Origin of the sequence: Streptomyces sp. NPDC059957, assembly GCF_042730015.1 — a bacterium.
Lineage (GTDB): Bacteria > Actinomycetota > Actinomycetes > Streptomycetales > Streptomycetaceae > Streptomyces.
Map to the genome: position 1 here is coordinate 1 of NZ_JBHWMB010000005.1, position 114799 is coordinate 114799.

The 114799-nt window shown below is 70.8% G+C and carries 100 protein-coding genes, 3 tRNA genes and 4 pseudogenes (1 of these 107 cut by a window edge); 49 read left to right on the plus strand and 58 right to left on the minus strand.

What is annotated here, in order from left to right:
* Positions 1-41 precede the first annotated feature (41 nt).
* Complete coding sequence (locus ACFWBW_RS04880) at positions 42-1634, minus strand: protein kinase (protein ID WP_385368445.1); 1593 nt, start codon at positions 1632-1634, stop codon at positions 42-44.
* A 262-nt stretch (positions 1635-1896) separates the two neighbouring features.
* On the opposite strand from ACFWBW_RS04880, the gene ACFWBW_RS04885 reads away from it, so the two are divergent.
* The 11 genes from ACFWBW_RS04885 (at position 1897) to ACFWBW_RS04935 (ending at position 14663) form a co-directional block, all read left to right on the plus strand.
* Positions 1897-3579: a protein kinase gene (locus tag ACFWBW_RS04885; protein ID WP_385368447.1), complete on the plus strand. Its 1683-nt coding sequence runs from the start codon at positions 1897-1899 to the stop codon at positions 3577-3579.
* A gap of 104 nt (positions 3580-3683) precedes the next feature.
* On the plus strand, positions 3684-4118 hold the full coding sequence (locus ACFWBW_RS04890) for a hypothetical protein (RefSeq protein WP_385368449.1): 435 nt from the start codon (positions 3684-3686) through the stop codon (positions 4116-4118).
* A 67-nt stretch (positions 4119-4185) separates the two neighbouring features.
* Complete coding sequence (locus tag ACFWBW_RS04895) at positions 4186-4755, plus strand: hypothetical protein (protein ID WP_385368451.1); 570 nt, start codon at positions 4186-4188, stop codon at positions 4753-4755.
* A gap of 84 nt (positions 4756-4839) precedes the next feature.
* Complete coding sequence (locus tag ACFWBW_RS04900) at positions 4840-5514, plus strand: PadR family transcriptional regulator (protein ID WP_385368453.1); 675 nt, start codon at positions 4840-4842, stop codon at positions 5512-5514.
* 33 nt (positions 5515-5547) lie between these two features.
* The gene (locus ACFWBW_RS04905) at positions 5548-6279 is read left to right on the plus strand and encodes an ABC transporter ATP-binding protein (protein WP_385368455.1); all 732 of its coding nucleotides are present in this window, start codon (positions 5548-5550) and stop codon (positions 6277-6279) included.
* Positions 6276-9122 carry an FtsX-like permease family protein gene (locus tag ACFWBW_RS04910; RefSeq protein ID WP_385368457.1) on the plus strand — a complete coding sequence of 949 codons (2847 nt, stop codon included), beginning with the start codon at positions 6276-6278 and terminating at the stop codon, positions 9120-9122. The genes ACFWBW_RS04905 and ACFWBW_RS04910 overlap by 4 nt, the downstream gene beginning before the upstream one ends.
* Before the next feature lie 107 nt (positions 9123-9229).
* Positions 9230-9769, plus strand: coding sequence for a bacterial proteasome activator family protein (locus ACFWBW_RS04915; protein ID WP_356506752.1), 540 nt, complete (start codon positions 9230-9232; stop codon positions 9767-9769).
* Positions 9770-10256: 487 nt separating this feature from the next.
* Positions 10257-11231 (plus strand): NTP transferase domain-containing protein, encoded by a 975-nt coding sequence (locus ACFWBW_RS04920; RefSeq protein WP_385368459.1) that lies wholly within the window; start codon positions 10257-10259, stop codon positions 11229-11231.
* On the plus strand, positions 11228-12559 hold the full coding sequence (locus tag ACFWBW_RS04925) for a molybdopterin molybdotransferase MoeA (RefSeq protein ID WP_385368461.1): 1332 nt from the start codon (positions 11228-11230) through the stop codon (positions 12557-12559). Before ACFWBW_RS04920 ends, ACFWBW_RS04925 begins: the two co-directional genes overlap by 4 nt.
* Entirely contained in the window at positions 12547-13647 is a 1101-nt protein-coding gene (locus ACFWBW_RS04930; protein ID WP_385368463.1) for a potassium channel family protein, read from the plus strand. Before ACFWBW_RS04925 ends, ACFWBW_RS04930 begins: the two co-directional genes overlap by 13 nt.
* A gap of 38 nt (positions 13648-13685) precedes the next feature.
* On the plus strand, positions 13686-14663 hold the full coding sequence (locus ACFWBW_RS04935; protein ID WP_385368465.1) for an NAD(P)H-quinone oxidoreductase: 978 nt from the start codon (positions 13686-13688) through the stop codon (positions 14661-14663).
* A gap of 300 nt (positions 14664-14963) precedes the next feature.
* Here the strand turns inward: ACFWBW_RS04935 and ACFWBW_RS04940 are convergent, their stop codons facing one another.
* Genes ACFWBW_RS04940 through pdhA form a run of 3 tightly spaced genes read right to left on the minus strand, consistent with a single transcriptional unit; the run spans position 14964 to position 18501 of the window.
* Positions 14964-16355 carry a dihydrolipoamide acetyltransferase family protein gene (locus ACFWBW_RS04940; RefSeq protein ID WP_385368466.1) on the minus strand — a complete coding sequence of 464 codons (1392 nt, stop codon included), beginning with the start codon at positions 16353-16355 and terminating at the stop codon, positions 14964-14966.
* Positions 16355-17353: an alpha-ketoacid dehydrogenase subunit beta gene (locus ACFWBW_RS04945; protein ID WP_385368468.1), complete on the minus strand. Its 999-nt coding sequence runs from the start codon at positions 17351-17353 to the stop codon at positions 16355-16357. Before ACFWBW_RS04945 ends, ACFWBW_RS04940 begins: the two co-directional genes overlap by 1 nt.
* Positions 17350-18501 carry a pyruvate dehydrogenase (acetyl-transferring) E1 component subunit alpha gene (pdhA, locus tag ACFWBW_RS04950; RefSeq protein ID WP_385368470.1) on the minus strand — a complete coding sequence of 384 codons (1152 nt, stop codon included), beginning with the start codon at positions 18499-18501 and terminating at the stop codon, positions 17350-17352. Before pdhA ends, ACFWBW_RS04945 begins: the two co-directional genes overlap by 4 nt.
* A gap of 178 nt (positions 18502-18679) precedes the next feature.
* On the opposite strand from pdhA, the gene ACFWBW_RS04955 reads away from it, so the two are divergent.
* Positions 18680-19252 (plus strand): Lrp/AsnC family transcriptional regulator, encoded by a 573-nt coding sequence (locus ACFWBW_RS04955; protein WP_385368472.1) that lies wholly within the window; start codon positions 18680-18682, stop codon positions 19250-19252.
* Positions 19253-19285: 33 nt separating this feature from the next.
* On the opposite strand, the gene ACFWBW_RS04960 is transcribed toward ACFWBW_RS04955, so the two are convergent.
* Positions 19286-19873: a TetR/AcrR family transcriptional regulator gene (locus ACFWBW_RS04960; protein WP_385368474.1), complete on the minus strand. Its 588-nt coding sequence runs from the start codon at positions 19871-19873 to the stop codon at positions 19286-19288.
* On the minus strand, positions 19870-21444 hold the full coding sequence (locus ACFWBW_RS04965; RefSeq protein WP_385368476.1) for a 3-hydroxyacyl-CoA dehydrogenase: 1575 nt from the start codon (positions 21442-21444) through the stop codon (positions 19870-19872). Before ACFWBW_RS04965 ends, ACFWBW_RS04960 begins: the two co-directional genes overlap by 4 nt.
* A 156-nt stretch (positions 21445-21600) precedes the next feature.
* Here ACFWBW_RS04965 and paaN point away from each other — a divergent pair, with 156 nt between their 5' ends.
* The gene (gene paaN / locus ACFWBW_RS04970) at positions 21601-23283 is read left to right on the plus strand and encodes a phenylacetic acid degradation protein PaaN (RefSeq protein WP_385368478.1); all 1683 of its coding nucleotides are present in this window, start codon (positions 21601-21603) and stop codon (positions 23281-23283) included.
* Positions 23284-23353: 70 nt separating this feature from the next.
* Here the strand turns inward: paaN and ACFWBW_RS04975 are convergent, their stop codons facing one another.
* The 3 genes from ACFWBW_RS04975 to ACFWBW_RS04985 form a co-directional block, all read right to left on the minus strand.
* Positions 23354-24127 (minus strand): TrmH family RNA methyltransferase, encoded by a 774-nt coding sequence (locus ACFWBW_RS04975; protein ID WP_385368479.1) that lies wholly within the window; start codon positions 24125-24127, stop codon positions 23354-23356.
* A 197-nt stretch (positions 24128-24324) separates the two neighbouring features.
* On the minus strand, positions 24325-25512 hold the full coding sequence (locus ACFWBW_RS04980; protein WP_385368481.1) for an HTTM domain-containing protein: 1188 nt from the start codon (positions 25510-25512) through the stop codon (positions 24325-24327).
* Between the two features lie 86 nt (positions 25513-25598).
* Entirely contained in the window at positions 25599-26264 is a 666-nt protein-coding gene (locus ACFWBW_RS04985) for a DUF5819 family protein (protein WP_385368483.1), read from the minus strand.
* A 145-nt stretch (positions 26265-26409) separates the two neighbouring features.
* On the opposite strand from ACFWBW_RS04985, the gene paaA reads away from it, so the two are divergent.
* The 6 genes from paaA to ACFWBW_RS05015 all read left to right on the plus strand — a co-directional run bounded on the left by paaA (position 26410) and on the right by ACFWBW_RS05015 (position 31471).
* Positions 26410-27459 (plus strand): 1,2-phenylacetyl-CoA epoxidase subunit PaaA, encoded by a 1050-nt coding sequence (gene paaA / locus ACFWBW_RS04990; RefSeq protein WP_385368485.1) that lies wholly within the window; start codon positions 26410-26412, stop codon positions 27457-27459.
* Positions 27456-27740: a 1,2-phenylacetyl-CoA epoxidase subunit PaaB gene (gene paaB / locus ACFWBW_RS04995; protein ID WP_243331024.1), complete on the plus strand. Its 285-nt coding sequence runs from the start codon at positions 27456-27458 to the stop codon at positions 27738-27740. Before paaA ends, paaB begins: the two co-directional genes overlap by 4 nt.
* Positions 27737-28495 carry a 1,2-phenylacetyl-CoA epoxidase subunit PaaC gene (gene paaC, locus ACFWBW_RS05000; RefSeq protein ID WP_385368487.1) on the plus strand — a complete coding sequence of 253 codons (759 nt, stop codon included), beginning with the start codon at positions 27737-27739 and terminating at the stop codon, positions 28493-28495. The genes paaB and paaC overlap by 4 nt, the downstream gene beginning before the upstream one ends.
* Complete coding sequence (gene paaD / locus ACFWBW_RS05005) at positions 28489-29022, plus strand: 1,2-phenylacetyl-CoA epoxidase subunit PaaD (RefSeq protein ID WP_385368489.1); 534 nt, start codon at positions 28489-28491, stop codon at positions 29020-29022. Before paaC ends, paaD begins: the two co-directional genes overlap by 7 nt.
* Complete coding sequence (locus ACFWBW_RS05010) at positions 29023-30183, plus strand: 2Fe-2S iron-sulfur cluster-binding protein (protein ID WP_385368491.1); 1161 nt, start codon at positions 29023-29025, stop codon at positions 30181-30183.
* A gap of 145 nt (positions 30184-30328) precedes the next feature.
* Complete coding sequence (locus tag ACFWBW_RS05015; RefSeq protein ID WP_385368493.1) at positions 30329-31471, plus strand: acyl-CoA dehydrogenase family protein; 1143 nt, start codon at positions 30329-30331, stop codon at positions 31469-31471.
* 20 nt (positions 31472-31491) lie between these two features.
* On the opposite strand, the gene ACFWBW_RS05020 is transcribed toward ACFWBW_RS05015, so the two are convergent.
* From ACFWBW_RS05020 to ACFWBW_RS05040, 5 genes are all read right to left on the minus strand, one after another.
* Complete coding sequence (locus ACFWBW_RS05020) at positions 31492-31836, minus strand: rhodanese-like domain-containing protein (protein WP_112446690.1); 345 nt, start codon at positions 31834-31836, stop codon at positions 31492-31494.
* A gap of 86 nt (positions 31837-31922) precedes the next feature.
* On the minus strand, positions 31923-32768 hold the full coding sequence (locus tag ACFWBW_RS05025; RefSeq protein ID WP_385368495.1) for a J domain-containing protein: 846 nt from the start codon (positions 32766-32768) through the stop codon (positions 31923-31925).
* A 117-nt stretch (positions 32769-32885) separates the two neighbouring features.
* The gene (locus tag ACFWBW_RS05030; protein WP_385368497.1) at positions 32886-34325 is read right to left on the minus strand and encodes a DUF2252 domain-containing protein; all 1440 of its coding nucleotides are present in this window, start codon (positions 34323-34325) and stop codon (positions 32886-32888) included.
* Between the two features lie 44 nt (positions 34326-34369).
* Positions 34370-35029, minus strand: a complete 660-nt coding sequence (locus tag ACFWBW_RS05035) for a response regulator (RefSeq protein ID WP_385368498.1) — start codon at positions 35027-35029, stop codon at positions 34370-34372.
* Positions 35030-35037: 8 nt separating this feature from the next.
* Positions 35038-36678 carry a sensor histidine kinase gene (locus ACFWBW_RS05040; protein WP_385368736.1) on the minus strand — a complete coding sequence of 547 codons (1641 nt, stop codon included), beginning with the start codon at positions 36676-36678 and terminating at the stop codon, positions 35038-35040.
* A 281-nt stretch (positions 36679-36959) separates the two neighbouring features.
* Here ACFWBW_RS05040 and ACFWBW_RS05045 point away from each other — a divergent pair, with 281 nt between their 5' ends.
* Positions 36960-37688, plus strand: coding sequence for a 4'-phosphopantetheinyl transferase family protein (locus ACFWBW_RS05045; RefSeq protein WP_385368500.1), 729 nt, complete (start codon positions 36960-36962; stop codon positions 37686-37688).
* 259 nt (positions 37689-37947) lie between these two features.
* On the opposite strand, the gene ACFWBW_RS05050 is transcribed toward ACFWBW_RS05045, so the two are convergent.
* A tRNA-Leu gene (locus ACFWBW_RS05050) sits at positions 37948-38030 on the minus strand.
* A gap of 292 nt (positions 38031-38322) precedes the next feature.
* Between ACFWBW_RS05050 and ACFWBW_RS05055 the strand changes: the two genes are divergently transcribed.
* The 6 genes from ACFWBW_RS05055 to pknB all read left to right on the plus strand — a co-directional run bounded on the left by ACFWBW_RS05055 (position 38323) and on the right by pknB (position 46489).
* Complete coding sequence (locus ACFWBW_RS05055; protein ID WP_385368502.1) at positions 38323-39177, plus strand: FhaA domain-containing protein; 855 nt, start codon at positions 38323-38325, stop codon at positions 39175-39177.
* A gap of 9 nt (positions 39178-39186) precedes the next feature.
* Entirely contained in the window at positions 39187-39693 is a 507-nt protein-coding gene (locus ACFWBW_RS05060; RefSeq protein ID WP_385368504.1) for an FHA domain-containing protein, read from the plus strand.
* Between the two features lie 141 nt (positions 39694-39834).
* On the plus strand, positions 39835-41310 hold the full coding sequence (locus ACFWBW_RS05065) for a PP2C family protein-serine/threonine phosphatase (protein WP_385368506.1): 1476 nt from the start codon (positions 39835-39837) through the stop codon (positions 41308-41310).
* A gap of 31 nt (positions 41311-41341) precedes the next feature.
* Entirely contained in the window at positions 41342-42778 is a 1437-nt protein-coding gene (locus tag ACFWBW_RS05070) for an FtsW/RodA/SpoVE family cell cycle protein (protein WP_385368508.1), read from the plus strand.
* Complete coding sequence (locus ACFWBW_RS05075; RefSeq protein ID WP_385368510.1) at positions 42775-44241, plus strand: peptidoglycan D,D-transpeptidase FtsI family protein; 1467 nt, start codon at positions 42775-42777, stop codon at positions 44239-44241. Before ACFWBW_RS05070 ends, ACFWBW_RS05075 begins: the two co-directional genes overlap by 4 nt.
* 214 nt (positions 44242-44455) lie before the next feature.
* Positions 44456-46489 carry a Stk1 family PASTA domain-containing Ser/Thr kinase gene (gene pknB, locus ACFWBW_RS05080; RefSeq protein ID WP_385368512.1) on the plus strand — a complete coding sequence of 678 codons (2034 nt, stop codon included), beginning with the start codon at positions 44456-44458 and terminating at the stop codon, positions 46487-46489.
* Positions 46490-46708: 219 nt separating this feature from the next.
* Here the strand turns inward: pknB and ACFWBW_RS05085 are convergent, their stop codons facing one another.
* From ACFWBW_RS05085 to ACFWBW_RS05110, 6 genes and pseudogenes are all read right to left on the minus strand, one after another.
* Positions 46709-47425: a class E sortase gene (locus tag ACFWBW_RS05085; RefSeq protein WP_385368514.1), complete on the minus strand. Its 717-nt coding sequence runs from the start codon at positions 47423-47425 to the stop codon at positions 46709-46711.
* A gap of 10 nt (positions 47426-47435) precedes the next feature.
* Positions 47436-48275: pseudogene (locus ACFWBW_RS05090) on the minus strand (class E sortase); the annotation flags it as partial.
* On the minus strand, positions 48257-48895 hold the full coding sequence (locus tag ACFWBW_RS05095; protein ID WP_254382122.1) for an aminodeoxychorismate/anthranilate synthase component II: 639 nt from the start codon (positions 48893-48895) through the stop codon (positions 48257-48259). The gene ACFWBW_RS05095 and the pseudogene ACFWBW_RS05090, both read right to left, overlap by 19 nt.
* Entirely contained in the window at positions 48892-49092 is a 201-nt protein-coding gene (locus tag ACFWBW_RS05100) for a hypothetical protein (RefSeq protein WP_385368757.1), read from the minus strand. Before ACFWBW_RS05100 ends, ACFWBW_RS05095 begins: the two co-directional genes overlap by 4 nt.
* 65 nt (positions 49093-49157) lie before the next feature.
* Entirely contained in the window at positions 49158-49868 is a 711-nt protein-coding gene (locus tag ACFWBW_RS05105; RefSeq protein WP_385368516.1) for a class E sortase, read from the minus strand.
* Between the two features lie 13 nt (positions 49869-49881).
* Positions 49882-50658 (minus strand): DUF881 domain-containing protein, encoded by a 777-nt coding sequence (locus ACFWBW_RS05110; RefSeq protein WP_385368518.1) that lies wholly within the window; start codon positions 50656-50658, stop codon positions 49882-49884.
* A gap of 91 nt (positions 50659-50749) precedes the next feature.
* On the opposite strand from ACFWBW_RS05110, the gene crgA reads away from it, so the two are divergent.
* Entirely contained in the window at positions 50750-51004 is a 255-nt protein-coding gene (gene crgA, locus ACFWBW_RS05115) for a cell division protein CrgA (protein WP_250738676.1), read from the plus strand.
* Positions 51005-51110: 106 nt separating this feature from the next.
* Here crgA and ACFWBW_RS05120 read toward each other — a convergent pair whose 3' ends face one another.
* The gene (locus tag ACFWBW_RS05120; protein WP_385368520.1) at positions 51111-51980 is read right to left on the minus strand and encodes a rhomboid family intramembrane serine protease; all 870 of its coding nucleotides are present in this window, start codon (positions 51978-51980) and stop codon (positions 51111-51113) included.
* A gap of 95 nt (positions 51981-52075) precedes the next feature.
* Entirely contained in the window at positions 52076-52603 is a 528-nt protein-coding gene (locus tag ACFWBW_RS05125) for a peptidylprolyl isomerase (protein WP_385368521.1), read from the minus strand.
* Positions 52604-52785: 182 nt separating this feature from the next.
* Here ACFWBW_RS05125 and ACFWBW_RS05130 point away from each other — a divergent pair, with 182 nt between their 5' ends.
* Positions 52786-53544, plus strand: a complete 759-nt coding sequence (locus ACFWBW_RS05130; RefSeq protein ID WP_385368523.1) for a DUF5324 family protein — start codon at positions 52786-52788, stop codon at positions 53542-53544.
* Between the two features lie 79 nt (positions 53545-53623).
* Here ACFWBW_RS05130 and ACFWBW_RS05135 read toward each other — a convergent pair whose 3' ends face one another.
* Both ACFWBW_RS05135 and ACFWBW_RS05140 read right to left on the minus strand, forming a co-directional pair.
* Positions 53624-54130 carry a LysM peptidoglycan-binding domain-containing protein gene (locus ACFWBW_RS05135; RefSeq protein WP_385368525.1) on the minus strand — a complete coding sequence of 169 codons (507 nt, stop codon included), beginning with the start codon at positions 54128-54130 and terminating at the stop codon, positions 53624-53626.
* Between the two features lie 113 nt (positions 54131-54243).
* Positions 54244-54723 carry a MarR family winged helix-turn-helix transcriptional regulator gene (locus ACFWBW_RS05140; protein WP_385368527.1) on the minus strand — a complete coding sequence of 160 codons (480 nt, stop codon included), beginning with the start codon at positions 54721-54723 and terminating at the stop codon, positions 54244-54246.
* 102 nt (positions 54724-54825) lie between these two features.
* On the opposite strand from ACFWBW_RS05140, the gene ACFWBW_RS05145 reads away from it, so the two are divergent.
* Entirely contained in the window at positions 54826-56325 is a 1500-nt protein-coding gene (locus ACFWBW_RS05145) for an MFS transporter (RefSeq protein ID WP_385368529.1), read from the plus strand.
* A gap of 135 nt (positions 56326-56460) precedes the next feature.
* Here ACFWBW_RS05145 and ACFWBW_RS05150 read toward each other — a convergent pair whose 3' ends face one another.
* The 4 genes and pseudogenes from ACFWBW_RS05150 to ACFWBW_RS05165 form a co-directional block, all read right to left on the minus strand.
* Positions 56461-57279, minus strand: coding sequence for an isocitrate lyase/phosphoenolpyruvate mutase family protein (locus tag ACFWBW_RS05150; protein WP_385368531.1), 819 nt, complete (start codon positions 57277-57279; stop codon positions 56461-56463).
* A 134-nt stretch (positions 57280-57413) separates the two neighbouring features.
* On the minus strand, positions 57414-58286 hold the full coding sequence (locus ACFWBW_RS05155) for a glycine--tRNA ligase subunit beta (protein WP_385368533.1): 873 nt from the start codon (positions 58284-58286) through the stop codon (positions 57414-57416).
* Positions 58287-58401: 115 nt separating this feature from the next.
* A pseudogene (locus ACFWBW_RS05160) lies at positions 58402-60420 on the minus strand (glycine--tRNA ligase subunit alpha); the annotation flags it as partial.
* A 112-nt stretch (positions 60421-60532) separates the two neighbouring features.
* A tRNA-Ala gene (locus ACFWBW_RS05165) sits at positions 60533-60605 on the minus strand.
* Between the two features lie 159 nt (positions 60606-60764).
* Between ACFWBW_RS05165 and ACFWBW_RS05170 the strand changes: the two genes are divergently transcribed.
* A complete protein-coding gene (locus ACFWBW_RS05170; protein ID WP_385368535.1) occupies positions 60765-61316 on the plus strand; it encodes a helix-turn-helix domain-containing protein in 552 nt (183 codons plus the stop codon).
* Positions 61317-61366: 50 nt separating this feature from the next.
* Positions 61367-62725, plus strand: a complete 1359-nt coding sequence (locus ACFWBW_RS05175) for a protein kinase (RefSeq protein WP_385368537.1) — start codon at positions 61367-61369, stop codon at positions 62723-62725.
* 8 nt (positions 62726-62733) lie between these two features.
* Here the strand turns inward: ACFWBW_RS05175 and ACFWBW_RS05180 are convergent, their stop codons facing one another.
* The 12 genes and pseudogenes from ACFWBW_RS05180 to dnaA (ACFWBW_RS05235) form a co-directional block, all read right to left on the minus strand.
* On the minus strand, positions 62734-64041 hold the full coding sequence (locus ACFWBW_RS05180) for a hypothetical protein (protein ID WP_385368539.1): 1308 nt from the start codon (positions 64039-64041) through the stop codon (positions 62734-62736).
* Positions 64042-64165: 124 nt separating this feature from the next.
* On the minus strand, positions 64166-64300 hold the full coding sequence (locus ACFWBW_RS05185) for a DLW-39 family protein (RefSeq protein ID WP_208809277.1): 135 nt from the start codon (positions 64298-64300) through the stop codon (positions 64166-64168).
* 145 nt (positions 64301-64445) lie between these two features.
* Positions 64446-64519, minus strand: a tRNA-Ile gene (locus tag ACFWBW_RS05190).
* A 106-nt stretch (positions 64520-64625) separates the two neighbouring features.
* Positions 64626-65267 carry a DUF3566 domain-containing protein gene (locus ACFWBW_RS05195; protein ID WP_385368541.1) on the minus strand — a complete coding sequence of 214 codons (642 nt, stop codon included), beginning with the start codon at positions 65265-65267 and terminating at the stop codon, positions 64626-64628.
* A gap of 2 nt (positions 65268-65269) precedes the next feature.
* Positions 65270-67885, minus strand: coding sequence for a DNA gyrase subunit A (gene gyrA, locus ACFWBW_RS05200; protein WP_385368543.1), 2616 nt, complete (start codon positions 67883-67885; stop codon positions 65270-65272).
* 40 nt (positions 67886-67925) lie between these two features.
* Complete coding sequence (gene gyrB, locus ACFWBW_RS05205; RefSeq protein ID WP_385368545.1) at positions 67926-69983, minus strand: DNA topoisomerase (ATP-hydrolyzing) subunit B; 2058 nt, start codon at positions 69981-69983, stop codon at positions 67926-67928.
* Positions 69984-70534: 551 nt separating this feature from the next.
* Entirely contained in the window at positions 70535-71077 is a 543-nt protein-coding gene (locus ACFWBW_RS05210; protein WP_385368546.1) for a DUF721 domain-containing protein, read from the minus strand.
* The gene (gene recF, locus ACFWBW_RS05215) at positions 71074-72210 is read right to left on the minus strand and encodes a DNA replication/repair protein RecF (protein WP_385368547.1); all 1137 of its coding nucleotides are present in this window, start codon (positions 72208-72210) and stop codon (positions 71074-71076) included. Before recF ends, ACFWBW_RS05210 begins: the two co-directional genes overlap by 4 nt.
* Before the next feature lie 95 nt (positions 72211-72305).
* Positions 72306-73181 carry a phosphogluconate dehydrogenase (NAD(+)-dependent, decarboxylating) gene (gene gnd / locus ACFWBW_RS05220; RefSeq protein ID WP_385368548.1) on the minus strand — a complete coding sequence of 292 codons (876 nt, stop codon included), beginning with the start codon at positions 73179-73181 and terminating at the stop codon, positions 72306-72308.
* 304 nt (positions 73182-73485) lie between these two features.
* Positions 73486-74616, minus strand: a complete 1131-nt coding sequence (gene dnaN / locus ACFWBW_RS05225; RefSeq protein ID WP_243331110.1) for a DNA polymerase III subunit beta — start codon at positions 74614-74616, stop codon at positions 73486-73488.
* Between the two features lie 878 nt (positions 74617-75494).
* Positions 75495-76898 (minus strand): annotated as a pseudogene (gene dnaA, locus ACFWBW_RS05230) (chromosomal replication initiator protein DnaA); the annotation flags it as partial.
* A 107-nt stretch (positions 76899-77005) separates the two neighbouring features.
* Positions 77006-77306, minus strand: a pseudogene (gene dnaA, locus ACFWBW_RS05235) (chromosomal replication initiator protein DnaA); the annotation flags it as partial.
* A 359-nt stretch (positions 77307-77665) separates the two neighbouring features.
* Here dnaA (ACFWBW_RS05235) and rpmH point away from each other — a divergent pair.
* From rpmH to ACFWBW_RS05280, 9 genes are all read left to right on the plus strand, one after another.
* Positions 77666-77803, plus strand: coding sequence for a 50S ribosomal protein L34 (gene rpmH, locus ACFWBW_RS05240; RefSeq protein ID WP_100597229.1), 138 nt, complete (start codon positions 77666-77668; stop codon positions 77801-77803).
* A gap of 22 nt (positions 77804-77825) precedes the next feature.
* Positions 77826-78200: a ribonuclease P protein component gene (rnpA, locus tag ACFWBW_RS05245; RefSeq protein ID WP_266879294.1), complete on the plus strand. Its 375-nt coding sequence runs from the start codon at positions 77826-77828 to the stop codon at positions 78198-78200.
* Positions 78197-78478, plus strand: a complete 282-nt coding sequence (yidD, locus tag ACFWBW_RS05250; protein ID WP_076043740.1) for a membrane protein insertion efficiency factor YidD — start codon at positions 78197-78199, stop codon at positions 78476-78478. The genes rnpA and yidD overlap by 4 nt, the downstream gene beginning before the upstream one ends.
* Positions 78479-78481: 3 nt before the next feature.
* Positions 78482-79591, plus strand: a complete 1110-nt coding sequence (gene yidC / locus ACFWBW_RS05255) for a membrane protein insertase YidC (RefSeq protein ID WP_385368551.1) — start codon at positions 78482-78484, stop codon at positions 79589-79591.
* A gap of 15 nt (positions 79592-79606) precedes the next feature.
* On the plus strand, positions 79607-80116 hold the full coding sequence (locus ACFWBW_RS05260; protein WP_385368553.1) for a protein jag: 510 nt from the start codon (positions 79607-79609) through the stop codon (positions 80114-80116).
* Between the two features lie 152 nt (positions 80117-80268).
* Positions 80269-80979: a 16S rRNA (guanine(527)-N(7))-methyltransferase RsmG gene (gene rsmG / locus ACFWBW_RS05265; RefSeq protein ID WP_385368555.1), complete on the plus strand. Its 711-nt coding sequence runs from the start codon at positions 80269-80271 to the stop codon at positions 80977-80979.
* A 264-nt stretch (positions 80980-81243) separates the two neighbouring features.
* Entirely contained in the window at positions 81244-82335 is a 1092-nt protein-coding gene (locus ACFWBW_RS05270; protein WP_385368557.1) for a ParA family protein, read from the plus strand.
* Positions 82332-83426: a ParB/RepB/Spo0J family partition protein gene (locus tag ACFWBW_RS05275; protein ID WP_385368559.1), complete on the plus strand. Its 1095-nt coding sequence runs from the start codon at positions 82332-82334 to the stop codon at positions 83424-83426. The genes ACFWBW_RS05270 and ACFWBW_RS05275 overlap by 4 nt, the downstream gene beginning before the upstream one ends.
* A 103-nt stretch (positions 83427-83529) precedes the next feature.
* Complete coding sequence (locus ACFWBW_RS05280) at positions 83530-84147, plus strand: GNAT family N-acetyltransferase (protein WP_385368561.1); 618 nt, start codon at positions 83530-83532, stop codon at positions 84145-84147.
* A gap of 112 nt (positions 84148-84259) precedes the next feature.
* Here ACFWBW_RS05280 and trxA read toward each other — a convergent pair whose 3' ends face one another.
* The 7 genes from trxA to ACFWBW_RS05315 all read right to left on the minus strand — a co-directional run bounded on the left by trxA (position 84260) and on the right by ACFWBW_RS05315 (position 93751).
* Positions 84260-84598: a thioredoxin gene (trxA, locus tag ACFWBW_RS05285; protein WP_243331126.1), complete on the minus strand. Its 339-nt coding sequence runs from the start codon at positions 84596-84598 to the stop codon at positions 84260-84262.
* A gap of 54 nt (positions 84599-84652) precedes the next feature.
* Positions 84653-85612 carry a thioredoxin-disulfide reductase gene (trxB, locus tag ACFWBW_RS05290; protein WP_385368563.1) on the minus strand — a complete coding sequence of 320 codons (960 nt, stop codon included), beginning with the start codon at positions 85610-85612 and terminating at the stop codon, positions 84653-84655.
* A gap of 125 nt (positions 85613-85737) precedes the next feature.
* Positions 85738-86688 (minus strand): anti-sigma factor family protein, encoded by a 951-nt coding sequence (locus ACFWBW_RS05295; protein WP_385368565.1) that lies wholly within the window; start codon positions 86686-86688, stop codon positions 85738-85740.
* Entirely contained in the window at positions 86685-87386 is a 702-nt protein-coding gene (sigM, locus tag ACFWBW_RS05300) for an RNA polymerase sigma factor SigM (RefSeq protein ID WP_385368567.1), read from the minus strand. Before sigM ends, ACFWBW_RS05295 begins: the two co-directional genes overlap by 4 nt.
* A gap of 25 nt (positions 87387-87411) precedes the next feature.
* Complete coding sequence (locus tag ACFWBW_RS05305) at positions 87412-89139, minus strand: protein kinase family protein (RefSeq protein WP_385368568.1); 1728 nt, start codon at positions 89137-89139, stop codon at positions 87412-87414.
* 117 nt (positions 89140-89256) lie between these two features.
* Positions 89257-91434, minus strand: coding sequence for a murein biosynthesis integral membrane protein MurJ (gene murJ, locus ACFWBW_RS05310; RefSeq protein WP_385368570.1), 2178 nt, complete (start codon positions 91432-91434; stop codon positions 89257-89259).
* Between the two features lie 46 nt (positions 91435-91480).
* Positions 91481-93751 carry a DUF6049 family protein gene (locus tag ACFWBW_RS05315; protein WP_385368572.1) on the minus strand — a complete coding sequence of 757 codons (2271 nt, stop codon included), beginning with the start codon at positions 93749-93751 and terminating at the stop codon, positions 91481-91483.
* 187 nt (positions 93752-93938) lie between these two features.
* Between ACFWBW_RS05315 and ACFWBW_RS05320 the strand changes: the two genes are divergently transcribed.
* Positions 93939-95381 carry a CCA tRNA nucleotidyltransferase gene (locus ACFWBW_RS05320; protein ID WP_385368574.1) on the plus strand — a complete coding sequence of 481 codons (1443 nt, stop codon included), beginning with the start codon at positions 93939-93941 and terminating at the stop codon, positions 95379-95381.
* 51 nt (positions 95382-95432) lie between these two features.
* Here the strand turns inward: ACFWBW_RS05320 and ACFWBW_RS05325 are convergent, their stop codons facing one another.
* From ACFWBW_RS05325 to ACFWBW_RS05335, 3 genes are all read right to left on the minus strand, one after another.
* Positions 95433-96713: an MFS transporter gene (locus tag ACFWBW_RS05325; protein WP_385368576.1), complete on the minus strand. Its 1281-nt coding sequence runs from the start codon at positions 96711-96713 to the stop codon at positions 95433-95435.
* A 106-nt stretch (positions 96714-96819) separates the two neighbouring features.
* Entirely contained in the window at positions 96820-97902 is a 1083-nt protein-coding gene (locus ACFWBW_RS05330; protein WP_250738618.1) for an inositol-3-phosphate synthase, read from the minus strand.
* Positions 97903-97951: 49 nt separating this feature from the next.
* Complete coding sequence (locus ACFWBW_RS05335; RefSeq protein ID WP_250738617.1) at positions 97952-98554, minus strand: PadR family transcriptional regulator; 603 nt, start codon at positions 98552-98554, stop codon at positions 97952-97954.
* A 274-nt stretch (positions 98555-98828) separates the two neighbouring features.
* Here ACFWBW_RS05335 and ACFWBW_RS05340 point away from each other — a divergent pair, with 274 nt between their 5' ends.
* Together ACFWBW_RS05340 and ACFWBW_RS05345 are read left to right on the plus strand one after the other, a co-directional pair.
* Positions 98829-101357, plus strand: a complete 2529-nt coding sequence (locus ACFWBW_RS05340) for a transglycosylase domain-containing protein (protein ID WP_385368579.1) — start codon at positions 98829-98831, stop codon at positions 101355-101357.
* Between the two features lie 103 nt (positions 101358-101460).
* Complete coding sequence (locus ACFWBW_RS05345; protein ID WP_385368581.1) at positions 101461-102921, plus strand: glycosyltransferase family 87 protein; 1461 nt, start codon at positions 101461-101463, stop codon at positions 102919-102921.
* A gap of 1 nt (position 102922) precedes the next feature.
* On the opposite strand, the gene ACFWBW_RS05350 is transcribed toward ACFWBW_RS05345, so the two are convergent.
* From ACFWBW_RS05350 to ACFWBW_RS05360, 3 genes are all read right to left on the minus strand, one after another.
* Positions 102923-103954: an alanine racemase gene (locus tag ACFWBW_RS05350; RefSeq protein WP_385368583.1), complete on the minus strand. Its 1032-nt coding sequence runs from the start codon at positions 103952-103954 to the stop codon at positions 102923-102925.
* A 76-nt stretch (positions 103955-104030) separates the two neighbouring features.
* Entirely contained in the window at positions 104031-105149 is a 1119-nt protein-coding gene (locus ACFWBW_RS05355) for a peptidoglycan bridge formation glycyltransferase FemA/FemB family protein (RefSeq protein WP_243331146.1), read from the minus strand.
* A 129-nt stretch (positions 105150-105278) separates the two neighbouring features.
* Positions 105279-105593: a hypothetical protein gene (locus tag ACFWBW_RS05360; RefSeq protein WP_385368586.1), complete on the minus strand. Its 315-nt coding sequence runs from the start codon at positions 105591-105593 to the stop codon at positions 105279-105281.
* Positions 105594-105843: 250 nt separating this feature from the next.
* Between ACFWBW_RS05360 and rpsF the strand changes: the two genes are divergently transcribed.
* The 4 genes from rpsF to rplI all read left to right on the plus strand — a co-directional run bounded on the left by rpsF (position 105844) and on the right by rplI (position 107557).
* On the plus strand, positions 105844-106134 hold the full coding sequence (rpsF, locus tag ACFWBW_RS05365) for a 30S ribosomal protein S6 (protein ID WP_015034882.1): 291 nt from the start codon (positions 105844-105846) through the stop codon (positions 106132-106134).
* Between the two features lie 72 nt (positions 106135-106206).
* Entirely contained in the window at positions 106207-106812 is a 606-nt protein-coding gene (locus tag ACFWBW_RS05370; RefSeq protein ID WP_327305763.1) for a single-stranded DNA-binding protein, read from the plus strand.
* 43 nt (positions 106813-106855) lie between these two features.
* Entirely contained in the window at positions 106856-107092 is a 237-nt protein-coding gene (rpsR, locus tag ACFWBW_RS05375; protein WP_005315025.1) for a 30S ribosomal protein S18, read from the plus strand.
* A gap of 18 nt (positions 107093-107110) precedes the next feature.
* Positions 107111-107557 carry a 50S ribosomal protein L9 gene (gene rplI, locus ACFWBW_RS05380; protein WP_243331152.1) on the plus strand — a complete coding sequence of 149 codons (447 nt, stop codon included), beginning with the start codon at positions 107111-107113 and terminating at the stop codon, positions 107555-107557.
* Between the two features lie 142 nt (positions 107558-107699).
* Here the strand turns inward: rplI and ACFWBW_RS05385 are convergent, their stop codons facing one another.
* Positions 107700-109037, minus strand: coding sequence for an MATE family efflux transporter (locus ACFWBW_RS05385; RefSeq protein ID WP_385368588.1), 1338 nt, complete (start codon positions 109035-109037; stop codon positions 107700-107702).
* Positions 109038-109489: 452 nt separating this feature from the next.
* On the opposite strand from ACFWBW_RS05385, the gene dnaB reads away from it, so the two are divergent.
* Both dnaB and ACFWBW_RS05395 read left to right on the plus strand, forming a co-directional pair.
* Positions 109490-110953, plus strand: a complete 1464-nt coding sequence (gene dnaB, locus ACFWBW_RS05390) for a replicative DNA helicase (RefSeq protein WP_266912908.1) — start codon at positions 109490-109492, stop codon at positions 110951-110953.
* 10 nt (positions 110954-110963) lie between these two features.
* Positions 110964-112349, plus strand: coding sequence for a serine hydrolase domain-containing protein (locus ACFWBW_RS05395; RefSeq protein ID WP_385368590.1), 1386 nt, complete (start codon positions 110964-110966; stop codon positions 112347-112349).
* A gap of 10 nt (positions 112350-112359) precedes the next feature.
* Here ACFWBW_RS05395 and ACFWBW_RS05400 read toward each other — a convergent pair whose 3' ends face one another.
* The 3 genes in view from ACFWBW_RS05400 to ACFWBW_RS05410 are tightly spaced (at most 53 nt apart) and all read right to left on the minus strand, a layout consistent with a single transcriptional unit that may run on beyond the window.
* Positions 112360-113535: a winged helix DNA-binding domain-containing protein gene (locus ACFWBW_RS05400; RefSeq protein WP_385368592.1), complete on the minus strand. Its 1176-nt coding sequence runs from the start codon at positions 113533-113535 to the stop codon at positions 112360-112362.
* 53 nt (positions 113536-113588) lie between these two features.
* The gene (locus ACFWBW_RS05405) at positions 113589-114053 is read right to left on the minus strand and encodes a GNAT family N-acetyltransferase (protein ID WP_385368594.1); all 465 of its coding nucleotides are present in this window, start codon (positions 114051-114053) and stop codon (positions 113589-113591) included.
* Between the two features lie 17 nt (positions 114054-114070).
* Positions 114071-114799 carry the 3' portion of a GNAT family N-acetyltransferase gene (locus tag ACFWBW_RS05410; RefSeq protein WP_385368596.1) on the minus strand. The gene runs 159 nt beyond the window's last position, so 729 of the gene's 888 nt are visible here — the last part of the coding sequence; its start codon lies off the right edge, out of view; the stop codon is at positions 114071-114073.

Below are 114799 nucleotides of genomic sequence, written 5' to 3' on the forward strand. Positions count from 1 at the left end.
GCCACCCCCCCCCCCCGCCCCGTTCCCGTACCTCGGCGCAACTACTCTGCCTCGCCCGGGTTGGCGTCGCCCTCGGGCTTCGACGGCGACGGCGCCGGAGACGTCGGCTTCGACGGGCTCGGCGTGGGCGTCGGCGTCGGGGTGGGCGTCGGCGTCGGGGTGGGCGTCGGCGTCGGTGACGGGGAGTACGACGGCGAGTACGAGTAGCTCGGCGTGGAGGACTTGCTGCGGCTCGGGCCCGGCGTGTACGAGCTCTCCGGCGTCCGCTTGGACGTCGAGGCCTCCGGCTCCGGAGTGTCCTGCGTCGTACCTGCCGGGGAGGACACGGAGTTCGACGACGGGGTCGTACCCGTGCCGGGTTCCTTCTTGTTGCCGCCGAAGTTGTCGACCGCGTACGCCACGCCGCCCGCGACCGCGAGGACGGCGAGGACCGCGAACAGCCACATCTTCCACTTGCCGCCGCCGGAGTGGTCGTCGTACCCGCCGGAGCCGTTGTACCCGCCGTTCCCGCCGTGGTTCCCGCCACCGCCGGGGTAGGCGGAGCCGTCGTCCGGGTTCAGCGGCGGCACCATCGGCTGCTGGAACTGCGAGGTGTTGGAGTGCGAGCCGTACGGGGGCTGGCCCTGGCCGGGCGTCGCCATCGCCGTGGTCTGCGCCGGGCCGCGCCCGTGCGGCAGCGCCATGGTGACCGGGCCTGTGTTCCAGGTGCCGGTGTTGGGCCCCTGGTCGTGCAGCATCTGCAGGGCGTACTGGACCAGCCCGCGCATCTCCTCGGCGCTCTGGAACCGGTCGTCCGGGTCCTTGGCGAGGGAGCGCATGACGAGCCCGTCGAGCTCCTGCGGGATGTTGCCGCCCTCCGGCAGCTGCGAGGGCGGGATCGGCGCGTCCTGCACGTGCTGGTAGACCACCGACAGGGGGGTCTCCCCGGTGAACGGGGGACGCAGCGACAGGAGTTCGTAGAGCAGGCAGCCCGTCGCGTACAGGTCGGAACGGTGGTCCACGGCCTTGCCGAGGGCCTGTTCGGGCGACAGGTACTGCGGGGTGCCCATGACCATGCCGGTCTGGGTCATCGTCGACTGCGCGCCGTGCAGGGCGCGCGCGATGCCGAAGTCCATGACCTTGACCGCGCCGGTGTCCGTGATGATCACGTTGGCGGGCTTGATGTCGCGGTGCACGATGCCGTGCTGGTGCGAGTACGCGAGCGCTTCGAGCACGCCGGAGGTGATGATCAGCGCCTGGTCGGGGCCCGGGGCCTCGGCGCTGATCAACAGGTCGCGGATGGTGCGGCCCTCGACCAGTTCCATGACGATGTAGGGGACGACGTTCGGGCCGACCCGGTCCTCGCCCGAGTCGTACACGGCGACCACGGCATGGTGGTTGAGGCCGGCGACCGACTGGGCCTCGCGCGTGAAGCGGGCCTTGGACACCGGGTCCTCGGCCAGGTCGGGGCGCAGCAGTTTGACGGCGACGGTCCGGCCCAGCCGGACGTCCTCGGCCGCGAAGACCTCGGCCATGCCGCCGCGGCCCAGACGGTGGGTCAGCCGGTAACGGCCGTCTCCCACCAGGCCGCCCGCGCCCCAATGCTCCGGACCCTCTGCCATCCCGGCGCCGCTTCCCTCGGGTTCGGGTGCCATCAGTCCTCACCGTCGTCTGTCTCGGCCGCCGCTCGTGCGGTAGGTCCTCATCGTGTGCTCCGACGAACGCTACAGCCTCGCAACCGGTCGTTGTTCGGGTGAGCACGCCCCCGGCCGACGACACGGACCGCCTGTGGACCCCCTGTGGCCTTGTGGTCACGGAACGGGAACCTGGCTTGACGTGTGCTTGCCCTCCGGCAGACTGAGGCCGACATGCGCTCAGCCAGAGGCGTAGGGACACACCCGAGGGGAAGCAACAGTCATGAGCCAGGACGGCACTCAGGGCCAGTACGCGGGCGGCTCTCTGGCCGGTGGCCGTTACCAGCTAAGGGACTTGCTCGGCGAGGGAGGCATGGCCTCCGTTTATCTCGCCTACGACTCGGCGCTCGACCGCCAGGTGGCCATCAAGACCCTGCACAGCGAGCTCGGGCGCGAGCAGTCCTTCCGCGAACGCTTCCGCCGCGAGGCCCAGGCTGTAGCGAAACTGTCGCACACCAACATCGTCTCGGTATTCGACACCGGTGAGGGCGTCGTCTCCTTCGCGAACCCCGCGGTGGCCGACGGCGCGGTCATGCCGTACATCGTCATGGAGTACGTCGAGGGGCAGCCGCTCGGCTCCGTCCTGGACGGCGACATCAGGCAGTACGGTGCCATGCCGGCCGACAAGGCGCTGAAGGTGACGGCCGACGTGCTGGCCGCTCTGGAGAGCAGCCACGAGATGGGGCTGGTCCACCGCGACATCAAGCCGGGCAACGTCATGATGACGCGGCGCGGAGTGGTCAAGGTCATGGACTTCGGCATCGCGCGGGCCATGCAGTCGGGGGTCACCTCGATGACGCAGACCGGCATGGTCGTCGGCACCCCGCAGTACCTCTCCCCCGAGCAGGCGCTCGGGCGGGCCGTGGACGCCCGCTCCGACCTGTACTCGGTGGGCATCATGCTCTTCGAGCTGCTGACCGGGCGGGTCCCCTTCGTCGCCGACTCGGCCCTGGGCATGGCGTACGCGCACGTCCAGGAGGAGCCGGTCGCGCCCTCCTCCATCAACCGCTCGGTCACCCCGGCGATGGACGCGCTGGTGGCGCGGGCCCTGAAGAAGAACCCGAACGAGCGTTTCCCCACCGCCGCCGCCATGCTCGACGAGGTCGCCCGGGTGGCGGGCGCCGGGCACACCGGAGCCCCGGTCATCGTCCCGGGCGCGCACCCGACGAACAGCGGTGCCGGGCTCGGCTCGGCCGTGTTCCCGCCGGTGGACTCCGCCCTGCAGGCGCCGCCGCACTCGGTGCAGCATCCGTACCAGGCGCCGCACACCCCGGTGCCGTCCGCGTACGCGCCGACGCCGCCGCCCGGTCCGCAGTCCGGGGCCTACGGGTACCCGCAGCAGCAGCCGCTGCACCAGCAGGCGCCGACCCCCGCGCCGTACGGGGCGTCGACCCCGCCGCCGTACACGATGTCGCCGCAGGGCGGGCAGAGCGGCCAGGGGCATGCCGCGGGCTCCGGGAAGAAGAAGAACACCCCTGTCCTGGTGGGGGCCGTCGTGGTGGCGCTGGTGGCCATCGGCGGGCTGATCGCCGCGCTGGACCTGGGCGGCGACGACAAGGACAAGGCCGGGCCGACGGACCCGAGCTCCTCCTCCTCGGCGTCCGCTCCGGCGAAGGCCGGGCACAAGGGGCCGGACATCTCGCGCACGATCGATGAAAAGAAGTGCAAGGAGGCCCGGAAGGGCTCCGACCCCACCAAGGTGGTGGCACCGGACTTCCGGTACATGAACGAGGTCTCGGTGAAGGCCTGCATCCGCGCCGCCGGCTGGAAGTACGACCCGAAGCCGAGGGACGAGGCGGTCTACGGCGAGGGGACCGTCCTGGAACAGCTTCCTGTGGACAACACCGAGATCGACCCGAGGAGCGTCACCTTCACCCTGTGGATCTCCACCGGCGACCCGGAATGATCCGGCCCGGGTGCTCCCCGGAAGGGTGAACCGGAGTTCGCCCGCCGGGCGCCGCTTCTGATACATACGCGCAGGTCACACCCGCCGCACCTCCGGGAGTCCTGTTGCACCGTCCCGCGCGCACCCTCGTACGCGTCCTCACCGCCACCGCCGCAGCGCTGGCGGTGAGCGCGCTCGCCGCCGCACCCGCCTCGGCGGTCGGCGCTTCCTCCAGCTGTGACGCCACCGGCGCCTACGGAAGCGCCGACTGGACCTGGATGAACGGCTCCACCCTGATCCACATCAAGCTGACGTCCGTGGACACCGCGGACGACGCCCGCATCGCCGGCATCAGGCTCTACACGCTGGACCACCGGGGCGGCTCGCACGATTGGCCCTGGCGCTTCAACAAGCGCGGGGCCGGCAAGAGCCAGACCTGGGAGACCACCCTCCAGGACAAGCGCGGGATCGACCGGGTCGGCGTCGAGGCCGCGGCGTTCGACGACGCCGGCTACCGGAGCATGTGCGGGTCCGGATCCGTGAAGAATCCGATCTTCTGAGCGGGCCCGGATCCCGTTACGGCCCGTCCGGGATGCCGCTTTTGTCCGGTTATGTAAATCTGAGTCCGTGACCTACGCCCGCGCGCTGCGCTGGACCGCCGGGGCAGCGTTGGCGACCGCCACGCTGCTGATCACGGCGCCCGCGCACGCCGCGGCCTCCGCACCGGCCCCGACCTCCGCCCGGGCCTTCACCCCCGCCCTCCCGTTCGCCTCGGGCTACGCCTTCGCCCCCGGTTCCGCTGCCGCGTCCGGTTCGGTCGCCGCGCCCACGTACGTCGCCACCCGCGCGTCCGTCGCCGCCCCCGCGTCCGTGGCCGACGCGGCGGACCGGGCCTTCGAGGACCTCGCCGGAAGCTCCGCCGGGGCCGGGCGGGAGCGGCCCGGGCGGCCGGTGGGCGAGCCCGCCAATCCCGAGACCGTGCTCGCCGCGCGCCCCGTGCCGGCGCACCCGCGCACCGAGCAGCTCACGGCGGTTCCCGCGACCCCCTCCGAACCCCCGCTGGTCGGCGCGCTCGGCACCGAGCCGAACGAGCGGGCCGCCGACCTGGCCGCGCACATGCTGCCGCTCGGAACGGGATTCACCCTGATGGGACTGGGTCTCGGTTTCATGGGAATGCGGCTGCGCCGGGGCATGTAGCCCCCGTTCCCCCCTCGGGTCCCCCTCAGGACGTAGGCCCCAGGATGGTTGCGGCGAGGTACATACTCGGTATACATACTGAGTATGTCGATCCGCCACGGCCTTCTCGCCCTGCTGGAACGGGGCCCCCGGTACGGCTCCCAACTGCGCACCGAATTCGAGTCCCGCACCGGCTCCACCTGGCCGCTCAACGTCGGGCAGGTCTACACCACGCTCGCCCGGCTGGAGCGCGACGGCCTCGTCGCCCCCGGCGGAGAGGACACCGCCGGGCACACCTTGTACGCCATCACGGAGACCGGCCGCCACGAACTGCGCGAGTGGTACGAGCGTCCCGTCGACCGGGCCAACCCGCCCCGGGACGAGCTCGCCATCAAACTCGCCATGGCCGTCGGCGCACCCGGCGTGGACATCCGCGCCGTCATCCAGGCCCAGCGGCACGCCACCGTCCAGGCCATGCAGGACTACACCCGGCTCAAGGCACAAGCGCTCGCCGCCATCGAGAGCGGGCGCTCCGGGGAGCGCGACGACATCGCCTGGCTCCTGGTCCTGGAACAGCTGATCTTCCAGACCGAGGCCGAGGCCCGCTGGCTCGACCACTGCGAGTCCCGGCTCGTACGGCTGTCCGCGCGCGGGGAGCGCGCACCGGCCGAGGCCGAACCGCCCGAGGGCCACGGGGCCCCCGGGGCCACCACCGTCCCGACCACACCCACGACCACCGACCGGTCTCTTTCCCGCACCGCTCGCACGCGGCGGGTCTGAACCACCGCTCCACGTCCCAGGGGGGAACCCTTCATGCCCGACCAGCCCGTATTGCAACTGGACCAGCTCGTCCGCATCCACGGCAGCGGCGCCACCGAGGTGCACGCCCTGCGCGGGATCGACCTCTCCGTGTACCCCGGCGAACTCGTCGCCGTCATGGGCCCCTCCGGGTCCGGCAAGTCCACCCTGCTGACCCTCGCCGGCGGACTCGACACCCCGAGCAGCGGCAAGGTGATCGTCGAGGGCACCGACATCACCACCGCGAGCCGCAAGCAGCTGGCCGCCCTGCGCCGCCGCAGCATCGGGTACGTCTTCCAGGACTACAACCTGATCCCGGCGCTCACCGCCGCCGAGAACGTCGCCCTGCCCCTCGAACTCGACGGGGTCTCCGCCCGCAAGGCCCGCGTCTCCGCGCTCGCGGCCCTGGAGGAGATGAACCTCGGGCAGCTCGCCGACCGCTTCCCCGACGAGATGTCCGGCGGCCAGCAGCAGCGCGTGGCCATCGCCCGCGCCCTGGTCGGCGACCGCCGCCTCGTCCTCGCCGACGAGCCGACCGGCGCACTGGACTCCGAGACCGGGGAATCCGTACTCGCCCTGCTGCGCTCGCGCTGCGACGCCGGTGCGGCCGGGATCCTGGTCACGCACGAGCCGCGCTTCGCCGCGTGGGCCGACCGCGTGGTGTTCCTGCGCGACGGCAGCGTCGTCGACGAGACCCTGCGCAGCCAGGCCGACACCCTGCTCTCCGGGCAGGCGGCCGCTCAGTGATCTCCTCGTACCACTCCTGGATCGCGGCGATCCGGATAGCCCGCCGCGACGCCTGGCGCTCCAAGGGCCGCAGCGCCCTCGTCCTGGCCATGATCGCCCTGCCGATCGTCGGCGTGAGCGCCGTCGACCTCACCGTGCGCAGCTCGGAGCTCTCCACCGAGCAGCGCCTCGGGCGGGTGCTCGGCGCGGCCGACGCCAAGGTGACCTCGACGCACATGGACACGGCCATCTACCAGAGCCCCGACGCCCAGAGCTACGCCCCGGTAGGCGGCTACGACAAGTACGACCCGATCTCGGACCGCCGGGACAAGGCCGACGCGCCGCAGTTCCCGGCCGGAGCGCAGTCCGTCAAGGACAGCAAGTCCCACGCCAAGGTCCGCACCCGGCACGGGATCATGCACGCCGAGCTCCGCGAGATCGACCCGGCGAGCCCGCTGGTCAAGGGCCTGTGGACGCTGGAGCGCGGCCGGCTGCCTAAGGCTCCCGGAGAGGTCCTCGCCACCGGCGCCTTCCTCGAGGAGTCCGGCTACTTCCTCGGCTCCAGCGTGACCCCGCGCGAGTCGAAGAGCTCGTACAAGATCGTCGGCGTCTACGAGATGCCGGGCGACCTGCACAACTCGCAGCTCCTGGCCCCTCCGGGCACCCTGCTCGCCCCGCTCGACCGGGACCGCAAGGCCGCCGGCAGCACTGGGGTGGAACCCCAGGACGAGTACCTGGTGAAGGTCGGCGGCGAAGGTTTCACGTGGAACATGGTCAAGGAGACCAACGCCAAGCAGCACCTCCTCGTCGAATCGCGCGTCGTGCTGCTGGACCCGCCGGCCGACTCCGAAGTGCCGCTCTACACCGAGCAGCCCCGGGACAGGTGGGAGCCCGGCGCCACCATCGGAGCCACCGAACTCGCCATCGTCTCCACCGTCGTCGGCCTTGCCATGCTGGAGATCTGCCTGCTGGCCGGACCCGCCTTCGCGGTGGGCGCCCGGCGCTCGCGCCGCCAGCTCGGCCTCGTCGGCGCCAACGGCGGTGACCGGCGGCACATCCGGGCCATCGTGCTCTCCGGCGGCCTCGTCATCGGCGCCGCGGCGGCCGTCGTCGGCACCGCTCTCGGCATCGCCCTCACGGTCGGGCTCCGCCCGGTGCTGGAGGACACGATCGGCCAGCGGTTCGGCAGCTTCGACGTCCGCCCGCTGGAGCTCCTCGCCATCGGCCTGCTCGCCGTCCTGACCGGGCTGCTCGCGGCCATCGTCCCCGCGGTCAACGCCTCCCGGCAGACCGTGCTGGCCTCCCTCACCGGCCGCCGCGGCGTGCGCCGGGCCAACCGGGTGCTGCCCGTCATCGGCCTGATCGCCATCGCGGCCGGCGCCGCCATCGCCCTGTTCGGCTCCGTCTCCGAGATGGGCTCCACCGTCGTCGCCGGCGGCAGCGCCATCGCCGAGCTCGGCGTCGTCGCCCTCACCCCCACCCTGGTCGGCCTGTTCGGCCGGGCCGGCCGGTGGCTGCCGCTGTCGCCCCGCCTCGCGCTGCGCGACGCCGTCCGCAACCGGGGGCGCACGGCGCCCGCCGTGGCCGCCGTACTGGCCGCCGTCGCCGGCACCGTCGCCGTGGCCACGTACCAGCACAGCAGGGAGATCCAGGCGCGGCACGAGTACGTCGCCCAGCTCCCGTACGACGCCGGTCTGATCGAGACCAACGACTACAGCGCGTTCCGGGACGTGCCCGCGATGCGCGAGACCCTGACGAAGGAACTCCCGGTGGCCGTACGGGCCGACGTGGACCGCCTCGCCGTCGGCAAGCCGGGCTGCACCCCGTACGGGGACGACCCGGAGTGCGGGCAGGCCGAGATCGTCATCCCGAAGGAGCAGCGCTGTCCCCTCTACTCGGCCGTGAACGGACCGGAATCGTTCACCCTGGCCGAACGGAAGGCGCTGCAGAGCGACTGGCGGTGCCAGCACGACCGCTTCGGCGTCCAGTACTCCCTGGTCATCGCCGACGAGAAGCTGATGTCCGTCCTGGACGTCGAGGACCCGGGCGCCGCGGCCGCGCTGAAGGCGGGCAAGGCCGTCTCCTTCAAGAAGCAGAACGTGCGCGAGAACAAGGTCACCGTCCGGCTGATCAAGGGCCGGGCCGAGCCCGCCCCGGGCTCCGCACCCGATGAGCCGCCGGCCGGCCAGGACAAGGTCTTCGCCGCGTACCAGGTGCCCGAGTCGGTGAAGGGCTACGGCCTGGCCCTGGTCCTGCCGCCCTCGGCCGCGAAGAGCGCCGGCATCACCGGCGTCCCCTTCGGCTCGTACTTCACCCTCGACGGGGACGCGAGCTCCGAGCAGCGCCAGCGCTTGGACGGGGCCCTGGACAAGCTGGGCCTGGACACGAACGTACGGATCGAGAAGGGCTACGAGGGCGACGACAGCCTCGCCATGCTCGTCCTGACCATCTTCGCGGGCCTGGTCACCATCGGCGCGGCCGGCATCGCCACCGGCCTGGCGCAGGCGGACGCCGAGGGCGACCTGAAGACCCTGGCGGCGGTCGGCGCACCGCCGCGGGTGCGGCGCACGCTCAGCGGCTTCCAGTGCGGGGTGGTCGCCCTGATGGGCGTGCTCCTGGGCTCCGCGGCCGGCATGCTGCCCGCGGTCGGGCTCCGGCTCACCGAACGGCGGGCCGCGGCCGACATGGTCCGGGAGGGCATCGAGAGCGGCTACGAGGCGGCCTCCCAGGCCGTCCCGTACATCCCGATCGCGGTGCCGTGGACCACGTTGGGCGGGCTGCTGATCGTCGTCCCGGTGGGCGCGGCGCTGCTCGCGGCCCTGGTCACCCGTTCGAGCGGAGCCCTGGCCCGCCGCGAGGTCTGACGCCTCCGGCGCCTGCTGCCGCCCCAGTTGGTGCCCCCGCACAGGGTGGATCACGCCCGTGCGGGGGCACACCGTGTGAATACGAAGGTGTGCGAGAGAATGACGGCATGGAGATGCCGAGGAGTGAACGGTCGCAGGACAGCCCCCCGCCCGGCCTGATCGTGGGCCAGGACGGGTTGCCGGTCGGCGGCGCCGATGACGAGTCGCGCGAGGTCCCGGTGACGGAGATGGTCGAACAGCCCGCCAAGGTCATGCGGATCGGCAGCATGATCAAGCAACTCCTGGAAGAGGTACGCGCCGCACCTCTGGACGAGGCCAGCCGGGTCCGTCTCAAGGACATTCACGCAGCGTCGGTGAAGGAGCTGGAGGACGGCCTGGCTCCCGAGCTGGTGGAGGAACTGGAACGGCTCTCCCTCCCCTTCACGGAAGAGGCCATCCCCTCCGAAGCGGAACTGCGCATCGCCCAAGCCCAGTTGGTGGGCTGGCTGGAAGGCCTGTTCCACGGCATCCAGACGGCCCTGTTCGCGCAGCAGATGGCGGCGCGGGCCCAGTTGGAGCAGATGCGCCGCGCCCTCCCGCCGGGCTCCTCCCACGAGGACGACGAGGACGGCCCCCACGGCGCCATCCGCTCGGGCCCGTACCTCTAACCCACCCCGCCACCCCCTCCGGGGCCGCCTCCGGGCGGCCCCGCAGCCATGTCCCCAGCCGCCAGACGCAGCCCCAGGGTGCCCGGCCCTATGCAGCCCCGCCGGCGGTCAAGGCCCAGGGCCCGGGGCGCAGCCCCAGGGGGCCCGGCCATACGCAGCCCCGCCGGCGTTTGAGGCGCGGGGTCCGGGCGCAGCCCCGGGGGGTCCGGGCGCAGCCCGGCACCCCTCCCCAGCCCGTCCGGCGCTTGAGGACCGGGTCAGGGCCGGCCCTGGGAACGGTGGAAGGGCGGGTAGGGGAACTCCGCCCCGCGCAGCGGCAACGGGTGCCGCGGACACTTCGCACTTCGCCCCGCACAGCGGCGACCGTCGCCCCAGGGACTCCGCCCCGCAAGCAGCGGCACGCGTCACCGCCGCCGCCCTGGCGACCGGTTAAGAACCCGGTAAACGCCGCAGCCCATCCGGCCCCACCCGCCCCCATACTCGGGGAATGACCTACGACGCCATCGTCCTGGCAGGCGGCACCGCAAGCCGCCTGGGCGGAGCCGACAAACCCGGCCTGCGCGTCGGCGGCCGCCCCCTCCTCGACCGCGTCCTGGACGCCTGCGCGGACGCCCGCACCACCGTCGTCGTAGCCGGCCGCAGGCCAACGTCCCGGCCCGTGCACTGGGCCCGGGAGGACCCCCCGGGCGGCGGCCCCCTCGCCGCGCTGGACGCCGGGCTGCGCCACACCACCGCCCCGCTGGTCCTCGTACTCTCCGCCGATCTGCCCTTCCTTGACCGGGACACGGTCCACTCCCTGCTCCGAGCCCTCGACGCGCCCGAGCACCACACCCGGGAGGGAGCCCTGCTCCGGGACCCGGACGGCCGCGACCAGCCCCTGGTCGCCGCGTACCGCGCGGAACCCCTGCGCAGGGAAATCGCCCTGCTGGCCACCGAACACGGCTCGGTGAACAATCTCCCCCTGCGCGCCCTCACCGCCGAACTCGACCTCGCCCCGGTCACCGCGGCAGCCCCGCTCGCCTCCTTCGACTGCGACACCTGGGACGATCTCGCCGCCGCCCGCGCCCGAATCAGAGAGCATGGAACCGTGCTGGAGCAATGGATCACCGCCGTCAAGAACGAGCTGGGCATCGACGTGGCCGTCGACACCAAGACCCTGCTCGACCTCGCCCGTGACGCCGCGCACGGCGTCGCCCGGCCCGCCGCCCCGCTGACGACCTTCCTCGTCGGCTACGCGGCGGCCCAAGCCGAAGCCACCGGCGCCGACCCCGCGCAGGCCGTGGCCGAGGCCTCCCGCAAGGCCGCCGAACTGGCCCTGGCCTGGGCCGAGGAAGGCGAGTCCCCCGGCCCGGAGGCCACCAGCCCGGAGACCACCGGCCCGGAGGCCACCGGCCCGGAGGCCACCGGCCCGGAGGCCACCGGCCAGCAAGCCGCCGGCCCGGAAGCGACCGGCTCCGGATGACCGCCGACCCCGGCACCGACGCCGACCGCGCCCTCGACCAGGCCCTCGCGCTGGTCAGCCGCGCCCCCCGTTCCGACGCCGCCGACGCCGCCGGCGGTGGCTCCGGGGGCGGCGGCGGCCACCGCGCCGCGACCTGGCTCCGGGCCCGGGAGACCGCCACCCGCGCCGGCTCGGCCGTCCGCGGCGGCACCCACCGGGTCCCCCTGCCGGCCGCCCTCGGCGAGGTGCTGGCCGCGCCCCTCGACGCCCTGGGCGACCTGCCGTCCTTCGACACCTCCGCGATGGACGGCTGGGCCGTCGCCGGACCCGGCCCCTGGACCATCCGCCCCGGCGAGGCCGCACTGGCCGGGAGCGAGCGCCCCGCACCCCTCGCGGACGGCGAGGCCGTACGGATCGCCACCGGCGCCCGGATCCCCGCGGACACCACCGCCGTGATCCGCAGCGAGCACTCCCGCGAGGCCGGCACCCTGCTGTACGCGCAGCGGCCCGTCGCCACCGGCCAGGACATCCGCCCGCGCGGCCAGGAGTGCCGCTCCGGCGACCTGTTGCTGCCGGCGGGCTCCCTGGTGACCCCGGCCGTCCTCGGCCTCGCCGCGGCCGCCGGGTACGACGAGCTCACCACCCGTCCCCGGCCGCGCGTGGAGATCCTGGTCCTCGGCGACGAGCTGCTCACCGAGGGCCCCCCGCACGACGGTCTCATCCGCGACGCCCTGAGCCCGATGCTGGGCCCCTGGCTGACCCGGCTCGGCGCCGAGGTCATCGCCGTCCGGCGGCTCGGCGACGACCCGGCGGGCGCCGAAGCACTGCTGGCGGCCGTCACCGGTTCCGCCGCCGACGTGGTCATCACCACCGGCGGCACCGCCTCCGGCCCCGTCGACCACGTCCACCCCGTGCTCGCCAAGGCCGGCGCCGAACTGCTCGTGGACGGGGTCGCCGTACGGCCCGGGCACCCGATGCTGCTGGCCCGCCTCGGCCACGGCGCCGACAGCCGCCACCTGGTGGGCCTGCCCGGCAACCCGCTGGCCGCCGTCTCCGGGCTGCTCACCCTCGCCGACCCGCTGCTGCGCGCCCTTGCCGGACGGCGTCCGCGCCCCCGGTACGTGGTGCCCGTGGAGGGCGACGTACCGGGCCACCCGCACGACACCCGCCTCGTACCGGTGCTGCTGACCGAGGACCACGCCGTACCGTTGCGCTACAACGGGCCGGCGATGCTGCGCGGCGTGGCAGCCGCGGACGCGCTGGCCGTCGTACCCCCGAACGGGGCGCGGTCCGGACAGGAGCTGGAGATCCTCGATCTCCCGTGGGCCTCAGGGGGATGTTTCACGTGAAACTTCACGGATCCGACGCGATGGCACGCGGCGCCGACGAGAAACTCGTCTCGCGCCGCATCAAACTGCCCAAGCGCATCGTCGAAAAGCCGCTCCGTCAGGTCACGCGCCGCCTGCTGATGGCACTGTTCGTCATGGCCCTGACGGTCCTGATCGTGTGGATCGACCGCGATGGGTACCACGACAATGCCAACAACAAGGTCGACTTCCTCGACTGCGTCTACTACGCGACCGTCACCCTGTCGACCACCGGCTACGGCGACATCGTCCCGTACAGCGACAGCGCGCGGCTGGTCAACGTCCTGCTGATCACCCCGCTGCGGGTGCTGTTCCTGATCATCCTGGTCGGCACCACCCTGGAGGTCCTCACCGAACGGACCAGGGAAGAGTGGCGGCTCAGCCGCTGGAGGAAGAACTTGCGCGAGCACACGGTCGTCGTCGGCTTCGGCACGAAGGGCCGCTCCGCCCTCCAGACCCTGCTGGCCACCGGCCTCAGCAAGGAGCAGGTCGTCATCGTCGACCCCAGCGCCAAGGTGATCGACATCGCCAACGCGGAGGGGTTCACGGGGGTCGTCGGCGATGCCACGCGCTCCGAAGTCCTGCTGCGCGCCGAGATCCAGAAGGCCCGTCAGATCGTCATCGCCACCCAGCGCGACGACACCGCGGTCCTGGTCACCCTGACGGCACGCCAGCTCAACCGGGGCGCGAAGATCGTGGCGGCCGTCCGGGAAGAGGAGAACGCACCGCTGCTGCGCCAGTCGGGCGCGGACGCGGTCATCACCAGCGCGAGCGCGGCGGGCCGGCTGCTCGGCCTCTCGGTCCTCAGCCCGAGTGCGGGCACGGTGATGGAAGACCTCATCCAGCAGGGCAGCGGACTCGATCTGATCGAGCGTCCGGTGAACCGCGCGGAGGTCGGCAAATCGGTCCGCGACACCGACGACCTGGTCGTCAGCGTCCTGCGGGGCCACCGCCTGCTCCCGTACGACGATCCGCACGCGAGCCCCCTCCAGCTGACGGACCGTGTGATCACCATCGTCCGCGCGATCCCGCCGAGTTCACCCCCGGTGATACTGGGGTCGGCCGAGTAGCCCTGCGCCCGGCGGGCCCTACCGGTAGCCTCCGGGCCATGTATGCGATCACCATCGAAGAGCCCGGCGGCCCCGAAGCCCTGGTGTGGGCCGAGGCGCCCGACCCGGTGGCCGGCGACGGCGAGGTCGTCGTCGAGGTGGCGGCGAGCTCCGTGAACCGCGCCGACGTCCTGCAGCGGCAGGGTTTCTACAACCCTCCGCCCGGCGCCTCGCCCCATCCCGGCCTGGAGTGCTCCGGGCGGATCTCCGCGATCGGGCCCGGGGTGTCCGGCTGGTCGGTCGGCGACGAGGTGTGCGCGCTGCTCTCCGGCGGCGGCTACGCCCAGCGGGTGGCCGTCCCGGCGGGCCAGCTCCTGCCGGTCCCGGCGGGAGTGGAGCTGGTCACGGCGGCGGCCCTGCCCGAGGTCGTCTCCACGGTCTGGTCGAACGTGTTCATGGTGGCCGGTCTGCGCCCGGGCGAGACCCTGCTGGTGCACGGCGGATCGAGCGGCATCGGGACGATGGCGATCCAGCTCGCGAAGGCCGTGGGCGCACGGGTCGCGGTCACCGCGGGCGGCAAGGAGAAGCTGGCTCGCTGCGCCGAGCTGGGTGCCGACATCCTGATCGACTACCGCGAGCAGGACTTCGTGGAGGAGATCCGGGCGGCCACGGACGGCGCAGGCGCCGACGTGATCCTGGACATCATGGGCGCGAAGTACCTGACCCGGAACGTGGACGCGCTCGCCGTGAACGGCCGCCTCGCGATCATCGGGCTCCAGGGCGGGATCAAGGCGGAGCTGAACCTGGCCGCCCTGCTGGCGAAGCGGGCGGCCATCACCGCCACCACGCTCCGGGCGCGGCCCCTGGAGGAGAAGGCGGCGATCGTCGCGGCCGTACGGGAACACGTGTGGCCCCTGCTCGCCACGGGCCGCGTCCACCCGGTGGTCCATGCGACGTACCCCATGAGCGAGGCCCCCGAGGCCCACCGAGTCATGGAGTCGAGCACCCACGTGGGCAAACTGCTGCTGACGACCTGACCCCACATCCAGCCCCGCCGGCGTTCGAGAGCGCGGGGTCCGGGCCGGAGCCCCAGCGGGTCCGGCCATATCCAGCCCCGCCGGCGTTCGAGAGCGCGGGGTCTGGGGCGGAGCCCCAGGGGGTCCGGGCGCAGCCCGGTACCCCCTCCCAGCCCGTCCGGCGCTTGAGGACCGGGTCAGGGCCGGCCCTGGGAACGGTGGAAGGGCGGGTAGGGGACTTCGCCCCGCGCAGCGGCAAAGGTCACTGCGGGGACTCCGCCCCGCAGGGCCGACCACCCGTACCCGCCCCCACCAGCGGAGCTAAAGGCTGCGCAGCAGCACCGACGGCGACTCCACGCAGTCGGCGACGTACCGCAGGAACCCACCCGCGGTCCCGCCATCACACACCCGGTGATCGAACGTCAGTGACAACTGCACGACCTGCCGGACCGCCAACTCCCCCTGGTGCACCCACGGCTTCGGGATGATCCGGCCCACACCGAGCATCGCCGCCTCGGGGTGGTTGATGATCGGCGTGGAGCCGTCCACCCCGAACACCCCGTAGTTGTTCAGGGTGAAGGTGCCGCCCGTCAGATCGGCCGGGGCCAGCTTCCCGGCCCGGGCAAGCTCCGTGAGCCGGGCGAACTCGGCCGACAGCGACTCCGCGCTGCGCGTCTGCGCGTCCCGGACCACCGGGACCATCAGCCCCCGCTCCGTCTGCGCGGCGAAGCCCAGGTGCACGGCCGGCAGCCGGACGATCTCGTTCGCCGCCAGGTCCACCGTGGAGTTGAGCTCCGGGTGGCGGGCCAGCGCCGCCGTGCAGATGCGGGCGAGCAGTGCGAGCACCGAGATCTTGGGGCCGCCCGCGGCGTTCATCGCCGCCCGGGTCGCCATCAGCTCGGTGGCGTCCGCGTCGACCCAGCAGGTGGCGTCCGGGATCTCGCGCCGGCTGCGCGACAGCTTGTCGGCGACCGCCCCGCGCACCCCCTTGAGGGGGATCCGCGTGGCGCCCTCCGGCGCCGTGGAGGCGGCGACGGGGGCCGCGGCGGCCGGTGCCTGCTCCGGTGCGCGCAGCGCCTTCTCGACGTCCGCGCGCAGGATCAGGCCGTCGGGGCCCGAGCCGCGCAGGGCGCGCAGGTCCACCCCGTGGTCCCGGGCCAGCTTGCGCACCAGCGGCGAGATGACGGGCACGGGTCCGGCGACGACGGCCGGTGCGGTGGCCGCCGGTGCCGTGACGGCAGGTGCCATGACGGCAGGTGCCGTGACCGCCGACACCGCGACAGCCGGGACCCCGGCCGGAGCCGGAGCCGGACCCGCGGGAGCGGCCCCCGGCGCGGCGGAGCCGGGTCGCACCCGCCTCCGACGCGCCGGACGTGAATGGTCCGAGCCGTACCCGATCAAGGGCCGGGGCGCGTTCACGGAGTCCGAGGCCCCTCCGGAAGCGGCGGCATCGGCCGGCACGCACGCCGCACCCACGGCCACCATGATCAGCGGGGCGCCGACGGGCAGTTCGGTCCCCTCCTCGCCGAAGCGGGCGGTGACCACGCCCCCGTAAGGGCAGGGCACCTCCACCATCGCCTTGGCCGTCTCGACCTCGACGACGGGCTGGTCGATGGCGACGACGTCGCCGACCGCCACCAGCCAGCGGACGATCTCCGCCTCGGTGAGCCCTTCTCCCAGGTCCGGCAGCTTGAACTCCATGACCTGCGGCATCAGTTCTCCCACTGCAGACGTCCCACGGTGTCCAGGATCCGGTCCACGCCGGGCAGGTGGTGCTTCTCCAGCATCGGCGGCGGATACGGGATGTCGAAACCGGTGACGCGCAGCACGGGCGCTTCCAGGTGGTGGAAGCAGCGCTCCGTGACCCGGGCGGCGATCTCCGCGCCCGGTCCGCCGAAGCCGCCGGACTCGTGGACCACCACCGCGCGCCCGGTCCGGCGTACGGAGGCCACGACGGTCTCCTCGTCGAAGGGGACCAGCGAGCGCAGGTCCACGACCTCCAGGTCCCAGCCCTCCTCGCGGGCCGCCTCGGCCGCCTCCAGGCACACCGGCAGGGAGGGCCCGTAGGTGATCAGCGTCGCGCTGGTGCCGGTGCGCCGGACGAGCGCCTTGCCGATCCCGGGAACCTCCGCGGGCGCGTCGGGCGACCAGTCGGACTTGGACCAGTACAGCCGCTTAGGCTCCAGGAAGATCACCGGGTCGTCGCTGGCTATCGAGGCGCGCAGCAGTCCGTACGCGTCCTCGACCGTCGCCGGGGTTACGACGGTGAGGCCGGGCGTGGCCACGTAGTACGCCTCGGAGGAGTCGCAGTGGTGCTCCACCCCGCCGATCCCGCCGCCGTACGGCACGCGGATGGTGATCGGCAGCGACATCGCGCCCCGCGTGCGGTTGCGCATCTTCGCCACGTGCGAGAACAGCTGCTCGAAGGCCGGGTACGCGAACGCGTCGAACTGCATCTCCACGACCGGCCGCAGCCCGTACATGGCCATGCCGACGGCCGCGCCGAGGATCCCGGCCTCGGCGAGCGGGGTGTCCATGCAGCGGTCCTCGCCGAACTCCTTCGCGAGGCCGTCCGTGATGCGGAAGACCCCGCCGAGCGCGCCGACGTCCTCGCCCATGATGTGGACGGTCGGGTCCTCGGCCATCGCGTCGCGCATGGCCCGGTTCAGGGCCTGCGCCATCGTCGCCGGCTTCACCGCCACCGTGGTCACGATCCGTCCCCCTCTTCCTGCTCGGCCGCGTCCAGCTCGGCACGGAGCATGGCCGCCTGTTCGCGCAGGCGGTCGGTCTGCCCCGCGTAGACGTTTTCGAAGAGGTCCATCGGGTCGAGCACGGGCTCCGCGTTCATCCCGTCGCGGAGCGCCGCCGCCATCGCCTCGGCCGCGTCCTTGGCGGCCTTGATGCCCGCCTCGTCCAGCAGCCCGCGCGCGGTCAGCTCGCGCTCCAGCAGCTCGATCGGGTCGTGCGCCTTCCAGGCCTCGACCTCGGCGTCGCTGCGGTAGCGGGTGGCGTCGTCTGCATTGGTGTGCGCCTCTATGCGGTACGTGACGGCTTCGATCATGGTCGGTCCGCCGCCGGACCGGGCCCGCCGGACCGCCTCGGACAGCACCTCGTGCATGGCGGCGATGTCGTTGCCGTCGACGAGGCGGCCGGGCATCCCGTACCCCACGGCCTTGTGGGCCAGGGTCGGGGCGGCGGTCTGCTTGGCGAGCGGGACGGATATCGCGAAGCCGTTGTTCTGCACGAGGAAGACGACCGGTGCCTGCCAGACGGCGGCGAAGTTCATGGCCTCGTGGAAATCGCCCTCGCTGGTGCCGCCGTCGCCGACCATGGCGAGGGCGACCACGTCGTCACCGCGCAGCCGGGCGGCGTGCGCCAGGCCGACCGCGTGCGGCAGCTGGGTGGCCAGCGGCGTCGAGAGGGGCGCTATCCGGTGCTCGCGCGGGTCGTACCCGGTGTGCCAGTCGCCGCGCAGCAGCGTCAGCGCCTGTACGGGATCCAGTCCGCGCGCCACGGCCGCGAGGGTGTCGCGGTAGCTCGGGAAGAGCCAGTCCTGCTCCTCCAGGACCATCGCGGCGGCGATCTCGCACGCCTCCTGGCCGACGGTGGAGGGGTATACGGCCAGACGGCCCTGCTTGGTGAGGGCGGTGGCCTGGGCGTTGTAGCGGCGTCCGCGCACCAGCTCGGCGTAGCACCGGCGCATCAGCTCGGGGTCGAGCCGGTCGGCGGCCGGGGTGCCCAGCACGCGGTACGGCTCGGGGTCCGGGAGCAGCGGGGCGGCATCCGTACGGGGCCTCCAGGCGGGCGGCGGGGTGGAGCGGTGGGACGCACCAGCACCGGGCAGCTCTTGGACCGTCATGGCGGCGTACACCTCCTCGTGGGAAGCGGGCAGAAAGGGCCCCGGGTGTGAGGCGCCTCACCTACCGATTGTTCGGTTGTCCGGGCAATTTGGCTACAGGCGGCGCCAGGCTGTGGACAAAGTGGCGCCGACGCCCTGGTATGGGTGCAGGACGTCCAGGAGAGGCAGGCATCGGGCGATGACGGATGAACAAATGGCCGGAGCCGGTTCCGGAGCGGGGGGCGCACTCGGGGGCGCACCCGTACCGCCGGTATCCCCCGCGCCGGCGCCACCGCCCCGCCCGCTCGATCCGATCGACCGGTCGATCGTGCGGCTGCTCCAGGCGGACGGCCGTGCCTCGATACGCTCCGTCGCCGAGCAGGTACACGTGTCCCGGGCCAATGCCTACGCCCGGATCAACCGCCTCATCGACGACGGGGTGATCCGGGGGTTCACCGCCCGCGTCAACCACGAACGGGCAGGTCAGGGCGCTTCCGCCTATATCACCCTGAAGATCGTCCAGAATTCCTGGCGCACGGTCCGCGAACAGCTCCGCGAGCTCCCCGGCGCCGCCCACATCGCCCTGGTCAGCGGCGATTTCGACGTCCTGCTCCTGGTCCACACCCCGGACAACCGCACCCTGCGCGAGCTGGTCCTGACCCGCCTCCAGTCCATACCGGAGGTCCTGTCCACGCGGACCCTGCTGGTCTTCGAGGAAACGGATCTGCTGGCCCGCGACCAGAGCGCCGGCCCCACCATCACCGAGGACTGAGGCCCGCTCCGGAATTCCTGGCCATCCGTAGGGTCAGCGGGCCGTGCGCAGGCCGTCCAGGGCCATGCTGACGACCGCGTCCGCCAGCTGGTCGGGGGTGGTGCCCGGGTGCGGGCGGTACCACTCGACCAGCGAGTTGACCATGCCGAAGAGCAGCCGGGTGGCGAGCCGGATGTCCACGTCCGCGCGCAGGTCACCCTCGGCGGCGGCGGCCTTCAGCAGCTCCGCGACCTGGTGATCGAACTCTCGGCGGCGCTCCAGGGCCCAGCGCTCGGTGCGGGTGTTGCCCCGGACCCGCAGCAGCAGGGTCACGTAGGGGAGCTCCCGGGCGAGGACCTCGACCGTGCGGCGCGTGACGTACTCGACGCGTTCGACCGCGCGGCCCCGTATCGCCCCCGGCTCCGCCAGGACCGCGAAGAGCTCGTCCAGGGCCCGGCTGACGGCGCGGTGGAGCAGCTCCTCCTTGCCGGCGACGTGGTGGTAGATCGAGGACTTCGAGATGCCGGCGGCCTTGGAGAGGTGCTCCATCGAGGTGCCGTCGTAGCCGCGCTCGTTGAAGATCTGGACGGCGACGGAAAGGAGCGTCTCGGGCGTGTACGTGTCCCGCTTGACCGTGGTCATTCCGTGTCCCCCGCCTCGTCGTCCGGGCCCTCGCCGTCCGTGCCGTCCGCGTCGTCCGCGCCCTCTGAATCCTCGTCGGACCCCGCCGCGTAGCCCAGCTTGTACAGCGCCAGCGAGGGCGCGTACCGGCCGCCGGGGCAGCGCTCGTCGAGGTGGTGCAGCAGGTCGTACGCCCAGTCGCGGCCGAGCTTGTCGTGCCATTCGGCGGGGCCCGCCGGGTAGTTGACCCCGAGCCGCATCGCCGTGTCGATGTCCTCGGCGCCCGCCACCCCGCGCGCGACGGCGTCGGCGGTGAGGTCGATCAGCATCGCGACCGTCCGGGCGACGATCATGCCGGGGACGTCGCCGATGACGGAGACCTTCTTGCCGAGCTTCTGGAACAGCCCGACGGCCTCTTCGAGCGTCCGCTCGCTGGTGTCCTCGCTGACGGAGAGCGCGATCCGGGTGGCGCCGCGGTAGTCGAAGGCGAGGTCGAAGTAGACGACGTCGGCGAACTCGATCGCCGTCTTGCCGTCGGCGAGCACGAGCTGCCCCTCGCCGGGGAGCTGGATGTACGGGCCCCCGTGCGGGACGGCCGTGACCGCGATCCCGGCCTCCTCCAGAAGGTCGAGGAGGTCCGAGGCCGGCCCGAGGTCACCGACGACGGTCACCTTCGCGGGCGCCTCCTCGGGGCCCGCGGTGTGCGGGACGGGGGCCTTCGCGTCGGGGCCGTAGGGGTACCAGCCGTGGCCCGACTTGCGGCCGAGGCGGCCCGACTGGACCAGCCGGCGCTGCGCGAGGGAGGGGGTGAACTTGGGGCTGCGGAAGAAGGACTCCCACACCGAGCGGGTGACGGCCTCGTTCACGTCCTGGCCGATGAGGTCGGTCAGCGCGAAGGGGCCCATCTTGAAGCCGCCGCTCTCGCGGAGCACGGCGTCGATGGTGGCCGGGTCGGCGCCCTGCTCCTCGTACACCGCGAAGGCCTCGGCGTAGAAGGGCCGGGCGATCCGGTTGACGATGAAGCCCGGGGTGTCGGCGCAGCGCACCGGCGTCTTCCCCCAGCCCAGGACGGTGGCGTACGCGCGGGTCGCGGCGGCGGGGTCCGTGGCGAACCCGGAGACCACCTCGACCAGCGGGAGCAGCGGGGCCGGGTTGAAGAAGTGCAGGCCCAGGAAACGGCCGGGGTGCGCCAGTCCGGCGGCGAGCTCGGTGACCGAGAGGGAGGAGGTGTTGGTGGCCAGCAGCGCCTCCGGTGAAACCACCTCTTCGAGCGCCGCGAACAGGGCCCGCTTGACGGTGGCGTCCTCGACGACCGCCTCCACCACGAGGCCCGCGCCGGCCAGCTCCGCCAGCGCGGCCGCCGATGCGATCCGGCCGATCGCGTCCTCGGCCTCGGCACGGTCCAGCCGGCCCTTGGCGGCCATCCGCTCGACGCGGTCCTGGACGAAGCCGACCGCGTCGGCGGCGAGCGAGGCGTTGATGTCGTAGATCAGCACGCGGTGACCTGCGAGGAGGGCGACTTGGGCGATGCCCTGCCCCATGGTGCCGGCGCCGACGACCGCCACTGTGCGGGACCGCTCGATTGCTGTCATGCCCAGATCCTCCCGCACCGACTTGTCCACAGGTCTGCCGGGCCCTCTTGTCCCGACCGATCGTTCGGTTACTCTAACTCCAGTCTGCTCTTTCTCATCCCTTCTTGCCGCCCCGATCGCCTGATCCCGCCCGGCTCAAAGAGGAGTTGGTCCCTGATGGCCGCCGAGCTCACCGTCCCCCAGCTGTCCGCCAAGCACCGGCCCACCCTGGACCAGGCGCTGGCCACGATCCGCAGCCGCGCGTACTGGTCCCCGCACCCCGAGCACCCCAAGGCGTACGGGGAGACCGCGCCGGCCGACGGCCTCGCCGCCTTCGAGGCGCTGCGCGGCACCCGGCTCGACCTCGGGCAGCCCGGCACCGACGGCTGGACGGGTGCGGAGACCTCCCCCTACGGCGTGGAGCTCGGCGTCGAGTACCCGCACGTGGACCCGGAGGTGCTGCTGCCCGCGATGCGGGCCGGCATGGGTGCCTGGCGCGATGCCGGGCCCGAGGCGCGCGCCCTGGTCTGCATCGAGATCCTGGCCCGGATCTCGGCGCGGACGCACGAGTTCGCGCACGCGGTCATGCACACCAGCGGCCAGGCCTTCATGATGGCGTTCCAGGCGGGCGGCCCGCACGCACAGGACCGCGGCCTGGAGGCGATCGCCTACGCGTACGAGGAGCAGACCCGCGTCCCGGGGCAGGCCGACTGGTCGAAGCCGCAGGGCAAGAAGGACCCCCTCGAACTCGGCAAGACCTTCACGGCGGTCCCGCGCGGCATCTCCCTGATGATCGGCTGCAACACCTTCCCCACCTGGAACGGCTACCCGGGCATCTTCGCCTCCCTGGCCACGGGCAACCCGGTGCTGGTCAAGCCGCACCCGCGCGCCGTGCTCCCGCTGGCGCTGACCGTCCAGGTGGCCCGCGAGGTCCTCGCCGAGTCCGGCTTCGACCCGAACCTGGTCGCGCTGGCCGTGGAGCGTCCGGGCGAGGGCATCGCCAAGGAGCTCGCCGTCCGCCCCGAGATCAAGGTCATCGACTACACCGGGTCCACCGAGTTCGGCGACTGGCTGGAGACCAACGCCCGCCAGGCGCAGGTCTACACGGAGAAGGCCGGCGTCAACACCGTCGTCCTGGACTCCACCGACAACTACAAGGGGATGCTGTCCAACCTGGCGTTCTCCCTGTCCCTCTACAGCGGCCAGATGTGCACCACCCCGCAGAACCTGCTGATCCCGCGCGACGGCATCGAGACGGACGCCGGGCACAAGTCCTACGACGAGGTCGTCTCCGACCTCGCGGGCGCGGTCGGCGGCCTGCTCGGCGACGACGCGCGGGCCAACGCCCTGCTCGGCGCGCTGGTCAACCCGGACGTGAAGGCCCGCCTGGAGGCCGCGGCCGGGCTCGGCGAGGTCGCGCTGGCCTCGCGCGAGGTGACGAACCCCGAGTTCCCGGGCGCGGTCGTGCGCACGCCGGTGATGGTGAAGCTGGACTCGGCCAAGCCGGACGACTCCGCCCCCTACCTCTCGGAGTGCTTCGGCCCGGTCTCCTTCGCGGTGGCGGTCGACTCCACTCAGAGCGCCCTCGACCTGCTGCGGCGCACGGTCCGCGAGAAGGGCGCCATGACGGTCGGCGCGTACACCACGTCCGCGGACACCGAGCGGGCCATCGAGGAGGTCTGCCTGGAGGAGTCGGCGCAGCTCTCGCTGAACCTGACGGGCGGGGTCTATGTGAACCAGACCGCGGCCTTCTCCGACTTCCACGGCTCCGGCGGTAACCCCGCGGCGAACGCCGCGCTGTGCGACGGGGCGTTCGTGTCGAACCGCTTCCGCGTGGTGGAGGTCCGCCGCCAGGGCTGACGCCTAGTGCTGTGACCGGAAAGGTTCACCGGGTCACGACGCCCGGCACGGCACCTCGCCGGCCACAGCACTAGGAGGTCTCCTTCGGCCCACCCCAGTGGAAGAGGGCCATGGCCACGCTGGTGGCCAGGTTGTAGCTGGAGACCTGCGGACGCATCGGCAGGGACACCAGGTGATCGGCGCGGGCGCGCAGCTCGGGCGAGATGCCGTGGCGTTCCGAGCCGAAGGCGAGCAGGGCCTCGTCCGGGAGGGTGAGGGCGCGGATGTCCTCGCCCTCCGGGTCGAGTGCGTACAACGGGCCGGGCGGCAGCGCGGCGAGCTCCACCCGGTCCACGGTGGTGGCGTAGTGCAGCCCCGCGCCGGCCCGGACCACGTTGGGGTGCCAGGGGTCCAGATCCCCCCGGGTGACCACGCCGGTGGCACCGAAGCCGGCGGCGAGCCGGACGACGGCGCCGACGTTGCCCAGGTTGCGGGGGTTGTCGAGGAGCACGATCGGGGCCGTCCTGGGCCGTGCGTCGAGCCGGGTCCGCCCCTCGGCCCGGTCGGGCCGGACCGCGAGCGCCGCCACCCCCGTGGGGTGCACCCGCGCCAGCAGCCCCTTGAGCGGAGCCCGCCGCACCAGCCGGGCGACGTCCGCCTCCACGTCCTGCGCCAGCTCGCGCGCGAGGGCGCGTACGGCTTCCGGGTCGTCGGCGACGACCATCCGGACGTCCGCCCCGAACCGCAGCGCGTGCTTCAGCGCGTGGAACCCGTCGAGAAGCACCAGATCCTCCCGGGCAGCGGCCTCCCGCCACTCCCGCTCGGCGTCCTCGATGCTGTCGGGGGTCCCGTGCCGCTCACTCATACCGCCGACCCTACGGCCCGCCGGCCGAGCCCAACCCCGCCGCCCCAATCCAGCCCCTCGGCGTTTGAGGAGCGGGGTCCGGGCAGCGCCCCAGCTTCCTTCCAGCCCGTCCGGCGTTTGAGGACCGGGGTCCGGGCAGCGCCCGGGGAACGGTGGAAGGGCGGGTAGGGGACATCGCCCCGCAGGGCAGCCGGCCCTCAGCGCGGCACGGGGCTGGGGAGCGCCGGCTCCGGATCCGCGTGGGGCTCCGGATCCGCTCCCGGGCCCGGAACGGGCCGCCCCACACCCACCCGCCGCGCAGCGACCGACGCACCGAGCCACACCAGAAACCCGGTCGGCAAAAACACCGCGTCAGCGGCGATCATCGCCAGCGAGAAGAACGGCAGGCCCAGCAACACCGCGATCCCCGCATGCTCCAGCATCATCAAAGCCAGCAGCACGTTCTTGATCCGCCGGTTGAACAGGGTGAACGGAAACGCCACCTGGACCGCGACCGTCCCGTAGGACAGCAGCATGACCAGCGTGCCGCTGCTCGCGAGGAAGGCCGAGACCCCGGGCCACGGAGTGAAGTAGTCCAGGTTCAGCGGGTAGTACAGCGCCGTGCCGTCCTGCCACCGCGAACCCTGGATCTTGTACCACCCGGCCGTCGCGTAGATCAGGCACACCTCGACCATGATCATCAGCATTCCGGCGTTGTGCAGCAGGTTGGCCAGGACGTCGAGGACCGCCCGCCCCTCCCCCTCCGGCTCGTAGCGGTCGACCATCCACCACAGCGCGGCGATCACCCACAGGGACGTGAAGACCACCAGCCAGCCGGTGCTGAACCGCCCCGTCGCGGCCCCGTACGCGAACACCGCGCCGAGCACGCCCCACAGCACCGGCCCCGCCCGCCCGGCCGAGGCCGCGCCGAGTCGCCGCGCGCGGCGGGCATCCAGCGACCACACCTGCGCGCAGCGGGTCAGCACGAGGTAGATCGCCATCAGGTGGATGACGTTGTCCCCGCCGTCGCCCATGAAGACGCTGCGGTTCTGCAGGGACAGCACTCCGACCATGAACACCACGGAGGTCGCCCGGGTGCGCCAGCCCAGCAGCAGCAGGGCGGACGCCAGCACGGCCACGGCGTAGACGATCTCGAACCAGAGCGCCGAGTCCGACCACATCAGCACCGTGAAGGCGCGGTTCGTGTCGATCAGCCGCCGTGCCAGCTCCCAGCTCCACGGTCCGTCCGGCCCGTAGAGCTCGTGGCGGTGCGGGAACTCGCGCAGCAGGAAGAACAGCCAGGTGCCGGCGAAGCCGATGCGGACCACGGCGCTCTGGTACGGCCCCAGCGCCTGCCCGCTGACCCGGGCGAGCGCCCGGCCGCCGGAAGCCTTGAGCCCCTTCACACCGCGTCCCTTCACACCGTGTCCCTTCACCCCGGGAGCCTGCACACCGGGCCCCGTCACACCGGGGGCCTTCACACCGGGATCCTTCACACCGTCCACCACGGCAGCTCCCGGTAGTACGTCTGGGTGTCGGCCTTCTCGTCGGACCACTTGGGCGCGGGGACCTCCGTCGTCGCCCCGCGCAGCTGGATCCGTACGATCCGGCCCTCCGCGACCCGACCGGTCCGCAGCCGGTCCAGGGCGATCCGGCGCAGGTACTGCTCGGCGAGTTCGCCGCGCTCGCCGGTGGACTTGTTGTCCTCGTCGTGGGAGGTGGTGAAGAAGTCCCAGGCCCGGCGGAGCTCGTTCTGCTCGGTGTGGCTCGGCAGCAGGCTGTGGCGGATGGCCGCGCCGTCCTCGGCGGAGAGCCCGCGCCAGTTGCCCGTCACCAGTTCGCCCTCGCCCGTCCGCACTTGCGCGCGCACCTCCACGGCGATGTTCTGCTGGAGCGGGTTGGGGGCGAAGAGCTTCCAGTTCTGTTCGAACTCGGGGTAGATCCAGCCGTCGATCATGCGCGCGTGCTGCTTGCTGACCGTGTTGGACGGGGCCACGTGCAGGAAGACGAGGGTCAGGTGCCAGCAGGCGGCCACCGCCACCGCGCCGAGCGCGAGGGCCGTGACGACCCGGTACGGGGTGGACAGGCCGGCGATTCCGGGCGCCCAGGACGGGGGTGGAGCCGCTCCTTCGAGGGGCTCGCGCTCGTTCGAATCCATCCCGCCCCGATCATCCGGTGCCCACAGGGTTGACCACAGAGGTTGACACCCTACGGGCCCTCGTCCCACCATTGAAGAGTGTGAACCGAACGATCGGTCGGTCGGGCGGGACGAGGCGGGAAAAGACCTCTGACAGGGGGCCGTGATGGTGGCAGTGACCCCGGAAGCGACATCGGGGGCGGCGGGGCGGGACGCAGGGCAGGACGCGGGGACCGGCGTGAGCGCCGACCTCGGCGCACAGCTCGCGGCGGCCTTCGACGCGGCCGTGGCGGCCGACGAGCGAGTGGAGCCGCGGGACTGGATGCCCGACGAGTACCGCGCCACCCTGGTCCGCCAGATGGCCCAGCACGCCCACTCCGAGATCATCGGCATGCAGCCCGAGGCGAACTGGATCACCCGCGCGCCCTCCCTGCGCCGCAAGGCGATCCTGATGGCGAAGGTCCAGGACGAGGCCGGCCACGGCCTGTACCTGTACAGCGCCGCCGAGACGCTCGGCACCAGCCGCGACGAGCTCCTCGACAAGCTCCACGCCGGGAAGCAGAAGTACTCCTCGATCTTCAACTACCCCACGCTGACCTGGGCCGACGTCGGCGCGATCGGCTGGCTCGTGGACGGCGCGGCGATCACCAACCAGGTCCCGATCTGCCGCTGCTCCTACGGGCCGTACGCGCGGGCGATGGTCCGGATCTGCAAGGAGGAGTCCTTCCACCAGCGCCAGGGGTACGAGCTGCTCCTCGCCCTCTCCCGGGGCACCGAGGCCCAGCACGCGATGGCGCAGGACGCCGTCGACCGCTGGTGGTGGCCCTCCCTGATGATGTTCGGCCCGCCCGACGCCGAGTCGGGGCACTCGGCGCAGTCGATGGCCTGGCGGATCAAGCGCCACTCCAACGACGAGTTGCGCCAGCGCTTCGTGGACATCGCGGTGCCGCAGGCCGAGTCGCTGGGGCTGACCCTGCCCGACCCGGACCTGAAGTGGAACGAGGAGCGCGGGCACCACGACTTCGGAGCCATCGACTGGACGGAGTTCTGGGACGTGCTCAAGGGCAATGGCCCGTGCAACGAGGAGCGGATCGGACAGCGCCGCGCGGCGCACGAGGAAGGCGCCTGGGTGCGCGACGCGGCCGCGGCGTACGCGGAGAAGCAGGCGGCGGCCACGGCGGCCGCGGCAACCATCGGAAGCGAGGCTCGGGTATGACGCAGAACTGGCCCCTGTGGGAGGTGTTCGTCCGCTCGCGGCGCGGCCTCTCGCACACGCACGCGGGCAGCCTGCACGCCCCCGACGCGGAGATGGCCCTGCGCAACGCCCGCGATCTCTACACCCGGCGCGGCGAGGGCATCTCCATCTGGGTGGTGCCCTCCACGGAGATCACCGCCTCCTCCCCGGACGAGCGGGACCCGTTCTTCGCCCCGTCCGCCGACAAGCCCTACCGGCACCCCACCTTCTACGAGATCCCCGAGGGGGTGCAGCACCTGTGACCAGCACCGAGACGAGCACCACGACGAGCACCGAATCGGGGACGGCCGCCGTGACGGCGGCCCTGGCCCTCGGCGACGACGCGCTGATCCTGTCGCACCGCCTCGCCGAGTGGGCGGGCCACGCGCCCGTCCTGGAGGAGGAGGTCGCGCTCGCCAACATCGCCCTCGACCTGCTCGGCCAGGCCCGCGTCCTGCTGTCGACGGCCGGCGACGAGGACGAGCTGGCCTACCTCCGCGAGGAGCGGTCCTTCCGCAACCTCCAGCTGGTCGAGCAGCCGAACGGCGACTTCGCCCACACCATCGCGCGCCAGCTCTACTTCTCGCTCTACCAGCACGAGCTCTACGGGGAACTCGCGCGCGGCGACGGCCCGTTCGCGCCGCTCGCCGCCAAGGCGGTCAAGGAGACCGCCTACCACCACGACCACGCCGAGCAGTGGACGCTTCGGCTCGGCGACGGGACCGAGGAGAGCCGGCGCCGGATGCGGGCCGGCCTGGACGGGCTGTGGAAGTACACCGGGGAGATGTTCCAGCCGGTGGACGGGCTCGAAGAGATCGACTGGGCCGCCCTGGAAGGCCGTTGGCTGGCCGCGCTGGGCGGCGTACTGGAGCGGGCCGGACTGGAACTGCCCCAGGGGCCGCGGCACGGCGCCTGGGCCGCGGGAGCCGGCCGGCAGGGACTGCACACCGAGTCGTTCGGCCGCCTGCTCGCGGAGATGCAGCACCTGCACCGCAGCCACCCGGGGGCATCGTGGTGACCGGCACCCGCGGCGACACCAGTGCCGCCGCGGGCACCGAGCAGACCCGGCTGGAGGTGGAGCTGGCCGCGCTGGCAGGCTCCGTCCCCGACCCCGAACTGCCCGTGCTCACCCTCGCCGAGCTCGGCGTGATGCGCGGGGTGCGGATGCACGAGGACGGCCACGTGGAGGTCACGCTGACCCCCACCTACACCGGCTGCCCGGCCATCGAGGCCATGTCCGCCGACATCGAGCGGATCCTGAACGACCACGGCATACCGGAGGTCCGGGTGCGGACCGTACTGGCCCCCGCCTGGTCCACCGACGACATCAGCGCCGAAGGCCGCCGCAAACTGGCCGAGTTCGGCATCGCCCCGCCGCGGCCGCACGCCGCCGGCGGACCGGTTCCGCTCACCCTGTCCGTCCGCTGCCCGAACTGCGGATCGACCGACACCGAGCTGCTCAGCCGGTTCTCCTCCACCGCATGCAAGGCGCTGCGCCGCTGCACCGCCTGCCGCGAACCGTTCGACCACTTCAAGGAGCTGTAGATGGCCGTGTCACCGCCGTCGCCCACGCCGGTGGCGCCCGCAGGCCCGGCAACCGCCGCGTCGGCGCGCCCCGCGCGCCACGGCGCGTTCCACACCTTGACGGTGACGGCGGTCGACCGGCTCACCGAGGACTCCGTCGCCCTGACCCTGGCCGTCCCGCCGGAGCTGCGCGCCGAGTACCGGCACGCCCCCGGCCAGCACCTCACCCTGCGCCGCGGCGGAGCCGGCGACGCGGAGGTGCGGCGCACCTACTCGATCTGCTCCCCCGCCCCGGCCGCGGACGGGCCCGGCCCCGCCGCACTGCGGGTCGGCGTGCGGCTGGTGGAGGGCGGGGAGTTCTCCTCCTACGCCCACAAGGAGATCGCCGCCGGTGACGTCCTCGACGTGATGGTCCCGGCCGGCCGGTTCGTCCTGGACCCGGTGGCGGCGCCGCCCGCCGCGCACTACGCCGCGATCGTCGGCGGCAGCGGCATCACCCCGGTGCTCTCGATCGCCGCCACCCTCCTCGCCGCCCGCACCGACGCCCGGTTCTGCCTGGTGCGCAGCGACCGCAGCGCGGCCTCGACGATGTTCCTGGAGGAGGTCGCCGACCTCAAGGACCGCTATCCCGACCGGTTCCAGCTCGTCACCGTGCTGTCCCGGGAAGAGCAGGAGGCCGGGCTGCCCTCGGGCCGGCTCGGCGAGGAGCGGCTGACGGAGCTGCTGCCCGCGCTGCTGCCGGTCACGGAGGTGACGGGCTGGTTCCTGTGCGGGCCGTACGGTCTGGTGACGGGAGCGGAGAAGGCGCTGGGCTCGCTCGGCGTGCTCCGCACCCGGGTCCACGAGGAGGTCTTCCACGTCGAGGACACCGCCCCGCCCGCGCGCCCCGCTTCGGCCGACACCACCCGCGGCCGGGTCACGGCCCGGCTCGACGGCCGCTCGGGCACCTGGCCGGTGCGCGACGGCGAATCCCTGCTCGACGCGGTGCTCCGGGCCCGCGCGGACGCCCCGTACGCCTGCAAGGGCGGGGTGTGCGGCACCTGCCGGGCGTTCGTCGTCTCGGGCGAGGTGCGGATGGACCGCAACTTCGCGCTGGAGGAGCAGGAGACGGAGGCCGGGTTCGTGCTGGCCTGCCAGTCGCACCCGGTGTCGGAGGACGTGGAGATCGACTTCGACCGCTGAGCCCGCCGCTGCCGTCCGCCTGCTGTGCCTTTTCAGGCTGTGCTTTTTCAGGCTGTGCTTTTTCAGGCTGTGCTTTTTTAGGAACGTGTTCTATCTTGACGCACCGTCAGACAGGACACGATTCGGGTACGCGGGAGGACAGGCAGTGGACTTCACCTTCACCGAGGAGCAGCAGGCCGCCGTCGAGGCGGCCAAGGCCGTGTTCGCGGACGTGGCCCCCGACAGCGTGCCCAGCCCCGCCCTCACGCCGAGGGCGGTGGCCGAGGAGTTCGACCGCGAGCTGTGGGCCAAGCTCGCCGACTCCGATCTGCTGAGCCTGGTCCTCGCCGAGGAACACGGCGGCTCCGGACTCGACGCCATCGCCCTGTGCCTGGTCCTGCGCGAGGCGGCGAAGGTACTGGCCCGGGTGCCGCTGCTGGAGCACTGCGCCACCGCCATGGCCGTCCAGGCCCACGGCAGCCCCGAGCTGACGGGCGCCCTGCTGCCCGGCGCCGGGCGCGGCAGCCTCGTCCTCACCGTCGCCGCGCACGGCCGCAGCGGCCACGACCCGGCCGAACTGGCCGTCACCGCACGACGGGACGGGGACACCTGGGTCCTGGAAGGCCTCCAGACGGCCGTCACCTGGGGCCACAGCGCCGACTGGATCGCCGTACCGGCCCACACCGGGGAGGGCGAGGGAGTCCTCGCGTTCGTCCCCCGGGGCGCCGAGGGCCTGTCCCTCGCCGAGCAGTACTCCACCAGCGGGGAGCGGCTCGCCGAGCTCACCCTCGACGGCGTACGGGTCCCGGCCGCGCACCTGATCGAGACGCCCGGCGCCTGGGACCACCTGCGCCAGCTCCTGGCCACCGGGACCTGCGCGCTCGCGCTCGGCCTCGGCGAGAACGTGCTCACCATGACCAGCCAGTACACGAGCAAGCGCGAGCAGTTCGGCTTCCCGGTGGCCAGCTTCCAGGCCGTCGCCGTCCAGGCCGCGGACCGCTACATCGACCTGCGCGCCATGGAGGTCACCCTCTGGCAGGCCGCGTGGCGGCTCGACGCCTCCACGGGCGGAGCGGGCGGACCGCTGCCGAGCGCCGGTGACGTGGCCGTAGCCAAGATCTGGGCCTCCGAGGGCGTACGCCGCGTCGTGCAGACCGCACAGCACCTGCACGGCGGCTTCGGCGCCGACACCGACTACCCGCTGCACCGCTACCACGCCTGGGCCAAGCAGCTGGAGCTCCAGCTCGGCCCGGCCGCGGCCCACGAGGAGGCGCTGGGCGACCTGCTGGCCGCCCACCCCCTCGCTTAGGCCGTCACCGTGCCCGCGCCTCAGACGACGAAGCCCGGGGCGCCCGCGTCGGTGACGACCGGGCGGCCCGCGGCCTCCCAGTCCTGCATGCCGCCGGCCACGTTCACGGCGTCGATGTCCTGGCCCCGCAGGTACTGGGCGACCTGGGCGGAGCGGCCGCCGACCCGGCACATCACGTAGACCGGGCGCTCGTCCTCGATCTTCTCGGTCAGCTCACCGATGCGCGCCACGAACTCGCTCATCGGGATGTGCAGCGCGCCCTCGGCATGGCCGGCCGCCCATTCGTCGTTCTCGCGAACGTCGAGGACGAAGGCTTCGGAGGGCAGTGCGGAGGCAGCCACCGAGGGAAGCGGTCCGGAGTTCATGTCTGTCGCCTTCTCTCGTCACGGATAGCTGAGCCAACCTATCCGACCCGGCCTGCCGGCCCGGCCGCCCCCGGGATCACCCGGGGTCACTCGGCGGCGAGCGCCGCCAGCTCCGCCTCACGCTTCTCGACGTCGCCGAGCAGCTGCTCGGCGATCTCTTCCAGCAGCCGGTCCGGGTCCTCCGGGGCCATGCGCAGCATCGACCCGATCGCGCTCTCCTCGAGGTCCCGGGCCACCACCGACAGCAGCTCCTTGCGCCGCGAGAGCCACTCCAGCCGCTCGTACAGCTCTTCGCTCTCGCTCAGCCGGGGCTCGGCCGGCGCCGGGCCCTCGGCCCACTCCTGAGCCAGCTCGCGCAGCACCTGCTCCTCGCCGCGTCCGTAGGCCGCGTTGACCCGCGCGATGAACTCGTCGCGCCGCTCGCGCTCGGCCTCGTCCTGGGCCAGGTCGGGATGCGCCTTGCGGACCAGCTCGCGGTAGAGGCGGCGTACCTCCTCCGAGGGGCGCACCCGCTCCGGAGGCCGCACCGCGCGGTCCGTGAGCATCGCGGAGGCATCGTCGGACATCCCGTCCGCGTCCATCCAGTCGTGGAACAGCTCGTCCACCCCGGGCATCGGCATCACCAGCGAGCGGGCATCGCGCGCACGGCGCAGGTCCTCCGGGTCCCCGGTCCTCGCCGCCTTCGCCTCGGCGATCAGGGCGTCCAGCTCGTCGAGCCGCGAGTACATCGGTCCGAGCTTCTGGTGGTGCAGGCGGGAGAAGTTCTCCACCTCCACCCGGAAGGTCTCCACCGCGATCTCGAACTCGATCAGCGCCTGCTCGGCGGCCCGCACGGCGCGCTCCAGGCGTGCCTCGGGCCGCTCGTCGGCAGTGGGGCCGGGGCCTTCGCCGGAGCCGGGCTCGGACGCTTCGGGAACTGTCTGGTCGCTCACCCGGCCAGCCTAAGGCCCTGAGGCCCGGGTGTTTCACGTGAAACATCCGCCGGTTTCACGTGAAACATCCCGGCTGCGGGCCCGGGCGCCGGCCGCTCCGCCCCGAGCCCCCGCCGCTCAGACCCCGGACTCCGCCGCGATCCGCCCCGACCGCACCGCCGCCACCAGCACCTCGTGGTCGGCCTCGCTCCGGTCGGCGTAGGCCACGGCGAAGCCGGCGACGGCCTCGTCCAGCTCGTCGCTCTTGCCGCAGTACCCGGACAGCAGCCGCGGATCCGCGCTGTGCGCGTGCGCCCGCGCCAGCAGGGCTCCGGTCATCCGCCCGTAGTCGTCGAACTGCTCGGCGGCCAGCGCCGCCGGGTCCACGCTGCCCTTGCGGTTGCGGAACTGGCGGACCTGGAACGGCCGCCCCTCGACCGTCGTCCAGCCCAGCAGGATGTCGGAGACCACCTGCATCCGCTTCTGCCCGGCCACCACCCGGCGGCCCTCGTGCTCCTCCGGCGGGGAGACGAAGCCGAGCCCGGGCAGGTGCGGCAGCAGCGCGGAGGGCCGGGCCTCCTTCACCTGGAGAACCAGCGCCTCACCCCGGTGGTCGAGGAGCAGCACCACGTACGAACGGGTGCCGACGCTGCCCGTGCCCACCACCCGGAAGGCCACGTCGTGGATCGCGTACCGGGCCAGCAGCGGCAGCCGGTCGCCCTGCAGGGTCTCCAGGTACGGACCCAGCGCGGCCGCCACGGCCGCCGCCTCCCCGTCCCCGACCCGGCGCAGCACGGGCAGCGCGTCCACGAAGGCCCGGCCCCCGTCGGGCATGAACTCGGTGGACTTGGCGGCGAACCGGGCGGAGGTGTTGTTGCGGGCCTTCTCCGAGACCCGCTCCAAGGTGCCCAGCAGGTCACGGGCGTCGGTGTGCGAGACCAGCTCCTCGTCCGCGATCGCGTTCCACGCGTCGAGGGCCGGCAGTTTGGCCAGCAGGCGCATCGTGCGCCGGTAGGCGCCCACCGTGTCGTGCGCGGCCGCCCGGCAGGTGGCCTCGTCCGCACCGGCCACCCGGCCGGCCAGGACCAGCGAGGTGGCCAGCCGCTTGAGGTCCCACTCCCACGGGCCGAAGACGGTCTCGTCGAAGTCGTTGAGGTCGATGACCAGCCGGCCGCGCGCATCCCCGTACAGGCCGAAGTTGGCCGCGTGGGCGTCCCCGCAGATCTGCGCGCCGATCCCGGTGACGGGACCGCCGGAGAGGTCGTGGGCCATCAGCCCGGCCGCCCCGCGCAGGAAGGCGAAGGGGTTGGCCGCCATCCGTCCGACCCGTATCGGCGTGAGCCCGGCCACCCGCCCGACATTGGACTCCTCCACCGCCCGCACCGCGTCCGGCCGGTCGGCAGGGGCCTCGAACCGCGCGTGCGCAGCCCGGGGCACCCGCGTCCGCAGCGCCTTGCCCGCCTCCCGGGGAGACCCGGCCGGCGATCCCGCGGAGCGTCGCGGAGCGAACCCCTCGACCACCGGGATCCGTACCGTCGACTCCGGTCCCACGCCATGCTCCTGCGCTACCGCCGTCATGCGCCCCGCCCCCTGATCGCCATCGGATTTCGGCCCGACGCTACCTAGAGCCCGGCGTCCCTGGCCAGCAGGGCCGCCTGTACCCGGTTCTCGCATTCCAGTTTCGCCAGGATCCGGCTCACGTACGTCTTCACCGTGGCCTCGCTCATGTGCAGCCGCCGCCCCGCGTCCGCGTTCGACAGCCCCTCCCCCAGCAGCGCCAGTACCCCGCGCTCGCGCTCGCTCAGTTCGGCGACCCGGCGGCGCGCCGCCTCGTCGCGGCCGGCCGTCCGGCCGGACGCGAGCTGGTCCACCACGTGCCGGGTCGCCGCCGGGGACAGGTACGCGTCCCCCGACGCGGCCGCCCGTACGGCGCCGATGAGTTCGCCGGGCGCCGAGTCCTTCAGCAAGAACCCCGCGCCACCGCCGCTCAGCGCCCGCAGCACGTTCTCCTTCTCCCCGAAGGTGGTCAGGATCAGCGCCCGCACCTCGGGCACCGCCCGCCCGAGCTCGGCCAGCGCCGTCAGCCCGTCCATCACCGGCATCTGGATGTCCAGCAGCACCACGTCCGGGCCGTGCGCCCGGGCCATTTCCACCGCCTCCCGGCCGTTCGCCGCCTCGGCGACGACCTCGATGTCCGCCGCCGAGGTCAGGATCATCCTGATCCCGGCCCGAATCAGCGGTTCGTCGTCAGCGATCACCACGCGGATCACCTTGGTTGCCACCCCTGCTCCTACTGCTTGGCCTGGTACGCCTGCTTGTCGACGAGCTTGCCGTCCTTGAAGCAGAACCGGAAAACGCTGTCGCTGCCCAAGTCGCTGTCGTCGTCGGCGAGCAGGGCCAGGCACGTGGCGCCCTGCGGGCGCGTCGGCCCCTTCCGGTCGAGCCCCTCGGTCAGGATGCTGTCCCCGCTGGGCAGCCGCGACCGTACCGCGTCCTCCGGCTCACCCACCTGGATGCGGTCGTACTCGTCCCGGCCGAGCATCGCGTCGCTCACCGAGCCGACGAGCAGGGCCACCGCGGCCCCGATCACGATCAGCAGCACCACCAAGGCCGCGATCGCGATACCACAGCCCAGGGTCACTCCCCCGGACCGGCTGTTCTCGCTCAGCAGCTTCCGGTCGATCACGGCCCAGTCCAGCGGCTCCTGGGCTCCCCCCGCCATCCGGGCCCGCAGCTGCTGCCCGAAGTCGTCGGCGACGGCGCCCGCCCCGGTCTCCTCGGCCCCGTCGAACGCGGCCCCGGCCGGCAAGGTCCCGTACGGAAGCACCCCGGCCACCCGGAACCCGCCACCCTCCGCGGCCCCGGCGTAGACCATGCCGCCGACCAGCCGGGCCCGTTCACGCAGCCCGGTCAGCCCCTGCCCGCCGGACACCACCTCACCGGCGCCCGGACCGGCAGCCGGACCGTTGGCGATCTCCACCACCAAGGAGTCGTCCTCGTAGCGCAGTTCCACCGTGATGGGTGCGCCCGGCGCGTGCTTGTAGGCGTTGGTCAGCGCCTCCTGCGCGATCCGGTACGCCGCGTGGTCGCACGCGGCGACCAGCGGCCTGGGCTGCCCCGCGGTGGTGAGCCGTACGTCCGTCCCCGCGCTCCGCGCCGACTCCACGATCCCGGCGATGCCCGCCACCCCGCGCGCGGCGGGCTGCGCCTCCTCGACGGGCAGCGGCGCCTCCACCCCGTCCCGCAGGATGCCCACGACCTCGCGCAGTTCGTGCATGGCCGCGACCGAAGCCTGGCGCAGGACACCCACGGCCTCCCGCTGCCGGTCGGTCAGGACCGGATCGACCTCCAGCGCACCGGTGTGCACCGAGATCAGCGCGAGCTGGTGGCCGAGGCTGTCGTGCATGTCCTGGGCGATGCGCTGGCGTTCGCGCAGCCGGGCCTGGCCCGCGACCATCGCCCGCTCCCGCAGCAGCTGGGCGTTGCGCTCCTGGAGGGCGCGCAGCAGCGTGTTGCGCTGGGACCAGTAGCGGCTGGCCAGCCCGGGCATGACCACCGTGGCCAGGAACATCAGCGTACTGAAGACGATCATCAGCACCGGGCGGCCCAGCGACCACTCCTTGACCAGGCCGAGGACGACCACGGCGACGAAGGCGGCGGTGAAGGCACCGAGCGCCCTGCCAACCCCGACGATGCGCCGCCCCGCCGACCAGCCGAGGGGGATCGCCACGAGGAAGGCCCCGGGCAGGTACACCCCCACCACCGAGCCGGCCACGAGCGTGAACACCGGCAGCCGCCGCCGCAGCAGGGTCAGCACCACCACGGACACGGCACTGGCCACCATCCGGGCCGCGGAGCCCTTGTCGAGCTCCTCGACCCCCAGCCCGAGCAGCACCAGCACCCCGGCCAGCACGAGGTCCCCCACCAGCATCCGCCGGGTCCAGGGCTCGGGCCCCTTCACCCAGTCCCATCCCGCACGCACCCTCGCCGTCACATCCACCCGGCAGACCCTAGACACCACCGCGCCCCGGGTCTGCCCTCTTTAGTCGCGCCCCCCGCAACGAAAGTCTCCCGGCGCAGCGCGGACCACCGGGCGCACGCCGATCCGGCCGGCGTTCGGATTCCCGGAAGCCGTAGAGCGGGACCACGAGCGGGCCGGCGGCGCCAGACGCCCACCTCCTCTGCGGGAGCGTCCCCGTCTACCCTCATCGGGTGAGTAGCCACGTGAACCGCCTCGGCAGCGACGCACCACGGACCGGCACCCTGTCGGCGGGCGCGGGCGTGGCGGTGTGGGCCCTCGACATCACCTCGGACGTGGTCGGCGGACACCCGGTCGCGGAGGCTCTGGACATGCTGGACGCCGCCGAGCGGGAGCGGGCCGCGGGGCTGCGGCGGGAGGGTGCCCGGCACCGTTACCTGGCCTCGCACGTGGGACTTCGGGTGTTGCTCGGCGGCTACCTCGGGCTGGCCCCGGCGGAGGTGGCAATGGTCCGCGAGACGTGCCCGTGCTGTGGAGGCCCGCACGGCCGGCCCGCCGTCGACGGCGGCGCACTGCACTTCTCCCTCTCACACAGCGACGACCTGGCCTACCTCGCCTTCGCCCGGGTGCCGGTCGGGGTCGACGTGGAGGGGATTCCGAGCGCCGCCGCGGTGGCCGACGTATTGGCCACCCTGCACCCGGCCGAGACCGCGGAGCTGACCGCTCTCCCGGAGCCGGACCGGCGGGCGGCGACGGGCCGCGTGTGGTCCCGCAAGGAGGCCTACCTCAAGGGCACCGGCACGGGCCTGGCACTCGGCCTGGCGGAGCCGTACGTCGGTTCCGCACTCACCCCGGCCGCGGTACCCGGCTGGACCCTCACCGACCTGCCGACCCCGACCGGGTACGCGGCGGCCCTCGCCCTCAGCACCCCGGCCCCGGCATCGTCCTCCGCTGCCGTTTAGGCCCCGACAGCCTCCTGTCCGCGCAGCTCCTCTACTGGCGACGCACCCCGGCAGGGCGGTCGAGGACCTGGTCGGGAGGACCTGGTCGGGTACTTCGTGAACATGCTGGTCCTGCGCACGGACACGTCCGGGGATCCAACGTTCCGCACGCACGCACACCCACCCGCCCGCCCGGGCAAAACAAAACGGTCGCCATCGTGATCACGATGACGACCGTTCCGTCGTTGCCAGGAACACCGTTTGACCGGTGTTCCATCTGTGCGCGAGGGGGGATTTGAACCCCCACGTCCCGAAGGACACTGGCACCTGAAGCCAGCGCGTCTGCCGTTCCGCCACTCGCGCAAGTGGCTACCAGTGGTTCTTCCCTTGCGGGCCGTTCCCCTGGCGACATCGGAACATTAGCACGTCGGATGGGGTGGATTCACATCGCTTTTCGTGCTCTCCCGGCTCCCGCCGACGACCGCCCCTCCCGTACTCGGCCGCCGGTGCGGGACACTGTCCTCGGGGCGCCCCTACGATCGCTTGTGAGGACCAACACTCATGCGCACGTGACCGATGGGGAACCACCCGAATCCGCCATGCGTGGATACGATCAGTAAGCAGTACAGGGCGACAACGACGGAGGAGGTGCCCCATGGGAGTCCTGAAGCGGTTCGAGCAGCGACTCGAAGGTCTGGTGAACGGCACCTTCGCCAAGGTGTTCAAGTCCGAGGTCCAGCCGGTGGAGATCGCGGGCGCCCTCCAGCGCGAGTGCGACAACAACGCCACCATCTGGAACCGCGAGCGGACCGTCGTCCCCAACGACTTCATCGTGGAGCTGAGCACGGGCGACTTCGAGCGCCTGAGCCCCTACTCGGGCCAGCTCGGCGACGAGCTCGCGGGCCTCGTCCGCGACTACGCCAAGCAGCAGCGCTACAGCTTCATGGGTCCCATCAAGGTCCAGCTGGAGAAGGCCGACGACCTGGACACCGGGCTCTACCGGGTCCGCAGCCGCACGCTCGCCTCCAGCACCTCCCAGTCCCCCGGCCAGCAAGGTCAGGGCCAGGGGCAGGCCCACCAGGCCCCCCCGGCACAGCCCGGCGGCTACGGATACCCTCCGACCGCCGCGCCGCCCATGCCCCCCGGACCGCCCCCGGGCGGTCCCGGTGCGCGCCGGCCGGCCACCGGCGGACCGGGCGGACCGGCCCCCGTGCCCACAGGCGGCGCCGTCCGGCGCCACTGGATCGAGATCAACGGCACCCGCCACCAGATCTCGCGCCCTACGCTCGTACTCGGCCGAAGCACCGAAGCCGACGTGCGGATCGACGACCCCGGCGTATCGCGCCGGCACTGTGAGATCCGGACCGGAACGCCCTCGACGATCCAGGATCTCGGGTCCACCAACGGCATCGTGGTGGACGGGCAGCACACCACCCGCGCTACGCTCCGCGACGGTTCGCGGATCGTCGTGGGATCCACCACCATCATTTACCGGCAAGCCGAAGGGTAAGCGGGGGCAATGTCAGAGCTGACCCTGACGGTCATGCGGTTGGGTTTCCTGGCCGTTCTGTGGCTGTTCGTCATCGTGGCCGTCCAGGTCATTCGCAGCGATCTCTTCGGTACGAGAGTCACGCAGCGCGGTTCCCGACGCGGCGGGGGCGCTTCCGGCGCCCCGGCGCAGCAGGGCGGCCGCCAGCCGGCGGCCCCACCGCAGCAGCGCCAGCGCCGCGGTGCGCCCACCAAACTCGTCGTCTCCGAGGGCACCCTCACGGGCACCACGGTGGCCCTCGCCGGCCAGACGATCACGCTGGGCCGCGCCCACGACTCCACGATCGTGCTGGACGACGACTACGCCTCCAGCAGGCATGCCAGGATCTACCCCGACCGTGACGGCCAGTGGATCGTCGAGGATCTCGGGTCCACCAACGGCACGTATCTCGACCGGACCCGGCTGACCACCCCGACGCCCATTCCGCCGGGCGCCCCGATCCGCATCGGCAAGACCGTCATCGAGCTGCGGAAGTAGTACGAGAATGAGCGAGCGGAGCGAGCGAGCCGCAGCGGCCGGTCCCACCGGGGACACGGACCCGAGCGCGCTCCAGGCCGGAGGGTGGGCAGTGTGGCTCGAGACCGGTTGTACCCCGAGGCGTCGACAGGGCAGGTGCGCATGAGTCTGTCCCTGCGGTTCGCCGCCGGATCGCACAAGGGCATGATCCGCGAGGGCAACGAGGACTCCGGCTACGCCGGTCCCCGTCTCCTCGCGATCGCCGACGGCATGGGCGGCCAGGCCGCCGGTGAAGTCGCCAGCTCCGAGGTGATCTCCGCCCTCGTGCAGCTCGACGACGACGTCCCGGGCTCCGACATGCTCACCGCGCTCAGCACCGCGGTGCAGCGCGCCAACGACCAGTTGCGCGTCATGGTCGAGGAGGACCCCCAGCTGGAGGGCATGGGCACCACGCTCACCGCCCTGCTCTGGACGGGCCAGCGCCTCGGCCTGGTCCACGTCGGCGACTCCCGCGCCTACCTGCTCCGCGACGGCGTCCTCACGCAGATCACCCAGGACCACACCTGGGTGCAGCGCCTCGTCGACGAGGGCCGGATCACCGAAGAGGAAGCCACCACCCACCCGCAGCGCTCCCTGCTGATGAGAGCCCTGGGCAGCGGCGACATCGTCGAGCCCGACCTCTCCATCCGCGAGGTCCGGGTCGGCGACCGCTACCTGATCTGTTCCGACGGGCTCTCCGGCGTGGTCTCCCACCAGACCCTGGAAGAGACCCTCGCCGACTACCACGGCCCCCGCGAGACCGTGGCCTCGCTCATCCAGCTCGCGCTGCGCGGCGGCGGCCCCGACAACATCACCTGCATCGTGGCCGACGTCCTCGACACCGACAGCGGCGACACCCTTGCCGCGCAGGTCAACGACACCCCGGTCGTCGTGGGCGCGGTCGCCGAGAACCAGCACCACCAGCTCTTCGACGGCGGCAACGCCATGCAGACGCCGGCCGGCCGCGCCTCCGGGCTCGGCCGCCAGAGCCCCCCGCCCGCCGGCGCCTTCGGGCCCCCCGGCAGCGGCGAGGCCCCGGGTTACGGCGGTTACGGCGCCCAGGGACAGGGCGGCGGAGCCGACGCGTACGGCAGCTTCGGCGACCCCGACCCGTACGACGCGGACTCGGAGTACGAGGACACGTACGACCACCCGCGCAGGCGCCGCGGCAAAGGGCGCAAGTGGACCACGCGCACGCTGACGCTGCTCGTGGTCCTCGGAGTCATCGGCGGCGGCCTGTACGCGGGCTACCGCTGGACCCAGACGCAGTTCTACGTCGGGGTCAAGGACGAGCACGTCGCGCTCTTCCGCGGGATCAGCCAGAAGCTGGGGCCGCTGGAGCTCTCCAAGGTGGAGACCGACCGCCCCGACATCGAACTGAAGTACCTACCGAGCTTCAAGCGCAAGCAGGTCGTGGACACGATCAGCGAAGGCAGCCTCGACACCGCCCGTACGAAGATCGACGAGCTGGGCACCCAGACCTCCGCGTGCAAGAAGGACGAGGAGCGGCGTGCCGCCGAGGCCCAGGGCAACCAGACGCCCGGCCCCGTCCTGACTGCCGCCGAGCAGCAGGTCGTCAACCTGTGCGAGAAGCAGTAGACATACGCGGGCACAGGGGGCCCGCCACACCATGAGCGTTGTCACCAACACGACCACCATCGGCGCCATCGAGCTGCCGAGCCGGCGGAACACCGAGCTCCTGCTGCTCGCCTTCGCCGTGGTCATCACGATCTTCGCCTACGCCAACGCGGGGCTGTCGATCCACGGAAAGCTGCCCCCGGGCATGTTCGCCTACGGGCTCGGCCTCGCCGTCCTGGCGGGCATCGCCCACTTCGTCGTACGGCGCTACGCCAAGTACGCCGACCCCCTGCTGCTGCCGATCGCCACGCTCCTCAACGGGCTGGGCCTCGTCCTGATCTGGCGACTGGACCAGTCCGAGCGCCTGCAGAACCTGGCGAAGCGGTCCTTCGGCGCCTTCTCCGAGTCGTCCCCCCGGCAGATGATGTACACGGCACTCGGCATCGCCCTGTTCACGTGCGTGCTGCTGTTCCTCAAGGACCACCGCATCCTGCAGCGGTTCACCTACATCTCGATGGTCGCGGCCCTGGTGCTGCTCCTCCTGCCGCTCGTCCCCGGCCTCGGCACGAACGTCTTCGGCGCCCAGATCTGGATCCGCGTCGCCGGATTCTCCATCCAACCCGGCGAGTTCGCGAAGATCGTCCTCGCGGTGTTCTTCGCCGGCTATCTGATGGTCAAGCGCGATGCCCTGGCCCTGGCCTCCCGCCGGTTCATGGGCCTCTACCTGCCGCGCGGCCGCGACCTCGGCCCGATCCTGGCGATCTGGGCGGTGAGCCTGCTCATCCTGATCTTCGAGAACGACCTCGGCTCCTCGCTGCTGTTCTTCGGCATGTTCGTGATCATGCTGTACGTGGCCACCGAGCGGACCAGTTGGATCATCATCGGCCTGCTGATGTCGGTCGGCGGCGCCGTCGTGGTCGCCGGCTTCTCCAGCCACGTCGGAGCCCGGGTCAGCGCCTGGCTGGACCCCTTCGGCTGCTGGCAGAAGATGGGCGCCGACGCCGGAGCCTGCGAGCAGATCGCCCAGTCGATCATGAGCTTCGGCTCAGGCGGGGTCCTCGGCACCGGCTGGGGACAGGGCCACTCCGACCTGATCCTGTTCGCCGCCAACTCCGACTTCATCTTCTCCACCGTCGGCGAGGAGCTCGGGCTCGCCGGCGCCATGGCCTTCCTGCTGCTCTACGGCCTGATCATCGAGCGGGGCGTGCGCACCTCCCTCGCCGCCCGCGACCCCTTCGGCAAGCTCTTCGCGATCGGCCTCTCCGGCGCCTTCGCCCTCCAGGTGTTCGTGGTCGCCGGCGGAGTCATGGGGCTCATCCCCCTGACCGGCATGACCATGCCCTTCCTCGCGGCCGGCGGCTCGTCCGTGCTCGCGAACTGGATCCTCATCGCCGTCCTCATCCGGATCAGCGACACCGCACGCCGCCCTGCCCCGGCCCCGGCACCGTCCCCCGACTCCGAGATGACCCAGGTGGTCCGCCCGTCATGAACAAGCCCCTGCGCCGCATCGCGATCTTCTGCGGGCTGCTCGTCCTGGCACTGCTCGTGCGGACCAACTGGCTCCAGTACGTCAAGGCCGAGGAGCTGAGCACCCGCAAGGAGAACCGGCGGGTCCAGATCGCCCAGTACGCCACCGAGCGCGGCAACATCATCGTCGACGGCAAGCCGATCACCGGCTCCGCCGTCACCGACGGCAGCGACTACAAGTTCAAGCGGACCTACATCGACGGTCCGCTCTGGGCCCCCGTGACCGGCTACGCCTCGCAGGCCTTCGGTTCCACCCAGCTCGAGTCCCTCGAGGACGGCATCCTCACCGGCAACGACGACCGGCTGTTCTTCGACCGCACCATCGGCATGTTCACCGGCGAGAAGAAGCAGGGCGGCAACGTCGTCACGACGCTCAACGCCGCCGCGCAGAGGGCCGCGTTCGACAAGCTCGGCACCAAGAAGGGCGCCGTAGCCGCGATCGACCCGCGCACCGGCGCGATCCTCGCCCTGGTGAGCACCCCCTCGTACGACCCCTCGGCCTTCGCGGGCAACTCGAAGGCCGACGAGAAGGCCTGGGTCGAGCTCAAGGACAGCGACGACAAGAAGCTGGTCAACCGCGCCCTGCGCGAGACCTACCCGCCCGGCTCCACCTTCAAGGTGGTCACCGCCGCCGCGGCCCTGGAGCACGGCGTCGTCACGGACATCAACGCACCGACCGACACCGAGGACCCGTACATCCTCCCGGGCACCAAGACCGAACTGATCAACCACGCCCCCGGATGCGGCAAGGCCAGCCTCAACGAAGCCATGCGCGTCTCCTGCAACTCCGTCTTCGCCAACATGGGCGACAAGGTGACGCGGGACAACATGGTCAAGACCGCCGAGAAGTTCGGCTTCAACAACGACAAGATCGACACCCCGGTCCGCGCCTTCGCCAGCGTCTACGACAAGACCATGGGCCGGGACGGCAACGCCCAGAGCTCCATCGGCCAGTTCAACACCGCGGCCACCCCGCTGCAGATGGCCATGGTCACCGCCGCCATCGCCAACAACGGCAAGCTGATGAAGCCGTACATGGTCAACCAGCTGGAGTCGCCCGGCCTCGACATCGTCGAGAAGCACGAGCCGCAGGAAATGAGCCGTCCCCTCTCCGTCGAGAACGCGAAGAAGGTCCGGGACATGATGGTCAACGTCGTCGAGAAGGGCACCGGCGGCAAGGCCCAGATCCGGGGCACCGTCGTCGGCGGCAAGACCGGCACCGCCCAGCACGGCGAGGGCAACAAGAAGCGCCCGTACGCCTGGTTCATCTCCTACGCCGAGAACCCCGACGGCAGCTCGCCGGTCGCCGTAGCCGTCGTCATCGAGGACAGCGAGGCGGACCGCGAGGACATCAGCGGCGGCGGCCTCGCCGCCCCGGTCGCCAAGGCCGTCATGGAAGCCGTGCTCAAGAGCAACAAGGGGTAACGGGCGGGGCCCGAGGCCGCGCGAGAGTCTCCAGGGGCACAAAACTGTGATCCGGGTCACCATTCCCGCCCGGATCCGCGCGTACGGTACCGGTCCGGTATCAGCCGGTGGTCACGAACCGATCACCGACGATCGGCCGGTAGCCTTTGCGCGAACAGCACACCGCCGGACCACACACCGGAGCGGTCGGGACTGACGGAGAGGGCTGCACGTTATGGAAGAGCCGCGTCGCCTCGGCGGCCGGTACGAGCTGAGCCACGTGCTCGGCCGTGGTGGCATGGCCGAGGTCTACCTCGCCCACGACACCCGGCTCGGCCGTACCGTCGCCGTCAAGACCCTGCGCGCCGACCTCGCCCGCGACCCGTCCTTCCAGGCCAGGTTCCGCCGCGAGGCCCAGTCGGCCGCATCGCTCAACCACCCGGCGATCGTCGCCGTGTACGACACCGGCGAGGACTACGTCGACAACATCTCCATCCCGTACATCGTGATGGAGTACGTCGACGGCTCGACCCTGCGCGAGCTCCTGCACTCCGGCCGCAAACTGCTGCCCGAGCGCACCCTGGAGATGTGCATCGGCATCCTCCAGGCGCTGGAGTACTCGCACCGCGCCGGCATCGTGCACCGTGACATCAAGCCCGCCAACGTCATGCTCACCCGCACCGGCCAGGTCAAGGTCATGGACTTCGGCATCGCCCGTGCCATGGGCGACTCCGGCATGACCATGACGCAGACCGCCGCCGTCATCGGCACCGCCCAGTACCTCTCCCCGGAGCAGGCCAGGGGCGAGCAGGTCGACGCGCGCTCCGACCTCTACTCGGCCGGCTGCCTGCTGTACGAGCTCCTCGCCGTCCGGCCGCCGTTCATCGGCGACTCCCCGGTCGCGGTCGCCTACCAGCACGTACGGGAAGAGCCCCAGCCCCCGTCGAACTTCGACCCCGAGATCACGCCCGAGATGGACGCGATCGTGTTGAAGGCACTGGTCAAGGACGCCGACTACCGCTACCAGTCCGCCGACGAGATGCGCGCCGACATCGAGGCCTGCCTCGACGGCCAGCCCGTCGCGGCCACCGCCTCCATGGGTGCCGCCGGCTACGGCTACCCCGACCAGGGCCACGGCTACGGACACCAGGGCTACGACCAGCCCACCACCGCCCTGCGCACCGCCGACCCGAACCAGACCTCCATGCTCCCGCCGATGCACCCGGGCGACGGCGGATACGGGGCCCCCGGGTACGCAGACCAGGGCGGCTACGACCAGGGCGGCCGCGGCCGGCGTCCGCAGAAGAAGAGCAAGGCCTCCACGATCCTGCTGGTCACCGCCGGCATCCTCGTGCTGGTCGGCGCGATCCTGATCGGGCGCACCCTCACCGAGCCCGGCGCCGACAACCGGCCCGCGGTCCCCAAGCTCATCGGCGAAACCCTGGAAACGGCCAAGGCCAACGCGATCAACGTCGGTCTCGTCGTCCAGCAGGACGGGGAAATGCCCTGCGACACGGCGCCCAAGGGCAGCGTCTGCGAGCAGAGCCCGGCCGAGGGCACCAAGGTCGAGAAGAACTCCCCGATCAAGGTGAAGGTCTCCACCGGCGCACCCAAGGTGCTCGTGCCGGACGTCCTCTTCATCCCCTTCGAGACCGCGGAGAAGACCCTCAAGGAAAAGGGCTTCCAGGTCACGAAGAAGACGGACGAGTCCGAGCGGTCGCCCGGCACCGTCCTGGAGCAGGACCCGAAGGGCGGCGGCGAGGTCGAGCGGGGCACCACCATCACGCTGACGGTGGCCAAGGAGATCTCCAAGGTGACCGTCCCGGACCTGACCGGCAAGAGCCAGGCCGACGCTTCGAAGGCCCTGCAGGCCGTCAAGCTGAAGCTCGGCAGCGTCACCGAGGTGGACGCGCCCCCGGGCACGGCCCCCAAGTCGGTCGTCAGCCAGGACCCCCTCCCGAGCAGCTCGGTCGAGGTCAACTCGACGGTCAACATCTCGGTCGCCAAGGCGGTCCAGCAGATCCAGGTCCCGAACCTGGTCGGCAAGACCATCAACCAGGCCAGGGCCGAGCTCGCCGCCAACGGCCTGGCCTTCGGATCCGTCCTGTCGGGCTCCTCCGACGGCAAGGCGAGGATCCTGAGCACGGACCCGCAGATCGGCAGCACGGTGGCCCCCAACACGCCGATCAACGTGCACACGGTGGACGACAACCAGCAGAACGGCGGCAACGACGGCGGCGGCGGCTTCTTCGGAGGCCTGGGCAACTAGCCGGCGGAACGCGCAACGGAACGGGTCCGGCCCCTCTCTTGGAGAGGGGCCGGACCCGTTCCGTTTCCAGGCTCCGGGGCGCGGCCCGTCACCCACGGCACATCGAGCCCCTGCGGCCTCGTACGCGGCCGCCTGCGCCATCACAGCCGAGTCCCCGGGCCATCCGCACTCAGGGGGCGTCACGGCCGTCCACAGGGGGCTTCTGGAGGCCCGGAGCCGTCAGCGCAGCTCCGCCGGAAGGTTCCGCTTCGCGTCGACCTTCTCCGTGCGGACCAGCTCGCCCCACACGATGTAGCGGTACTTCGAGGTGTACACGGGCGTACAGGTCGTCAGGGTGATGTAGCGGCCCGGCGCCGTGCGGCCCGACTCCTTGGGAACCGGGCTGATCGAGTCCACGTTGTACTTCGAAGTCTGGCTCAGTTCGGCGAAGACCTTGTAGACGTACCAGGTGTCGCGGGTCTCGAAGACGAGCGCGTCGCCGTTCTTCAGCTTGTCGATGTTGTGGAACTTGGCCCCGTGCCCGTCGCGGTGGGCCGCCAGCGCGAAGTTGCCCGCCGCGTCCCACGGCAGCGCCGACTTGACCGGCTCCGTGTAGTAGCCGGCGACGCCGTCGTTCAGGACCTCCGACCTGGTGCCCCGCTTGACCAGCACCTCGCCGTTCTTCATCGCCGGCACGTGCAGGAAGCCGATCCCGCCCTGGGTGTCCAGCGCGCCCGGCGCCGCGGCGGTCGTCCGGGAGGGCGCCGCCCGCTCCCACTGCTCGCGCACCGCGTCCCCGCGCGCGGAGGCGTCCCGGTCCGCCAGGACGTTCGTCCACCACAGCGAGTACGCCACGAACAGTCCGAGCACCAGGCCAACCGTGATCAGGACCTCGCCCAGCAGGCTCAGGAACCCCGCGACGGCGCTGCGGTGCGGGGGCGGTGCGGCACGTGACACTGCGGATCCTCTACGGGCTGGTCAGCTCGGGCGGAGCACCCTGGCTGCGGGGGCGTTCAGCGGTCATCCTGCCCCATACGATCAGCCGGTAGGTGCTGGTGAACTCCGGGGTGCAGGTCGTCAGCGTGATGTACCGGCCCGGGGCGGTGAATCCCGATCCGGCCGGAACCGGCTTGATCACGGACACGTTCGACGGCGGGGTCTGCGCGAGCTGCGCGCTCATCTCGTACGTGTAGTACGCGTCCCGCGTCTCCACCACGATCTTGTCCCCCGGCACCAGCCGGTTGATGTAGCGGAACGGTTCTCCGTGCGTGTTCCGGTGGCCCGCCAGCGCGAAGTTGCCCTGGCGGTCGGCCGGCATCCCGGTGGCGAGCGGCGCCTCGGAGTAGTGGCCGACCATGCCCTTGTCGAGGACCTTCGGCTTGCTCGTCCCCTCCGCGACCGGCACCTTCACGTCCAGCTTCGGGATGTACAGGATGGCGAAGCCCTGGCCCGGCTCGAACGCCGCCGCCACCGGCGGAGCGGCCGCATCGGCCGCACCGGCCGGATCGCGGTCCCAGGTCTGGAGCAGGGAGCCGGCCGCGTCATCGGCCGTCCGGCTCGCCAGGAAGTTGGTGTACCAGAGCTGGTAGCCGACGAAGAGCAGCATCACCAGGCCCAGCGTGATGAAGAGCTCCCCCGCGAGCCTGCTGACGACCACCACCGGCCCGCCCGAGGCGGGCCGCCTGCGCCGCCTGCCCCGGCCGCGCGTGCGCGCGCGCTTCTCGGCCGCCTGTGCCGCCCTGCGTCGCGCTGCCCGGCCCTCGGTGGGCGCGGACGGCGCGAGCGCCGTCACGCGACGGCCTTGCCCACCACCGGGGCGAGCCCCACCGAGCGCTCCACCGCGCCCGCGTCACCGCAGCGCACCAGCCAGTTCGCGAGCATCCGGTGGCCCCACTCGGTCAGCACGGACTCGGGGTGGAACTGCACTCCCTCGACGTCGTGCTCGCGGTGGCGCAGCCCCATGATGATCCCGTCCTCGGTGCGCGCGGTGACCTCCAGCGTGTCCGGGAGGGTCGGCGGCTCGGCCGCGAGGGAGTGGTACCGGGTCGCGGTGAAGGGCGAGGGAAGCCCCTCGAAGACGCCGAGGCCCTCGTGGACCACGGGCGAGGTCTTGCCGTGCAGCAGTTCCGGAGCCCGGCCGACGACGCCTCCGTAGGCGACGGCCATCGACTGCATGCCGAGGCAGACGCCGAAGACCGGTACGCCCGTGTCGGCGCAGTGGCGGACCATGTCCACGCAGACGCCGGCCTCTTCCGGTGTTCCCGGGCCCGGGGACAGCAGGACGCCGTCGAAGCCGTCCTGGGCGTGGGCGAGCTCGACCTCGTCGTTGCGCAGCACCTCGCACTCGGCGCCGAGCTGGTAGAGGTACTGGACCAGGTTGAAGACAAAGCTGTCGTAATTGTCGACAACCAGAATGCGCGCGCTCACGGAGTCGCTCCCGATCCCTCGTCCACCGTCACATCGTTGAACGGAAGCAGCGGCTCGGCCCACGGGAAGACGTACTGGAACAGCACGAACACCACCGCGAGCACCAGCACGAGGGAGATCGCAAGGCGTACCCACGCGTTGCCCGGCAAATGCCGCCAGATCCAGCCGTACATGCCGCCTGTGTCCTTTTCGTCCACGATCGTTCAACGCACCGCAGGGGCGGTACGTCCACAGCCTAAAGCCACCCGCCCGGCGCGGAGGGTCACCTTGCCAAACCCTCCGGCACACCCTGTGCGAGGGTCCGCGTACCGGTCAGTTCGGCCCAGACCACGAGCCGGTGGCTGTGGCCCCATTCCGGGTCGCAGGTGGTGAGCGTCAGGTACTTGCCCGGCCCGGTGAAGGGCGAGCGGCTCGGCACCGGATCCACCACGCCGACCTCCGTGGGGAGCGTGCGCAGCGCCTCGGCGCGGACGGTGTACGTGTACCAGCCGGTGGCGTCCTTGAGGATCACCAGGTCGCCGGGGCGCAGCCTGGGGATGTCCTTGAAGGGGTCCCCGTACGTGCGCCGGTGGCCGGCCACCGCAAAGTTCCCGGTGCCGCCGAGCCGGGCGGTGCCGGCGTAGTGGCCCAGGCCCTTCTTCAGCAGCTCCGTGCCCGTGCCCTCCAGGACCGGCTTGTTCCAGCGCGGGCCGAAGCGGGGCACGTACATCTCGGCGAAGGCCCGGCCCGGCGGGTACGCCGCGTTCTCGGGCGCGGCCGGGGCCGCCGATGGTGCTCCCGAGGGCGCGGGGGCGGGCTGCGGGGCGGCCGCGGGCGCCGCGGACCAGGCGTCCCTCATGCGGGCCATCTCCCCGTCCATGGCCTGGTCGGCCTTGACCCCGGTCCACAGCAGTACGTAGACCACGAAGAGCACGATGAGCGAGCCCGCGGTCAGGCACACCTCGCTGAACGTCCGTACCAGCAGGCGCGGCACGTCGACGTTGCGGTCACGGCGTGGCGGACTCCAGCGGCTTCGCATAGTGGAGGTCCACTGTGCCGGAGTAGCCCGGCAGTGTCAGCGCCTTGTGCTCGTCCACTTTCCAGCCGAGCCCGTACGCGTTCACGTACAGCTGGTAGTTCTGCAGCGCCGGGGAGGCGGCGAGGGCCTTCTTCAGCGCGCCGGGGTCGCCGACCGCCGACACCTTGTACGGGGGCGAGTACACCCGGCCCTGGAGGATCAGGGTGTTGCCCACGCAGCGCACGGCGCTGGTGGAGATCAGCCGCTGGTCCATGACCTGGATGCCCTGGGCGCCGCCCTGCCACAGTGCGTTCACCACGGCCTGGAGGTCCTGCTGGTGGATCACCAGGTCGTTGGGCTGCGGCTCGGGAACGTTGGGGATGCGGGCCGTGGCGTTCGGGGGCGCGTCGTTCAAGGTGACGGTCAGGGCCTTGCCGGTGATCGCCTCCGTGCCGGAGGCTGCGCGCAGGGCGGCCAGCCTGGCGTCCTCGGCCTTGGTGCTCCCGTGCTCGCGGTCGGCGAGTGCGTCGACCTGGCCGCGGGCGGTCGCGGTGCTCTTCTCCAGCTCCAGATTGCTCTGGCTGCGCTCCTGGATCAGGTCGGACAGCTTGAGGAGCGAGGCGTCCGTCCGGATGTTCGTACCCTTGGAAGTGTTGAAGCTGGTGACGAAGATCAAGCCGGCCAGGGCGAAAACGGCGGCCGTGAGCAGCCGGACCGGTCTGGCACGGCGACGGGGACCCGCGGAGGAGTCGTCGGAATTGCTCAACGTACCCTTCTCCTTCAACGCCACAGGTCCACTACGCTAACGGACGCCCGGGGCAGGCAAGGTCCCCAGCCCATCGACAGGAGAGCCCCTCGTGCCGAAGTCACGTATCCGCAAGAAGGACGACTACACGCCGCCCCCCACGCGGACGCCGCAGTCGATCAAGCTGACGAACCGCAACTGGGTCGCCCCGGTCATGCTGGCGTTCTTCTTGGTCGGCCTGGCATGGATCGTCGTTTTTTATCTGTCCGAGACCCAGCTTCCGATCGAAGCCCTCGGAAATTGGAACATTGTGGTCGGATTCGGCTTCATTGCGGCAGGATTCGGCGTCTCCACGCAGTGGAAGTAGCCCGGCTCCGCAAGCTCTCCCCATGAGTTATCCACAGCGTCATCCACACCTGAGGAAAAGACAGAAGATCTGTGGATAACTCTGTGGAGAGTTGACGCCGGTGTGATCAGGTGAGTGCGGAAAGTTCGGCCGTCCGGATCGCGATCAGGGCTGCGGCCAGCAGGAACACCGCCACACAGGTGCCCCACTGGACGAATTTGCGATTCCGCGCGCCCATGTCCTTGGTGGGCCACAGGAAGCCCAGCGCGACCAGTGCACCGGTGATCAATCCACCGATATGGGCCTGCCACGACACGTTCAGCCCAGGCATGAAGGTCAGCACCAACATGAACACCGCCATGGTGATCAGAGGGCGCATTTCGTACCGCATCCGCCGGAACAGCACCACCGTGGCGCCGAGCAGGCCGAAGACGGCGCCGGAGGCACCGAGGGTCGCCACGATCGGCTCGGTCAGCAGATAGACCGCGACGCTGCCGCCCAGGGCCGACAGCAGGTACACGGTGAGGTAGCGGGCCCGGCCCAGCGCCTGCTCCAGCGGCCCGCCGATGAACCACAGGCCGAGCATGTTGCTGAAGATGTGCCACCACTGGACGTGCAGGAACGGCGAGGTCAGCAGCCGGTGGTACTCGCCGGTGGAGACGCCGGCCTGGTCGCCGTACCAGCCCAGCATCACCAGCTCGAAGTCCAGCCTGGGGACGGCCTTCACCAAGAGGAACACCGCCACGTTGATCCCGATCAGGATCTTGGTGACCAGGAACGGATCGGCCGCCACCACCCCGCCCGCGATCGTCCGCGGAGCATTGGCCGCGGGCCCGTGGCCCGTCCCCGAGCCACCGCGGACGCACTCGGGGCACTGGAAGCCGACCGAGGCGTTGATCATGCACTCGGGGCAGATCGGCCGCTCACAGCGCGTACAGCTGATGCCGGTCTCGCGGTCCGGGTGCCGGTAGCAGCCCGGAAGACGGTCGGTGTCCATCGGTCCCCTCGGTCGGCGGCGAGGCGGCGGGTCCGCCCGCGCCCGTCCGGTACGTATCGAGGACGGACGGGCGGGGCCGAAAGGTTCCCCTGCGGTCAGCGCTTCTCGATGACGACGGACTGGATGATCACGTCGTCGAGGGGGCGCTCCGTGCGCGGGTTGGTGGGACCTGCGGCGATGGCGTCGACGATCTTCTGGCTGGCCTTGTCGCCGATCTCGCCGAAAATGGTGTGCTTGCGCGTCAGCCAGGCGGTGGGGGCGACGGTGATGAAGAACTGCGAGCCGTTGGTGCCCGGGCCGGCGTTCGCCATCGCGAGCAGGTAGGGCTTGGTGAAGGCCAGGTCGGGGTGGAACTCGTCGGCGAACTGGTAGCCGGGGCCGCCGGTGCCGTTGCCCAGCGGGTCGCCGCCCTGGATCATGAACCCGCTGATGACGCGGTGGAAGACGGTGCCGTCGTAGAGCGGCTCCGTGGTCTTCTGGCCGTCCGTGGGACGCGTCCACTCGCGCTCACCGGTGGCGAGTTCGACGAAGTTCCGCACGGTCTTCGGAGCGAAGTTCGGCAGAAGCTCGATCTCGATGTCGCCGTGGTTGGTCTTCAGGGTGGCGTAGAGCTTCTCGGCCACGGATCTGCCTTCCCTAGTCATCGGTCATCACTGTCGGTGTCAGATCCTCCCACGGAGAGCTGCACCGGGCGGAAATCGTCCACTCGTATGCCCTGTCGCGCATGCCGGTCGGCGGTATGGGAGGCATGATCCGACAAAGGGTGGAAAGGTGAACTGTGTCCGCCACCGAGGAGGAGGATCCCGTGACAGGCAAGGAAAGCGTGCGCCTGGCAGCATCGAGTGCCAGGGATACGGCGCGGCACGCAGCGGAAGTGGTGGCGCCGTACGCGGAATCCGCCAAGCACGCTGCGGTGCATTACGCCCACGAAGCAAATGAACGGCTCGCACCGAAGGTGTCCTACGCGGCCGGCGAGGCCGCCAAGCAGGCCCGCTCGACGTACTGCTGCCACGTCCAGCCCCGGATCAAATCGGTCCGCGCCCACGTGCCGCCGAATGTGGACCGGGCGGCGTCCAATGCCGTGAAGCAGACCCGCCTGGCGGCCCGGTCCGCGGTGGACTACACGCAGCCGCGGCTGGAGAGCGCGCTCGCGGCGGCCCAGCCGGTCGCCGAGGAGGCCGCGTCCCGGTCAACGGCGGCGTTCGCGGCGCTGCGCGGCCAGGTATCGGCCAAGGAGGTCCAGAAGCTCGTACGGCGCCACGAGCGGCGTGAGCGCTGCGGCCGCCTGTTCAAGGGCGTGGCCGTGGTCGGCGTCCTGGCCGGCGGGGCCTACGCCGCATGGCGCTGGTGGGACCAGCAGTCGAACCCGGACTGGCTCGTCGAGCCGCCGGCCGCCACCGAGCTGTCGGCGCGCGAGGAGGAGGCCCCGGCCTCCTTCGACGACGAGCTGGCCGCGAAGGAGCGCGACGCCGGGACCTCGGACTTCGTGTCCGGCCTGGAAGCGGAGGCCGAGGCCGCGCAGGAGCGGATCGACGCGGAGGACGCGAAGCGCAAGCACCGCTGAGGAACGCTCGATGACAGTGGGGCCCGGATCCTTTCGAGGATCCGGGCCCCACTGTCATTGCTGTGTTCCTCGTTTCCCGCTAGCTGGGGAGGTTGAGCTTCATCCCCGGGTGGATCATGTCGGGGTTCGAGCCGATGACGCCCTTGTTCATCGCGTAGAGCTCGCGCCAGCGGCCTTCGTTGCCGAGCTCGCGGCGGGCGATCGCGGAGAGCGAGTCGCCCGCGCGGACGGTGTACGTGCGCTGCGCCTTGGGCGCGGGCTTCGGCATCGGCGCCGCGGGCACCGCCTTGTGCGCGGCGGACGTCGGCGTGGGCGTGTGCGGGGCCGGCCGCGCGACGGGGGGCGCCGGTGCGGCCTTGGGCGGCATCGGCGCGGCCTTGGGCGGCGCCGCTGCCGCCATGCGCTCGGCGGCCGCCTTGGTCGCCGCTGCCGAGTCGGTGTACTTGGTCCCGGCGTCGGCGGGCATCGCCGCCGGGGGCGCGGGAGCGGCCGCGGCCTGCTGTTGCACCTGCTCAGCCGCCTTTTCGGCTGCCTTCTCGGCTTGTTCCTTCTTCTTGTCGGACCTCATGAAGTCGAACAGTCCCATGTGCGTACGCCTCCGGCATGGTGGTGCCCCCCTGGGCTGAGTGCCTTCTCCCACTCTCTGCCAGAAGGTGCGGGACGGCCCTGTGACTGGGCCGTCCGGGGGATGCCGGGCGGCTACTGGCGGGCCCTGCGGGCAGGCCTCGGGCTCTCCGAAGGGGTTCCCAGATCGCCCTTGACCAGCAGGTTCAGCACGCGCAGCACGGCCTCGCGATCGGTGTCCGAGAGGGAGGCGAGCGCGTCGGCGTGGACCTGGTCGACGATGCGGCTGCTCTCCTGCGCCAGGGCCGCGCCCTGCTCGGTGACGACGATGACGCGGGCCCGGCGGTCCGTGCTGGACTGCCGCCGCTCGGCCAGGCCGGCCTTCTCCAGGGCGTCGACGGTGACGACCATCGTCGTCTTGTCCATGCCCCCGATCTCGGCGAGCTGGATCTGGGTCCGCTCCTCCCCCAGCGCGTGCACGAGCACGCAGTGCATCCGTGCCGTGAGCCCGATCCGGTCCAGTGCCGCAGCCATCCGGGTGCGCAGGACGTGGCTCGTGTGGTCCAGGAGGAAGGAGAGGTCCGGCTCGTTCTGTGCGGGCGCCATGGCTGTCATGTCCACCAGTCTAGCAATTCAGTCCACAGCAGATCGTCTGCAACGGAACTATCTGATACGGTCTTACCAAGTCAGCCCGCCGCTCACCGACTGGGGACTCAGATGCCTGCCACTTCCGCTCCCGCCGCTCCCGCCGCTCCTCCGACGACGCCCTCCACGCCCGCCGGGTCCGCTTCCACCCCGGCTTCCACCCCGGCCGCCCCGCGCGGGCTGCGCTCCCGGTGGACCGCCCTCGGGGTGCTGTCCACCGGCGTCCTGATGACCGTCCTCGACGGCAGCATCGTCACCGTCGCGATGCCGGCCATCCAGAAGGACCTCGGATTCACCCCCGCCGGACTCAGCTGGGTCGTCAACGCCTACCTGATCGCCTTCGGCAGCCTGCTGCTCCTCGCCGGCCGGCTCGGCGACCTCATCGGCCGCAAACGGATGTTCCTGGCCGGTACCGGCGTCTTCACCGGAGCCTCCCTGCTCGCCGGATTCGCCGGCTCGCCCGAGGTACTGATCGCCGCCCGGTTCCTGCAGGGCCTCGGCAGCGCCATGGCCGCGGCCGTCAGCCTGGGCATCCTGATCACGCTGTTCACCGAACCCCGCGAGCGTGCCAAGGCCATCGCCGTCTTCTCCTTCACCGGCGCGGCCGGGGCCTCCCTGGGACAGGTGCTGGGCGGCGTCCTGACCGATGCCCTCGACTGGCACTGGATCTTCTTCATCAACCTGCCGATCGGGCTCGCCGCCCTCGCACTGGCCCTGCCCGCGCTCCCCGCCGATCGAGGACTGGGTCTGCGTGCCGGAGCCGACGTCATCGGCGCCCTCCTGGTCACCGCGGGCCTGATGCTCGGCATCTTCACCGTCGTCGAGGTGGAGCGCTACGGCTGGGTCTCCCTGCACACCCTCGGCCTCGGCACGCTCTCGGTCGCCCTGCTCGCAGGGTTCACCGCACGCCAGGCCAGGACCCGCACCCCGCTGGTACCGCTGCGGATCTTCCGCTCGCGGACCGTGGCCGGCGCGAACCTGGTCCAGATGCTGATGGTGGCCGCACTGTTCTCCTTCCAGGTCCTGGTCGCCCTGTACCTCCAGAACGTGCTCGGCTACGGAGCCGCCGAGACCGGCCTGGCGATGCTCCCGGCGGCCGTGGTCATCGGCGGGGTCTCCCTCTTCGCCTCGGCCCCGCTGAACGCCCGCTTCGGTGAACGGGGCGTGCTCCTGGCCGGACTGGCCCTGCTCGTCGCCGCCCTCGGCCTGCTGACCCGACTCCCGGTCCGCGCCGACTACGTCACCGACCTGCTCCCCGTGATGCTGCTGGCCGCCGGCTTCGGCCTGGCCCTGCCCGCCCTCACCGCGCTCGGCATGTCCGGCGCGGACGAGCAGGACGCGGGCCTCGCCTCGGGCCTGTTCAACACCACCCAGCAGATCGGCATGGCCCTCGGCGTCGCCGTCCTCTCGACCCTGGCGGCCTCCCGCACCGACTCCCTACTCTCCACGGGCCGCGACCGCGCCGCGGCGCTGACCTCCGGCTACCACCTGGCCTTCGGTATCGGCGCGGGACTGATGCTCACGGCGCTCGTGGTGGCGGCGACCCTGCTGCGGACCGGCCGGCGCCGGTGACTCCCGTCCGATGTTTCACGTGAAACATCGGGGCAGGACGCGGTCGGGCTGACGAAAGGACCGCGGGCACGACTGTGGGCCGCTCCGCACACCGGAGCGGCCCACAGTCGTTTCAGCCCCCTGCTTTCAGCCCCCCTACTTCACGAAGAGGCCGTTGAGCGTGCCGTAGTCGACCGCGCCCTCGAGCGCCCCGTACGTCCCCTGCTCCAGCACCTCCACCGCCGCGGCGCGGGCCGCCGTGTACGCCGCCTGCGCCACCCCGGTACCGACACTGACCCGGCGCACCCCGGCCTTCGCCAGCTCGGCCACGGACGGACCACCCGGCCCGGCCATGGCATTGACCGGCAGCGACCCCCGGGCGATCTCGCTCAGGGCGTCCAGGTCCAGCAGCCCCGGCACGAAGATCCCGTCGGCCCCGGCGGCGGCGTACGCCTCCACCCGCGCCAGTACGTCGCCGAGACGACCGGACTCCTCACCGATCCCGAACAGGAACACATCGGTACGGGCGTTGATCACCAGCTCCGGCAGCCCGGCCCCGGTGGCCGCCGCGCGGGCGGCGCGGATCCGTTCGGCCTGCTCCGCGGCGGTGTGGAGCGTCCCGTCGGCCGCCTTCGAGTCCTCCAGGTTGATTCCGACGGCGCCGACCGCCACCACCTCGCGCACGGTGGCCGCGACGTCCTCGTAGCCGCCCTCGATGTCCACGGTGACCGGGACGTCCACGGCCGCCACGATCCGCGCCGCCGCCGCCAGCATCTCCGCCCTCGTCGCGTGCTGCCCGTCCCCACGCCCGATCGACCAGGCCACACCACCACTGGTCGTGGCGATCGCGGACGCACCGGCCGCCTCGATCACCGCCGCACTGCCCGCGTCCCAGGCGTTGGGGAGAACGATCAGCGACGCACCCAACTCCCTCAACCGCAGGGCCTTCTCGGTGGTCTTCGCTTCCACGGTCATCCGAACTCTCCTCAACATCCACCTTGGTGAATGATCGTCATACCGCCCAACGGGGCCGAGACTAACGCGAAAAGGCCCCCCGACCGGCGTTCCCGCCGGCCAGGGGGCCTCATCTCAGGGCTGTCGGGCGCCGGTTACAGCGCGCGCCAGTCGATGATCGTGCGGGCCAGTCGCGCCACGTCGTCCAGCAGGGCCAGCCGGGCCGCGCGGACCGCCGGGTCGGGGTCCATCACCAGGACGTCGTCGAAGAAGGCGTTGATCGCGACGACCAGCGGGGCGGAGACCTCGATCAGCGCGGCGAGGTCGTCCTCGCGGCCGGTCAGGGCCTCACGGACGGCCTGCGCGCTCTCGGCGAGGCGCAGCTCGGCGGGAGCGGTGAGCGGGGAACGGTCCACCGCGTCGGCGCCGGCTTCCGCGCCGTCCGGGGGGAGGATGCGCACCACGCGCTGGAATGCGGCGGTGAGCCCGTCGAACGCCTCGGTGCCGACGTGGCGCTCCAGCGTGGCCAGGGTGCGGTCGCCGTGGGCGGGACGATCGGCCCGCACCAGGACGGCCTGGACCAGGCGGTGCTCGTGCCCGGCGTCGGTGAGCTGCTGCTCGTAGCGGCGGGTGATCAGCTCGGCGGCCTCCGTGAGCCGCTCGGCGGGCACCTCCACGCCCTGGGCGGCGAAGCGGTCAGCCGCCGCGCGAAGCGCCTCGTTCACGTGGATGCCGGCCAGCGCGGGAGTGCTCCGCAGCACGTTGAGCAGACCGATGGCGGCCCTGCGCACACCGAACGGATCGGAGCTGCCGGTCGGTGCGGCGCCGATCACGAACATGCCCGTCACCAGGTCGAACCGGTCGGCGAGCGACAGTACGGCGCCCGCGCCACCGGCGGGCAGCGCGCCGCCTGCGGAACGCGGAAGCTCCATCTCGGCGAGGGCGCGCGCGACCTCCGCGGACTCGCCGGCGCGGCGTGCGTACTCCTCGGCCATCACCCCGGCCAGGCCGGAGAACTCGACGACCATCTGGGAAGCCAGGTCGAACTTCGCCAGCGCACCGGCACGGCGCACCGTGGCGCGCGTCCTCGCCGAGTCCCGCGTTCGCGGCCAGCCCGAGGGCCAGGGCGGCGATGCGGTCGGCGCGGTCGGCGACCGTGCCGAGCCGGTCCTCGAAGGTCAGCTTGTCCAGCCGGCCGCGGAGCTCCTGGGGGGAGACCTTCAGGTCGGCGCGGAAGAAGAAGGCGGCATCCTCGTAACGGGCGCGCAGCACCGCCTCGTTGCCCGAACGCACCACGTCGTCGTCGCACGTGCCGTTGGCGAAGGTGATGAAGGCGGGCATGAGCCGCCCGCCCGCGTCCAGCACCGGCAGGTAGCGCTGGTGCCCCCGCATGACGGTGGTCAGGACGCTCGCGGGAAGGTCGAGGTAGCTCTCGTCGAAGGATCCCCGGACCGGGTGCGGGAACTCCACGATGTCGGTGATCTCGTCGATCAGTCCGGCCTCACCGGCCACATCGATGGATCCGCCGGCCTCGGCCGCCGACTCGTGGGCTCCGCGCACCACCGCGTCGCGCCGGGCCTCGCGGTCCAGCAGGATGCCGTGCATCTTGAGGAAGTGGGCGTAGCCCTCCGCGGACGCCACCTGGACGACCGGGTCCGGGGCCGTGCGGTGGACCCGGGTGGTGGTGCCCGAGGCCAGCGCGGAGACGGCGACCGGCAGCGGGGTGTTGCCGAGCAGGGCGAGCAGCCAGCGGACCGGGCGGGAGAAGGACAGCGTCGGGTCGTTCCACCGCATGTTGCGGCCGGCGCGCAGCCCGGACACGACCTCGGCCAGCAGGTCGCTGAGTACCTCGACCGCCGGGCGGCCCGGCTCTTCGCGGGTGAGCACGACATACTCGACACCGCTGACGTCGAGGACCTTCAGGTCCGCCGGGTCGACGCCCTGGCTACGGGCGAAGCCCAGCAGGGCGGGGGTGGGGACGCCGTCCTTGTAGGCGGCGGCAGCCTTGGGGCCGCGCACGGTCTTGGCGGTGTCCGGCTCGTACGGCTCCACTCCGTCGACCGTGATCACGATGCGGCGCGGTGTGGCCATGGCCGTGATCGGGCCGTGCCCCAGCCGGGTGGCGGCGAGCTTGGCCGTGACCGCCTCGCGCACCGCGTCGGTGGTGGCGCGGACATCGGCGTACGGCAGTTCCTCCATGCCGATCTCGAACAGCAGCGTCTCGGTGCTGGACACCCTGGGCAGCGCGGCCCGCACGGCGGCGGCCGGCGCGGCCGCCACTCCGAGCGGGTACTCCAGTACGGCGCGGCGCCGGCCCCACAGCTTGGCCGACTCGTGCGTGAGGCCGCGCATCAGGGAGAAGGCCTTGGCGCGCTCCGTGGTGCTGAGCGCGCCGCGGGCGTCGAGCACGTTGAAGGTGTGGCTGCACTTGAGTACGTACGTATAGGCCGGGATGGGCAGCTCGAGGTCGATCATGCGCCGGGCCTCGGAGGCGTACGCCTCGAAGAGCTTGTGGTGGGTGTCGACGTCGGCGTCGTCGAGGTGGTGGCGGCTCATCTCGTACTCGTTCTGGCCGAACACCTCGCCGTAGGTGATGCCCGGCGCGTAGACGATGTCCTTGAAGTGGGAGACGCCCTGAAGGTTCATCAGGATGCGCTCGAGGCCGTAGGTGATCTCCACCGACACCGGGGACAGGGTGACCCCGCCGACCTGCTGGAAGTAGGTGAACTGGGTGATCTCCATGCCGTCCAGCCAGACCTCCCACCCCAGCCCCCAGGCACCGAGCGCGGGCGAGGCCCAGTTGTCCTCCACGAACCGCACGTCGTGCGCGCTCAGGTCGACGCCGAGCGCCTGGAGACTGCCCAGGTACAGCTCCTGCGGATTGCCCGGGTCGGGCTTGAGGATCACCTGGAACTGGGTGTGCATCTGGAGCCGGTTCGGGTTCTCGCCGTAGCGCGAGTCGTCCGGCCGCACGCTGGGCTCGACGTAGGCGACGCTCCAGGGCTCGGGGCCGATGACCCGCAGCGCCGTGGACGGGTTGGCCGTTCCGGCCCCCACCTCCGTGTTCAACGGCTGCGTGATCATGCAGCCGTTGTCGCTCCAGTACTTCTGCAGGGTGAGTATCGCTTCCTGCATCGTCAGCGCGGTGTGGCCGTTCTTCATGGTGATCGAATCGCCTGTTTCCCGAGTCGGTGCAGCACGTTGGTTCCAGCGAACGGTACGAGAAAAGCCCCCTCGATCTGCGTTTACGCAGGTCAAGGGGGCTTTCTGAATGTGGAGCCTAGGAGATTCGAACTCCTGACATCTGCCTTGCAAAGGCAGCGCTCTACCAACTGAGCTAAGGCCCCGGATGTGGACGTGCCGGTCCCCCGCGGGCGAGTGACCGTTCCGTAGGACAGAGTACCGGGTGTACCCCCTCATCCCGCAAAATGATAGGGACTCCCGCCCCGCGACCACTCTCCGTAAGATGCTCGCGAGGTTCGCACCAGCGAAGGGGAGTAGTAAGAGTGGACGCAGTACAGCAAGAGGCGACCGCCAGAGCCAGGGAACTCCAGCGGAGTTGGTACGGGGAGCCGTTGGGCGCGCTCTTCCGCCGGCTCATAGATGACCTCGGTTTGAATCAGGCCCGCCTCGCTGCCGTCCTCGGGCTGTCGGCGCCGATGCTGTCCCAGCTGATGAGCGGCCAGCGGGCCAAGATCGGCAACCCCGCCGTGGTCCAGCGGGTCCAGGCTCTCCAGGATCTCGCCGGCCAGGTGGCCGACGGGAGCGTCAGCGCGGGAGAGGCCACCGACCGGATGGACGAGATCAAGAAGACCCAGGGAGGTTCCGTCCTCAGCAACAGCACCGGCCAGGCCGCCACCGGTTCCGGCGCACCCACCGTCAAGCGCGTCGTGCGCGAGATCCAGTCGCTGCTGCGCTCGGTCTCCGCGGCCGGCGACATCATCGACGCGGCGGACACCCTCGCCCCGACCCACCCGGAACTGGCAGAGTTCCTCCGGGTGTACGGAGCGGGCCGCACCTCCGACGCCGTCGCGCACTACGAGGCGCACCAGAACTGACACGCAACGCACGCGACAGACACAGCTGACGACGGGGGACGGGCGCAGCAATGGGTGAGATCTTCGCCGGCCGGTACGAACTGATCGACCCGATCGGGCGTGGCGGCGCAGGCGCCGTATGGCGTGCCTGGGACCACCGGCGCCGCCGTTACGTCGCAGCGAAGGTCCTCCTGCAGAGCGATGCCCACACCCTGCTGCGGTTCGTCCGCGAGCAGGCGCTGCGGATCGATCACCCGCACGTACTGGCCCCGGCCAGCTGGGCGGCGGACGACGACAAGGTCCTCTTCACCATGGACCTCGTCGCCGGTGGCTCCCTCGCCCATGTGATCGGGGACTACGGGGCCCTGCCGCCCCGGTTCGTGTGCACGCTGCTCGACCAGCTCCTGTCGGGGCTGGCGGCGGTGCATGCGGAGGGTGTCGTGCACCGCGACATCAAACCGGCCAACATCCTGATGGAGGCCACTGGAACCGGGCGGCCGCACCTGCGGCTGTCCGACTTCGGCATCGCCATGCGCAAGGGCGAGCCCCGGCTGACCGAGACCGCCTACGTGGTCGGCACGCCGGGCTATCTCGCGCCCGAACAACTCCTCGGCTCCGAGCCCGACTTCACCGCCGACCTGTTCGCCGTCGGACTGGTCGGCCTCTACCTCCTCAAGGGCGCCAAGCCCGACTCCCAGGCCCTCGTGGAGCAGTTCTTCGCCCACGGCACCCCCGATGCCCCCGAGGGCGTTCCCGCGCCGCTGTGGGACGTCCTGGCCGCCCTGCTCCAGCCGGACCCCCGGAGCAGGTTCCAGACGGCCACCGGGGCGCGCAGGGCCCTCGCCGAGGCCGTGGAACTGCTGCCGCCGCCCGGCCCGGACGGGGATCCGGGCGGGGTGGTCGAGGTATTCGACCAACTGGGCCCGGTACCCGCCGGTTTCACGCCCCAAGAGCCCCGAGGGCCCCAGGCACCCCGCCCGTCCCAGCCGGCCACCGACGGGGACGCCGACGCGCACCGAACCGAGCACCGGGCCGCCCACGAAGCCCGGTACCAAGCCCAGTACCAGGCTCCGTACGAGACCCCGCCCACGGCCCCCCACGGGGCCCCGGCCGTCTCCGTGCCCGCGCAGCCCGCCGACGCCCCCACACCCGTCACCACTCCCCTCGGGGTCTTCGGGCCCTCGGAGACGGGCAGCTTCCACCTCCCGCCGCCCGTACACGCGGCCACCCCGACGCCGCAGGCTCCTCAGACGATGCAGACGATGCCGACGGCCCCGTATCCGTACGCGCAGCCCCCGACGCAGCCGGCTCCCCCCGCCGCGCCCCGTACGACCGCGCTCGCGCCCCCGCCCGCGAAGGTCACCGCCGGGATCCTGCTCGCCGCCGTGCTGTGCTTCGCCGTCGGGATCTGGGCCCTGACCCAGATGTAGGGCCTGCTTCAGGAGCTCCGCCGCCGGGCCAGCAGGATCCAGCCGCCCAGGATGAGCAGCAGCAGCGTCCCCGCACCGAAGCCGGCACTGGCGACCACCCGCATCACCGACCGGTTGGCGGCGGCGGCATCGGCCTCCACGGCCGTGGTGCCCTCCTCGGCCGCCGTACGGTCCTCGGAGCCCACGCCGAACCCGCCGGCCGCGAGGTCCTCCGCGTAGGCCGGGGCCTTGCCCGGATCGCCGATGATCTGCGTGCGCAGGGTCAGCGGGACGGGCACCGCGTCCTGGGTGAACTCCCCCACCTTCCCGGCCATGGTGACCGCGATGTAGTACCAGCCGGCCACCCGGACCGCGCCGACCTTCCGGTCGGAGGCGAAGCGGTTCTCGTAGGCCACCGGCGGTGTCCGCGCCAGGGTGAGCCCGGCCTGCTTCCCGTCGTACGAGACGTCCTCACCGTCGATCAGGGACCGGTACGGGCTGTACAGCGAGACGGTGAGCCCGGACGGGGCGTACCCGGAGTCCTTCGTCAGCTTGCCGGCGGAGAGTTCGGCGGCGAGCCCGAGCTGCTGCCCCCAGTCGAGCGGCACCCGGTAGTAGCGGGTCTGGCCGGGCCGCAGCTCGTCGCTCCAGACCCCCGTGCGCAGCGCCCGCGCGTCGTTGAAGCCGGTCCCGCCGGCGCGCTGCGCCGGATCGCTGCCCGGCAGGGTCGGGGAGGCCGAGGGCCAGACGCTGGGGGCCGCGGTGGGCGCGTTGCTGCCGCCGAGCTTCGGCTCGCGCTGGACCCGCAGCTCCAGGGGCCACTCCGCCCGGTCCCCGTCCTTGGCCGTCTCGCGCGTGACCTTGACGTAGTAGGTGCCGCCCCCCTGGCAGTCGGCGTCCTCCTGCATCATCCGGCCCCCCACCGCGCTGATGGGCACGGGGTCGTAGCCGAAGGACGCGCGCCCCGGACCGCTCTGGCAGGAGCGGTTCTCGATGCTGAGGACGTCCACCTCCAGGCCGTCGCTGTAGCTCACCTTGGCGCTGCCCGGGGGCTGGAGCACGGCGGAGACGTACACGCTCGAACGGTCGTCGAGGTTGAGCCGGTAGTACCGCTCCCCCGGCGCCATCGAGTCCTTGTAGACCGACCCGGCCTTCAACTCCGGTGCTCCGGCCGTGGAGGGCTTCCCCGCCACCGCCTGCGCCCCGTCCGCGCCCCGGTAGGCGGGCACCGGCTGCGGGGTCCCCGCCGCGACCGCGGCCCCCGGCAGCGCCGCGACCAGCCCGAGGACGGCCACGGCCACCGCAGCGGTCGTCCGTACCCGACGTACCCCACCCATCACACGCACCCACCCCGAGTTTGCCAACGCAAGCAAGTTCTTTGCATACCGCAATATTTCGTCACAGAGCAGCACAAAGCCCCGACCGCAGCGGCAGTCGGGGCTCTGGGATCAACCTCGGGTCTCACACACCGGAACCAGAAGGCACGGAGTCGGTTGCCTCCGTCCACAGGTCCTGCTCCGCACGGTCCGCCTGGATCTGGCGGTACACGAGGAGCCCGCCGATGGCGGCCAGTGCGACCAGGAGCAGCTTCTTCACCGCGCGACCTCGTCTTTCGTTGACGTAGGGGACTTCTGGCGCCCAACAATACACACCGACCGATACCGATCGGTGACCTACCAGCACACCAACTGGCCCAACGACAAAGACCCCCAGGCCATGGGCCTGAGGGTCTTCGACACTGTGGGGCTAACAGGATTTGAACCTGTGGCCTCATCCTTATCAGGGATGCGCTCTAACCAACTGAGCTATAGCCCCATCCGCGCTGCGCGCTGACTTCTGAAGGTTAGCGCACAGACCCGGTGACTCCAAAATCGATAGCGGCGGCCCGTCTGCGCAGGTCATCCGCCCCGTCCTCGGAGGCCTACTCGTCCTCGGCGAGCGTCAGCTCCACACCGCCGACGAAGCCCGCCGACAGGTTGTAGATGAACGCGCCCAGAGTCGCCAGCGCCGTCATGAGCACCACGTCGATGACCGCGATCACCGACGTGAAGATCAGAACGCGCGGCAGCGACAGGAAGCTCTGGAGGTCGAAGCCGTTGCTCTCGTTCGAGCCGGTCGCCTCGCTGATCGTGCCGCCGACGCTGGAGAAGATGCCCATGGCGTCCATGACCATCCACAGCACCACCGACGCCACGATCGTGCAGACGCCCAGCGCGATCGACAGCAGGAAGCTGACCTTCATCACCGACCAGGGGTCGGCCTTGGCCACCCGGAGCCGCGCCTTGCGCGTCCTGGGCGCCATACGGGCCCCCGTGCGCGGCTTGCGCTGCGCACCGGTGTCACCCGCCCCCCGCGGCGCCCCGGGGCCCTGGGGCGCCGAGTACGCCTGCGGCGGCTGGTACGGCTGCTGAGGGCCGGCCCCTGCCCCCGCCTGAGTCTGAGGCGACTGAGGCGGCTGCGGTCCTCGGGTGTCCGTCACGGTTCCCCCCTGGGAGTCCGCGGCGGAGCCACGGGCACCGTTCGCTCCAGTGTTGGCCGGTCCGGCGCCCGTGGCTCCGCTCACGCTCACTCCTCGTGCTCCCCAGCCGAGGGCTCCGTGCCCTCGGCGGCCTCCGCGGCCTGTCCTTCGACAGCCGCGTCGGTCCCGATCTCGTTCTCGCTGTCGTCGGCCTCGTCAGTTTCCTGACCGGCCTCCGCGTTGCGGGCGATGCCGACGACGGCATCGCGCTTACCCAGGTTGATCAGCTGGACGCCCATGGTGTCACGGCCGGTCTCCCGTACTTCGTTGACGCGCGTACGAATCACACCACCGCTGAGCGTGATGGCGAGGATTTCGTCCGTTTCATCCACCACGAGCGCCCCGACGAGCGAGCCGCGGTCCTCCACGATCTTCGCGGCCTTGATGCCCAGGCCACCACGGCCCTGGACGCGGTACTCCTCCACCGGCGTCCGCTTGGCGTAGCCGCCGTCGGTCGCGGTGAACACGAAGGTACCCGGCCGGACCACGCTCATGGAGAGCAGCTCGTCCCCTCCTCGGAAACTCATGCCCTTCACGCCCGAGGTGGCGCGGCCCATCGGGCGCAGCGCGTCGTCGGTCGCCGTGAAGCGGATCGACTGCGCCTTCTTGCTGATGAGCAGCAGGTCGTCCTCGGAGGACACCAGCTCGGCACCGATCAGCTCGTCGTCGCTGCCGTCCTCGGTCTCCCGGAGGTTGATCGCGATGACGCCACCCGAACGGGGCGAGTCGTAGTCCTTGAGCGCCGTCTTCTTCACCAGGCCGCCCTTGGTGGCCAGGATCAGGTACGGGGCGATCTCGTAGTCGCGGATCGCGAGGATCTGGGCGATCTTCTCGTCCGGCTGGAAGGCCAGCAGGTTCGCCACGTGCTGCCCGCGGGCGTCACGGCCGGCGTCCGGGAGCTCGTACGCCTTCGAGCGGTAGACCCGCCCCTTGTTCGTGAAGAACAGCAGCCAGTGGTGCGTGGTGGACACGAAGAAGTGGTCGACGAGGTCGTCCTGCTTCAGCTTCGTGCCGCGCACGCCCTTGCCGCCGCGCTTCTGCGAGCGGTAGTCCTCGGTCTTGGTGCGCTTGACGTACCCGCCGTGGGTGATCGTGACGACGATGTCCTCTTCGGCGATCAGGTCCTCCATGGACATGTCGCCGTCGAAGGGCACCAGCTTGGAACGCCGGTCGTCGCCGAACTTCTCGACGATGGCCGCCAGTTCCTCGCTGACGATCTGACGCTGACGCTCCTCGGAGGCCAGGATCGCGTTGTACTCGTTGATCTTCGCCTGGAGCTCGTCGTGCTCGGCGACGATCTTCTGCCGCTCCAGGGCCGCGAGGCGGCGGAGCTGCATCTCCAGGATCGCGTTCGCCTGGATCTCGTCGATCGACAGCAGGCCCATCAGGCCCTCGCGGGCGATCTCGACCGTGTTGCTGCGCCGGATCAGCGCGATGACCTCGTCGATCGCGTCCAGCGCCTTGAGCAGACCGCGCAGGATGTGGGCGCGCTCCTCCGCCTTGCGCAGGCGGAACTTCGTGCGCCGGACGATGACCTCGATCTGGTGCGTCACCCAGTGGCGGATGAAGGCGTCGATCGACAGCGTGCGCGGCACGCCGTCCACCAGCGCCAGCATGTTCGCGCCGAAGTTCGTCTGCAGGTCGGTGTGCTTGTAGAGGTTGTTCAGCACGACCTTGGCGACGGCGTCGCGCTTGAGGACGATCACCAGGCGCTGGCCGGTCCGGGACGAGGTCTCGTCGCGGACGTCGGCGATGCCGCCGACCTTGCCGTCCTTGACCAGGTCGGCGATCTTCTGCGCCAGGTTGTCGGGGTTGGTCTGGTACGGAAGCTCCGTGACCACCAGGCACTGGCGGTTCTGGATCTCCTCGACCTCGACCACCGCGCGCATCGTGATGGAGCCGCGACCGGTCCGGTACGCCTCCTCGATGCCCTTGCGGCCCACGACCAGGGCGCCGGACGGGAAGTCCGGGCCCTTGATCCGCTCGATGAGCGCGTCCTGGAGCTCCTCGTGCGAGGCCTCCGGGTGCTCCAGCGCCCACTGGGCGCCGGCCGCGACCTCGCGCAGGTTGTGCGGCGGGATGTTGGTGGCCATGCCGACCGCGATGCCCGCGGAGCCGTTGATCAGCAGGTTCGGGAACCGCGCCGGCAGGACGGTGGGCTCCTGGTTGCGGCCGTCGTAGTTGTCCTTGAAGTCGACGGTCTCCTCGTCGATGTCGCGGAGCATCTCCATGGCCAGCGGCATGAGCTTGCACTCGGTGTAGCGCATCGCGGCCGCCGGGTCGTTGCCCGGGGAGCCGAAGTTGCCGTTGGAGTCCACGAGCGGCATGCGCAGCGACCACGGCTGGGCCAGGCGGACCAGGGCGTCGTAGATCGAGGAGTCACCGTGCGGGTGGTACGTGCCCATGACGTCACCGACGACGCGGGCGCACTTGTAGAAGCCCTTCTCGGGCCGGTAGCCGCCGTCGTACATCGCGTACAGCACACGACGGTGGACCGGCTTGAGGCCGTCCCGTACGTCGGGCAGCGCGCGGGAGACGATGACGGACATCGCGTAGTCGAGGTAGGAGCGCTGCATCTCCGTCTCGAGCCCGACGGGCTCGATGCGTACGACGGGCTGCTCCTCGGCGGATTCAGCGGCGGTGGGCGTGGTTTCGTCGGCCATTGCTGGTCAAAGATCCTTTCAGGCGGTCAGCTGAGCCGACTCAGATGTCGAGGAAGCGAACGTCCTTGGCGTTGCGCTGGATGAACGAGCGCCGGGCTTCGACGTCCTCGCCCATCAGCACCGAGAACAGGTCGTCGGCCTGCGCGGCGTCGTCCAGGGTCACCTGGCCGAGCACGCGGTGGTCGATGTCCATGGTGGTGATGCGCAGTTCCTCGGCGTTCATCTCGCCCAGACCCTTGAAGCGCTGGATCGAGTCTTCCTTGATCCGCTTGCCGTTCTGCTTGCCGAGCTCGACCAGGGCGTCGCGCTCGCGGTCCGAGTACGCGTACTCGAAGTCGTCGCGGCCCCACTTGATCTTGTACAGCGGCGGACGCGACAGGTACACGTGACCGGCCTCGACCAGCGGCCGCATGAAGCGGAACAGGAAGGTCAGCAGCAGGGTGTTGATGTGCTGGCCGTCGACGTCGGCGTCCGCCATCAAGATGATCTTGTGGTAGCGGAGCTTCTCGATGTCGAAGTCCTCGTGCACACCCGTGCCGAAGGCACTGATCAGCGCCTGGACCTCGGTGTTCTGGAGGATCTTGTCGATGCGGGCCTTCTCGACGTTCAGGATCTTGCCTCGGATCGGCAGGATGGCCTGGTACATCGGGTTCCGGCCGGACTTGGCGGAGCCGCCGGCCGAGTCGCCCTCGACGATGAAGATCTCGCACTTGGTCGGGTCGTTGGACTGGCAGTCCGACAGCTTGCCCGGCAGCGAGGCCGACTCCAGCAGACCCTTGCGACGGGTGAGGTCACGGGCCTTGCGGGCCGCGACGCGCGCCGTGGCCGCCTGGATCGACTTGCGGATGATGTCCGCGGCCTCGTTCGGGTTGCGGTCGAACCAGTCGTTGAGGTGCTCGTGCACGACCTTCTGCACGAAGGTCTTCGCCTCCGTGTTGCCCAGCTTGGTCTTCGTCTGGCCCTCGAACTGCGGCTCGCCCAGCTTCACCGAGATGATCGCCGTCAGACCCTCGCGGATGTCCTCGCCGGCGAGGTTGTCGTCCTTCTCGCGGAGGAACTTCTTCTCCCGCGCGTAGCGGTTGACCAGGCCGGTCATCGCCGCGCGGAAGCCCTCTTCGTGGGTACCGCCCTCGTGCGTGTGGATCGTGTTCGCGAAGGAGTAGACCCCCTCGGTGTACTGCGAGTTCCACTGCATCGCGATCTCGACCGAGAGCATGCGCTCCTTGTCCTCGGCCTCGACGTCGATGACGGTCGGGTGGATCAGCTCGCCCTTGCGCGCGTTCAGGTACTTCACGAAGTCGACGATGCCGCCCTCGTAGTGGTACTTGACCGTGCGCGCCTGCTGGTCGTCGGTCTCCTCGGCGGTGTCCGCGCCCATCGTGGCCTTCGCCGACTCGCGCTCGTCCGTCAGCGAGAGGGTCAGGCCCTTGTTGAGGAAGGCCATCTCCTGGAAGCGGCGCGAGAGCGTCTCGAAGGAGTACTCGGTGGTCTCGAAGATGTCGCCGTCGGCCCAGAACGTGACCGTGGTGCCCGTCTCGGAGGTCTCCTCGTTCTTGGCGAGGGCCGCCGTCGGGACACCGAGCTTGTAGTCCTGGGTCCAGCGGTAACCGTCGGTCTTGACCTCGACCGCGACCTTGGTCGACAGGGCGTTCACGACGGAGACGCCGACGCCGTGCAGGCCGCCGGAGACGGCGTAGCCGCCGCCGCCGAACTTGCCGCCCGCGTGCAGGACCGTCAGCACGACCTCGACGGCCGGCTTCCCCTCGGACGGCACGATGCCGACCGGGATGCCGCGACCGTTGTCGACCACGCGCACGCCGCCGTCGGCGAGGATCGTCACGTCGATGGTGTCCGCGTGCCCTGCCAGGGCCTCGTCGACGGAGTTGTCGACCACTTCGTAGACGAGGTGGTGGAGCCCGCGCTCACCGGTCGAGCCGATGTACATGCCGGGCCGCTTGCGGACCGCGTCCAAGCCCTCGAGGACCTGGATGGCACTGGCGTCGTACGAGGACGTGACCTCGCCGTTCTGGCCGACTGTGGACTGGTTGTCGTTGGGGTTGCCGGAATCGGCCACGAAGCGCCCTTTCTGGCACAGCACAGGCCGTACTCCGGGCCGGCATGCATGCAAGCGGGAGCGGCTGCGTCGATCTGCGTTGTCAGCGGTGGTCAGCTTTACTCGACTGGATCCCGCGCGTGCGCGGGATTCTCGTTCAGTCTACCGGTATCACCCCCATGAATGGGCGTTTGCCGGTACCTGAGTCCGCATGTGCCGCCCGGAAACTCCTCTCTCCGACTCCCCATATCCGGGGAGGGGCTCAAAGAGGCTCACACGGGCATTGAGCGCTTCGGGCTGTCAACCTCTCGCTACCGTGAGGGACACCACCCGCACAGCCGTACGTACGGTCGTCCACCGGACCCCTACTCACCCGTACGGGTGCGCGCGGAAGGCGGCCGTACGGGCGTACGCGCATCGGGGCCCGGAACCGGGCGCGGGCCGGGGCACGACCGGGACACGCACGGTCGAGCGAGCCGGTTCGACCGCCCGCGCTCGGGCGGGGCGGCAGGGTCCTGCGGAGCGGATCCCGCGCAGTCGGGCCTCGCCGAGTCGGGCCCCGCGGGGGCAGGCCTCGCGGCGCGAGGCCCACGGGCTCACCCGTAGGTGTCTCCCGGGCCCGTGCTCCCCGGGGCCCGCCAGGGGCCGTACCGCTTCGGCCCGCCACCGGGGCCGTGCACCTTGATCAGCCGGACGGTGCCCTGCCCCAGGTCCGCGTTGAGCCGGGCCACCAGCTGCGGGGCCAGCAGCTTCAGCTGCGCCGCCCACGCCGAGGAGTCGCAGCGGACCACCAGCTCGCGGTCCTCGTACCGGTCGGGCACGCAGTGCGTGGCGATGTCGTGGCCGACGATCTCCGGCCAGCGCTCCATCACGCCCGCCACCGCCATCGGCATCTCCCAGCCGCGCTCCGTGCGCAGCCGGTCCAGCGCCGCCATCAGCGGCATCGGGTCCCGGCCGTCCGCCCGGGCGCCCGAGCGCAGGCCCGGCTGGTACCGGCCCTTCTTGTTCTGCGCCGCGTTGCCCCGGGCCCGAGCCTGCTCGCGCGCCGCCGCCAGGGCCTGGCGCGCCAGGTCCACGCCCGAAGGCTCGGCCGCCTTGCGCTGCGGCTCCTGCGGCGGTTCCTGCTCCTTGCCGCTCACAGCCGGGTCACCTCCCCGCCGGACACCGTGAACCGGGTCCCGACCAGCACCCCGGGCACGTCGTCGTCGACCGCCGCCGTCACCAGCACCTGCTCGCCGGGCGCCACCAGCTCCGCCAGCCGCTCCCGGCGCCGCGCGTCCAGCTCCGCGAACACGTCGTCGAGGATCAGCACCGGCTCACTGCCTTCCGAGCGCAGCAGCTCGTAGGAGGCCAGCCGCAGGGCCAGCGCGTACGACCAGGACTCGCCGTGGCTCGCGTACCCCTTGGCGGGGAGCTCCCCGAGGCGCAGCACCACGTCGTCGCGGTGCGGGCCGACCAGGGTCACCCCGCGCTCGATCTCCCCCTTGCGCACCTCCGCCAGCGCGCCGAGGAGGACCTCGTACAGCGCCTCGCGGGTGCGGGCCTCGCCGCTGTCCACCTGCTCGCCCGCGGAGGACTTGTAGGCCGCGCCGAGCGGTCCGCCGCCCGGCGCCAGCTGCTCGTAGGCCTTGTCGGCCAGCGGCAGCAGGGTCGCGATCAGGTCGAGCCGGTGGGCCAGCAGCTCCGCGCCCGTGCGCGCCAGGTGCTGGTCCCACACGTCGAGGGTGGACAGGTCCATGGACCGTCCGCCGTGCCGGCGGGCCATCGCCGCCGACTTCAGCAGGGTGTTGCGCTGCTTGAGCACCCGCTCGTAGTCCGAGCGGACGGCCGCCATGCGCGGCGAGCGGGCCGTGACGAGCTCGTCGAGGAAGCGGCGCCGCTCCCCGGGGTCGCCCTTGACCAGGGCCAGGTCCTCGGGGGCGAACAGCACCGTGCGCACGATGCCCAGTACGTCCCGCGGCCTGACCTGCGAGGACCTGTTGATCCGGGCCCGGTTGGCGCGGCCCGGGTTCAGCTCCAGCTCCACGAGCTGCTGCCGCTCGCCCTGGGTGACGGCGGCCCGGATGACGGCGCGCTCGGCGCCCATCCGCACGAGCGGGGCGTCCGCGGAGACGCGGTGGCTGCCGAGGGTCGCGAGGTAGCCGATCGCCTCGACGAGATTGGTCTTGCCCTGCCCGTTGGGGCCGACGAAAGCGGTGACGCCCGGGTCGAGGGGAACCTCGGCCCGGGCGTACGAGCGGAAGTCGGCCAACGAGAGATGCGAAACGTGCATGTGGCGCCGACCTCCCCCGGCTTCCTGCTGCTCTGCCGTGCTCCGCTCCACAGGCTGTGCACATGTGGACGTGCTGCCTGTGGAGCGGTTGTGGATTACTTCTTCTCGACCGCGTGGCCGCCGAACTGGTTGCGCAGCGCGGCGATCATCTTCATCTGCGGGGAGTCGTCCTGGCGGGACGCGAAGCGTGCGAAGAGCGAGGCCGTGATCGCGGGCAGCGGCACGGCGTTGTCGATCGCGGCCTCGACCGTCCAGCGGCCCTCACCGGAGTCCTGCGCGAAGCCGCGCAGCTGCTGCAGGTGCTCGTCCTCGTCCAGCGCGTTCACGGCCAGGTCCAGCAGCCAGGAACGGATGACCGTGCCCTCCTGCCAGGACCGGAACACCTCGCGGACGTCCGTGACCGAGTCGACCTTCTCCAGGAGCTCCCAGCCCTCGGCGTAGGCCTGCATCATGGCGTACTCGATGCCGTTGTGGACCATCTTCGCGAAGTGGCCGGCGCCGATCTTGCCGGCGTGCACGGCGCCGAACTCACCCTCGGGCTTGAGGGCGTCGAAGATCGGCTGGACGGCCGCGACGTGCTCCTTGTCGCCGCCGTACATCAGCGCGTAGCCGTTCTCCAGGCCCCAGACGCCGCCCGAGACACCGCAGTCCACGAAGCCGATGCCCTTGGCGGCCAGCTCGGCGCCGTGCTTCTCGTCGTCGGTCCAGCGCGAGTTGCCGCCGTCGACGACGATGTCGCCGGGCGAGAGCAGGCCCGCGAGCTCGTCCACGGTGGACTGGGTCGCAGCGCCGGCCGGGACCATGACCCACACCACGCGGGGGGCCTGCAGGCTGTCCACAAGTTCCGACAGGCTGTGGACATCGGCGAGGTCCGGGTTGCGGTCGTATCCGATGACGGTGTGGCCGGCGCGGCGGATGCGCTCGCGCATGTTGCCGCCCATCTTGCCGAGACCGACGAGACCAAGCTCCATCAGGTGGTTCCTTAAGCGTTGTGGCCGTCTGTGCCGGGGTGCTCCCCTGCCCGGGGACATCCCCCCGTGCCGAGCCTACGCCGGGCCGTGCCGCCCGGCGCCACGGGCACTCGGGGTGTCGGCGCCGAGGCGCGCGGCGGGCCGCGCACGAGGCTCCGTACGGGGTTCCTGCGAGGCCGCTACGGGCCCCCACGAGCCGGCTGCAGGGCCGCTACGGGGCTTCGCGGGCGGGAGGCGGAACGCCCTCGGGCCCGGTCCGCGGGAAGCGGGGCCGGGCCCGAGGGGCTGCCGCGTCGTTTCCGGTTCAGCCGGAGAGGCGGACCGGCATGATCAGGTACTTGTACGCCTCGTCGGCCTCGGCGTCGACCGCCGGGCGGCCGCTGAGCAGCGCCGGCTTGGTGGACGTGGTGAAGCTCAGCTGCGCGGCCGGCGAGTCGATCGCGCTCAGGCCGTCCAGCAGGAAGGTCGGGTTGAAGGCGATCGAGATGTCGTCGCCCTCCAGCTTCGCGTCGACGCGCTCCACAGCCTGTGCGTCGTCGGAGGAACCGGCCTCCAGGATCAGCACGCCCTGCTCGAAGCTGAGGCGGACCGGGGTGTTGCGCTCGGCGACGAGGGCCACGCGCTTGACGGCCTCGACGAACGGGGCGGTCTCGATCACGGCGACGGAGTTGAACTCCGTCGGGAAGAGCGTGCGGTACTTCGGCAGGTCGCCCTCGAGGAGGCGGGTGGTGGTGCGCCGGCCGGCGCCCTCGAAGCCGATGAGGCCCTCGCCCTGGCCGGAGCCCGACAGCGCGATGGTGACCGTGTCGCCGCTGGTGAGCGACTTGGCGGTGTCCAGGAGGGTCTTGGCGGGCACCAGGGCCACGGCCGAGGCCTCGGGGTCCTCGGGCTTCCACAGGAACTCGCGGACCGCGAAGCGGTAGCGGTCGGTGGAGGCCAGGGTGACCTTGTCGCCCTCGATCTCGATGCGGACACCGGTCAGCACGGGCAGCGTGTCGTCGCGGCCCGCGGCGATGGCGACCTGGGCGGCGGCGGAGGCGAAGACCTCGCCGGGCACGGTGCCGGTCGCGGTGGGCATCGTCGGCAGTGCCGGGTACTCCTCCACAGGCAGGGTGTGGAGTGTGAATCGCGAGGAGCCGCAGACCACGGTCGCCCGTACACCGTCTGTGGAAATCTCCACCGGGCGGTTGGGCAGGGCCCGGCAGATGTCGGCGAGCAGCCGGCCGGAGACCAGGACGGTGCCGTCCTCCTCGACGTCCGCCTCGACGGAGACGCGGGCCGAGACCTCGTAGTCGAAGCCGGAGAGGGACAGCTTGCCCTCCTCGGCCTTCAGCAGCAGGCCCGCGAGAACGGGCACCGGCGGCCGGGCCGGGAGGCTACGGGCAGCCCAGGCCACCGCCTCCGCGAGTACGTCGCGCTCCACCCGGATCTTCACCGGAAACCGCCTCCTGCTGTTGCTCGCTCGTCTGCCGGCCTTCGTCGTCGGCTCGTCGATGCCTCGACCGATGCCGGGGACCAGTCTGACGTACGGCGCCGACAGTCGTCGCTGCCGGCGGTCAAGTCGGGAGCGAGGTGTCGGGGAGGGCGATCCACCGAGTTGTGCACAGGACCTGCTTGAAAACCGAAACCGGGCTAACTCTCTATGGGGGTAGTAGTAGGGCCTGTGGAAACGGTGGATAACAGTGTTTCTGCTGGTCAGCCCCGGTTTTTTATGCACACACCCTGTGGGCGGTACCGGTGGACAACCACGTGTCTCTGTGGAGAACAAAAAGTTCTGCACAGGCCGTCCCCAGATGACCCCGACTACTCCACAGGTGCGTCCCCAGGTTTTCCCGAGTACTCCACAACCCAAACGTCGACTTCGGTGTGACCGCTTTCACTCGGGGCGGTGACAGGGGCCTCCTCGTTGCCGAACAGTGGACAACGGTGTGGGGAAGTCGTCTGATCCTGTGCACAGGACCCCGGAAGCTGTGGACCGCCGGTGGACAACGCGGTGGACAGACCTGTGGACGAATATTTCGTCCACAGCCTGTGGATAGTCGTTGCGCACAATTCCACAGGGGTCTGACCAGCCCTGATGGTCCCTCACGCCTGGGCCCTGTGGACAGTCTTGTGGGTTGTGGATCCCGTCCCCAGGGTGTGGACGGAAGAAAGTCGCCCAATCTGTGGATGACTTGCCTCCAAGGGGGCGTATTCGAACACCCCAGGGGCGCACGCACGAAGAAGGGCGCCCCCGAAGTGACCCGGGAGCGCCCTCTAAAAGCGTTTTGAAGGGCTCGGCGGCGCCCGTACGGCACGTCCACAGAGCCGGCGTCAGCCGTTCTTGATGCGGTTGGTGAGCTCGGTCACCTGGTTGTAGATGGAGCGGCGTTCCGCCATCAGGGCGCGGATCTTGCGGTCCGCGTGCATGACGGTGGTGTGGTCGCGGCCGCCGAACTGCGCCCCGATCTTGGGCAGCGAGAGGTCCGTGAGCTCCCGGCACAGGTACATGGAGATCTGCCGGGCGGTGACCAGCACGCGGCTGCGCGAGGAGCCGCACAGGTCGTCCACGGTCAGCCCGAAGTAGTCGGCGGTGGCCGCCATGATGTCGGTGGCGGTGATCTCGGGCGAGCTGTCCTCGCCGCCGGGGATCAGGTTCTTCAGGACGTCCTCGGTCAGGCCCAGGTCGACCGGCTGCCGGTTCAGGCTCGCGAAGGCCGTGACCCGGATCAGCGCCCCCTCCAGCTCGCGGATGTTGCGCGAGATGCGGGAGGCGATGAACTCCAGTACCTCCGGCGGGGCGTTGAGCTGCTCCTGGACGGCCTTCTTGCGCAGGATCGCGATGCGGGTCTCCAGCTCGGGCGGCTGGACGTCGGTGATCAGGCCCCACTCGAAGCGGTTGCGGAGCCGGTCCTCCAGGGTGGCGAGCTGCTTGGGCGGCCGGTCGGAGGAGAGCACGATCTGCTTGTTGGCGTTGTGGAGCGTATTGAAGGTGTGGAAGAACTCCTCCTGCGTCGACTCCTTGCTCGCGAGGAACTGGATGTCGTCGACCAGCAGGATGTCCATCTCGCGGTAGCGCTTGCGGAACGCGTCGCCCTTGCCGTCGCGGATCGAGTTGATGAACTCGTTGGTGAACTCCTCGGAGCTCACGTACCGCACCCGGGTGCCGGGGTAGAGGCTCCGCGCGTAGTGCCCGATGGCGTGCAGCAGGTGCGTCTTGCCGAGGCCGGACTCTCCATAGATGAAGAGGGGGTTGTACGCCTTCGCGGGCGCCTCGGCGACGGCCACCGCGGCGGCGTGCGCGAAGCGGTTGGAGGCGCCGATGACGAAGGTGTCGAAGAGGTACTTGGGGTTCAGCCGGGCGGTCGGCTCCAGCGGTCCCGAGGTGGAACCGCCGGACGGCGCCGAGGGCGCGGGCCGGCTGGGCGCCGGGCGCGGGGCGGACTGCTCGTACTGCTGCTGCTCGTACTGACGGGAGGAGCGCTGCTGCTGACCCTCGTAACTCTGCTGCTCGTACTTCTGCTGTTCGTAGGAGCCCTGGTCGTAGGAGGAGGGCTCGGACTGCTGCATGTAACCCGGCTGCGGGGAGGCGTACGGGTCGCGCTCGGGGAAACCGCCGAGGCGGGGCTGCTGCCAGCCGTAGTCGTCCTGCTGGCCGCCGCGGGGCCAGGCGCCGGGCTCGGAGCGCTGCTGCTGGTAGTCCGGGTAGGCGGGGCGGGCGCTGGGGAGCTGGTCGTCGGCGGGGCCGGTGTGGCCACCCGGGCCCGTGTGGCCCATAGGACCGGTGTGCCCGCCGGGGCGCTGGCCGCCGTACGGTTCGTAGCCGCCGTCGCGGGAGGAAGACGGGGACGGGGCCGGGGGCGAGGGCTCGCCGGCGGAGTCGTCGACCGTGATGGCGATCCGGATGGGGCGGCCGCACTCACGGCTGAGGGCGTCGCTGATGAGCGGGGCGAGCCGCCCCTCGAGCACGCGCTTGCCGTACTCGTTGGGGACGGCGAGCAGCGCGGTGTCCGCCACCAGGGCCAGGGGCTGACAGCGCTCGACCCACTGCTTGTCCTTGGGCTCGATGCTGTTCTGTCCCTCCCCGAGGAGCTTTTCGAGCACCCTTGGCCACACTGCGGCAAGATCGGCAGGTACGTCAGCCACAGAGCACGCTCTCTCAGAGGGGGTCCCACGAATGTGTGGTTCTTTGGGACGGTCGGGACAAAAAATCCGGGGTCAGGCAACGGTAGTCAGGCCAGCGGGTACGGTTCAAGTCGTTGTCCACAGCCTGTGCACAGTGTGGGGCACCGCCGGCTCGGTTTGACCGGATGGCGTAGCCGCGCGTACCGTAACGAGGTCGAGTTGTCGATGGCTGCTGCCGCCTGCCTACCGATGGGCGAAGATCACTGATCGTGATCGTTTTGCGGTGCCACTCGGGCGAACACGCGAGTTTTCTCCTCGTGGGCGCACGGTGACAGCCAGGCGATGTCCCGCCTAAACGATTTATTCTCTGGAGCCCCCGAGTGAGCAAGCGCACCTTCCAGCCGAACAACCGCCGTCGTGCCAAGACCCACGGCTTCCGTCTCCGGATGCGTACCCGTGCCGGCCGCGCCATCCTCGCGAACCGTCGTGGCAAGGGCCGCGCCGAACTCTCCGCGTAACTGACGGGCGGATCGTGACGTCGTGCTGTCTCCCGAAAATCGGCTGAGGCGGCGCGAGGACTTCGCGAGCGCGGTACGTCGAGGTCGCCGGGCTGGTCGCCCGCTCCTCGTCGTCCACCTACGTACAAGCGGTGCAACGGACCCGCACGAGTCGGGGGAGATCGATCCCTCGGCGCGTGCGGGTTTCGTCGTCAGCAAGGCTGTCGGCATCGCTGTCGTACGCAACCGGGTCAAGCGCCGTTTGCGCCATCTCGTCCGCGAGCGGCTGTCCCAGCTGCCCGAAGGTAGCCTGATGGTGGTACGGGCTCTGCCCGGAGCGGGTGATGCCGGTCTCGACGAGCTGGCCCGGGACCTCGATGCCGCACTGCTGCGGCTCTTGGGAGGCGTGGCTCGATGAAGTACCCGCTGCTCGCATTGATCAAGCTGTACCAGTGGACGATCAGTCCGCTGCTCGGGCCGGTGTGCCGCTACTACCCCTCGTGTTCGCACTACGGGTACACGGCCATCGACCGGCATGGTGCGGTGAAGGGGACGGCTCTGACCGCCTGGCGGATCCTGCGGTGCAATCCGTGGTCCCCGGGTGGTGTGGACCACGTCCCACCCCGGAAACGCCCGCGTTGGCACGAGCAGCTGCGCAGTGCGTTGCGTAGATCTCGCAATGCTCAAGGAGCCTGATTAGTGGACACGATTGCCAGTCTGTTCAGCTTTATTACCACGCCTGTCTCGTGGATCATCGTCCAGTTCCACAAGGTGTACGGCGCCATGTTCGGCGCCGACAGTGGCTGGGCCTGGGGCCTGTCCATCGTCTCCCTGGTGATCTTGATCCGCATCTGCCTGATCCCGCTCTTCGTGAAGCAGATCAAGGCGACGCGCGGCATGCAGGCGATCCAGCCGAAGATGAAGGCGATCCAGGAGCGCTACAAGAACGACAAGCAGCGCCAGTCCGAAGAGATGATGAAGCTGTACAAGGAAACGGGTACCAACCCGCTCTCCTCGTGCCTTCCCATCCTGGCGCAGTCCCCGTTCTTCTTCGCGCTCTACCACGTGCTTGCCTCCATCGCCAACGGCACGCCGATCGGCAAGATCGACGGCCCGCTGCTGGAGAGCGCTCGTAACGCGCACATCTTCGGAGCCCCGCTCGCGTCCAAGTTCACGGACGGCGCGGACAAGGTCGCCGCTCTGGGCGCCGACATCACCGACGTGCGGATCGTCACGGCGGTCATGATCGTGATGATGTCGCTGTCGCAGTTCTACACGCAGCGCCAGCTGATGCAGAAGAACGTCGACCTCTCGGTCAAGACGCCGTTCATGCAGCAGCAGAAGATGCTGATGTACGTCTTCCCCCTGATCTTCGCGGTCATGGGCATCAACTTCCCCGTCGGCGTCCTCGTCTACTGGCTGACCACGAACCTGTGGACCATGGGCCAGCAGATGTTCGTGATCAGCCGGAACCCCACCCCGGGCAGCATGGCCCAGGACCAGTACCTGACGCGCCTGCTGAAGCAGGTGGCTGCGCATGGTGAGCTCAAGGGCCGGGGCAAGAAGAAGATCGTCGCGGCGATCGTGGCCAAGGGCCCGGACCGCAACGACAACGAGCGCAAGTTCATCTCCGGTCTGTCCAAGCAGGGCTTGGCCGCGCAGGCGGACGGCTCCGTGACGAAGAGCGTCGAGGCGACCGTCGATGCCGACGCGGCCGGCAGTGGTGGTGCCCAGAAGCGCCAGCAGCCCAAGCGGCAGTCGAAGTCTCAGCGTCAGACGCCCCCCAGCAAGCCCTCTCCCAAGAAGTAAGAAGGAGTCCCTCCCGTGACGGAAGGCACCACCACCGCCGCCGCTGAGAGTGGCGACACCCTGACCCGCCTCGAGCAGGAGGGTGAGATCGCGGCCGACTACCTTGAGGGTCTGCTGGACATCGCCGACCTGGACGGCGACATCGACATGGACGTCGAGGCGGACCGCGCCTCTGTCTCCATCGTCAGCGAATCCGCGCGCGACCTGCAGAAGCTCGTGGGCCGTGACGGCGAGGTGCTGGAGGCTCTGCAGGAGCTGACCCGTCTCGCCGTGCACCGCGAGACCGGGGACCGCAGCCGGCTGATGCTGGACATCGGCGGCTTCCGGGCGAAGAAGCGCGAGGAGCTGACGGCTCTCGGCGCCAAGGCGGCGGAGGACGTGAAGTCGTCCGGTGAGCCCCTGAAGCTGGATCCGATGACCCCCTTCGAGCGGAAGGTCGTCCACGACGCCGTGGCGGCCGCCGGTCTGCGGAGCGAGTCCGAGGGCGAGGAGCCGCAGCGCTTCGTCGTCGTGCTTCCGGCCTGACCGGAAGCTTGAGTGTCCGGCCCCGTCTGTCTCGCAGGCGGGGCCGAAGTTTGTCAGCCTGGCAGTGACGACGTGGCCCGCGGCACGGCACGGCCACAACCATGCGGTACGGAAGGACGGTCCCCGTGACGGAGGCAGCTGAGCTTCCCCCGATGCCCGAAGAAGCGCCCCAGGCACCTGAAGAGGCGCGTGTGGTGTTCGGTGAGCATTTCCCGGAAGCTGTGCGGTACGCGGAGCTGCTGGCGGACGCGGGTGTCAAGCGGGGCCTGATCGGGCCGCGCGAGGTGCCGCGGCTCTGGGAGAGGCACCTGCTGAACTGCGCCGTGCTCTCGGAAGTGGTGCCCGAGGGCGTCACCGTGTGCGACGTCGGTTCGGGTGCCGGCCTCCCCGGCATTCCGCTGGCCCTGGTGCGCAGGGACCTGAAGATCACGCTGCTGGAGCCGCTGCTGCGCCGCACGAACTTCCTCCAGGAAGTCGTGGAGCTCCTGGGGCTCGACCATGTGACGGTCGTGCGCGGGCGGGCCGAGGAAGTCCTCGGCAAGCTCCAGCCGGTGCACGTGGTGACGGCGCGCGCGGTGGCACCGCTGGACCGGCTCGCCGGATGGGGTGTGCCCCTGCTGCGTCCGTACGGCGAGATGCTGGCGCTGAAGGGCGACACCGCCGAGGAGGAGCTGGTGGCGGCGAAGGCCGCGCTGACCAAGCTCGGTGTGGTGAAGACCTCGGTGCTGCACGTCGGCGAGGGGATCGTGGACCCGCTCTCCACCGTGGTGCGGGTCGAGGTCGGGGAAAGCCCCGGCGGGGTGCGGTTCGCGGCGAAGCGGGCCAAGGCCGCCCGGGTGAGCCGTACGCGCCGGCGCCGCTGAGCCCCTGCCGGGCCCTGTTCGCAGCCGTATCGCAGGGGTGTTGAGCCCTATAGGTATGGATTTCGGAGTGTCGTAGCGGCCGGATGATTCCGTCCGGGCATCGTGTTTCACGTGAAACGTCGCTCTCTGCTGCACGGAATCATCAGCCGCGGTCGTGCGGCCACGTCCCCCCGTCTCCGCAAGGGTGAAGGGGGGACGGAGTTGTCCACATCGGTGGATTCATCCACAGGAGTACGGGCCCCGCTGGTTCGCAACCCCGGTGACATGGCAGGCTCTGTTCATCGCGAGCCTGATGCCGAGGAGAGTGACACCGTGCGGTCAGACGCCAACCTTGCGGGGCCGATGGCCGATCCGGTCCCCGGTCCCCGCTCTGAATTCCCGGGCGACGATGTTTCACGTGAAACATCGGCCCCGCCCCTGGTGGACAACGAAGACACGCCCATCGGCCGTGCCGCCCAGATTGCGGTCGAGGCCCTCGGACGTGCGGGTGAGGGCCTGCCGAGGCCCCCGAAGACCCGGATCATGGTGGTGGCCAACCAGAAGGGCGGCGTGGGCAAGACCACGTCGACCGTGAACCTGGCCGCATCCCTGGCCCTGCACGGTGCCCGGGTCCTGGTGGTCGACCTCGACCCGCAGGGCAACGCCTCGACGGCGCTGGGCATCGACCACCACGCGGACGTGCCGTCCATCTACGACGTGCTCGTGGACAGCCGTCCGCTGATGGAGGTCGTCCAGCCGGTGGCCGATGTGGAGGGGCTCTTCTGCGCACCGGCCACGATCGACCTGGCGGGTGCGGAGATCGAGCTGGTGTCCCTCGTGGCACGGGAGAGCCGTCTCCAGCGAGCCATCCAGGCGTACGAGCAGCCGCTCGACTACATCCTGATCGACTGCCCGCCCTCGCTGGGCCTGCTCACGGTGAACGCCCTGGTCGCGGGCGCGGAAGTGCTGATCCCGATCCAGTGCGAGTACTACGCGCTGGAAGGGCTCGGCCAGCTGCTGCGCAACGTGGACCTGGTGCGGGCGCACCTGAACCCGACGCTGCACGTGTCCACGATCCTGCTGACGATGTACGACGGCAGGACCAGGCTGGCCTCGCAGGTGGCGGAGGAGGTGCGCACTCACTTCGGCAAGGAGGTGCTGCGCACGAGCATCCCGCGGTCGGTGCGCATCTCCGAGGCTCCGAGTTACGGGCAGACGGTGCTGACGTACGACCCGGGTTCCAGCGGTTCCCTCTCCTACCTGGAGGCGGCGCGGGAGATCGCGCTGCGCGGGGCCGGATTCCAGTACGACCCCCAGCACCCCCATCAGGGTGCGGGCATGAACAACACGCACAGCATGGCGGAGGGGATCCAGTGAGTGAGCGACGTAGGGGTCTGGGGCGGGGGCTCGGCGCGCTGATTCCCGCGGCTCCCCAGGAGAAGGTGCCGCCGGTGATCGGTACCGGGTCGATGTCTCCGTCGGCGGTGCCGGTGCTGCCTTCGGAGCGGGGTGTCGCGGCGGCGAAGCTGGCTTCGCTGGCGCAGGCCGATGTTTCACGTGAAACATCGACGGTGGCCGCGGCCGTGAGCGAGCCGGAGCCGGTTGCCGCTCCGGCGGCCGGTGAGGTGGCGGGGGCCACGTTCGCAGAGCTCCCGATGGACTCGATCACACCGAATCCGCGGCAGCCGCGCGAGGTGTTCGATGAGGACGCGCTGGCCGAGCTGGTGACCTCCATTCAGGAGGTGGGCCTGCTCCAGCCGGTGGTGGTGCGCCAGTCCGGCCCGGGCCGTTATGAGCTGATCATGGGTGAGCGGCGCTGGCGGGCGTGCCGGGAGGCCGGCCTGGACCGGATTCCGGCGATCATCCGCGCTACTGACGACGAGAAGCTGCTGCTGGACGCGCTCCTGGAGAACCTGCACCGGGCGCAGCTGAACCCCTTGGAGGAGGCGGCCGCGTACGACCAGCTGCTCCAGGACTTCAACTGCACGCACGACCAGCTGGCGGACCGGATCGGGCGTTCCCGTCCGCAGGTCTCGAACACGCTGCGCCTGCTGAAGCTTTCCCCGCCCGTACAGCGGCGGGTGGCGGCGGGTGTGCTGTCCGCGGGGCACGCGCGGGCCCTGCTGTCGGTGGACAACTCCGAGGAGCAGGACCGGCTGGCGCACCGGATCGTGGCCGAGGGACTCTCGGTGCGTGCGGTCGAGGAGATCGTGGCGCTGATGGGGTCGGAGTCGCCGAGTGCGGTGAAGCCGAAGGGTCCGCGGGCGGGCGCCCGGGTCGCTCCGGCGCTCAATGAGCTGGCGACGCGGTTGTCGGACCGGTTCGAGACGCGGGTGAAGGTGGATCTCGGCCAGAAGAAGGGCAAGATCACCGTCGAGTTCGCGTCGATGGAGGACCTGGAGCGGATTCTGGGCACTCTGGCGCCGGGCGAGGGCCGGGTGCTGGACCAGGGCGCCGGCGGGGAGTAACCCACAGCCTTGGGGGCGGGTCGTTCCGGTGTGAGCCGGCGCGGCCCGCCCCCTTTGCCTTGTCGCGGTTTCGGGTGATTCGAGCTGTGGATACGATGCGGTCATGGGTCGTCGGCTGGTACCGCTCACGCTGGACAACCTCCAAGACCTGCCCCGGCGTTGTCGGTCCTGCGTCTTCTGGGAGCTGGACCCCGTCAGTGGCGAGGCCGCCGTGAAGGCGGGGAACGCTGCCGAGGAGAAGGAGGCGTGGATCTCCGCCGTCCTCCTGGAGTGGGGCTCGTGCGGCCGGGTGGTCTACGTGGACGAGGTTCCCGTGGGATTCGTTCTGTACGCGCCTCCGGCGTACGTGCCGCGTGCGACGGCGTTCCCGACCAGCCCGGTGTCCCCGGACGCGGTGCAGCTCATCACCTCGTGGATCATGCCGGGGTACCAGGGCCAGGGGCTGGGGCGGGTGATGGTCCAGACGGTCGCGAAGGACTTGCTGGGCAGGGGCTTCAGGGCGATCGAGGCGTTCGGCGATGCCCGTTGGGACGGCCCGGCCTGTCTGCTGCCGGCGGACCACCTGCTGGCGGTGGGCTTCAAGACGGTACGTCCGCATCCGACGCGCCCCCGGCTACGGCTGGAGCTGCGCTCCACGCTGTCGTGGAAGGAAGACGTGGAGCTGGCCCTGGACCGGCTGCTGGGTGCGGCCCGGAAGGAACCGGTGCTGCGCCCGCTGTGAGACGGGAGCAGCCGGCCTGGTCCCCGCCCGTCCTGACATGCGAAACGGGGCCGCCCCTGGCAGGGGGCGGCCCCGTGTCACGCGATCGCGTCCGGCCTGGGACGCGGGTGCGTCAGGCCTTGATCGTGACGAAGGCGTCGAGGTCGCGCAGGATGGCGGCCTTCGGCTTGGCGCCGACGATGGTCTTGACGACCTCGCCGCCCTGGTAGACGTTCAGCGTCGGGATGGACATGACGCCGTACTTGGCCGCCGTCTCCGGGTTCTCGTCGATGTTGAGCTTGACGATCTCGATCTCGTCGCCGTACTCGGAGGCGATGGCCTCGAGGGACGGAGCGATCTGGCGGCACGGACCGCACCAGGCGGCCCAGAAGTCCACCAGGACGGGCTTGTCGCTCTTGAGGACGTCGTCATCGAAGCTTGCGTCGGTGACGGTCTTGAGGGTGCCGGCCACAGCGGCCTCCTTCTTTTCCTGCGGGGAGTGGGGTGTGGGTGCTGCTTGAGGGTGTCAGACCGCCGCGTGCGCCTTCTCGGCGTCCGCGAGGGCGGCGAGGAAACGCTCGGCGTCGAGGGCCGCGGAGCAACCCGTGCCCGCTGCGGTGATGGCCTGACGGTAGGTGTGGTCGACCACGTCGCCCGCGCCGAACACACCGGTGAGGCTGGTGCGGGTGGAGGGGGCGTCGACCTTGAGGTAGCCGTCCGCGTCGAGGTCGAGCTGGTCCTTGAACAGCTCGGTGCGCGGGTCGTGGCCGACGGCGATGAAGAGGCCGGTCACGGGCAGTTCGGAGGTCTCGCCGGTCTTGGTGTTGCGCAGGGTGAGGCCGGTGAGCTTCTGCTCGCCGTGGATCTCCGCGACCTCGCTGTCCCAGGCGAACTTGATCTTCGGGTCGGCGAAGGCGCGGTCCTGCATGGCCTTGGAGGCACGCAGGGAGTCGCGGCGGTGGACGATCGTGACGGACTTGGCGAACCGGGAGAGGAAGGTGGCTTCCTCGATCGCGGTGTCACCGCCGCCGATCACGGCGATGTCGTGCTCCTTGAAGAAGAAGCCGTCGCAGGTCGCGCACCAGGAGACGCCGCGCCCGGAGAGGGCGTCCTCGTTGGGCAGACCGAGCTTGCGGTGCTGGGAACCGGTGGTCACGATCACGGCCTTGGCACGGTGCACGGTGCCGGCGGTGTCGGTGACGGTCTTGATCTCACCGGTGAGGTCCACGGCGATGACGTCGTCCGGGATCAGCTCGGCGCCGAAGCGCTCGGCCTGGCCACGCATGTTGTCCATGAGGTCCGGCCCCATGATGCCGTCCTGGAAGCCGGGGAAGTTCTCGACCTCGGTGGTGTTCATCAGCGCGCCACCGGCGGTGACGGCACCTTCGAAGACCAGGGGCTTGAGCGAAGCGCGTGCGGTGTACAGGGCGGCGGTGTAACCGGCCGGCCCGGAGCCGATGATGATCACGTTTCGTACGTCGCTCACGGGTTGATTCCTCGTCTCTGCGGACTGCCTGCTGCCTACCGGGGGGCCGGTGTGGACTCTCACCCCACCCAACGGATCCTACGGCGCCTGCATTCCCGAGTTTTCCCCCCTTGGCGTCCGGCTGCTCAGCTCTTCGGGTAGGTGCGGGTGAGCAGGGGCTTTCCAGGGGAGGCCGAGGGGTCCGTGACGCAGGCGGAGCCGACGAGATAGGCGTCCACGACGGCGGGGTCGCCGGGGTGGGGCAGGACGATGAGGAAGACGTCCTTGCCCTCGTAGGTGCCGGGCTCGAAGCCCAGAGGGGTCTCGGTGCGGCCGGTGGCTTCCTGGACACAGGCGGGTGCCTCGAGCGCCCGGCCATCGGCCGGGGCGAGGCTGGGTGCGGCCGGAGGGCTGTTCTCCACTCCGAAGGTGTTGTTCCCCTCCCCCGCGGTCTTGTCCCCCGGGCCACCGGGGGCGAGAAGTTCGCGCACCGTGCCGGGGAGCCCCTGGGCGGTGTACTCGGGAGTGCCGGACCTGGACTGGGCGGAGGATGCGTCGCTCCGCGCGTCGCCGGACATGACACGGTCGCCGGACGTCAGGCCGAACACCATGACGCCGGCGGCGCACGCCGCGAGGAGGCCGCCCGCGAGAGCGATCCGGCGGCGTGCGCGGCGCCGGCCGGGGCCGGTTGGGCCGGCCGGGTGACCGGAGGGCCGCAGGGGGCCGGGATCACCGAGCGGTCCGGTGGATGTTTCACGTGAAACATCGGGATCGGGGACCTCCGGGGCGGCCCGGTCCGGGTGCCCGGTTCCGGGCTCCTCGTGCCGGGCGGTGGCGTCGAGGAGGGCTTCGGCGGCGAGGGCCGCGTCGATCCGGCCGGAGATGTCGACGGGCATCCGGGCCGGACCGGGCAGGGTGCCGAGCAGGGCCCGGATCTCCTCCAGGGAGGCGCGGACGTCGGCGCACAGGGGGCAGTCGCCGAGATGGCTGCGGACCTCCGCGGTGCGGGACGGGGAGAGGAGGCCTTCCGCCAGCTCGGAGATCTCCGAGACGTCGGGGTGCCCGATCGTGCCGGTCGCGCCGGTTGTGGAGTTCACGCTCGTCCACCTCCGCCCTTCACTGCGTTGGGATCCGGGGCCGGATCCCCGCGGTCTGTCGCCGGTGGGACGGTTGTCCCCGGTGTCCGGTTCCTTCCCCGCTCGGTGTCGGTGTTATCCCCGGTATGCGTGCGCAGATGAGTGAGGAGCGGGACGAGTTTCGCCCTGCCGCGTGCGCAGCGGCTCTTCACGGTGCCGACGGGGACGTCGAGGATGTGGGCGGCTTCGGCGACGGGGTAGCCCTGCATGTCGACGAGGACCAGAGCGGCCCGCTGATCGGCCGGGAGGGTGCTCAGAGCCGCCAGCAGCTGCCGGTGGAGGTCCTGCCGCTCCGCGGGCGCCTCGGCGGACTCGTGGGGCTCCAGAAGGCGCTCCAGGCGGTCCGTGTCGTCGAGGGGGGACGTCCTGCGCGAGGCGGCCTTGCGGGCCCGGTCCAGGCAGGCGTTCACGGTGATGCGGTGGAGCCAGGTCGTGACGGCGGACTCGCCGCGGAAGGTGTGCGCGGCCCGGTAGGCGGAGACGAGGGCGTCCTGCACGGCGTCCGCGGCTTCCTCGCGGTCGCCGAGGGTGCGCAGGGCCACGGCCCACAGCCGGTCGCGGTGCCGGCGTACGAGCTCACCGAAGGCGTCCGGGTCTCCGGCGGCGTGCAGCGACAGGAGTTCCTGGTCGCTGCGGCCGCCGGGTGTGGCTTCGTCCAACGCTGGCCCCCTCCCCTGCCGTCCGTCAGCCCGTGAACTTCACATCCGTGATGGCTTGCTTGAACCCCGCTCCGCTGTACGTGTCGGTGCCCGCCTGCGGCATCGCCGTGATCCAGACGACGACGTAGCGCGTGGTGACCGGTGTGTCGGTGGTCGCCTTGAGCGTGCTGTCCGACGTGCTGCCGGTCGCGATCTTCTTCATGGAGCCGACCGGGGCCGACGAGGACGTGGAGTTGGCCGCGTAGAGCGTGACGGTCGTGTGGTTTCCGGCGTACTTCAACGCTATCGAAGCGCCGTTGACCGCTTGCTCGGAGCCGAGATCGTAGACGATGCCGACGCCGGCCTTGTAGCCCGGATCCATCTCGGGGCCGTCGCGGAAGCTCTTGGTGCGCCAGTAGGTGGTGGCGTCGCCGTCGAAGGTGTTTCCCACGTTGGCGGCGTCCTGGGCCACGCCGTCCGGGTAGTACTCGTGGGCGCCCTTGATGGAGAGGAGCGTGGGCTCCTTCTTCTCAGGGGCGCCGTCGGCCTTCTCGTGCGTGGTCTGGCTGCCGTTGGTGCTGCCCTGGTTGCTCCGGTTGAGCAGGGTGTCGGCGAGCTGCCAGCTGCCCAGTCCGAGGGCGGCGATCAGCAGGGCCGCGACGCCCCACTTGAGGACGCGGCCGGTACGGCTCTGCAGGGGCGGCGGCGGAGGTACGACGGTGAGGACCTGCGCGGTGGGCCTGCCGGGGCCCTGGGGCCTGCCGTAGCTGCCCTGTTGGTACGTGGTGTGCTGGTACTCCGGAGGGGCTGTGAAGGTGGGCTCCGGCGGCCGGATGCGGGGCATCGCGGCCACGGCCTTGGAGAGCTCTTCCGGGGTGGTGCAGGCGGGTTCCTGCCGCGAGGCGGTGGCCCCGTCGTTGGCGAGGGCGCGCATGGCCAGCTCGCCCAGACCCCGGTGCACGCCCGCGCGGACCTGGTCGGGGGCGATCAGGCCGACGCCCTTGGGCAGGCCGGTCAGACCGTAGGCGTCGTTCTCGTACGGCCAGCGCTGGGTCAGCGAGGCGTACAGGAGGGCGCCGATGGCCTCGGTGTCCGAGCGCTGCGGGGTCTCGCTGGTGATGCCGCGCAGGGCGGCGTTCACGGCGAGGCCGCGGATGCGGTACTGACCCGAGGAGGTGCGCAGTATCGCGCTGGGGGTCAGCCGCAGGTGTGCCAGGCCCTCGCGGTGCGCGGCGGCCATGGCCTGGGAGACCTGGCTGACGAGCTGGTAGGCCTCGTGGGGCTCCATGGGGCCCGCTGCGAGGACCGCGGTGAGCTCCGTGGCGTCGGGGAGCCACTCGTGGACGACGTAGACGAGGTCGTTCTCCTCCACGGCGTCGAGGACCTGGACGAACCGGGGGTCGCCGAGCAGGGCCGAGGAGCGGGCGGCGGCCAGGACGGCCCGGGCCCGAGCGTGGTCGGCGGGCAGCAGGTGGACGCCCACGGCCCGGCGCAGCTTCTCGTCCATCGCACGCCAGCTGCTGAATCCGTCCAGACGGGTGACGCACTCTTCGAGCCGGTAGCGTCTGGCCAGCTTGTGGCCGCTGTGCAGCTCGGGCGCGGCAGCGGGTGCCGGGTTCCCGCGATTGCCGTCCTTCTCGGGCATGCTTCCGTCCGCGGCTTGTCCGTTCTCGGTGTCCACCCCGTCGGCCGTGGCCTGGGCCGTCTCCGCGGCCAGCGGCTCGTCGCCGCCGTTGTCGGCCACGTCGACGGCAGCCGTGCTACGTTCCGCCACCGTCGTCCCCGCCTCCCCATCCGTTGCGCGCTGTCGGCCAGTCTGCGAAGCCAAGCCAATTGTGCCCACAGTCCACCGATCTGCACGACACGCCAGGGAGCAGGATGGTTGTACGCATCAGCGTCCCAGGCGTCCGCGGACCATCCCGACCATGGCGTTGAGTTCTTCGATGCGCATCCGCTTGGCCGCGACGAGGAACACCGCCGCCAGAGCGATGCCACCGGCCACCAGGGCGGTGAAGGAGCCGAGTGCTCCGTTGCCGATGAAGTGCAGGACAGCGTAGGCGACTGCGCCGGCAACGGCCGCGGCAGGGACGCAGGCGCCGATGAGCCGGGTGTAAGTGCGCATCACGTGCGCCCCGTCGAGGTCGCCGCCCAGGCGGGTGCGCAGGCGGCGCCATGCGACACCGACGCCCACGGCGTAGCCGAGGCCGTAGGCGGCGGCCATGCCGACGACGGCCCAGCGGGAGGGGAGTACGAAGAAGGCGACGGCTGACATGCCCGCGTTGACGGCGGCCACGATGACCGTGTTGTAGAAGGGCGTCCGGGTGTCCTCGTAGGCGTAGAAGCCGCGCAGGACCACGTACTGGACGGAGTACGGGATGAGTCCGAGGCCGAAGGCCATCAGGATGAAACCGATGTTCTGGGCGCTCTCCGCGCCGGAACCGGCGTAGAGCAGGCCGGCCATCGGGACGCCCAGGGCGAGGAACGCGAAGGCGCAGGGCACGATCGCGACGGCGGAGGTGCGCAGTCCGTAGGAGATGTCGTCACGGACGGCGGCTGCGTCGCCGTCGTGGGCGGAGCGGGAGATGCGCGGCAGGACGGCGGTCATGACGGAGACGGTGATGATGGCCTGCGGCATCTGCCAGAGCAGCAGGGCGTAGTTGTAGCCGGTGATGCCGGTACCGCCGTGGCCCTGCTTGTCGGCCAGCTCGCCCGCCCAGGTGGCGAACTGGGTGACGACGATGAGGCCGAGCTGGTTGGCGAGGACGAAGAAGAACGTCCACTTGGCCAGGCCGGCGGCCTTGCCGAGGCCGTGGCCCTTCCAGTCGAACCGCAGGCGCGGCTTGAAGCCGGCGTCGCGCAGGTAGGGAAGCATCGCCAGGGACTGGACGACGAGGCCGAGCAGGGTGCCCAGGCCCAGCAGTCGGACGCCCTCGGGAGTGATGCCGGCCTCGGTGACGCCCGTGGTGGTGAAGCCGCCGAAGGCCCAGATGAAAGCGCCGAAGGTGGCGATGACGACGATGTTGTTGAGGACCGGGGTCCACATCATCGCGCCGAACCGGCCGCGGGCGTTGAGGATCTGACCGAGGACCACGTGCACACCCATGAAGAACATGGTGGGCAGGCAGTAGTGGGCGAAGGCGACGGCGACGTCCAGCCGCTGCGGGTCGTCGGCGATCGTCTGCGACATCATGCCGATGAACAGCGGGGCCGCGAGCACGCAGACCACGGTGACGGCGCCCAGCAGGACCATGACGAGGGTCAGCAGCCGGTTGGCGTACGCCTCTCCCCCGTCCTCGTCGTTCTTCATCGCGCGCACCAGCTGCGGGATGAAGACGGCGTTGAGGGCGCCGCCGCCGACCAGGACGTAGATCATCGTCGGCAGGGTGTTGGCGACCTGGTAGCTGTCGTTGAGGGTGGCGACGCCGATCGCTCCGGCGATCACCAGGGTCCGCATGAAACCGGTGATGCGGGAGACGATCGTGCCGGCGGCCATCAGGGCACTGGACTTGAGCAGACTCGAAGCGCGCCCGGCGGGCTTGCTCGGTGCCGGGGCGGCCACGGGCGCGTCCTCGGCGGGGGTGCGGGGCGCCGCGTCCTGGTCCCGGTAGAGGTGCGCGAAGGCATCGGGACGGGGGTCCTGGTCGGCGGCCTTGGTCACGAGGGAGTCCACGCCCACGAACTGCGTGGTCGTGGCGTGGTCGCCGTAGGGCAAGTGCCGTGACGGGCCGTCCGGCTCGGGCGGCGGGGTCTGGGCCCATACCCGGGGGTCCGGGGCGTACGCGGGAGCCTGCGGGGCCGCGTAGAGCGGACCGGGCTCCTGGAAGGTGCCGGGCGGTGGCGGTGGGTGCGAGGCGCGGTCGTACAGGACCTCTGCCACCGGGTCCTGGGCGGACAGATCCTGCGCCCGGTAGGGATCGTAGGCGTAGGCGTCCTGGACATAGGGGTCGTGGTCCGGCGCTGGTGCGGGCGCGGGAACCTGTCCCGGCACCGGGGCGCCGGGGGCAGTGCCCTGGGAGGGCGCGGGCCCGCCAGTGCCCTGCGCACGGTCACCTTCGTACGGCGCGTTCATCGAAACCCCACCTCATCGTCCCCAGGCCGACCGGCCACGGCATCGCTCAACGGTCCACTGTCTCACCCGTGCCGGACGGGTCCGCGCTTTGCGGTCCGGTGTCCGGGGACTCGTCACTCTGCTGCGTGCTCTCCTCGGCGGCGGCGCGTGCCGCGACACGCTTGCGGCTGGCGTACATCTTGATGCCGGCCAGCACGAGGAGGAGGACACCGCCCGCGATGACGAGCATGACGGTCGGGGTCACCTCGGTGGCTTCGACGGTGAACGTGCGGGCCTTCCCGTAGGGCACGCCGTCGATGGTGAACAGCTGGGCCGTCACCTCGACCGGGCCGCTCGCGGTGGCGTTGGCGGGGAACTTCACGGTCTGGCTGTGCCCGCCCTGGACGGAGACCTGCTGCTGGGACTCCCCGCTGTCGCCGAACATCAGCCGGGTCGGGTTGGCGGACCGTACCCGGAGGACCAGGTTGTGGGTGTCCTGGACGAGGCTGTTCTGGACGCTCACGGGGATGGTCGCGCTGTGTCCGGAGAGCGTCGCATCGGACTTGGGAATGATCTTGACCTTCTCGGTCAGTCCGATCAGGTACCGCTGCACCTGGTCCCGGTAGTCCCACGCCGCGTCGGGGCGGCCGCGCCAGGAGGCGGACATCTCCCGGTTGGTGGTGTTGCCGAAGGGGATCTTGACGCGATCGGGCGCGGTCAGGATCACCTTGAAGTGGTCGAGGGTGGTCTCGGTGGTGCGGATCTTCTCGAAGGCGGAGACCGGCAGTTCCTGCTTGCTCAGTGCTTCGGGGTACTGGCCGGCTCCCGGGACCTGCGTCGCGGCGCGGGGGTCGGGGGTTGCGGCGGCCGCCGCCTCCAGGTCCGCGGCCTGGCTCCAGCGGCCCGCCTGCAGACCCCGTATGGCCGCGGCCATCGTCTGCACCTGGCTGGAGCTGGGCATCCGCTGCGGGGCCACGACGAAGCTGCGCTGGTTGTCGGTCTCCTGCAGGTTCAGGGCGAGGGTCTGGGCGAGGAACTGCTGCACCGCGAGGGTGGAGTTCCCGGCGCGGAGCATGTCGCCCTGGAAGGCGGTGGAGAGGTCGGCGTCGGCGACGACCGCCGTGGTGCCCGCGCCGATGGGCCGGGCTGCGGACGGGGTGTAGCCGAGGGCGCCGGTCTCCTGGAGGCTGTCGCTGCGGGTCAGGACGTTGTGGGCACCGGCCGATGTCGCGACGTTGACGATCGAGGGGTCGATCGCCCCGTCCACGGGCCAGGAGAAGTCGGTGCTTGCGGGAACGTGCAGAACCGTCTCGACGGCGTCCCGCGCCTTGTCGGTGGCGGGCCGCAGCTGCCCCAGGGTGCCGGAGACGTCCTTGCCGCGATGGGCGAGCGAGGCGATGTCCGGGTCCGCGAAGGGCAGCGCGACGACCTTCTTGCCCTGGACGGCGCTTTCCAGCGCGCTCAGCCACTGCTCGGCGACGGCCTTGTTCTTGCCCTGGACGGTCCGGCCGTCGGGGGTGCGGACCCGGTAGCCCTTGGTCATGGCGTCGACGGTGTAGAGCAGGTCCGGGTCGATGACCCAGGTGATGGGAAGGTCCTTGCCGAGGGTGACCATCTGTTCCAGACGGCCGCCCGGCTTCAGCTCGTCGGCGAGGCTGTCGTCGAGGAAGACGGGGGTCTGCAGCTCGTCCGAGCCGGTCTCCGAGGTCAAGTGCGTCGTGGAGATCAGCGGCCACACGTACGCGAGCTGGGACCGTTTGGCGGCGGCCTCCGGCTGCCAGGGCAGGAAGGTCCGCTTGATGCCGAGGACCTGCTCGTACTGGCGGCTCTCGGTCTCCCCGGACAGGGAGACGCCGAGCTGGTAGACGCCGTCCTCGTCCAGGTCCAGCTTGTTCACCGGAACCTTGAGGGTGAACGGCTGGCTGACCTTCGAGGGCAGTGAATCGATCTTCACGGCGAACTCGGCGCCGACCTCCGCCGGGTCGGTGCCCGCCCGGAACGCGCCGCGCTCCGCGACTTCCTCGATGGAGCTGCGGTCCCCCAGCGCCGGCCCGACCCGCAGACCCACGTGCGCGTCGGTGATCTTCTCGGAGCCGTTGTTGATCACGGTGCCCGAGATGGTGAGGGTGTCGCCCTTGACCGGGGCGCTCGGTGCCAGAGTGTCGAGCTGGACGTCGACGGAGGCGGCCGATGTGTCGGCTGCCTGGGCTTCGGGGGCGTGCGAGTAGACCAGGCCGGCGAGTACCGGCGTCCCGGCGAGCAGGACGACCGCGCGCCGCAGCCAGCGTCGCCGGGCAGGAGCGAGGGGTGCCCCCTGGATGTCTGCCGCCTCGGCCAACGCGCTCGCCCGTCCCTCGAAGTGTCAGTGGTCGTCGTTTGTGCGTCCACGCATGGTAACGAGGCCCGCTGTGCGCGAGTGCCGCGCCTTGCTCCACATGATCGGGTCCGACCCGGAGGGGCCGGGGGCCGGGGTGGCCGCAAAACACGGGAGCTCCCGGCGGGCAGGGCACGTACCCTTTTCTGTTGTGCCGAACGCCAACGAAGACAACCCCAGTGTCCTGAATCACGGGCAGGCCCGCGCGGTGAGTGAACTGCTGCGGATCGCCCCTGTCGCCGACGAGCTCGGCCGCCGTTTCCAGGAGGCGGGTTTCCGGCTCGCCCTGGTCGGCGGGTCCGTCCGCGACGCGCTGCTCGGGCGCCTCGGCAACGATCTCGACTTCACCACCGATGCCCGTCCCGAGGACGTCCTCAAGATCGTCAGGCCGTGGGCCGACTCGGTCTGGGACGTCGGCATCGCCTTCGGCACGGTGGGTGCGCAGAAGAGTGGATTCCAGATCGAGGTGACCACGTACCGTTCGGAGGCCTACGACCGGACCTCGCGCAAGCCCGAGGTCTCCTACGGCGATTCCATCGAGGAAGACCTCGTCCGTCGCGACTTCACGGTGAACGCGATGGCCGTCGCGCTCCCCGAGCAGGTGTTCGTGGACCCCCACGGTGGCCTGGAGGACCTCCGGGCGGGCGTGCTGCGCACTCCGGGCACGGCCGAGGACTCCTTCTCCGACGACCCGCTGCGGATGCTGCGGGCAGCGCGGTTCGCCGCCCAGCTCGACTTCGAGGTCGCCCCGGACGTGGTGGCGGCGATGACGGAGATGTCCGGCCGCATTGAGATCGTCTCGGCCGAGCGGGTCCAGGGCGAGCTGAACAAGCTCCTGCTGTCCGCGCACCCGCGCAAGGGCCTGGGCCTCCTCGTGGACACGGGGCTGGCCGAGCACGTGCTGCCGGAGCTGCCGGCGCTGCGTCTGGAGAGCGACGAACACCACCGGCACAAGGACGTCTACGACCACTCGCTGATCGTGCTGGAGCAGGCGATCGCACTGGAAGAGGACGGCCCGGACCTGGTGCTGCGGCTCGCGGCGCTGCTCCACGACATCGGCAAGCCCCGGACCCGCCGGTTCGAGAGCGACGGACGGGTCTCCTTCCACCACCACGAGATGGTGGGCGCGAAGATGACCAAGAAGCGCATGACCGCGCTCAAGTACTCCAACGACATGGTCAAGGACGTGTCCCGGCTGGTGGAGCTGCACCTGCGCTTCCACGGCTACGGGGACGGGGAGTGGACCGACTCTGCCGTACGGCGCTACGTCCGCGACGCCGGTCCGCTCCTGGATCGCCTGCACAAGCTGACCCGCTCCGACTGCACCACGCGCAACAAGCGCAAGGCGAACGCGCTCTCCCGCACCTACGACGGGCTGGAGGAGCGCATCGCCCAGCTGCAGGAGAGGGAGGAGCTGGACGCGATCCGGCCCGACCTCGACGGCAACGAGATCATGCGCGTCCTCGACGTGGGTCCCGGCCCGGCGATCGGCAAGGCCTACGCGTTCCTGCTGGAGCTGCGGCTGGAGAACGGCCCCATGGAGCACGACGCGGCGGTCGCCGCGCTCAAGGAGTGGTGGGCCGCACAGGCCTGAGGAGCTGAGTGGGTCCGATGTTTCACGTGAAGCATCGGTGCGGAGCGGCGGTCAGGGCGATGTTTCACGTGAAACATCGCCCTGGCGCACGAGGAGTGCCGCGGTAGCGGCGTAGAGCATCGCCACCCCGAGGATCAAGGGGACGGAGTGCCCGTCGAGGGGGAGCACGAGAGCGGCCACCCCTGCGGCGCCGACGAAGGCGGCGTTGAAGAGCACGTCGTAGACGGAGAAGACGCGGCCGCGGAAGGCATCGTCCACCTGGGACTGGACGACGGTGTCGGTGGAGATCTTGGCCCCCTGAGTGGCCAGGCCCAGCACGAAGGCGGCCGCCAGCATCGGTCCGGGCGTGAAGAACAGGCCGAGCGCCGGCACCAGCACCGCGGCGCTCGCGGCGCAGAGGGTGATGGCGCCGAGGGCGCCCAGCCGGCCCACCAGCCAGGGAGTGACGACGGCGGCCGCGAAGAACCCGGCCCCGGAAACGCCGACCGCGATCCCCAGCAGAGCCAGCCCGTCTGCCTCCGTGTCCGACCAGGCATACCGGCAGAGCATCAGCAGGGTGACGAACAGGGCCCCGTAGCAGAACCGCATGACGGTCATGGCGGTGAGCGCCCGGGCGGCCTCGCGCCGGGAGGACAGGTGCCGCAGGCCCTCGGCCAGGCCCCGCACGGTGAGGGCGACCCCCTGGCGGACCGTCGGGTTGATCCGGCCGGGAGGGTGGTCGGGTCCGAGCAGATCCAGGGCCAGCCGCAGGGAGACCAGGGCCGCGCACAGGTAGAGGCCGGCTCCGAGGAGGACGACCAGGGCGTCGGAGTCGTCGGCCAGTACGCGGACGAGGAAGGCGAGCCCCCCGCCGGCGACGGCGGCGAGCGTTCCCGCGGTGGGTGAGAGGGCGTTCGCGGTGACCAGTTGGCCGGGCCCGACGACCCGCGGCAGGGAAGCCGCGAGCCCGGCTAGCACGAAGCGGTTGACTGCGGTCACGGACAGGGCCGAGGCGTAGAAGAGCCAGTCGGGGACGTGCGCGACGATCAGCATGCCGGTGACGCAGGCGAGGAATGCCCGCAGCAGGTTGCCGTAGAGGAACACCTGGCGGCGGCGCCAGCGGTCCAGCAGGACTCCCGCGAAGGGGCCGATCACCGAATAGGGCAGCAGGAGCACCGCCATGGCCGAGGCGATGGCGGCGGGAGAGGCCTGCTTCTCCGGGGAGAAGACGACGTAGGCGGCCAGTGCGACCTGGTAGACCCCGTCGGCGGCCTGGGAGAGCAGCCGTACGGCCAGCAGGTTGCGGAAGTCCCGCAGACGCAGGAGTACGCGCAGATCACGTACGACAGCCATGAGGGAAAGGGTCACACACGCGGAGGGTCCCCGGACACATTGCCCGGGGACCCTCCGTGGAAGAACTGCCGAAGTCCAGGTGTCCTTACGGACGCCGGGGGTTCGACTAGCGCTCGACCTCGCCCTTGATGAACTTCTCGACGTTCGCGTAGGCCTCGTCGTCGAAGTACTGCACCGGCGGGGACTTCATGAAGTAGCTCGAAGCCGACAGGATCGGGCCACCGATACCGCGGTCCTTGGCGATCTTCGCGGCGCGCAGGGCGTCGATGATGACACCGGCGGAGTTCGGGGAGTCCCACACCTCGAGCTTGTACTCGAGGTTCAGCGGGACGTCGCCGAAAGCGCGGCCTTCGAGGCGGACGTAGGCCCACTTGCGGTCGTCGAGCCACGCCACGTAGTCGGACGGGCCGATGTGGACGTTCTTCTCGCCGAGCTCGCGGTCGGGGATCTGCGAGGTGACGGCCTGAGTCTTGGAGATCTTCTTCGACTCGAGGCGGTCGCGCTCCAGCATGTTCTTGAAGTCCATGTTGCCGCCGACGTTGAGCTGCATGGTGCGCTCAAGACGGACACCGCGGTCCTCGAACAGCTTCGCCATCACGCGGTGCGTGATGGTCGCGCCGACCTGCGACTTGATGTCGTCGCCGACGATCGGGACACCGGCCTCGGTGAACTTGTCAGCCCACTCCTTGGTGCCGGCGATGAAGACCGGGAGGGCGTTGACGAAGGCGACCTTGGCGTCGATGGCGCACTGGGCGTAGAACTTCGCCGCAGCCTCGGAACCGACCGGCAGGTAGCAGATCAGGACGTCGACCTGGCGGTCCAGAAGGGTCTGGACGATGTCGACCGGGGTCTCGGCCGACTCCTCGATGGTCTCGCGGTAGTACTTGCCCAGGCCGTCCAGGGTGTGGCCGCGCTGAACGGTCACGCCCGCACTCGGGACGTCGCAGATCTTGATGGTGTTGTTCTCGCTGGCGCCGATGGCGTCCGAAAGGTCGAGGCCGACCTTCTTCGCGTCGACGTCGAACGCGGCGACGAACTCGATGTCGCTCACGTGGTAGTCGCCGAACTGGACGTGCATCAGACCGGGGACCTTGGCCGCCGGGTCGGCGTCCTTGTAGTACTCGACGCCCTGCACCAGCGAGGCGGCGCAGTTGCCTACGCCGACGATGGCTACGCGAACCGAACCCATTCCGGTTGCTCCCTGTTTGTTCTCGGACGAGGCCTGCGAGATGCAGACCTCACTTTGCAGTTTCGTCGGACGGACCGGGTCGTCTCTGATCCCGTCCCGCCCGCTCACTCTCGATGAGCTCGTTCAGCCAGCGCACTTCGCGCTCCACGGATTCCATGCCGTGGCGTTGCAGCTCGAGCGTGTAGTCGTCGAGCCGCTCGCGTGTGCGAGCCAGCGAGGCGCTCATCTTCTCCAGGCGCTCCTCAAGGCGGCTGCGACGGCCCTCCAGTACCCGCATGCGTACGTCTCGTTCGGTCTGGCCGAAAAAGGCGAAGCGGGCGGCGAAGGACTCGTCCTCCCAGGCATCGGGGCCCGTGTGGGAGAGGAGCTCCTCGAAGTGCTCCTTACCTGCTGCCGTCAACCGGTAGACGATCTTGGCGCGGCGCCCTGCGAGTGAAGCGGCGAGAGCGTCCTCCGGGGCATTGCCCGGCTCTTCGATCAACCAGCCGTTGGTGACGAGCGTCTTGAGGCAGGGGTAGAGCGTCCCGTAGCTGAACGCTCTGAACACCCCCAGCGAGGTGTTGAGCCGCTTGCGCAGCTCGTAACCGTGCATGGGGGATTCGCGAAGCAGGCCAAGAACAGCGAACTCGAGGATGCCTGAGCGCCTGCTCATCCGCTTGCCCTTCCCCCGTCTCGGAGTCTTTATGTCGAGCTGATGTATCGGCTCGATACATCCAGACGATAGAACGGGTAGCCCTCAGCTACAAGTGGTGACACGGTGACCGGCGTCACATCACCAATTTGCACGAGGCAAGTTGCCTGATTTGGGGTGAACTTCGGCACTGATTGGCTTTTGGGCGTGCGTAGTCTGTGCGCCATGACACCGGGGGGACCGGAACTCACCTGCCGCTTCCAGGCCACTCGCCTGCCCGAGGAGTAGTCGTTCGATGAGCGAGCACCGCCGCAAACCGCAACAGCCCCAGAGCGGTGGCCGCGCCGCCGCCCGCAGGGCTGCCCAGCAGCGCCCGTCCAGGGGCGCCGGTTCCGGGCGTGACGTCCCCACCGCGTCACCCAGCGGGCCGTACTCCCCGCAGCCGGGCCACGGCAGCCGTGCGGACGCCCGGAGAGCCGCCGGCCGCGGCTCGGCCGGCCGGGGCCGGGGCGCCGAGGGCGCCGGCAGTCCCAAGCGCTTCATCAACTACCCGCGCGGGGAAAAGGTCGGCTGGAAGCGGTTCGTCCCGTCCTGGAAGCTCGTCGGCGGCACCACCCTGGGCTTTTTCGCGGTCATGACGGCAGGTGCCGGCATCGGCATCGCCATGGTGAACAAGCCCGACGTGAACAAGACCGCCGTGGCGCAGAACAACGTCTTCTACTGGTCCGACGACACTCAGATGGTCGCGACCGGCGGCGCCGTGAACCGCCAGATCGTTCCCATCGACAAGATCCCCCTGTCGATGCAGAACGCCGTGATCGCCGCGGAGAACGAGTCCTTCGAGTCGGACAAGGGCGTCGACCCGATGGGCATCGCCCGCGCCGTGTGGAACATGGCCAAGGGCGGATCCACCCAGGGCGGCTCCACGATCACCCAGCAGTACGTGAAGAACCAGTACCTGGACTCGGACCAGACGCTCAAGCGAAAGGTCACCGAGCTCTTCATCTCGATAAAGGTGGGTGCGAGCGAGGAGAAGAACGACATCCTCGCCGGCTACCTCAATACCGCCTACTACGGCCGTGACGCCTACGGGATCCAGGCGGCCGCGCGCGCCTACTTCGGCAAGGACAGCCACAAGCTGACCCCGTCCGAGAGCGCCTTCCTCGCCTCCGTGCTCAAGGGCCCGAACCTCTACAACCCCGACGGCGGCATCGGCGCGGCGGCCACGCCCGAGGCGAACCGGGAGCGGGCCGAGAAGCGATGGGCCTGGGTGCTGGACCGCGAGGTCGAGGTCGGGCGCATGCAGCAGGCCGAGCGGGCCCAGTACAAGGAATTCCCCAAGCTGATCGAATCGGCTCAGGCCGCCGGCATGTCCGGACAGATCGGCTACCTGGTCGAGACGGCCAAGCTGCACATGCTGAAGTCCAAGGGCATCAAGGTCGAGGACCTGGCCAAGGGCGGGTACCAGATCCGCACCACCTTCGACAAGAAGAGGGTGGACGCGCTGGTCAAGGCCGTCGAGGGCACCCGAGACGGGATGCTCGACGAGAAGGCGCGGCCCGACACGGACACCTTCGTCCAGTTCGGCGCTGCCTCGGTGGACGTGAAGTCCGGCGCCCTGGTCGCCCTGTACGGCGGTCCCGGTATCGACAAGAAGCACTTCAACAACAACGCCAACACCACGGGTGTCCAGGTCGGCTCGACGTGGAAGCCGTTCGTGCTGGCGGCGGCCATGCAGTACGGCACGCAGAACTCGGACGGCGAGGGGATCTCGGCCGAGAGCAAGTACATGGCCAGCGACCTCACGGTGATCAACAACCGTTCGGGCGAGCCGCTGCGCGACGGGGCCGGCAAGCCGTTCCGCCAGAAGAACGAGAGCCCGACCGACTACGGGTACGTGACCTTGAACAAGGCGATGGAGGACTCCATCAACGTGCCCTTCGCCCAGCTGATCTTCGACGTCGGCCACAGCAAGGTGAAGGCGGTCGCAGAGGCCACCGGCATCCTCCCGGAGTCTTTCGACCCCAACGACAACGCCTCCTTCGCGCTGGGCACCTCCACCCCCAGCGCCATCCGGATGGCCGACTCGTACGCCACCTTCGCCGCCTCCGGCGTCCACCACGATCCGTACTCGGTGCGCAGCGTCAAGAAGGACGGCAAGGACGTCCCCGGCTTCGAGGCCCCCAAGGGGCAGCGGGCCATGGACAACTCCATCGCGGACAACATCACCAAGGTCCTGCGCAACGTCGTCGAGAAGGGCACGGGCACGAAGGCCAAGAAGCTGGGCCGGCCCGCCGCGGGCAAGACCGGCACCACCGACAAGAACATGTCGGCCTGGTTCGTCGGCTACACCCCCGAGCTGTCCACCTCGGTGGCCCTGTTCCGCTCGGACCCGAGTGCGAAGAAGAAGGAACTGATCTCGATGAGGGGCGTGGCGGGCATTCCCTCCCTCCACGGTGGTGACATCCCGGCCGAGATCTGGACCAAGTACATGAAGGAGGCGCTGAAGGGGGTCCCGGAGTCGGAGTTCCCGAAGCCCGACGAGCTCGGTGTCGTCGCGGACGCCTCGGGCGCTCCCTCGCCCACCCCCTCGCCGTCCCCTTCCCCCTCCTCCTCGCCGTCCCCGTCGAACTCCCCGTCCCCGTCCCCCAGCCCGAGCCCTTCGCGCAGCGGCGGCAAGCCGACCTGCAAGCCGTGGGCCATCTGCGAGCCGAGCCCCAGCGCCAGTTCGTCCCGGTCGCCCTCGCCCTCGCCCAGCAAGACGCGGGACAGGCCGAGCGGCGGCACCGGAGACTTCCCGATAGGGGGCTCCACGGGGGACTGACCCGACGCCCCACGCCATGGCAGGAGAGGGCCGTCGCACTCGGTGCGGCGGCCCTCTTCCATGTGTCATGGGCGAGGGCGGCGCCGTACGGCAGGATGTGCGCATGACGAAGGTGCACGAGGACAGCCCCGTACTGCCCACCCAGCAGGACGAGGTGGCCGCTGCGGGGAGCGAGCTCATCGGCGGCCCGTTGGGCCGTTACGCCCGGCTGGGCGGCCACTGGCTGACCCCGGTGCGGGTCGTCGTGCTCGTCGCCCTGGGGATGTTCGCGCTCGGCATGGTGCAGAAGCTGCCCTGCTACGACTGGGCGTGGTTCCGCGGGGCCGGCTCCCAGTACACCCACGCCTGCTACTCGGACATCCCGCACCTCTACGTCGTACGCGGCTTCGCCGACGGCCTCACCCCGTACTTCGACCGGATCCCCGGCGACATGCAGTTCCTGGAGTACCCGGTGCTCACCGGACTCTTCATGGAGATCGCCTCCTGGATGACCCCCGGCAGCGGCTCCATGCAGCACCGGGAGCAGATGTACTGGATGGTCAACGCGGGCATGCTGATGGTCTGCGCGGCGGTCATCGCGGTCTGTGTGGCCCGTACCCACCGCCGCCGTCCGTGGGACGCGCTGCTCTTCGCCCTCGCACCCGCCTTCGCGCTCACCGCGACCATCAACTGGGACCTGCTGGCCATCGCCCTGACCGCCGCCGCGATGCTCATGTGGTCGCGGGGCGGGGCGCGGTCCTTCGGTGTCCTGATCGGCCTGGCCACCGCGGCCAAGCTCTATCCCGTCCTGCTGCTCGGGGCCGTGTTCGTGCTCTGCTGGCGGGCCGGGAAGTGGCGTGCGTTCGGCGAGGCGGTCGGCGGCGCCCTGGTCGCCTGGCTCGTGGTGAACCTGCCCGTGATGCTCTTCGCCTGGGAGGGCTGGCAGAAGTTCTACACCTTCAGCCAGGAGCGGCCCATCGACTTCGGATCCGTGTGGCTGCTGATCTCCCAGCGCTCCGGGAACCCCCTCGAAGGCGCCAACACCTATGCGACGGGCCTGACGCTGCTGCTGTGCGCGGGCATCGGGCTGCTCACGCTGACCGCGCCCCGCCGCCCCCGCTTCGCCCAGCTGGCCTTCCTGCTGGTGGCGGCCTTCATCCTGGTCAACAAGGTCTACTCGCCCCAGTACGTGCTCTGGCTCATCCCCCTCGCCGCGCTGGCCCGGCCGCGCTGGCGGGACTTCCTGATCTGGCAGGCCGGCGAGGTCGTCTACTTCCTGGGGATCTGGTTCTACCTCGCGTACACGACCAGCGGGGACAAGCACCAGGGCCTGCCCCTGGAGGGCTACCAGGTGGCCATCGCGGCCCACCTGCTCTGCACGCTCTACCTCTGCGCGGTGGTCGTACGCGACATCCTGCTGCCCGAGCGGGACGTGGTGCGGCGCGACGGCTCGGACGACCCCTCAGGGGGCGTCCTGGACGGTGCCGAGGACGTCTTCACGCTCCCGCACACGCCGAAGGCGCCGCAGGACGCGGCGCCTTCGGAGGGTCAGCGGGTGGAGTGGGGCGCGCGCCCCGGGGAGTGACTCAGGCGTCGAGCACCCGGTCGAACTGCGTGGTGGTGTGGCGCAGGTGCGCCACCAGCTCGTCGCCGACCTTCGGCTCGGGAGAGTCCGACGGCACGAACAGGATGGACACCTGCATGTGCGGAGGCTCGGCGAACCAGCGCTGCTTGCCCGCCCACACGAACGGCGACAGGTTCCGGTTGACGGTGGCGAGGCCGGCGCGGGCGACGCCCTTGGCGCGCGGCATCACCCCGTGCAGGGCCTTGGGGGCCTCCAGGCCGACTCCGTGGGAAGTACCGCCGGCGACGACGACCAGCCAGCCGTCGGAGGCGGCCTTCTGCTGCCGGTAGCCGAACCGGTCGCCCTTGGCGACGCGGGTGACGTCCAGCACCGCGCCGCGGTACTCGGTCGCCTCGTGGTCGCCCAGCCACAGCCGGGTACCGATGCGGGCCCGGAAGCGCGTCTGCGGGAACTGCTGCTGCAGCCGCGTCAGGTCTGAGGCCTTCAGGTGGCTGACGAACATCGTGTGCAGCGGCAGCCGGGCCGCGCGGAGCCGGTCCATCCAGCCGATGACCTCCTCGACGGCGTCGGAGCCGTCGGGGCGGTCCAGCGGCAGGTGCAGGGCGAAGCCCTCCAGCCGGACGTCCTCGATCGCCGTGTGCAGCTGGCCGAGGTCCTGCTCGGAGATCCCGTGCCGGCGCATCGAGCTCATGCACTCGATGACCACACGGGCACCGACCAGGCCGCGCACCCCGTCCAGCGAGGACACCGAGCGGATGACCCGGTCCGGCAGCGGCACCGGCTCCTCGCCGCGCCGGAACGGGGTGAGGACGAGCAGGTCACCGCCGAACCAGTCCTTGATGCTGGCGGCCTCGTAGGTCGTCCCGACGGCGAGGACGTCGGCGCCCATCCGGGTCGCCTCCTCGCAGAGCCGCTCGTGACCGAAGCCGTAGCCGTTGCCCTTGCAGACGGGGATCATCCCCGGGAACTGGTCCTGGATCTGCTTCTGGTGCGCACGCCAGCGCGCGGTGTCGACGTAGAGCGTGAGCGCCATGCCCGTCCGGAGCCTCTCTCGATGAGCTGCGTGGTGCAGCGGTGCGGTGTGTGTGGGGCGGTGTGTGTGGGGCGGGTCAGCGACGCGACATGTAGATGTCGAGCGCCTTGTGCAGCAGCTTGTTGAGCGGGAAGTCCCACTCGCCGACGTACTCGACGGCCTCGCCGCCCGTGCCGACCTTGAACTGGATCAGTCCGAACAGGTGGTCGTTCTCGTCCAGGGTGTCACTGATGCCGCGCAGGTCGTAGACGCTTGCGCCGAGCGCGTAGGAGTCGCGCAGCATGCGCCACTGCATCGCGTTCGAGGGGCGGACCTCGCGCTTGTGGTTGGCCGAGGCGCCGTACGAGTACCAGACGTGCTGGCCGACGGTGAGCATCGTGGCGGCGGCCAGCGGCTCCCCCTCGTGAGTGGCGATGTACAGCCGCATCCGGTTGGGGTCCTCGGAGTTGAGGGCCGTCCACTGGCGCTGGAAGTAGCTGAGCGGGCGCGGGCGGAACTTGTCGCGCTCGGCCGTCACCTCGTACAGCTTCTGCCAGGTCGGCAGGTCCTCGTAGCCGCCCTGGACGACCTCGACGCCGGCCTTCTCGGCCTTCTTGATGTTGCGGCGCCACAGCTGGTTGAAGCCCTTGAGGACATCGTCCAGCGAGCGGTTGGCCAGCGGTACCTGGAAGACGTACCGGGGCTGGACGTCGCCGAAGCCGGCGCCGCCGTCCTCGGCCTGCTGCCAGCCCATCCGGCGCAGCTTGTCGGAGACTTCGAAGGCGCGGGGCTCGATGACGGAGGCCTCCACGTCGCGCAGGCGCTTGACCTCCGGGTCCTGGATACCGGCCTTGATGGCGGTCGAGTTCCAGCGGCGGATGACGACGGGCGGGCCCATCTTCACGGTGAAGGCGCCCTGCTGCTTGAGGTGCGCCAGCATCGGCTGGAGCCACTCTTCGAGGTTGGGGGCGTACCAGTTGATGACCGGGCCCTCGGGGAGGTACGCGAGGTACCGCTTCACCTTGGGCAGCTGTCGGTACAACACGAGTGCGGCGCCGACGAGTTCGCCGGACTGGTCGAACCATCCGAGGTTCTCGGAACGCCACTCGTTCTTCACGTCGGCCCACGCCGGGACCTGGCAGTGGCTAGCCGAGGGCAGGCTCTGGAGGTAGCCCAGGTGCTGCTCTCGGCTGATGGTCCTCAGGGACAGGCTCATGCGGGGCGTCTCCTCGGCGGCTTCGCTGGCTATGGCGCGAAGCCTACTGCGACGTGGGCGCCACCCATCTGGGGGACAGGCCGGGCCTGGGCCGGCGGGAGGCCGGCGCCCCGTCGCGGAGGCACCCCGTCAGCCCAGCCAGCCGCCGAAGAGACCGCCGTGCGCCATGCCGAGGAAGAAGCCGATGGCCGAGGCCCCGAGGCCGATGATCAGTGCTGTGCGCTCGCGTGTCGTGGCGGAGATGAACTGGCCGTAGAGCCCGGTGACGATCCCGATCAGCCCGGTCCACGAGCTGAGCAGGTGCAGGTTGTGGAAGAAGGCCGTGACGAACGCCACGGCGCCGAGGATCAGGGTGACGGCCACCAGGGTGTCCTGGAGCGGATGGGGCTTGCCGTCGGTCGCGAAGAGCGAGATGGAGGACTGGCGTCGCATTGCCTGTGCCATCGGAAGGCACCTCCTGGCTGCAGCAGAGCGGTGCTGCGGGCTTCCCGCGGCAGGAGCCGAAGGCATAGCACCGAGCACACCCGATGCATACAGATTGTGGCCTCCTCGTGCCGGATTTCAACCGGAAGGAGTCGAGGAGGTAGTCTGTACAGCTGCGCGGTGTCTGCTCTGCAGATGCCGTGCGCACGCATCACGACCCTCCTGCCACGGAACGACCGTGGCCGCTGAGTCCAAAGGAGGTGGGTTCCACATGCGTCACTACGAAGTGATGGTCATCCTCGACCCCGATCTCGAGGAGCGCGCTGTCTCCCCGCTGATCGAGAACTTCCTTTCTGTCGTCCGTGAGGGCAACGGAAAGGTCGAGAAGGTCGACACCTGGGGCCGTCGTCGTCTCGCTTACGAGATCAAGAAGAAGCCCGAGGGCATCTACTCGGTCATCGACCTTCAGGCCGAGCCTGCGGTCGTCAAGGAGCTTGACCGACAGCTGAACCTGAACGAGTCGGTTCTCCGGACCAAGGTCCTTCGCCCCGAGACCCACTGAACTTCGGTTCAGCGGTAATCGGGACCGAGTAGCACAGCAGCCCAGCAGCAATCCCCGCCGAGAGGTTCATCCATGGCAGGCGAGACCGTCATCACGGTCGTCGGCAATCTCGTCGACGACCCCGAGCTGCGCTTCACCCCCTCGGGTGCGGCGGTCGCGAAGTTCCGTGTCGCGTCCACTCCCCGCACCTTCGACAAGCAGACCAATGAGTGGAAGGACGGCGAAAGCCTGTTCCTGACCTGCTCGGTCTGGCGCCAGGCGGCTGAGAACGTCGCCGAGTCCCTTCAGCGGGGCATGCGCGTCATCGTGCAGGGCCGGCTGAAGCAGCGGTCGTACGAGGACCGTGAGGGTGTCAAGCGCACGGTCTACGAGCTGGACGTCGAGGAAGTCGGCCCCAGCCTGAAGAACGCCACGTCCAAGGTCACCAAGACCACTGGTCGCGGTGGTCAGGGTGGATACGGCGGCGGTGGCGGCGGTCAGCAGCAGGGCGGCGGCGGTGGCAACTGGGGCGGAGCCCCCAGTGGCGGCGCTGCTCCCCAGGGCGGCGGAGCTCCCTCCGACGACCCCTGGGCGTCCAGTGCGCCGGCCGGCGGCCAGCAGCAGGGCGGCGGCGGTGGCGGTTGGGGCGGAAGCTCCGGCGGCTCCGGCGGTGGCTACTCGGACGAGCCGCCCTTCTAGGGCAGCTCGCACCCCCACTTCTTGATTTCACAGGAGAGACACAATGGCGAAGCCGCCTGTGCGCAAGCCTAAGAAGAAGGTCTGCGCGTTCTGCAAGGACAAGACCGCGTACGTGGACTACAAGGACACGAACATGCTGCGGAAGTTCATTTCCGACCGTGGCAAGATCCGTGCCCGCCGCGTCACCGGCAACTGCACGCAGCACCAGCGTGACGTCGCCACGGCTGTGAAGAACAGCCGTGAGATGGCACTGCTGCCCTACACGTCCACCGCGCGATAAGGAAAGGGTGACCGAATAATGAAGATCATCCTGACCCACGAGGTCTCTGGCCTCGGCACCGCCGGCGACGTCGTCGACGTCAAGGACGGCTACGCCCGCAACTACCTGGTCCCGCGTGGTTTCGCGATCCGCTGGACCAAGGGTGGCGAGAAGGACGTGGCGCAGATCCGCCGCGCCCGCAAGATCCACGAGATCGCGACGATCGAGCAGGCCAACGAGTTCAAGGCCAAGCTCGAGAACGTCAAGGTCCGTCTGGCCACCCGCGCGGGTGACGCCGGTCGTCTCTTCGGTTCCGTCACGCCCTCCGACATCGCCACGGCGATCGAGGCGTCCGGTGGCCCGAAGGTCGACAAGCGCCGCGTGGAGCTGGGCTCCCCGATCAAGACCCTCGGCTCGTACCAGGTCTCCGTGCGTCTGCACGCTGACGTGGCCGCGACCGTCGGCATCGAGGTCGTCGCCGCCTAAGGGCTGCGCATGAAGGGCCGCACCCCCGTGGGGGTGCGGCCCTTCTTCGTTGTTTCACGTGAAACACGTGCGCGTGCATCGGCCCTGTTTCACGTGAAACATCGCTCCAGGGCTACAGCGGGCTCCCCCGGGCCACCCGGGTCTACCGGGTGGCTCCGGCGACCAGCCAGCGGCCCGAGCGGGCGCGCAGCTGGAGGGTGACCATCCGGACCAGCATCATCAGGGTCATGGCGCACCAGAGGGCCGTCAGCCCGCCGCCCAGGGCCGGGACGAGCAGGGCTGCCGGGGCGAATACGGCGAGGGTCAGCAGCATGGCCCAGGCCAGGTAGCGGCCGTCGCCCGCGCCCATCAGGACGCCGTCGAGGACGAAGACGATGCCGGAGACGGGCTGTGAGACGGCCACCACGAGCAGGGCCGGCAGCAGGGCGTCTTCGACGACGGGGTCGCTCGTGAAGAGCGGGATGAACACCGGGCGGGCCGCGATGACGAGGAGCCCCAGGACGATGCCGGAGACGATCCCCCACTGGACCATGCGGCGGCAGGCGGCCTTGGCTCCTTCGGTGTCCCCCGCTCCGAGGTAGCGGCCGATGATGGCCTGCCCGGCGATCGCGATCGCGTCGAGGGCGAAGGCGAGAAGGCTCCACAGGGAGAGCAGGATCTGGTGGGCCGCGATGTCGGCGTCCCCGAGGCGCGCGGCCACGGCGGTCGCGATCAGCAGGACCGCCCGCAGGGACAGGGTGCGGACCAGCAGGGGCGCACCGGCCTGTGCACAGGCCCGGATGCCTTCGGCGTCGGGCTTCAGGGAGGCGCCGTGCCTGCGAGCGCCCCGGACGACCACGACCAGGTAGGCGGCGGCCATGGCGCACTGGGCGATCACCGTGCCCCAGGCGGAGCCGGCGATGCCGAGGCCGGCTCCGTAGACGAGGGCGACGTTCAGGGCTCCGTTGAGGGCGAAGCCGCCGATGGCTACGTAGAGCGGGGTCCGGGTGTCCTGGAGGCCGCGGATGACACCGGTGGCGGCGAGCACCACGAGCATCGCGGGGATGCCGAGGGCGGAGATCCGCAGGTAGGTGATCGCGTACGGGGCGACGGTGTCGGAGGCCCCGAAGAAGGAGATCAGGGTGGGCGCCGTGGGCAGGACGACGGCGACGACGGCCGCGCCGAGGAGCAGGGCGAGCCAGATGCCGTCCATGCCCTGCCGGATGGCGGCCTGGAGGTCGCCCGCGCCGACGCGGCGGGCCACGGCCGCGGTGGTGGCGTAGGCGAGGAAGACGAAGATGCTCACGGCGGTGGTGAGCAGTGCGGCCGCGATGCCGAGACCGGCCAGCTGGGGTGTGCCGAGGTGGCCCACGATGGCGCTGTCGGCCATCACGAAGAGGGGTTCGGCGACGAGGGCGCCGAAGGCGGGGACGGCGAGTGCGAGGATCTCGCGGTCGTGCCGTCTCGGGGCAGCCTTCGGCGCGGTGGGGGCCTGTCTCATGTGCTCAATCTAATCTTCCACAGGTAATAGACGCAAGGCCTTTTGGATCCTTACCGATGCGTCGATTCGAGCGTTCGTCCCACCTCGTTGGAGGCGATCTTGAGACAGTGGCCAAGATTTTTCCCGCCCACGGTCGGTGGAGGGTGAAAGGCCAGGTCAGATGGTGTGAGTGGGTGGGTCGGGTGATTTTGTCCACAGTACTGTCCCCCGGTCCGTGCACAGCTTCCGGGGAGTTACCCACAGCATTGGCGCCGTCATCCACACCTCATCCACACAGCCTGTGGATAACAAGATTGGCTGACGTCGCTCCCGGCCCTACCGTGGGTCGATGTCCGACTCGCCGAGAGCCGATTCGGGTGCCCCAAATGTCAGAGCCGTGTCGTAGAAAGAGTGACACGGCAAGGTCCGCGTTGCGGACGGGAGGAGGCGGCCCGGTGAGCATGTCCGAGCCCATGGACGACCCCTGGGCCGACAGCGGTCCAGGTGACCGTCTGCCCGCCCGTACGCGCCGCAACGGCGAAGGCCGTGGCCGCGGGGACGAACAGAGTGACCGAGGCCGCGAGGGCGGCTCCTGGGACGGCGGTGGCGGCGGCTTCGAGCGGGTCCCGCCGCAGGACCTCGACGCCGAGCAGTCCGTCCTCGGCGGCATGCTGCTGTCCAAGGACGCCATCGCCGACGTGGTCGAGGTGCTCAAGGGGCACGACTTCTACCGTCCGTCGCACGAGACGATCTACCAGGCCATCCTCGACCTGTACGCCAAGGGAGAGCCGGCCGACCCGATCACCGTCAGCGCCGAGCTGACCCGGCGCGGTGAGATCAGCAAGGTCGGCGGGGCCCCCTACCTGCACACCCTGGTCCAGTCGGTCCCCACGGCGGCGAACGCCGAGTACTACGCGGAGATCGTCCACGAGCGGGCGGTCCTGCGCCGGCTGGTCGCGGCCGGCACGAAGATCACACAGATGGGCTACGCCGCCGACGGGGACGTCGACGAGATCGTCAACAGCGCCCAGGCCGAGATCTACGCCGTCACCGAGCAGCGGACCTCCGAGGACTACCTGCCGCTCGGCGACATCATGGAAGGCGCCCTCGACGAGATCGAGGCGATCGGTTCGCGCAGCGGCCAGATGTCGGGCGTCCCGACCGGCTTCACGGACCTGGACTCGCTGACCAACGGACTGCACCCGGGCCAGATGATCGTCATCGCGGCCCGTCCCGCCATGGGTAAGTCCACCCTCGCGCTGGACTTCGCCCGTGCCTGTTCCATCAAGGCCAATCTGCCCAGCGTCATCTTCTCCCTCGAAATGGGGCGCAACGAGATCGCGATGCGCCTGCTCTCGGCTGAGGCCCGGGTGGCCCTGCACCACATGCGCTCCGGCACGATGACGGACGACGACTGGACCCGGCTGGCCCGCCGGATGCCGGACGTCTCCGCCGCCCCGCTCTACATCGACGACTCCCCGAACCTGTCGATGATGGAGATCCGAGCGAAGTGCCGACGCCTCAAGCAGCGCAACGACCTGTCGCTCGTCGTCATCGACTACCTCCAGCTGATGCAGGCGGGTGGCTCGCGCCGGCCCGAGAGCCGTCAGCAGGAAGTCTCCGACATGTCCCGAAACCTCAAGCTCCTGGCAAAGGAGCTGGAGGTCCCGGTGATCGCGCTGTCCCAGCTGAACCGTGGTCCCGAGCAGCGCACCGACAAGAAGCCGATGGTCTCCGACCTGCGTGAGTCCGGCTCGATCGAGCAGGACGCCGACATGGTGATCCTGCTGCACCGCGAGGACGCGTACGAGAAGGAGTCCCCCCGGGCGGGCGAGGCGGACCTGATCGTGGCGAAGCACCGTAACGGTCCTACGGCCACCATCACCGTGGCCTTCCAGGGCCATTATTCGCGGTTCGTGGACATGGCCAACACGTAGCATCCGCACCATGGATGCCGCATTGCACGATCTTGTCCTCCTGCCCGCGACCCGGCGTGCGCTGAGCCACCGGATCGCGGTCGCGCAGCGCGAAGGCCGGGCGCCCTCCCTGGTGGCGGCCGTGGTGCGGAACGGCGAGGTGGTCTGGGAGGGGTCCCGGACCATGGTCGAGGGCCATGGTCCCGATGGGAACGTGCAGTACCGGATCGGGTCGATCACCAAGACGTTCACCGCCGTGCTGGTGATGCGGCTGCGGGACGAGGGCCTGCTGGGACTGGGCGACCCGATCGAGAAGTTCCTTCCGGGCACGGGAGTCGGAGAGGTGACGGTCGGACAGTTGCTGTCCCACACCTCAGGACTGGCGGCGGAGACGCCCGGCGAGTGGTGGGAGCGCACGGCGGGCACCCTGCGGCCGGAGCTCTCGGACGTCCTGGGCGAGAGCCCCTTCCGTTTCGAACCCGGTCGGCGCCACCACTACTCCAACCCGGGCTACACGCTGCTCGGTTCGCTCGTCGAGGCGGTCCGCGGACGGTCGTGGGAAGAAGCGCTCCGCGCCGAGGTGCTGGAGCCGCTGGGGCTGGAGCGCACGACGGCGCAGCCGGCGGCCCCGCACGCCGGCGGCTGGGCCGTGCACCCGTGGGCGGACGTGATGATGCCGGAACCCCTGGAGGACCTCGGGCTCATGGCCCCGGCCGGCCAGCTGTGGTCCACCACCGGTGATCTGGCGAAGTTCGCCGCCTTCCTCGTACGGGGCGACGCGCGTGTGCTGAGCGCCGAGTCCGTACGGGAGATGCGGACGTCGGCCACTCCCCCGGAGCCGGGCTTGGCCGACCTGGGATACGGGCTCGGGGTGCAGCTGACGCAGAGCGGCGGGCGCCGGCTCGCGGGCCACTCCGGCTCGCTGCCCGGCTTCCTCGCGGGCCTGTGGCTGAGCGAGGCGGACGACGTGGCGGCGGTGGCGCTGGCCAACTGCACTTCGGGGCTCGCGGTTTCCACGCTGGCGGCCGACCTGGTGGCCATCGTCGCCGAGGCCGAGCCGCGGATCCCCGAGCCGTGGCGGCCGCTGCGGGAGGCCGATCCCGTCGCACTGGAGCTCTGCGGACCTTGGTACTGGGGTACGTCGGCCCAGGTCGTACGGCTGACCTACGACGGATTCCTGGAGCTGGGCCCGGTGGGCGCGACCGGCCGGGCCGCCCGGTTCCGGCCGGAGCCGGACGGCAGCTGGACCGGACTCGGCGGCTACTACGCGGGTGAGTCGCTGCGGGCCGTACGGCGGCCGGACGGATCGGTGAGCCACCTCGATCTCGCCTCGTTCGTGTTCACCCGGGAGCCCTACGACCCGAGTTCCCCGGTGCCCGGCGGGGTCGACCCGCAGGGCTGGCGGGGCATCGGCTAGCGGACCGCCCTCACCCCGCTGTGAGTTCACGCTCCAGTGGGGTGCGGAAGCGCGGGGTGACGCGGGCCTCCCCCAGCCAGGCGGCGAGCCGGACGGCCTCGGCGGCGACGGCCATCCCGGCTTCGCTGCCGGGGCCGCCCAGCAGCCGGTGGACGATCTCGCCGTCGCCGCGCTGGGCCCAGCCGCCGACGATCTCTCCGTTCCACCACACGGTGGGGCCGATGTTGCCGGAGCGGTCGAAGAGGGCCGGCCGGTGGGCTGGGTCGAGGTGGAAGCCCCGGTCCACCCAGCCCATCGCGCTCGGGTCCAGGGCGGGCAGCAGGGCGACCCAGGGCTCCGACTCGGGTTCGGGCCCGATGTCACCGGGGCAGACGAGGGCGGTGGCGCCGTCCTCGAGCCGGACCTCGTCGGGGCCGACGGCCGCGAGGGCCTTGCGGACCTCGGTGAGGGTCCAGCCCGTCCACCACTTGAGGTCGGCCTCGGTGGCCGGACCGTAGGCGTGCAGCCACCGGCGGGCGATCTCGGCGCGGGCCCCGGCCGCGGGCACGGCGGGCCACGGCTCGGTGTGGGTCCAGCGGTACTGGCTGGAGGTCCACGATCCCCGGGGCCGGTCCCGGCGGATCCGGCCGTCGGCTGCCAGCAGGCGGATGACACGGGTGGCGACCCCGGTCTCGGTCTCGTAGTTCTTGCCCCGGCCGTAGACGAACTTCCGGCGCAGGGCGGGGACGGCCGTGGAGAGCTGGCTGCCGGTGGAGGGGCCGTGCGCGTCGAGCGCCTCCAGCACGGCGCTCTCCACCTGGGCCAACCAGTCCGCGTCCAGGCCCTGACCGTCCTCGTCGAGGTGCTTGAGGAAGGTACGGCGCTCCTTCACGGCGATGCCGCGGGCGGTGGAGGCGTCGACGTACGGGGCGAGTCCGGTGGAGACGGCGAAGAGCGTGTTGCGCATGCTGAGCAGCCGTACGAGGGTCACGTCCTCGTACAGTGCCTGCTCGATCGTGGTGGGAGCGCCTCCGCTCAGCCTGGCGCGGGCGGAGAGGAAGACGGTCGCGGCATCGGTGGCGTGCAGGGCGACGACGCAGTCCGCAGCCTCGTGCACGGTGGCGGCGTGTGCCGACGGGGCCAGGCGGTGCCTGCGGCCGAGGCGCCGGCGGCGCTCCGCGGTGGTGATGAGGGGAAGGCTGCTCATCCTCCCGATCGTAGGCCGGGCGCCCGACAGCGGCCCGGCCCACGCACGGGACCTCAGAGCTGGAGCTTGAATCCGACGTGGGACGCGGTGAAGCCGAGCCGCTCGTAGAAGCGGTGGGCGTCGGTGCGGGTCACGTCCGAGGTGAGCTGGACGAGTTGGCAGTTCTCGGCACGTGACTGCTCGATCGCCCATTCGATGAACCGGGTGCCCAGCCCGCTGCCGCGCTCGTCGGCGTGGACCCGTACGCCCTCGATGATGGAACGGGTGCTCCCCTTGCGGGAGAGTCCGGGGACGATCGTCAGCTGGAGGGTGCCGACGACGCGGCCCGCGCGGACGGCGACGACCACGTGCTGGTGGGGGTCGTCCGTCAGCCGCTTGAGGGCAGCCGCATAGGGGGCGAGGTCCTCCGGGGACTCCCGGGTGGCGCCGAGCGGGTCGTCCGCGAGCATCGCGACGATCTCAGGCAGGTCCTCTTCGGTGGCGGAACGGATGAGCAGGCCGGAGTCGCTGTCGGTCATGGTCTGGTGCTCCTCGCTCAGCCCGCCGCCACGGTGAGCGGTGCCCACCGGCGGGTCCAGTCGCCGGGCAGCCCGGGGATGTCCCGGGTCATGACGGTGTTGAAGGCCACGGAGCCGAGACCGCGGTCCTTGAGCCAGCCGAGCAGCTCCTCGTGACGTACGTCGACATCGGTACGCAGGGGCCGGTCCGTGGACGCGGCGAGAGCGGTCACGAGGGCCTGGGCCGCGCCGGTGTCACGGGCCACCAGGGGCCCGATGACATGGGTCTCCATGTTCGGCCAGATCGCTCCGTAGCCGATCAGCTCGCCAGAGGGGTCCTCGGCGACCAGCAGCCGGTCCGTGAAGGCCGGCAACCGGGTGACCAGATGAGTCCGGTCGGTACCGAAGACCTCGGCGTCCAGCCGGAGGATCCGCGAGATGTCCTCGGCGCCTGCGGGCCTGACGCGGACGGTGTCCTGCGCGGGACCGGTGGCGTCCGGGCTGAAGGAGCCCCGGAGCATCTCGGCGCGGCCGGTGGTCTCGAAGCCGAGCTCCTCGTAGAGGGGCCGGCCGTACGGGGTGGAGTGCAGGGTGAGCGGAACGCCCTTGAGGACCTCGTCGCAGACATACGTCATCAGGCGCCGGCCCAGACCCTGGCGGGCGTAGCGTTCGGCGACCAGGACCATGCCGATGGCGGCAAGTTCGGGATCGGCCAGCGGAGGTCCGTACCGGGTGACCACGCAGGCCGTGGCCAGTCCCCTTCCGTC

Bases quoted from the DNA above. Each gene is read 5' to 3' on its own strand.
- ACFWBW_RS04880 (WP_385368445.1), bottom strand. From the start codon at position 1,634: ATGGCACCCGAACCCGAGGGAAGCGGCGCCGGGATGGCAGAGGGTCCG.
- ACFWBW_RS04885 (WP_385368447.1), top strand. From the start codon at position 1,897: ATGAGCCAGGACGGCACTCAGGGCCAGTACGCGGGCGGCTCTCTGGCC.
- ACFWBW_RS04900 (WP_385368453.1), top strand. From the start codon at position 4,840: ATGTCGATCCGCCACGGCCTTCTCGCCCTGCTGGAACGGGGCCCCCGG.
- ACFWBW_RS04905 (WP_385368455.1), top strand. From the start codon at position 5,548: ATGCCCGACCAGCCCGTATTGCAACTGGACCAGCTCGTCCGCATCCAC.
- ACFWBW_RS04915 (WP_356506752.1), top strand. From the start codon at position 9,230: ATGGAGATGCCGAGGAGTGAACGGTCGCAGGACAGCCCCCCGCCCGGC.
- ACFWBW_RS04920 (WP_385368459.1), top strand. From the start codon at position 10,257: ATGACCTACGACGCCATCGTCCTGGCAGGCGGCACCGCAAGCCGCCTG.
- ACFWBW_RS04925 (WP_385368461.1), top strand. From the start codon at position 11,228: ATGACCGCCGACCCCGGCACCGACGCCGACCGCGCCCTCGACCAGGCC.
- ACFWBW_RS04930 (WP_385368463.1), top strand. From the start codon at position 12,547: ATGTTTCACGTGAAACTTCACGGATCCGACGCGATGGCACGCGGCGCC.
- ACFWBW_RS04935 (WP_385368465.1), top strand. From the start codon at position 13,686: ATGTATGCGATCACCATCGAAGAGCCCGGCGGCCCCGAAGCCCTGGTG.
- ACFWBW_RS04940 (WP_385368466.1), bottom strand. From the start codon at position 16,355: ATGCCGCAGGTCATGGAGTTCAAGCTGCCGGACCTGGGAGAAGGGCTC.
- pdhA (WP_385368470.1), bottom strand. From the start codon at position 18,501: ATGACGGTCCAAGAGCTGCCCGGTGCTGGTGCGTCCCACCGCTCCACC.
- ACFWBW_RS04955 (WP_385368472.1), top strand. From the start codon at position 18,680: ATGACGGATGAACAAATGGCCGGAGCCGGTTCCGGAGCGGGGGGCGCA.
- ACFWBW_RS04960 (WP_385368474.1), bottom strand. From the start codon at position 19,873: ATGACCACGGTCAAGCGGGACACGTACACGCCCGAGACGCTCCTTTCC.
- ACFWBW_RS04965 (WP_385368476.1), bottom strand. From the start codon at position 21,444: ATGACAGCAATCGAGCGGTCCCGCACAGTGGCGGTCGTCGGCGCCGGC.
- paaN (WP_385368478.1), top strand. From the start codon at position 21,601: ATGGCCGCCGAGCTCACCGTCCCCCAGCTGTCCGCCAAGCACCGGCCC.
- ACFWBW_RS04975 (WP_385368479.1), bottom strand. From the start codon at position 24,127: ATGAGTGAGCGGCACGGGACCCCCGACAGCATCGAGGACGCCGAGCGG.
- ACFWBW_RS04985 (WP_385368483.1), bottom strand. From the start codon at position 26,264: ATGGATTCGAACGAGCGCGAGCCCCTCGAAGGAGCGGCTCCACCCCCG.
- paaA (WP_385368485.1), top strand. From the start codon at position 26,410: ATGGTGGCAGTGACCCCGGAAGCGACATCGGGGGCGGCGGGGCGGGAC.
- paaB (WP_243331024.1), top strand. From the start codon at position 27,456: ATGACGCAGAACTGGCCCCTGTGGGAGGTGTTCGTCCGCTCGCGGCGC.
- ACFWBW_RS05010 (WP_385368491.1), top strand. From the start codon at position 29,023: ATGGCCGTGTCACCGCCGTCGCCCACGCCGGTGGCGCCCGCAGGCCCG.
- ACFWBW_RS05020 (WP_112446690.1), bottom strand. From the start codon at position 31,836: ATGAACTCCGGACCGCTTCCCTCGGTGGCTGCCTCCGCACTGCCCTCC.
- ACFWBW_RS05030 (WP_385368497.1), bottom strand. From the start codon at position 34,325: ATGACGGCGGTAGCGCAGGAGCATGGCGTGGGACCGGAGTCGACGGTA.
- ACFWBW_RS05040 (WP_385368736.1), bottom strand. From the start codon at position 36,678: ATGCTGGTGGGGGACCTCGTGCTGGCCGGGGTGCTGGTGCTGCTCGGG.
- ACFWBW_RS05055 (WP_385368502.1), top strand. From the start codon at position 38,323: ATGGGAGTCCTGAAGCGGTTCGAGCAGCGACTCGAAGGTCTGGTGAAC.
- ACFWBW_RS05060 (WP_385368504.1), top strand. From the start codon at position 39,187: ATGTCAGAGCTGACCCTGACGGTCATGCGGTTGGGTTTCCTGGCCGTT.
- ACFWBW_RS05065 (WP_385368506.1), top strand. From the start codon at position 39,835: ATGAGTCTGTCCCTGCGGTTCGCCGCCGGATCGCACAAGGGCATGATC.
- ACFWBW_RS05070 (WP_385368508.1), top strand. From the start codon at position 41,342: ATGAGCGTTGTCACCAACACGACCACCATCGGCGCCATCGAGCTGCCG.
- ACFWBW_RS05075 (WP_385368510.1), top strand. From the start codon at position 42,775: ATGAACAAGCCCCTGCGCCGCATCGCGATCTTCTGCGGGCTGCTCGTC.
- pknB (WP_385368512.1), top strand. From the start codon at position 44,456: ATGGAAGAGCCGCGTCGCCTCGGCGGCCGGTACGAGCTGAGCCACGTG.
- ACFWBW_RS05120 (WP_385368520.1), bottom strand. From the start codon at position 51,980: ATGGACACCGACCGTCTTCCGGGCTGCTACCGGCACCCGGACCGCGAG.
- ACFWBW_RS05135 (WP_385368525.1), bottom strand. From the start codon at position 54,130: ATGGGACTGTTCGACTTCATGAGGTCCGACAAGAAGAAGGAACAAGCC.
- ACFWBW_RS05140 (WP_385368527.1), bottom strand. From the start codon at position 54,723: ATGACAGCCATGGCGCCCGCACAGAACGAGCCGGACCTCTCCTTCCTC.
- ACFWBW_RS05145 (WP_385368529.1), top strand. From the start codon at position 54,826: ATGCCTGCCACTTCCGCTCCCGCCGCTCCCGCCGCTCCTCCGACGACG.
- ACFWBW_RS05150 (WP_385368531.1), bottom strand. From the start codon at position 57,279: ATGACCGTGGAAGCGAAGACCACCGAGAAGGCCCTGCGGTTGAGGGAG.
- ACFWBW_RS05155 (WP_385368533.1), bottom strand. From the start codon at position 58,286: ATGGTCGTCGAGTTCTCCGGCCTGGCCGGGGTGATGGCCGAGGAGTAC.
- ACFWBW_RS05175 (WP_385368537.1), top strand. From the start codon at position 61,367: ATGGGTGAGATCTTCGCCGGCCGGTACGAACTGATCGACCCGATCGGG.
- ACFWBW_RS05180 (WP_385368539.1), bottom strand. From the start codon at position 64,041: ATGGGTGGGGTACGTCGGGTACGGACGACCGCTGCGGTGGCCGTGGCC.
- gyrA (WP_385368543.1), bottom strand. From the start codon at position 67,885: ATGGCCGACGAAACCACGCCCACCGCCGCTGAATCCGCCGAGGAGCAG.
- recF (WP_385368547.1), bottom strand. From the start codon at position 72,210: ATGCACGTTTCGCATCTCTCGTTGGCCGACTTCCGCTCGTACGCCCGG.
- gnd (WP_385368548.1), bottom strand. From the start codon at position 73,181: ATGGAGCTTGGTCTCGTCGGTCTCGGCAAGATGGGCGGCAACATGCGC.
- yidD (WP_076043740.1), top strand. From the start codon at position 78,197: ATGAAGTACCCGCTGCTCGCATTGATCAAGCTGTACCAGTGGACGATC.
- rsmG (WP_385368555.1), top strand. From the start codon at position 80,269: ATGCCCGAAGAAGCGCCCCAGGCACCTGAAGAGGCGCGTGTGGTGTTC.
- ACFWBW_RS05270 (WP_385368557.1), top strand. From the start codon at position 81,244: ATGGCAGGCTCTGTTCATCGCGAGCCTGATGCCGAGGAGAGTGACACC.
- ACFWBW_RS05280 (WP_385368561.1), top strand. From the start codon at position 83,530: ATGGGTCGTCGGCTGGTACCGCTCACGCTGGACAACCTCCAAGACCTG.
- murJ (WP_385368570.1), bottom strand. From the start codon at position 91,434: ATGAACGCGCCGTACGAAGGTGACCGTGCGCAGGGCACTGGCGGGCCC.
- ACFWBW_RS05325 (WP_385368576.1), bottom strand. From the start codon at position 96,713: ATGGCTGTCGTACGTGATCTGCGCGTACTCCTGCGTCTGCGGGACTTC.
- ACFWBW_RS05330 (WP_250738618.1), bottom strand. From the start codon at position 97,902: ATGGGTTCGGTTCGCGTAGCCATCGTCGGCGTAGGCAACTGCGCCGCC.
- ACFWBW_RS05335 (WP_250738617.1), bottom strand. From the start codon at position 98,554: ATGAGCAGGCGCTCAGGCATCCTCGAGTTCGCTGTTCTTGGCCTGCTT.
- ACFWBW_RS05340 (WP_385368579.1), top strand. From the start codon at position 98,829: ATGAGCGAGCACCGCCGCAAACCGCAACAGCCCCAGAGCGGTGGCCGC.
- ACFWBW_RS05345 (WP_385368581.1), top strand. From the start codon at position 101,461: ATGACGAAGGTGCACGAGGACAGCCCCGTACTGCCCACCCAGCAGGAC.
- ACFWBW_RS05350 (WP_385368583.1), bottom strand. From the start codon at position 103,954: ATGGCGCTCACGCTCTACGTCGACACCGCGCGCTGGCGTGCGCACCAG.
- ACFWBW_RS05355 (WP_243331146.1), bottom strand. From the start codon at position 105,149: ATGAGCCTGTCCCTGAGGACCATCAGCCGAGAGCAGCACCTGGGCTAC.
- ACFWBW_RS05360 (WP_385368586.1), bottom strand. From the start codon at position 105,593: ATGGCACAGGCAATGCGACGCCAGTCCTCCATCTCGCTCTTCGCGACC.
- rpsF (WP_015034882.1), top strand. From the start codon at position 105,844: ATGCGTCACTACGAAGTGATGGTCATCCTCGACCCCGATCTCGAGGAG.
- ACFWBW_RS05370 (WP_327305763.1), top strand. From the start codon at position 106,207: ATGGCAGGCGAGACCGTCATCACGGTCGTCGGCAATCTCGTCGACGAC.
- rpsR (WP_005315025.1), top strand. From the start codon at position 106,856: ATGGCGAAGCCGCCTGTGCGCAAGCCTAAGAAGAAGGTCTGCGCGTTC.
- rplI (WP_243331152.1), top strand. From the start codon at position 107,111: ATGAAGATCATCCTGACCCACGAGGTCTCTGGCCTCGGCACCGCCGGC.
- ACFWBW_RS05385 (WP_385368588.1), bottom strand. From the start codon at position 109,037: ATGAGACAGGCCCCCACCGCGCCGAAGGCTGCCCCGAGACGGCACGAC.
- dnaB (WP_266912908.1), top strand. From the start codon at position 109,490: ATGGACGACCCCTGGGCCGACAGCGGTCCAGGTGACCGTCTGCCCGCC.
- ACFWBW_RS05395 (WP_385368590.1), top strand. From the start codon at position 110,964: ATGGATGCCGCATTGCACGATCTTGTCCTCCTGCCCGCGACCCGGCGT.
- ACFWBW_RS05400 (WP_385368592.1), bottom strand. From the start codon at position 113,535: ATGAGCAGCCTTCCCCTCATCACCACCGCGGAGCGCCGCCGGCGCCTC.
- ACFWBW_RS05405 (WP_385368594.1), bottom strand. From the start codon at position 114,053: ATGACCGACAGCGACTCCGGCCTGCTCATCCGTTCCGCCACCGAAGAG.